The 114,073-nt window shown below is 71.1% G+C and carries 97 protein-coding genes, 2 tRNA genes and 3 pseudogenes (1 of these 102 cut by a window edge); 37 read left to right on the forward strand and 65 right to left on the reverse strand.

All coding sequences use genetic code 11. The features are described from left to right. Both ACFPCY_RS33175 and ACFPCY_RS33180 read right to left on the reverse strand, forming a co-directional pair. Positions 1-1,209 carry the 5' portion of a PH domain-containing protein gene (locus ACFPCY_RS33175; protein ID WP_378261864.1) on the reverse strand. The gene continues 249 nt to the left of window position 1, outside the view, so only the first 1,209 of its 1,458 coding nucleotides appear in the window; the start codon lies at positions 1,207-1,209; its stop codon lies off the left edge, out of view. Positions 1,210-1,673: 464 nt separating this feature from the next. Further along, positions 1,674-2,201, reverse strand: a complete 528-nt coding sequence (locus ACFPCY_RS33180; RefSeq protein WP_378262076.1) for a PH domain-containing protein — start codon at positions 2,199-2,201, stop codon at positions 1,674-1,676. A gap of 789 nt (positions 2,202-2,990) precedes the next feature. Here ACFPCY_RS33180 and ACFPCY_RS33185 point away from each other — a divergent pair. Then, the gene (locus ACFPCY_RS33185) at positions 2,991-4,148 is read left to right on the forward strand and encodes an NADH-quinone oxidoreductase subunit D (RefSeq protein ID WP_378261866.1); all 1,158 of its coding nucleotides are present in this window, start codon (positions 2,991-2,993) and stop codon (positions 4,146-4,148) included. A 46-nt stretch (positions 4,149-4,194) separates the two neighbouring features. On the opposite strand, the gene ACFPCY_RS33190 is transcribed toward ACFPCY_RS33185, so the two are convergent. The 11 genes and pseudogenes from ACFPCY_RS33190 to dacB form a co-directional block, all read right to left on the reverse strand. Then, positions 4,195-4,653 carry a DUF3180 domain-containing protein gene (locus ACFPCY_RS33190; RefSeq protein ID WP_378261868.1) on the reverse strand — a complete coding sequence of 153 codons (459 nt, stop codon included), beginning with the start codon at positions 4,651-4,653 and terminating at the stop codon, positions 4,195-4,197. 17 nt (positions 4,654-4,670) lie between these two features. Next, positions 4,671-5,270: a 2-amino-4-hydroxy-6-hydroxymethyldihydropteridine diphosphokinase gene (folK, locus tag ACFPCY_RS33195; RefSeq protein ID WP_378261870.1), complete on the reverse strand. Its 600-nt coding sequence runs from the start codon at positions 5,268-5,270 to the stop codon at positions 4,671-4,673. After that, complete coding sequence (gene folB, locus ACFPCY_RS33200; RefSeq protein WP_378261872.1) at positions 5,267-5,632, reverse strand: dihydroneopterin aldolase; 366 nt, start codon at positions 5,630-5,632, stop codon at positions 5,267-5,269. Before folB ends, folK begins: the two co-directional genes overlap by 4 nt. After that, complete coding sequence (locus tag ACFPCY_RS33205) at positions 5,629-6,063, reverse strand: nuclear transport factor 2 family protein (protein ID WP_378261874.1); 435 nt, start codon at positions 6,061-6,063, stop codon at positions 5,629-5,631. Before ACFPCY_RS33205 ends, folB begins: the two co-directional genes overlap by 4 nt. A 257-nt stretch (positions 6,064-6,320) precedes the next feature. Continuing rightward, positions 6,321-7,157, reverse strand: a pseudogene (gene folP, locus ACFPCY_RS33210) (dihydropteroate synthase); the annotation flags it as partial. Positions 7,158-7,322: 165 nt separating this feature from the next. Beyond that, positions 7,323-7,913 (reverse strand): GTP cyclohydrolase I FolE, encoded by a 591-nt coding sequence (folE, locus tag ACFPCY_RS33215; RefSeq protein WP_378262078.1) that lies wholly within the window; start codon positions 7,911-7,913, stop codon positions 7,323-7,325. A gap of 74 nt (positions 7,914-7,987) precedes the next feature. Beyond that, the gene (gene ftsH / locus ACFPCY_RS33220; RefSeq protein ID WP_378261876.1) at positions 7,988-10,009 is read right to left on the reverse strand and encodes an ATP-dependent zinc metalloprotease FtsH; all 2,022 of its coding nucleotides are present in this window, start codon (positions 10,007-10,009) and stop codon (positions 7,988-7,990) included. A 297-nt stretch (positions 10,010-10,306) separates the two neighbouring features. After that, positions 10,307-10,870: a hypoxanthine phosphoribosyltransferase gene (gene hpt, locus ACFPCY_RS33225; protein WP_378261878.1), complete on the reverse strand. Its 564-nt coding sequence runs from the start codon at positions 10,868-10,870 to the stop codon at positions 10,307-10,309. A gap of 90 nt (positions 10,871-10,960) precedes the next feature. Beyond that, entirely contained in the window at positions 10,961-11,956 is a 996-nt protein-coding gene (tilS, locus tag ACFPCY_RS33230; protein ID WP_378261880.1) for a tRNA lysidine(34) synthetase TilS, read from the reverse strand. A gap of 85 nt (positions 11,957-12,041) precedes the next feature. Beyond that, positions 12,042-13,157 carry a zinc-dependent metalloprotease gene (locus ACFPCY_RS33235; RefSeq protein WP_378262080.1) on the reverse strand — a complete coding sequence of 372 codons (1,116 nt, stop codon included), beginning with the start codon at positions 13,155-13,157 and terminating at the stop codon, positions 12,042-12,044. A gap of 466 nt (positions 13,158-13,623) precedes the next feature. Next, the gene (gene dacB, locus ACFPCY_RS33240) at positions 13,624-14,868 is read right to left on the reverse strand and encodes a D-alanyl-D-alanine carboxypeptidase/D-alanyl-D-alanine endopeptidase (RefSeq protein ID WP_378261882.1); all 1,245 of its coding nucleotides are present in this window, start codon (positions 14,866-14,868) and stop codon (positions 13,624-13,626) included. Between the two features lie 367 nt (positions 14,869-15,235). On the opposite strand from dacB, the gene ACFPCY_RS33245 reads away from it, so the two are divergent. Then, entirely contained in the window at positions 15,236-15,724 is a 489-nt protein-coding gene (locus ACFPCY_RS33245) for an inorganic diphosphatase (protein WP_026414139.1), read from the forward strand. 46 nt (positions 15,725-15,770) lie between these two features. Here ACFPCY_RS33245 and ACFPCY_RS33250 read toward each other — a convergent pair whose 3' ends face one another. After that, on the reverse strand, positions 15,771-16,934 hold the full coding sequence (locus ACFPCY_RS33250) for an NlpC/P60 family protein (RefSeq protein ID WP_378261884.1): 1,164 nt from the start codon (positions 16,932-16,934) through the stop codon (positions 15,771-15,773). Positions 16,935-18,840: 1,906 nt separating this feature from the next. On the opposite strand from ACFPCY_RS33250, the gene ACFPCY_RS33255 reads away from it, so the two are divergent. The 3 genes from ACFPCY_RS33255 (at position 18,841) to ACFPCY_RS33265 (ending at position 23,332) form a co-directional block, all read left to right on the forward strand. After that, entirely contained in the window at positions 18,841-19,332 is a 492-nt protein-coding gene (locus tag ACFPCY_RS33255) for a hypothetical protein (RefSeq protein ID WP_378261886.1), read from the forward strand. Between the two features lie 365 nt (positions 19,333-19,697). Beyond that, positions 19,698-20,534, forward strand: a complete 837-nt coding sequence (locus ACFPCY_RS33260; RefSeq protein WP_378261888.1) for a MerR family transcriptional regulator — start codon at positions 19,698-19,700, stop codon at positions 20,532-20,534. Then, positions 20,531-23,332, forward strand: a complete 2,802-nt coding sequence (locus ACFPCY_RS33265) for a VIT domain-containing protein (protein ID WP_378261890.1) — start codon at positions 20,531-20,533, stop codon at positions 23,330-23,332. The genes ACFPCY_RS33260 and ACFPCY_RS33265 overlap by 4 nt, the downstream gene beginning before the upstream one ends. Before the next feature lie 142 nt (positions 23,333-23,474). On the opposite strand, the gene ACFPCY_RS33270 is transcribed toward ACFPCY_RS33265, so the two are convergent. After that, positions 23,475-24,971: an MFS transporter gene (locus ACFPCY_RS33270; protein ID WP_378261892.1), complete on the reverse strand. Its 1,497-nt coding sequence runs from the start codon at positions 24,969-24,971 to the stop codon at positions 23,475-23,477. Between the two features lie 75 nt (positions 24,972-25,046). Between ACFPCY_RS33270 and ACFPCY_RS33275 the strand changes: the two genes are divergently transcribed. Then, positions 25,047-25,460 (forward strand): MarR family winged helix-turn-helix transcriptional regulator, encoded by a 414-nt coding sequence (locus tag ACFPCY_RS33275; RefSeq protein ID WP_378261894.1) that lies wholly within the window; start codon positions 25,047-25,049, stop codon positions 25,458-25,460. A gap of 73 nt (positions 25,461-25,533) precedes the next feature. Continuing rightward, positions 25,534-26,061 carry a hypothetical protein gene (locus ACFPCY_RS33280; protein WP_378261895.1) on the forward strand — a complete coding sequence of 176 codons (528 nt, stop codon included), beginning with the start codon at positions 25,534-25,536 and terminating at the stop codon, positions 26,059-26,061. A 36-nt stretch (positions 26,062-26,097) separates the two neighbouring features. Here the strand turns inward: ACFPCY_RS33280 and ACFPCY_RS33285 are convergent, their stop codons facing one another. The 3 genes from ACFPCY_RS33285 to ACFPCY_RS33295 form a co-directional block, all read right to left on the reverse strand. Next, the gene (locus ACFPCY_RS33285; RefSeq protein WP_378261896.1) at positions 26,098-26,349 is read right to left on the reverse strand and encodes a hypothetical protein; all 252 of its coding nucleotides are present in this window, start codon (positions 26,347-26,349) and stop codon (positions 26,098-26,100) included. Beyond that, entirely contained in the window at positions 26,346-27,512 is a 1,167-nt protein-coding gene (locus tag ACFPCY_RS33290; RefSeq protein WP_378261897.1) for a hypothetical protein, read from the reverse strand. Before ACFPCY_RS33290 ends, ACFPCY_RS33285 begins: the two co-directional genes overlap by 4 nt. Before the next feature lie 185 nt (positions 27,513-27,697). Continuing rightward, positions 27,698-28,423 (reverse strand): SDR family oxidoreductase, encoded by a 726-nt coding sequence (locus tag ACFPCY_RS33295; RefSeq protein ID WP_378261898.1) that lies wholly within the window; start codon positions 28,421-28,423, stop codon positions 27,698-27,700. A 95-nt stretch (positions 28,424-28,518) separates the two neighbouring features. On the opposite strand from ACFPCY_RS33295, the gene ACFPCY_RS33300 reads away from it, so the two are divergent. From ACFPCY_RS33300 to ACFPCY_RS33310, 3 genes are all read left to right on the forward strand, one after another. After that, positions 28,519-29,358 (forward strand): LysR family transcriptional regulator, encoded by an 840-nt coding sequence (locus tag ACFPCY_RS33300; protein WP_378261900.1) that lies wholly within the window; start codon positions 28,519-28,521, stop codon positions 29,356-29,358. A gap of 223 nt (positions 29,359-29,581) precedes the next feature. Then, a complete protein-coding gene (locus ACFPCY_RS33305; RefSeq protein ID WP_378261902.1) occupies positions 29,582-30,769 on the forward strand; it encodes a hypothetical protein in 1,188 nt (395 codons plus the stop codon). A 61-nt stretch (positions 30,770-30,830) separates the two neighbouring features. After that, on the forward strand, positions 30,831-31,118 hold the full coding sequence (locus ACFPCY_RS33310; RefSeq protein WP_378261904.1) for a hypothetical protein: 288 nt from the start codon (positions 30,831-30,833) through the stop codon (positions 31,116-31,118). A 10-nt stretch (positions 31,119-31,128) separates the two neighbouring features. Here ACFPCY_RS33310 and ACFPCY_RS33315 read toward each other — a convergent pair whose 3' ends face one another. Further along, entirely contained in the window at positions 31,129-32,082 is a 954-nt protein-coding gene (locus tag ACFPCY_RS33315; protein WP_378261906.1) for a LysR family transcriptional regulator, read from the reverse strand. Positions 32,083-32,198: 116 nt separating this feature from the next. Between ACFPCY_RS33315 and ACFPCY_RS33320 the strand changes: the two genes are divergently transcribed. Beyond that, complete coding sequence (locus tag ACFPCY_RS33320; RefSeq protein ID WP_378261908.1) at positions 32,199-32,963, forward strand: alpha/beta fold hydrolase; 765 nt, start codon at positions 32,199-32,201, stop codon at positions 32,961-32,963. A gap of 442 nt (positions 32,964-33,405) precedes the next feature. Here ACFPCY_RS33320 and ACFPCY_RS33325 read toward each other — a convergent pair whose 3' ends face one another. The 8 genes from ACFPCY_RS33325 to ACFPCY_RS33360 all read right to left on the reverse strand — a co-directional run bounded on the left by ACFPCY_RS33325 (position 33,406) and on the right by ACFPCY_RS33360 (position 43,282). Beyond that, a complete protein-coding gene (locus ACFPCY_RS33325; RefSeq protein ID WP_378261910.1) occupies positions 33,406-36,450 on the reverse strand; it encodes a tetratricopeptide repeat protein in 3,045 nt (1,014 codons plus the stop codon). Positions 36,451-36,454: 4 nt separating this feature from the next. After that, on the reverse strand, positions 36,455-36,919 hold the full coding sequence (locus ACFPCY_RS33330; protein WP_378261912.1) for a hypothetical protein: 465 nt from the start codon (positions 36,917-36,919) through the stop codon (positions 36,455-36,457). A 285-nt stretch (positions 36,920-37,204) separates the two neighbouring features. Further along, a complete protein-coding gene (locus tag ACFPCY_RS33335; RefSeq protein WP_378261913.1) occupies positions 37,205-37,453 on the reverse strand; it encodes a hypothetical protein in 249 nt (82 codons plus the stop codon). Positions 37,454-37,670: 217 nt separating this feature from the next. Then, entirely contained in the window at positions 37,671-38,591 is a 921-nt protein-coding gene (locus ACFPCY_RS33340; protein WP_378261915.1) for an AAA family ATPase, read from the reverse strand. Positions 38,592-39,623: 1,032 nt separating this feature from the next. Continuing rightward, positions 39,624-40,187, reverse strand: a complete 564-nt coding sequence (locus ACFPCY_RS33345; RefSeq protein ID WP_378261917.1) for a guanylate kinase — start codon at positions 40,185-40,187, stop codon at positions 39,624-39,626. Then, a complete protein-coding gene (locus tag ACFPCY_RS33350; RefSeq protein ID WP_378261919.1) occupies positions 40,184-41,227 on the reverse strand; it encodes a P-loop nucleotide/nucleoside kinase family protein in 1,044 nt (347 codons plus the stop codon). Before ACFPCY_RS33350 ends, ACFPCY_RS33345 begins: the two co-directional genes overlap by 4 nt. A gap of 409 nt (positions 41,228-41,636) precedes the next feature. After that, positions 41,637-41,712 (reverse strand) — tRNA-Thr (locus ACFPCY_RS33355). A 43-nt stretch (positions 41,713-41,755) separates the two neighbouring features. Further along, complete coding sequence (locus tag ACFPCY_RS33360) at positions 41,756-43,282, reverse strand: alpha/beta hydrolase (protein ID WP_378261921.1); 1,527 nt, start codon at positions 43,280-43,282, stop codon at positions 41,756-41,758. Between the two features lie 276 nt (positions 43,283-43,558). Between ACFPCY_RS33360 and ACFPCY_RS33365 the strand changes: the two genes are divergently transcribed. The 3 genes from ACFPCY_RS33365 to ACFPCY_RS33375 all read left to right on the forward strand — a co-directional run bounded on the left by ACFPCY_RS33365 (position 43,559) and on the right by ACFPCY_RS33375 (position 46,797). Beyond that, on the forward strand, positions 43,559-44,197 hold the full coding sequence (locus tag ACFPCY_RS33365) for a DUF427 domain-containing protein (RefSeq protein ID WP_378261923.1): 639 nt from the start codon (positions 43,559-43,561) through the stop codon (positions 44,195-44,197). 282 nt (positions 44,198-44,479) lie between these two features. Continuing rightward, positions 44,480-45,673 (forward strand): ferredoxin reductase, encoded by a 1,194-nt coding sequence (locus tag ACFPCY_RS33370; protein ID WP_378261925.1) that lies wholly within the window; start codon positions 44,480-44,482, stop codon positions 45,671-45,673. 17 nt (positions 45,674-45,690) lie between these two features. Then, positions 45,691-46,797, forward strand: a complete 1,107-nt coding sequence (locus ACFPCY_RS33375; protein WP_378261927.1) for a fatty acid desaturase family protein — start codon at positions 45,691-45,693, stop codon at positions 46,795-46,797. 135 nt (positions 46,798-46,932) lie between these two features. Here ACFPCY_RS33375 and ACFPCY_RS33380 read toward each other — a convergent pair whose 3' ends face one another. From ACFPCY_RS33380 to ACFPCY_RS33410, 7 genes are all read right to left on the reverse strand, one after another. Then, a complete protein-coding gene (locus ACFPCY_RS33380; RefSeq protein WP_378261929.1) occupies positions 46,933-47,421 on the reverse strand; it encodes a cupin domain-containing protein in 489 nt (162 codons plus the stop codon). Positions 47,422-47,431: 10 nt separating this feature from the next. Further along, positions 47,432-48,331: a PSP1 domain-containing protein gene (locus tag ACFPCY_RS33385; RefSeq protein WP_378262082.1), complete on the reverse strand. Its 900-nt coding sequence runs from the start codon at positions 48,329-48,331 to the stop codon at positions 47,432-47,434. Positions 48,332-48,437: 106 nt separating this feature from the next. After that, positions 48,438-49,442 carry a hypothetical protein gene (locus ACFPCY_RS33390; protein WP_378261931.1) on the reverse strand — a complete coding sequence of 335 codons (1,005 nt, stop codon included), beginning with the start codon at positions 49,440-49,442 and terminating at the stop codon, positions 48,438-48,440. Positions 49,443-49,820: 378 nt separating this feature from the next. Next, positions 49,821-50,672: a fructosamine kinase family protein gene (locus ACFPCY_RS33395; RefSeq protein WP_378261933.1), complete on the reverse strand. Its 852-nt coding sequence runs from the start codon at positions 50,670-50,672 to the stop codon at positions 49,821-49,823. Positions 50,673-50,685: 13 nt separating this feature from the next. Then, positions 50,686-51,165, reverse strand: a complete 480-nt coding sequence (locus tag ACFPCY_RS33400) for a low molecular weight protein-tyrosine-phosphatase (RefSeq protein WP_378261935.1) — start codon at positions 51,163-51,165, stop codon at positions 50,686-50,688. Between the two features lie 19 nt (positions 51,166-51,184). Next, positions 51,185-51,748: a permease-like cell division protein FtsX gene (locus tag ACFPCY_RS33405; protein ID WP_378261937.1), complete on the reverse strand. Its 564-nt coding sequence runs from the start codon at positions 51,746-51,748 to the stop codon at positions 51,185-51,187. After that, positions 51,745-52,275: a SigE family RNA polymerase sigma factor gene (locus ACFPCY_RS33410; RefSeq protein ID WP_378261939.1), complete on the reverse strand. Its 531-nt coding sequence runs from the start codon at positions 52,273-52,275 to the stop codon at positions 51,745-51,747. The genes ACFPCY_RS33405 and ACFPCY_RS33410 overlap by 4 nt, the downstream gene beginning before the upstream one ends. A gap of 171 nt (positions 52,276-52,446) precedes the next feature. Between ACFPCY_RS33410 and ACFPCY_RS33415 the strand changes: the two genes are divergently transcribed. Then, the gene (locus tag ACFPCY_RS33415; RefSeq protein ID WP_378261941.1) at positions 52,447-53,007 is read left to right on the forward strand and encodes a YciI family protein; all 561 of its coding nucleotides are present in this window, start codon (positions 52,447-52,449) and stop codon (positions 53,005-53,007) included. Positions 53,008-53,075: 68 nt separating this feature from the next. Here the strand turns inward: ACFPCY_RS33415 and ACFPCY_RS33420 are convergent, their stop codons facing one another. From ACFPCY_RS33420 to topA, 3 genes are all read right to left on the reverse strand, one after another. Beyond that, complete coding sequence (locus tag ACFPCY_RS33420) at positions 53,076-54,335, reverse strand: DNA polymerase III subunit delta' (RefSeq protein WP_378261943.1); 1,260 nt, start codon at positions 54,333-54,335, stop codon at positions 53,076-53,078. A gap of 561 nt (positions 54,336-54,896) precedes the next feature. Next, complete coding sequence (gene tmk / locus ACFPCY_RS33425) at positions 54,897-57,302, reverse strand: dTMP kinase (RefSeq protein WP_378261945.1); 2,406 nt, start codon at positions 57,300-57,302, stop codon at positions 54,897-54,899. Between the two features lie 28 nt (positions 57,303-57,330). Next, a complete protein-coding gene (gene topA, locus ACFPCY_RS33430; protein ID WP_378261947.1) occupies positions 57,331-60,099 on the reverse strand; it encodes a type I DNA topoisomerase in 2,769 nt (922 codons plus the stop codon). A gap of 212 nt (positions 60,100-60,311) precedes the next feature. Between topA and ACFPCY_RS33435 the strand changes: the two genes are divergently transcribed. Next, complete coding sequence (locus ACFPCY_RS33435) at positions 60,312-60,497, forward strand: DUF5703 family protein (RefSeq protein ID WP_378261949.1); 186 nt, start codon at positions 60,312-60,314, stop codon at positions 60,495-60,497. Positions 60,498-61,089: 592 nt separating this feature from the next. Here ACFPCY_RS33435 and ACFPCY_RS33440 read toward each other — a convergent pair. The 3 genes from ACFPCY_RS33440 to ACFPCY_RS33450 all read right to left on the reverse strand — a co-directional run bounded on the left by ACFPCY_RS33440 (position 61,090) and on the right by ACFPCY_RS33450 (position 66,630). Then, positions 61,090-63,801 (reverse strand): chaplin family protein, encoded by a 2,712-nt coding sequence (locus ACFPCY_RS33440; RefSeq protein ID WP_378261951.1) that lies wholly within the window; start codon positions 63,799-63,801, stop codon positions 61,090-61,092. Positions 63,802-64,309: 508 nt separating this feature from the next. Beyond that, positions 64,310-65,164 carry a hypothetical protein gene (locus ACFPCY_RS33445; protein ID WP_378261953.1) on the reverse strand — a complete coding sequence of 285 codons (855 nt, stop codon included), beginning with the start codon at positions 65,162-65,164 and terminating at the stop codon, positions 64,310-64,312. A 143-nt stretch (positions 65,165-65,307) separates the two neighbouring features. Further along, complete coding sequence (locus ACFPCY_RS33450) at positions 65,308-66,630, reverse strand: M20/M25/M40 family metallo-hydrolase (protein WP_378261955.1); 1,323 nt, start codon at positions 66,628-66,630, stop codon at positions 65,308-65,310. A gap of 113 nt (positions 66,631-66,743) precedes the next feature. Between ACFPCY_RS33450 and ACFPCY_RS33455 the strand changes: the two genes are divergently transcribed. Together ACFPCY_RS33455 and ACFPCY_RS33460 are read left to right on the forward strand one after the other, a co-directional pair. Next, positions 66,744-66,829, forward strand: a tRNA-Leu gene (locus ACFPCY_RS33455). Between the two features lie 85 nt (positions 66,830-66,914). Next, entirely contained in the window at positions 66,915-67,505 is a 591-nt protein-coding gene (locus ACFPCY_RS33460) for a hypothetical protein (RefSeq protein WP_378261957.1), read from the forward strand. Between the two features lie 54 nt (positions 67,506-67,559). Here the strand turns inward: ACFPCY_RS33460 and ACFPCY_RS33465 are convergent. The 7 genes and pseudogenes from ACFPCY_RS33465 to ACFPCY_RS33495 all read right to left on the reverse strand — a co-directional run. Further along, positions 67,560-68,468 (reverse strand): annotated as a pseudogene (locus tag ACFPCY_RS33465) (recombinase family protein); the annotation flags it as partial. A 90-nt stretch (positions 68,469-68,558) separates the two neighbouring features. Continuing rightward, on the reverse strand, positions 68,559-69,356 hold the full coding sequence (locus ACFPCY_RS33470) for a hypothetical protein (protein WP_378261959.1): 798 nt from the start codon (positions 69,354-69,356) through the stop codon (positions 68,559-68,561). Then, positions 69,353-69,973 carry a recombinase family protein gene (locus ACFPCY_RS33475; RefSeq protein WP_378261961.1) on the reverse strand — a complete coding sequence of 207 codons (621 nt, stop codon included), beginning with the start codon at positions 69,971-69,973 and terminating at the stop codon, positions 69,353-69,355. Before ACFPCY_RS33475 ends, ACFPCY_RS33470 begins: the two co-directional genes overlap by 4 nt. Before the next feature lie 28 nt (positions 69,974-70,001). Further along, positions 70,002-70,547 (reverse strand): hypothetical protein, encoded by a 546-nt coding sequence (locus ACFPCY_RS33480; RefSeq protein ID WP_378261963.1) that lies wholly within the window; start codon positions 70,545-70,547, stop codon positions 70,002-70,004. A gap of 130 nt (positions 70,548-70,677) precedes the next feature. After that, positions 70,678-71,265: a hypothetical protein gene (locus tag ACFPCY_RS33485; protein WP_378261965.1), complete on the reverse strand. Its 588-nt coding sequence runs from the start codon at positions 71,263-71,265 to the stop codon at positions 70,678-70,680. Then, entirely contained in the window at positions 71,262-72,200 is a 939-nt protein-coding gene (locus tag ACFPCY_RS33490) for a TRM11 family SAM-dependent methyltransferase (protein ID WP_378261967.1), read from the reverse strand. Before ACFPCY_RS33490 ends, ACFPCY_RS33485 begins: the two co-directional genes overlap by 4 nt. Then, positions 72,197-73,093, reverse strand: a complete 897-nt coding sequence (locus ACFPCY_RS33495) for a hypothetical protein (RefSeq protein ID WP_378261969.1) — start codon at positions 73,091-73,093, stop codon at positions 72,197-72,199. Before ACFPCY_RS33495 ends, ACFPCY_RS33490 begins: the two co-directional genes overlap by 4 nt. 698 nt (positions 73,094-73,791) lie before the next feature. Between ACFPCY_RS33495 and ACFPCY_RS33500 the strand changes: the two genes are divergently transcribed. From ACFPCY_RS33500 to ACFPCY_RS33540, 9 genes are all read left to right on the forward strand, one after another. Then, positions 73,792-74,631: a sigma-70 RNA polymerase sigma factor region 4 domain-containing protein gene (locus tag ACFPCY_RS33500; RefSeq protein ID WP_378261971.1), complete on the forward strand. Its 840-nt coding sequence runs from the start codon at positions 73,792-73,794 to the stop codon at positions 74,629-74,631. A gap of 419 nt (positions 74,632-75,050) precedes the next feature. After that, positions 75,051-75,395, forward strand: a complete 345-nt coding sequence (locus ACFPCY_RS33505; protein ID WP_378261973.1) for a pilin — start codon at positions 75,051-75,053, stop codon at positions 75,393-75,395. After that, positions 75,392-77,386, forward strand: coding sequence for a hypothetical protein (locus ACFPCY_RS33510; RefSeq protein ID WP_378261975.1), 1,995 nt, complete (start codon positions 75,392-75,394; stop codon positions 77,384-77,386). The genes ACFPCY_RS33505 and ACFPCY_RS33510 overlap by 4 nt, the downstream gene beginning before the upstream one ends. Continuing rightward, a complete protein-coding gene (locus ACFPCY_RS33515; RefSeq protein ID WP_378261977.1) occupies positions 77,386-78,375 on the forward strand; it encodes a PrgI family protein in 990 nt (329 codons plus the stop codon). The genes ACFPCY_RS33510 and ACFPCY_RS33515 overlap by 1 nt, the downstream gene beginning before the upstream one ends. Continuing rightward, positions 78,372-80,249, forward strand: coding sequence for a VirB4 family type IV secretion system protein (locus ACFPCY_RS33520; RefSeq protein WP_378261979.1), 1,878 nt, complete (start codon positions 78,372-78,374; stop codon positions 80,247-80,249). The genes ACFPCY_RS33515 and ACFPCY_RS33520 overlap by 4 nt, the downstream gene beginning before the upstream one ends. After that, positions 80,246-82,927, forward strand: a complete 2,682-nt coding sequence (locus ACFPCY_RS33525) for a type IV secretory system conjugative DNA transfer family protein (RefSeq protein ID WP_378261981.1) — start codon at positions 80,246-80,248, stop codon at positions 82,925-82,927. The genes ACFPCY_RS33520 and ACFPCY_RS33525 overlap by 4 nt, the downstream gene beginning before the upstream one ends. Beyond that, positions 82,920-83,912 carry a replication-relaxation family protein gene (locus tag ACFPCY_RS33530; protein ID WP_378261983.1) on the forward strand — a complete coding sequence of 331 codons (993 nt, stop codon included), beginning with the start codon at positions 82,920-82,922 and terminating at the stop codon, positions 83,910-83,912. The genes ACFPCY_RS33525 and ACFPCY_RS33530 overlap by 8 nt, the downstream gene beginning before the upstream one ends. After that, positions 83,912-84,892, forward strand: a complete 981-nt coding sequence (locus tag ACFPCY_RS33535) for a C40 family peptidase (RefSeq protein WP_378261985.1) — start codon at positions 83,912-83,914, stop codon at positions 84,890-84,892. Before ACFPCY_RS33530 ends, ACFPCY_RS33535 begins: the two co-directional genes overlap by 1 nt. Continuing rightward, a complete protein-coding gene (locus ACFPCY_RS33540; RefSeq protein ID WP_378261987.1) occupies positions 84,889-85,536 on the forward strand; it encodes a DUF2637 domain-containing protein in 648 nt (215 codons plus the stop codon). The genes ACFPCY_RS33535 and ACFPCY_RS33540 overlap by 4 nt, the downstream gene beginning before the upstream one ends. A gap of 378 nt (positions 85,537-85,914) precedes the next feature. Here ACFPCY_RS33540 and ACFPCY_RS33545 read toward each other — a convergent pair whose 3' ends face one another. The 6 genes from ACFPCY_RS33545 to ACFPCY_RS33570 all read right to left on the reverse strand — a co-directional run bounded on the left by ACFPCY_RS33545 (position 85,915) and on the right by ACFPCY_RS33570 (position 89,651). Further along, positions 85,915-86,127: a hypothetical protein gene (locus ACFPCY_RS33545; protein WP_378261989.1), complete on the reverse strand. Its 213-nt coding sequence runs from the start codon at positions 86,125-86,127 to the stop codon at positions 85,915-85,917. A gap of 793 nt (positions 86,128-86,920) precedes the next feature. Then, positions 86,921-87,136, reverse strand: coding sequence for a hypothetical protein (locus ACFPCY_RS33550; protein WP_378261991.1), 216 nt, complete (start codon positions 87,134-87,136; stop codon positions 86,921-86,923). After that, complete coding sequence (locus ACFPCY_RS33555; RefSeq protein ID WP_378261993.1) at positions 87,133-87,414, reverse strand: hypothetical protein; 282 nt, start codon at positions 87,412-87,414, stop codon at positions 87,133-87,135. The genes ACFPCY_RS33550 and ACFPCY_RS33555 overlap by 4 nt, the downstream gene beginning before the upstream one ends. Then, positions 87,411-87,656 carry a hypothetical protein gene (locus ACFPCY_RS33560; RefSeq protein WP_378261995.1) on the reverse strand — a complete coding sequence of 82 codons (246 nt, stop codon included), beginning with the start codon at positions 87,654-87,656 and terminating at the stop codon, positions 87,411-87,413. The genes ACFPCY_RS33555 and ACFPCY_RS33560 overlap by 4 nt, the downstream gene beginning before the upstream one ends. 223 nt (positions 87,657-87,879) lie before the next feature. Beyond that, entirely contained in the window at positions 87,880-89,100 is a 1,221-nt protein-coding gene (locus tag ACFPCY_RS33565) for a helix-turn-helix domain-containing protein (protein ID WP_378261997.1), read from the reverse strand. Between the two features lie 23 nt (positions 89,101-89,123). Next, the gene (locus ACFPCY_RS33570; RefSeq protein WP_378261999.1) at positions 89,124-89,651 is read right to left on the reverse strand and encodes a flavoprotein; all 528 of its coding nucleotides are present in this window, start codon (positions 89,649-89,651) and stop codon (positions 89,124-89,126) included. Between the two features lie 682 nt (positions 89,652-90,333). Between ACFPCY_RS33570 and ACFPCY_RS33575 the strand changes: the two genes are divergently transcribed. Continuing rightward, the gene (locus ACFPCY_RS33575; RefSeq protein WP_378262001.1) at positions 90,334-90,849 is read left to right on the forward strand and encodes a hypothetical protein; all 516 of its coding nucleotides are present in this window, start codon (positions 90,334-90,336) and stop codon (positions 90,847-90,849) included. An 889-nt stretch (positions 90,850-91,738) separates the two neighbouring features. Here the strand turns inward: ACFPCY_RS33575 and ACFPCY_RS33580 are convergent. The 9 genes from ACFPCY_RS33580 to ACFPCY_RS33620 form a co-directional block, all read right to left on the reverse strand. Continuing rightward, positions 91,739-92,893, reverse strand: a complete 1,155-nt coding sequence (locus ACFPCY_RS33580; protein WP_378262003.1) for a hypothetical protein — start codon at positions 92,891-92,893, stop codon at positions 91,739-91,741. A gap of 1,333 nt (positions 92,894-94,226) precedes the next feature. After that, positions 94,227-96,431: an AfsR/SARP family transcriptional regulator gene (locus ACFPCY_RS33585; RefSeq protein WP_378262005.1), complete on the reverse strand. Its 2,205-nt coding sequence runs from the start codon at positions 96,429-96,431 to the stop codon at positions 94,227-94,229. A 450-nt stretch (positions 96,432-96,881) separates the two neighbouring features. Further along, positions 96,882-97,364 (reverse strand): ATP-binding protein, encoded by a 483-nt coding sequence (locus ACFPCY_RS33590; protein WP_378262007.1) that lies wholly within the window; start codon positions 97,362-97,364, stop codon positions 96,882-96,884. 167 nt (positions 97,365-97,531) lie between these two features. Then, a complete protein-coding gene (locus ACFPCY_RS33595; RefSeq protein WP_378262009.1) occupies positions 97,532-98,293 on the reverse strand; it encodes a glycosyltransferase family 2 protein in 762 nt (253 codons plus the stop codon). A 204-nt stretch (positions 98,294-98,497) separates the two neighbouring features. Continuing rightward, positions 98,498-98,908, reverse strand: coding sequence for a hypothetical protein (locus ACFPCY_RS33600; RefSeq protein ID WP_378262011.1), 411 nt, complete (start codon positions 98,906-98,908; stop codon positions 98,498-98,500). 343 nt (positions 98,909-99,251) lie between these two features. Further along, positions 99,252-100,379, reverse strand: a complete 1,128-nt coding sequence (locus tag ACFPCY_RS33605; RefSeq protein WP_378262013.1) for a methyltransferase domain-containing protein — start codon at positions 100,377-100,379, stop codon at positions 99,252-99,254. Beyond that, on the reverse strand, positions 100,376-101,338 hold the full coding sequence (locus ACFPCY_RS33610; protein WP_378262015.1) for an MvdC/MvdD family ATP grasp protein: 963 nt from the start codon (positions 101,336-101,338) through the stop codon (positions 100,376-100,378). The genes ACFPCY_RS33605 and ACFPCY_RS33610 overlap by 4 nt, the downstream gene beginning before the upstream one ends. Then, on the reverse strand, positions 101,338-101,595 hold the full coding sequence (locus ACFPCY_RS33615) for a hypothetical protein (protein ID WP_378262017.1): 258 nt from the start codon (positions 101,593-101,595) through the stop codon (positions 101,338-101,340). Before ACFPCY_RS33615 ends, ACFPCY_RS33610 begins: the two co-directional genes overlap by 1 nt. A 321-nt stretch (positions 101,596-101,916) precedes the next feature. Continuing rightward, positions 101,917-102,297 (reverse strand): hypothetical protein, encoded by a 381-nt coding sequence (locus tag ACFPCY_RS33620; RefSeq protein WP_378262019.1) that lies wholly within the window; start codon positions 102,295-102,297, stop codon positions 101,917-101,919. Positions 102,298-102,631: 334 nt separating this feature from the next. On the opposite strand from ACFPCY_RS33620, the gene ACFPCY_RS33625 reads away from it, so the two are divergent. From ACFPCY_RS33625 to ACFPCY_RS33660, 8 genes and pseudogenes are all read left to right on the forward strand, one after another. Beyond that, positions 102,632-103,963: a hypothetical protein gene (locus tag ACFPCY_RS33625; protein ID WP_378262021.1), complete on the forward strand. Its 1,332-nt coding sequence runs from the start codon at positions 102,632-102,634 to the stop codon at positions 103,961-103,963. 22 nt (positions 103,964-103,985) lie between these two features. Beyond that, complete coding sequence (locus ACFPCY_RS33630; protein WP_378262023.1) at positions 103,986-104,459, forward strand: TIGR00725 family protein; 474 nt, start codon at positions 103,986-103,988, stop codon at positions 104,457-104,459. Positions 104,460-105,470: 1,011 nt separating this feature from the next. Beyond that, a complete protein-coding gene (locus ACFPCY_RS33635) occupies positions 105,471-105,662 on the forward strand; it encodes a hypothetical protein (protein WP_378262025.1) in 192 nt (63 codons plus the stop codon). An 818-nt stretch (positions 105,663-106,480) separates the two neighbouring features. After that, positions 106,481-106,657, forward strand: a pseudogene (locus ACFPCY_RS33640) (helix-turn-helix domain-containing protein); the annotation flags it as partial. A 321-nt stretch (positions 106,658-106,978) separates the two neighbouring features. Further along, positions 106,979-107,815: a helix-turn-helix domain-containing protein gene (locus ACFPCY_RS33645; protein ID WP_378262027.1), complete on the forward strand. Its 837-nt coding sequence runs from the start codon at positions 106,979-106,981 to the stop codon at positions 107,813-107,815. Between the two features lie 56 nt (positions 107,816-107,871). Then, positions 107,872-108,375 carry a hypothetical protein gene (locus ACFPCY_RS33650; protein WP_378262029.1) on the forward strand — a complete coding sequence of 168 codons (504 nt, stop codon included), beginning with the start codon at positions 107,872-107,874 and terminating at the stop codon, positions 108,373-108,375. Positions 108,376-108,577: 202 nt separating this feature from the next. Next, positions 108,578-109,501, forward strand: a complete 924-nt coding sequence (locus ACFPCY_RS33655; protein WP_378262031.1) for a recombinase family protein — start codon at positions 108,578-108,580, stop codon at positions 109,499-109,501. Positions 109,502-109,703: 202 nt separating this feature from the next. Continuing rightward, entirely contained in the window at positions 109,704-110,003 is a 300-nt protein-coding gene (locus ACFPCY_RS33660) for a hypothetical protein (protein ID WP_378262033.1), read from the forward strand. A 361-nt stretch (positions 110,004-110,364) separates the two neighbouring features. Here the strand turns inward: ACFPCY_RS33660 and ACFPCY_RS33665 are convergent, their stop codons facing one another. Together ACFPCY_RS33665 and ACFPCY_RS33670 are read right to left on the reverse strand one after the other, a co-directional pair. Then, a complete protein-coding gene (locus ACFPCY_RS33665; RefSeq protein ID WP_378262035.1) occupies positions 110,365-110,967 on the reverse strand; it encodes a hypothetical protein in 603 nt (200 codons plus the stop codon). Positions 110,968-111,550: 583 nt separating this feature from the next. After that, positions 111,551-111,757 (reverse strand): hypothetical protein, encoded by a 207-nt coding sequence (locus tag ACFPCY_RS33670; RefSeq protein WP_378262037.1) that lies wholly within the window; start codon positions 111,755-111,757, stop codon positions 111,551-111,553. Between the two features lie 292 nt (positions 111,758-112,049). On the opposite strand from ACFPCY_RS33670, the gene ACFPCY_RS33675 reads away from it, so the two are divergent. Continuing rightward, positions 112,050-113,456 (forward strand): ATP-grasp domain-containing protein, encoded by a 1,407-nt coding sequence (locus tag ACFPCY_RS33675; protein ID WP_378262039.1) that lies wholly within the window; start codon positions 112,050-112,052, stop codon positions 113,454-113,456. Between the two features lie 286 nt (positions 113,457-113,742). On the opposite strand, the gene ACFPCY_RS33680 is transcribed toward ACFPCY_RS33675, so the two are convergent. Then, positions 113,743-113,943, reverse strand: a complete 201-nt coding sequence (locus tag ACFPCY_RS33680) for a hypothetical protein (RefSeq protein ID WP_378262041.1) — start codon at positions 113,941-113,943, stop codon at positions 113,743-113,745. Positions 113,944-114,073: the final 130 nt, after the last annotated feature.

Consider the following 114,073-nt stretch of genomic DNA (forward strand, 5'->3'; position numbering starts at 1 on the left):
ACGGCACAGCCAGCCGTGCCTGGAGACGAAGATGACGTTGTCGGTTCCCGCGCCGTCCGCCCGGTCCACGGTCATCCCCCGCGCGGACGCAGGGATCAGCGGAACGCTGTCGACGTTCGTCCCGGGGAAGACGAGCGAAACGAGGTGCACGGCGACCTGCCTGGGCGCGGCCGGAAGCAGCGTGGACGAGAGCGCCTGCCGCTCGCCCGCGTACCCGGCGACGGTGACGTCCAGCCTCGCCCAGCCCAGGCCGCGCCAGATGGACGGCTCGACCACGCCGACCGCCTGGACCCGTCCCGGCGGGACGGTCTGCATGCGCGTCTCCAGCAGCCCGTACCGCAGGCGGATGCCGTCCGGGGACACCGCGACCGTGAAGTTCGCGTACATCACCATCGGCGCGATCACCGCGCGGATCAGGCCGAGCAGCGCCGGGAGCGCCACCGCCAGCATCCCCGCCTCCTGGAAGGCGATCAGGAACACCAGCGAGAAGATCAGCAGCAGGAACGTCGCGATCACCGGCAGCCGGAGCATCAGCCCGGCCAGCAGCGTCCCGAACGGCACCCGGTAGACGGGCCGCTCGGGCGCCTCCGGCGTGTGGCCGGGCAGCCCGGCCGCGAGCGCGAGCAGCTCGGCGCGCAGGTCCTGCGCGGCGCGGTGGCCGAGGTACCGGAACGCGATCTCGCTCTGCTCGCCGCCGGCGAGCTCCACCCGCACCTCGGCGAGCGAGAACACCCGCGTGACCAGCGGGCGGACGACGTCGATCGCCTGGATCCGGGACAGCGGGATCCGCCGGACGCGCCGCCTCAGCAGCCCGTTCTGGACGACCAGGTCGTCCCCCTCGACCCAGAACCGCAGCGCCAGCCAGCCCCACAGCCCCGCCCCGACCGCGACGACGCCCGCGACGAGCGACACGATCAGGAACCGGAGCAGCGCCGTGGGGGTCAGCGCGAGCGACGCGCCGTTCTGCGTCCGCGTGATCAGCACCGGGAAGCCGAGCAGCACGAAGTAGATGACCATGATCACGAACGCGCGGAGCGGCGCGGTCGCCCAGTGCAGCCGGTGCGTCCCCACCGAGAACCGCACGGGCGGCGGGGGCGGAGGCGGAGGCGGCGCGTACCCGTAGGGCGGCATCGGATACGGCGGACGCCCCGGATACCCCGGCGGCGGCCCGTAAGGCGGCCGTCCCCCATAGGGAGGCCGCGGATACATGGGTCCCGTGTAAATCGGCGGCGCACCGTACCCGGGCCGAGGCGGCCCATACGGCACCTGTCCCGGATAGGGCTGCTGGGCGCCGTACGGCGGAATGAACGTGGGCCGAGGCCGTCCGTCCGGCGGCGCGAACTGAGGCCCCTGCCCCGCCGCCCCATAAGGCGCCTGTCCATCCGGCTGCGAAAGCCGCCCGTCCCCTTGCGACGGTTGCCCGCCGCCGTGCGACGGTTGCCCGCCGCCCTGCGGAGCCTGCACGCGCCCCTGCGGGGCCTGTGCGCCGCCCTGCGACGGTTGCGCGCCCTCGCGCGGAGGCTGCGCGCCACTCTGCGATGGCGGAGGCGAGCTGTTCGGCGGCTGAAATCCCGTAGCCGCCGCGGCCTCCCGATCGCCGTTGGACGGCTGGGGAGTCGGAGCGGCACCGGGGGCCTGCTGGTCGCCGTTGGCGGGCTGGTCCTGGGGTCCGGTCACAGGCCCATGCTCCGTTCCTCGCCCTTGCGGGCGAGCCGGTCGCGGAGCTGGGCGGCCTCGGCGGCGGGGAGGCCGGGGATCTCGGCGTCGGTCGCGGCGGCGGCCGTGTGCAGCCGGACGGTCGCGATGCCCATCCAGCGCTCCAGCAGGCCCGCCGTGACGTCCACGAACTGCATGCGGCCGTACGGGACGACGATCAGGCGGCGGACGAACACGCCGCTCGTCACGATCAGGTCGTCACCGCGCTCGGCGTACCCGTGCGACCGGTAGGCCAGCTCGACCACGACCCAGGACGCGACGAGCACCGCGAGCACGGCGGCGACCCAGAGCAGCGCCGCGACCGTCCCGCCGCCGCGCCAGAGCAGGAACGCCCCGACCGCGGCCACCGGGATCGCGCGCAGCAGCGCGACGATCCGCCGGTGCCACGGATAGCGCGAGGAGATCCGGGACCACGCGAGGCCCCCGCCCGGCTCGAAGGCGTCCGCCGCCGGATACCCGGCCGCGCCCTCCTGCTGTTCCGCCACCGGATACAACGCGGCACCTCCGGCACCATTCGAAGGCCGCCCACCCTGAGGAAGCCCGCCGTACGCGTTCTCGCCCGCCGGTCCGTGCGGGACGGGCGGAGCGCTCTGCATCTGCCGCGCGGACGGCACGTGCGGCGCGCCCGGCGATCCGGACGGCGCATCATGCGCATTCTGCGCGGGCAACACATTCTGCCCGCTTCGCGCCCCTGCCGAGGACGCCGTCTCCGGACCGTCCGGCACGACCGGCGCAGCAGCCTCGGAGGCGGACGCCGGACCGGCCGGTTCGCCGGATCTCGGCTCTTCGGGGTGACTTGGGTTCATTACCCCCTAGTCAACCGGAAAGGACCGTCCCCCCGCGAGCCCTCGACGGCCCGCACACCCACCCTCAACGCCACGCACGCCTAGCCCCGACGGCCCGCCCCAAGCCGCAGCCGACCGCCCGCAACGCCCCACACGTCCGCCCGCGACGGCACGTCCAAGCGCGCAAGCCCGCCATCGCGGCACGCAGGTCCGCCCTAGGCAGCACCCACGACTGGCCCGACAGCACGCGCGGCCCCGCTCAACACCACGCCCGCCTGGCCTCGACGGCAAGAGCCAAGTCGCGGACGTCCGCTTCGTCACCACACACGTCCGCCCTCGACGGCGCGATGACCGCTTTGGGCGGCGCGGACGGCCGCCGTCGACGGCACGCAGGTCCGCTTGGGCGGCTCGCGCGGTGGGGCTCGGCGGCGCGGGGGATGTCGGCGGCGGCGCGGACGGTTCCGGCGCGCGGGGCCGGGCCGTGGCACGATGAGGGACGTGACCACGCAGAGGACCGTCGGGATCGGGGCGGGCGCCAAGGAGCTGGCCACCGAGGACATGATCCTCAACATCGGCCCGCAGCATCCGTCCACGCACGGGGTGCTCCGGCTCCGGCTGACCCTGGACGGCGAGCGCATCGTCGCCGCCGAGCCCGTCGTCGGGTACATGCACCGCGGCGCGGAGAAGCTGTTCGAGGTCCGGGATTTCCGGCAGATCATCGTGCTGGCGAACCGGCACGACTGGCTGTCGGCGTTCTCGTCCGAGCTCGGCGTCGTGCTCGCCGTGGAGCGGATGCTGGGCATGGAGGTGCCCGAGCGCGCGGTCTGGGCGCGGACGCTGCTCGCCGAGCTCAACCGCGTCCTCAACCACCTGATGTTCCTCGGCTCCTACCCGCTCGAAGTGGGCGCGATCACGCCGATCTTCTACGCGTTCCGCGAGCGCGAGACGCTGCAGCGCGTGATGGAGGAGGTCTCCGGCGGGCGCATGCACTACATGTTCAACCGCGTCGGCGGCCTGAAGGACGAGCTCCCCGCCGGATGGACGGCCCGAGCCCGCACGGCCGTCGCGGAGGTCCGGGCGCGGATGTCCGACCTCGCCGACCTGATCATGGGCAACGAGATCTTCCGCGCCCGGACCCGCGGCGTCGGGACGCTCACCCGCGAGCAGATCCTGCAGTACGGCGTCTCCGGGCCGATCGCGCGCGCCTCCGGCGTGGACTTCGACCTGCGCCGGGACGAGCCGTACCTCGCCTACGGCGACCTGCCCGTCCGCGTCGTGACCCGCGCCGAGGGCGACAGCCTGGCCCGCTTCGAGTGCCTGCTCGACCAGGCGTACGCCTCGCTCGACCTCGCCGATGCCTGTCTCGACCGCCTGGCCGACCTGCCACCGGGCCCGATCAACCAGCGGCTGCCGAAGGTCCTGAAGGTCCCGGAGGGACACACCTACGCCTGGACGGAGAACCCGCTCGGCCTCAACGGCTACTTCCTCGTCTCGCGCGGCGAGAAGACGCCCTGGCGCCTGAAGCTGCGCTCCGCGTCCTTCAACAACATCCAGGTGCTCGCCGAACTCCTGCCGGGCTGCCTGGTGGCGGACATGATCGCGATCCTGGGCTCGATGTTCTTCGTCGTGGGCGACATCGACAAGTGACGCCCGCCCCCACCCGGAATTCCGGAAAGGACGGGATCCGGGTGGGTCAGGCCCGGGAGGCGCCGCGGTGGCGGTGCTCCTCGTCCGGGTCCTTGGGGACGCGGCAGGCGTATTCGAGGAAGTACGCCGCGCCGACCAGGACGAGGGCGGCGAGGAAGGTGCCGCCGCTGACGAAGAAGTCCTGGCGCGGGGTGGACTTGTCCAGGTTGTCGCCGAGGCTGAGCGCGAAGCCCCCGAAGATGCCGCCGAGGACGGCGGCGGCGTGGGCGCTCGCCTTGCCGAGCGCGGCCATCCGGGCGGCGACGATCGGCTCGACCGGTTTGAGGTCGCTGCCCGGCTTGCGGCGGATGCGGCGGAACAGGTTGACGCCGGTGAACCCCTCGCCGAGGGCGAGCAGCAGCAGCGTCGGGACGGCCGTCCACGGCAGCGGCGGCAGCGACAGGTAGGCGGCGCGCAGCACCACCCAGGTGATCGCCGCGGGGACGATCACCAGGATGGCGAGCACACCGGGACGGGACGGTCTCATGCAGGCGGCTGCAGGCTCAGGTCGTCACGGCGGCGGACCGCGCCGGGGCCGCCCGCGCGGACCGCGTCCGCGGCGAGGTCGCCCACCCGGCCGTGGCCGGGCAGCAGCACGTCCGGCTCGATGTCGGCCCACGGCACCAGCACGAACGCCCGCTGGTGCGCGCGCGGGTGCGGGAGGGTGAGGTCCGGCTCGTCCATCTGGACGTCGCCGAAGATCACGATGTCGATGTCCAGCGTGCGCGGCCCCCACCGGACCTCGCGGACGCGCCGCATCGAGTTCTCGATGTTCAGCACCCGCTCCAGCAGGTTCTCCGGAGGCAGCCGGGTGTCGGCGACCAGCACGATGTTCAGGTAGTCGCCCTGCTCCGGGAGCTGCTCACCGGGCGGCGCGAACGGCGTGGTCTCGTACACCGGGGACAGCGCCACGTAGTCGAGCCCGGGCGCGTCGAACAGCGCGTCGACGGCCTCCTGGATGTTGTCGAGCCGGTCGCCGAGATTGCTGCCCAGCGAGAAGACGACGCGGTGGGAGACGAGCAGGTGGCCGCCCGTGGCGGTCCGGTCGGGCATCTGGTCCGGCTTGTGGTCGGACGCTGTCATGGGCGACTCCTCCTGATCCTCACGGCGACGTCCGTGAAGGGGTGCGGCACCGGAGCGGCTGGCTTGTGCACGGTGACGTCGGCCTCGGCGACGTTCGGGTCCTCCAGACAGATCTTCGCGAGCCGGTCGGCGAGCGTTTCGATCAGGTTGACGGGCTCCCCTTCGACGACGGCGACCAACCTGCTCGCGAGCGATCCGTAGTCGACGGTACGCGAGAGGTCGTCGCCCTCGGCGGCCGGGCGGGTGTCCAGCCCGAGCGCGACGTCCACCACGAACTCCTGCCCCAGCTCGCGCTCGGCGGGCAGGCATCCGTGCCGGCCGCGGGCCCGCAGCCCGCGCAGTTCGATGCGGTCCAGGCTCATTCTTCCTCTGTGGTGCTCAGGATGGGTGAACCGTGGTGGAGCAGCAGCCGCCACCCCGCGCCGTCTCGGATGAACACCTTGCTCGCGACGATGCTCCCCCCGGCGAGGAACCCCGTCTCGGTGTCCTCGTCGGCGGTGAGGACGTTCTCCTTGCACGTCACCACGGCATGGTCGCCGTAAACGTCGATCTCCACGTCGGTCAGCACGAACTGGATGTAGGCGGTGTTCGCCATGATCAACGCCCAGGAGCGCAGGACCTCTTCCCGGCCGCGCAGCATGGGCCAGCCCGGATGCACGCACACCAGCGACGCGGCGTGCGGCCCGTCCGCCCACACCCGGCCCATCTGGTCCAGGTCACCGACCTCGAACGCCGTGTAGAACTCGGCGTTCGCCTCCTCGACCGCCTTCACGGCCCGCGCGTCCCCGCTCACCCGCGCCCCGCGTCCTGCTCGGTCTCCCCGCCCGCACCCTCTTCGCCCCGCCCAGCGGCGACGTCGCCAGAATGAGCGCCAGCGGCGGGCACGTCTCCAGCGCGGGCGCCAGCGCTGGGCACGCCGCCAGAGTGAGCGCCGGCGGTGGGCACATCGCCAGCGCGGGCGCCGGCCGCGGGGACGTCGCCAGAGTGAGCGCCGGCGGTGGGCACACCGCCAGCGCGGGCGCCGACCGCGGGGGCGTCGCCAGAGTGGGCGCTGATGGCGGCGGCCATGCGGACGGCGTCGGCGTTGGCGCGGACGCGGTGGACGCGGATGCACCAGGCGCCGGCCGCGGCGGCGAGGGCGGTGATCGCGACCGTGGCGTCGTCGCGCTCGCGGACCGGGCGGGGCGTGCCGTCCGGGGCGGCGAGGGCGCGGCCGACGAAGCGTTTGCGGGACGCGCCGAACAGCACCGGGTAGCCGGTGCCGACGAGCGCGTCCATGTGCGCGAGCAGCGCCCAGTCGTGCTCGGCGTTCTTGGCGAAGCCGAGCCCGGGGTCGAGCACGACCATGGACGGGTCGACGCCCTCGGCGAGCACCGCGTCCACCCGGCGCAGCAGCTCCTCGCGGACCTCGGCCACCACGTCGCCGTAGACGGCTCGGTCGTTCATGTCGGCGCTGTGGCCGCGCCAGTGCATCACCACGTACGGCACGCGCGCCTGCGCGACCAGGTGGGTCATCGCGGGGTCGGCGAGGCCCCCGCTGACGTCGTTGACCAGCCGCGCGCCGGCCTCCACCGCGGCCTCGGCCACGTCGGCGCGCATGGTGTCGACGCTGACCGGGACGCCCGCCTCCGCGAGCGCCGAGATCACCGGGATGACCCGGCGAAGCTCCTCCTCGCCCGAGACGCGCTGCGCGCCCGGCCGGGTGGACTCGCCCCCGACGTCCACCACGTCCGCGCCCTCGGCGACCAGGTCCAGCCCGTGCCGGATCGCCTTGTCGGCGTCGAACCAGTCGCCACCGTCCGAGAACGAATCGGGTGTGACGTTGACCACACCCATGACGAGACATCGCCCTGGCGCGGGCAGCCCCGGAACGACGGCACTGGTCATGTCTCCAACCCTATGCCCTCCCCCGGACACTCCCCGACCTCCGCCCCAACCTGTGGATAACACGCGAACGCCCGGTGTCCCCGAAGGGACACCGGGCGTTCACCGGAACGAACAGAACCTCACGAGCGACCCGGCAGAGGCCAAGCCGGCACCGGGGAACGGAGGTCAGGCCAGGCGGCCGAGGATGAGGCTCATCGCCTCGGAGCGCGTCTGCGCGTACTCGCGGAAGTCGCCCCGGACGGCCGAGGTGACCGTCTTCGCGCCGGGCTTGCGGACGCCGCGCATCGTCATGCACAGGTGCTCGGCCTCGATCACCACGATGACGCCGCGCGGGTCCAGGATGTCCATGATCGCGTCCGCGATCTGGCTGGTCAGCCGCTCCTGCACCTGCGGCCGGCGGGCGTACACGTCCACCAGCCGGGCCAGCTTCGACAGCCCGGTGATCTGGCCGGACTTGTTCGGCGTGTAGCCCACGTGCGCGAGGCCGTGGAACGGCACCAGGTGGTGCTCGCAGGTCGAGTAGACCTCGATGTCCTTGACGAGCACCATCTCGTCGTGGTCGGCCTCGAAGACCTTGTTCAGCGCGTCCTCGGGCTTCTGCCGGAGACCCGCGAACTGCTCGGCGTACGCGCGCGCGACGCGGGCGGGGGTGTCGCGGAGGCCGTCGCGGTCCGGGTCCTCCCCGATCGCGAACAGGATCTCCCGGACGGCCCGCTCGATGCGGGCGCTGTCGAAGTCGGACGCGCGGTCGGCCAGGCCCTCCTCCAGCGGCGACGCGAGGTCGCCGTTGGCGGAGAGCCCGGCGGGGAACTGCTCCTCGGACAAGGCGATCAGCTCTCGCCCTGGTTCGGGTCGGTCGGCTGCGCGACGTTGTCGGCCTGGCCGGACCCCTGGCCGTTGTTCTGCACCAGGTCGTTCGGCACGTCCTGCGGACCCATGAGCGCGAGCTCCTTGGGCGTCAGCACGGGCGGACGGTCCGACGGGAGGCGCTTGCCGTAGCCGGTGTAGGAGTTCTGGTGCGGGCGCTTGGTGATCGGGGCGAAGATGCGCAGCACCTCCTCCTTGGAGAGGGTCTCCTTCTCCATGAGGTTGACGACCAGGTCGTCCAGGACGTCCCGGTACTCGACCAGGATCTCCCAGGCGGTGTCGTGCGCGGTCTCGATGTACCGGCGCACCTCGTCGTCGATCGCGGAGGCGATGTCCTCGGAGTAGTCGCGTTCGTGGCCCACGTCGCGGCCGAGGAAGACCTCGCCCTGGCCGGTGCCGAACTTGCGCGCGCCGAGGCGCTCGCTCATGCCGTACTCGGTCACCATGTTGCGCGCGATCGAGGTGGCCTTCTCGATGTCGTTGGCCGCGCCGGTGGTCGGCTCGTGGAACACCAGCTCCTCGGCCGTCCGGCCGCCCAGCAGCATCGCGAGCTGGTCGGTCATCTCGGACCGGGTGCTGAGGAACTTGTCCTCCATCGGCAGGGTCATCGTGTAGCCGAGGGCGCGCCCGCGCGGGAGGATCGTCACCTTGTGCACGGGGTCGGCGTTCGGCAGCGCGTGCGCCACGAGCGCGTGACCGCCCTCGTGGTAGGCGATGACCTTCTTCTCCTTCTCCGACATGACCCGCGTCTTGCGCTCGGGCCCGGCCATCACGCGGTCGATCGACTCCTCGAGGGTCTCCATGTCGATCAGCTTGCGGTCGAAGCGCGCGGTGAGCAGCGCCGCCTCGTTGATGACGTTGGCCAGGTCGGCGCCGGTGAAGCCGGGGGTGCGGCGGGCGATGACGTCGAGGTCGACGTCCGGGGCGAACGGCTTGCCGCGCCCGTGCACGCGCAGAATGCCCTTGCGGCCCTCGAGGTCGGGACGGTCGACGGTGACCTGGCGGTCGAAGCGGCCCGGACGCAGCAGCGCCGGGTCGAGGATGTCGGGACGGTTCGTCGCGGCGATCAGGATGACGCCGCCCTTGACGTCGAAGCCGTCCATCTCGACGAGCAGCTGGTTCAGCGTCTGCTCGCGCTCGTCGTGGCCGCCGCCGAGGCCCGCGCCGCGGTGCCGGCCGACGGCGTCGATCTCGTCGATGAAGATGATGGACGGGGCGTTCGCCTTCGCCTGCTCGAACAGGTCGCGCACGCGCGAGGCGCCGACGCCGACGAACATCTCGACGAAGTCGGAACCGGAGATCGAGTAGAACGGCACGCCCGCCTCGCCCGCGACGGCGCGCGCGAGGAGCGTCTTGCCGGTGCCGGGCGGGCCGAACAGCAGCACGCCCTTGGGGATCTTCGCGCCGATGGCCTGGAACTTGGCCGGGTTCTGCAGGAAGTCCTTGATCTCGGTGAGCTCCTCCAGGGCCTCGTCGGCCCCGGCGACGTCCGCGAACGTGGTCTTCGGCGTGTCCTTGGTGATCAGCTTCGCCTTGGACTTGCCGAAGTTCATCACCCGGCTGCCGCCGCCCTGCATCTGGTTCATGATGAACAGGAAGATCAGCACGATGACGACGATGGGCAGCAGGCTGAACAGCAGGTTCAGGATGAAGCTCTGCTTGGGGACGTCGACGGTGTAACCGCCGCTCAGCGAGCCGGCGTCGGCCTGCTTCTGCAGCATGTTCTGGAGCTGGAGGCCCTGGCCGTCCACCCAGGAGGCCTGCTGGCGCTTGTCACCGTCCTTGAGGGTGACCTCGATCCGCTGGTCCTTGTCAATGATCTTGGCGGACTTCACCTGCCCCGCGTTGATCTCCTGGACCACCTTGGAGGTGTCGACCTTCTCGAACGAGCGGCCGGGGTTGACGCCCCACATGACCAGGGCGACCAAGAGGCAGAACAGCAGGATCCACAGCAGCGGCCCGCGAAAATAGCGCTTCACGTCCATTTATCCGGTAACCCCTCCGGGCCCCGTCCCTCCTGACATTGCGATCCTCGCCCGTTCCCGCGGGGACGGGCGCCCTCGCGAACCGGCTCCGAGCCGGGCGGGCGCCTCGCCGAAGCGGGACCCGCCGGTGCGGCCACCCTCAGAACTCTCCCATGCCCGAAGGCCCGGGACACTGACGGTACACCGCGAAACACAGAGGACGCAGCCAGCGCCGATCCCCTGATCCATTCGATATACCCGTCAACAGAGTTTGCAACGTTCCGCGCGGGCCGGTTGTTCCAAGCCGTCCGCAGCGGGTCAGGACCCGGTGCCTCCGTAGACGTGCGGGGCCAGAGTTCCCACGAACGGAAGGTTCCGGTACTTCTCGGCGTAATCCAGCCCGTACCCGACGACGAACTCGTTCGGAATGTCGAAGCCGAGGTAACGGCAGTCGATCTCGGTGCGGACCGCCTCCGGCTTGCGCAGCAGCGCGCAGATCTCCAGCGACGCCGGCCCGCGCGAGCGCAGGTTGCTGATCAGCCAGGAGAGCGTCAGCCCCGAGTCGATGATGTCCTCGACGATCAGCACGTGCCGGTCGAGGATGTCGGTGTCGAGGTCCTTCAGGATCCGCACCACGCCGGACGACTTGGTGCCCGAGCCGTAGGACGAGACCGCCATCCAGTCCATCGAGGCGGGCGTGTGCAGCGCGCGCGCCAGGTCGGCCATGATCATGACCGCGCCCTTGAGCACGCCCACGAGCAGCAGGTCCTTGCCCGCGTAGTCGGCGTCGATCTGCGCGGCCAGCTCCCTGACCTTGGCCTGGAGGTCGTCCTCCGGGATCAGCACCTTGGAAAGGTCGGCGCCCAGGTCCTTCTCGTCCACTACCCCACCCTCATCGAGACGGTCAGCGTGCGTGCGCGCGCGTGAGCGACGTGCCGGTACGCCCTGTGACGACGCGCGCACGGCGCGGCGTCACGGTCGGCCGAACAGCAGCCTGCCACACCGCCGGTACGCCCGGATCCCCCCCGGGAGATCGACGTGCAGTTGCCCGCGCCAGCCCGTGACCAGCCGATCCACGTCATCGACGTGCACGGCCGCGAGCGTACCCGCTGGACTGCCCGCCTCGATCGCCGCGGTGCGCAGGACGCGCGTGCGCACCGCCTTCGGCAGCCCCTCGAGCACCTCGACGGACAAGCCCCCTTCCGACGCGGACGCCCCATCGCGGGCGCGCGTGAGAGCGTCCTCGGCGAAGGCGTCGAGCGCGTCGGCGTCGTCCCGGAGAAGACGGGCCGTGCGCGCGAGAGCCTCCGAGACGCCGGGCCCGAGCGTGCGTTGCAGAGCGGGCAGGGCCTCGCGCCTGACGCGCACGCGCGTGTAGGACGGGTCGTCGTTGTGCGGGTCGTCCCACGGTTTCAGGCCGAGCGCCTCACACGCGCGCTGAGTAGTGGCACGATCCAGGTCGAGCAAAGGCCGTTCGTAGCGAACATCACTCCGCACGAAGGACGGCGGCATTCCGGCCAGGGAACGCGCCCCGGAGCCACGCGCCAGACCGAGCAGCACCGTCTCGGCCTGGTCGTCACGCGTGTGGCCGAGCAAGACCGCGGACGCGCGCAACCTCCGCGCCGTCCGGCCGAGCGCCTCGTACCGGGCGACGCGCGCCGCGTTCTCGGGGCCGCCCTCGGTGCCCACCTCCACCGCCACCGAACCCGCCGGATCGAGCCCCAGCGACGCCATGACCCGGACGACCCGCTCGGCGTGCTCGTCCGAGCCGTCCTGCAGGCCGTGGTCCACCGTCACGCCGCCCGCCGGACGCCCCGAACGCGGAGCCTCGAACGCGAGCGCCGCCGCGAGCGCGAGCGAATCGGCGCCACCGCTGCACGCCACCAGTGTCATCGCACCCGGCGGGAGACCGGCGAGCGCGCGCCGCACCGCCAGCCGCACCGCCGCCACCGCCGGATCAGGGCCCATGTGCCAACCAGTACCACGCCCCTCCGACGTTTCCGCTCGGGACGACCGCCGTCCACCGAACGCTCGGGACGACCGCTGGGGGCGGTCAGGCCTCGCTGGCCTCCGGCGGGGGCGCGTCCAGCACGGGCGGATCGAGGACGCGGTTCATCCACAGGGCCGGTTCTTTGATCTCGGCGTGCGTCGGCAGCGTCTCCGGCGACTCCCAGACCCGGTTGAACTGGTCCATCCCCACCTCGGTCACGACCCGCCGGACGAACCGGGAGCCTTCCGCATACTGCTTCATCTTCAGGTCGATGCCGAGCAGCCGCCGGATCGTCCGGTCCAGGCGGGAACCGCCCTCGCGGCGGCCCTGGAACCGGTCCCGGATCTGCCGGACCGACGGCACGACCTCGGGCCCGACCGCGTCCATCACGTAGTCGCCGTGCCCCTCGACCAGCGTCATCACGGCGGTGAGGCGGTCGAGGATCTCGCGCTGCCCGGGCGTCTGGATCGCGTCGATGAGGTTCCCCTCGCCTCCGCGCACCGCGTCGGCTACGGCTTCGGCGGCGTCCCGGAGCCGGTCCAGCATCGCGCCGGGATCGAGGTCGGAGGCGAGGAGGAACTCGGTCATCTGGTCCTGCACGTACGCGCGCAGCCAGGGGACGCCGGTGAACTGGGCGCGGTGCGTCTCCTCGTGGAGGCACACCCAGAGCCGGAAGTCCCGCTTGTCCACATCCAGCTCCTGCTCGACGTAGACGATGTTGGGCGCGACCAGGGTGAGCCGTCCGGTGGGGGCCGCGCCCGAGGGGTCCGGCGGCAGGAACAGTTCGTACTGCCCGAGCACCCGCCCCGCCATGTACGCCAGGATCGCGCCCACCTGCATCCCTGTGACGCGCGAGCCGAACGCCTGCACGACCGTGCCGCCGGGGCCGCCGCCGAGCAGCCCGGGGCCGCGCTTCTCCGCCATGCGTTCCATCAGCGGTTCGAGGACGACGCGGAACCCGTCCACGTTCGCCTTGATCCAGCCGGGACGGTCCACGATCGTCGCGGGAGCGGGATCGTCCTCGATCGGAAGGCCCGTGAAATCCCTCACGTGCCCGTGCGCGATGGGCGACAGCTCGCGCAGCTGGGCCACCACGTCGCGGGCCTCGGCGGGCTCAACCTGCGGACCGGGCCGGACGAGCCGGGTCCCGGTCTGCACCGCGACGTTCCAGTCAATCATTGAGGCGCTCATGTCCACCCACCGTACGTTCGCGATCCGGCGCCGGAGCGCCCTGCACGTCCGTTCAACGAACAGCCGTTCTGGTTATCTCCCCACCCCACGACCGCATAAGCGCGCCCCCAACCCGCTCCCAAACCCGGTCATGAAACCGGCCCACACCAAAGGCGCGACCGCAGCCCGCCCCCTTCTCCACCCCCGCCCGAGCAAGCGCAGAAGCCCCGCAAGCGCGGACACAGGGAGCACCTACGCGGCAGCGCAGGAAGCGTGCACGCGGAGCGCGCACGCGGCGAACGCAGGGGACGCGCACGGCAGGTGCAGGGGCGCGTACGCCCGGACGCAGAGGGCTCCTACACGGCGGGCACAGGGAGCGCGCACGCGGCGAACGCAGGCGGCGTCCAGGCAGCGGTGCAGAGGAAGGCGTACGCGCGGGCGCAGGGGGGACGCGTCGGGGCGGTGTGGGGGCGGGTTAGCAGCCGCAGCCGGCGAGGATGGCGGCGAGCTGGTCGAGCTTGCTCGGGTCCACGGAGGTCTTGCCGTCGCCGGCCATGAAGGCGAAGGCGAGCAGGCGTCCGTCGGCGTCGGTGGCGAGCCCCGCGAGGGTGTTGACCCCGGACAGCGTGCCGGTCTTGGCGCGGATCACGCCCGCGCCTCCGGAGCTGGCGGGGGTCGTGTAGCGCGGTGGGGCGAGGGTCCCGGTGAATCCGGCCACGGGCATTCCGGTGATGGCCGCGCGCAGGTCCGGACGCTGCGGGGACGCGGCGAGCGCGGCCAGACGCGCGAGCGCGAGAGGCGTGATGCGGTTGCGCGTGGACAGGCCGCTGCCGTCCGAGACGTCCACGCCGTCGGTGATGCCGAGGCTCGCGAGGGTCTCGCGGACGGCGCGCGCACCGCCCTCGAAGGACGGCGGCAGGCCCTTCTTCATCGCGACCTGCCGCGCCATGGCCTCGGCCACGTCATTGTCGCTCTCGGTCATGGCGTGCTCGATGAGCGCGGAGATCGGAGGCGATTGCACGGCTCCGAGCTGCTGCGCGCCCGAAGCGGCGGTGTTGCGGCGTCCCGCCTTGGCCGAGACGCCGAAACGGCCGAGCAGCCGCGCGAACGTCTGGATCGCCGCGACCGGAGGATCGGTGACGCGCGGCTGCGCGTGCGCGCCCGGTCCGCCGACGCGTCCTTCGTCGACGGTCAGGGCCGTCATGGGCGCGACCTCGCCGTCCGGAAGGTAGTTGGGCTTCCAGCCTGGGGCGGTACGCGGCCCCTGGTAAGCGGACGCGTCGTAGTCGACCCGCACCTGCCGTACGCCCGCGCGCGTGAGGGCACCCGCCGTCTGCCGGGCCAGATCCACCAGCGACGCGTACGTCGGACGGCCCGTACCCGCCTTCTGCGGTTGCGCCGTAAGCGTCGGGTCGCCGCCGCCTACGAGCACGACGCTTCCGTCTGCCGCGCGGACCGTCCGGGTGGTGATCCGGTGCTGCGGCCCGAGCGCCGCGAGCGCGGCCACGGACGTGGCGAGTTTGGTCGTGGACGCCGGAGTCGCGGCCTTGTCGGCGCGCTGTGCGAACAGCGGCCGCCGGGTCACCGCGTCGATCACCACGGCGTTGATCTTGGGGCCGGGCTGGTTCAGCACCGCCGACAGCCGCGCGGCCAGCGTGGCCGGGTTGGGAGCCCGGGCCGCGCCGGGGTCGGCCGCCAGCAGGCCCGCCGAGGTCGGCACCGCTTCGTGCGCCGCGACCGAGGGGGGTTGCGGAGACAGATGCCTCGGAGGTGTGAGTTTCACCACTGCAAGGGCCGCGACCACTGCGAAAACATTGAGCAGGGCCAGTGTGCCCAAGGCGAGCGTCCGCGCACGTGTCACTACAGGGACGCCCCTCCCCAACTCAGCACTCACCAACGTGCGACATCCTTATAGTTGCGTCCTCGCCCGCGCGCGAGGACGCGCGCCACGATATAAGGGGCTGCGATCCTCGCCGCCCTCCCGCCAGGGATCGGGCGAGCGAATCTGGGGAGACCCGGCCGTACGGCCTTCGCCGCCACGGCAGGTACAGACTATGACCGCGACCACGCGGAAAGCGGAGGACATCTTGGAATTCGACGTCACCATCGAGATTCCGCGGGGCAGCCGGAACAAGTACGAGGTGGACCACGAGTCGGGCCGCATCCGGCTCGACCGCATGCTGTTCACCTCGACGCAGTACCCGGCCGACTACGGCTTCATCGAGGACACCCTCGGCGAGGACGGCGACCCGCTGGACGCCCTGGTCATCCTGCAGGAGCCGACCTTCCCGGGCTGCCTGATCAAGTGCCGCGCGGTGGGCATGTTCCGGATGACGGACGAGGCCGGCGGCGACGACAAGGTGCTGTGCGTCCCGTCGACCGACCCGCGCATGGAGCACCTGCGCGACATCCACCACGTGCCGGAGTTCGACCGCCTGGAGATCCAGCACTTCTTCGAGGTCTACAAGGACCTGGAGCCCGGCAAGTCCGTCGAGGGCGCGAACTGGGTCGGCCGTGTCGAGGCCGAGGTCGAGGTCGAGCGCTCCCGCAAGCGTTTCGCCGACCTGGGTCACTGACCTGCGGGAACGGCGGACGCCGTTCCCTTTCCGCGTGGTCACGGCGTCATCCGGCGGGCCGGGTGGCGCCGATCAGGTCTCCGCGCCAGATGGACGAGATCCGCACGGTGGCCCCGGTGTAGGGGGCCTCCACCATGCGGCCCCGGCCGATGTAGATCCCGACATGGTGGATCGTGTCCGGATCCGAGGTGTCCCTGGCGAAGAAGACCAGGTCCCCCGCCCTGAGGCGGCCGAGGGGCACGTGCGGGCCGGACGTCCACTGGGTGCCCGTCCAGTGGTCGAGGCGGATGCCCGCCTTGTTCCAGGCGTAGAGCACCAGCCCCGAGCAGTCGAACCCGATCGTGTCGGCCCCCTGGTCGATGCCGTAGGTGGGCCCTTCCGTGTCGCCCCCGCCCCACGAGTACGGCGTCCCGAGCCATCTCAGCGCCGCGCGTGCGGCGATGACGCCCTGCTCCGATCCGGCGGGAAGTCCTGGGAAGTCATGTCGCGCCTTGGTGGCTTCGGCCGCTTCCAGGGCGGCCGCGCGTCGCTGCGCGAGGTCCGCCGCGCGCGCACGAGCCGCCCCTAGGGTCTGCTCTAGCTGCTTCTTCTGCGCGTTGATCTGGTCTACGAGGGTCTTCTGCTGATCCAGGATCTTCTGGGCCGCGCTCTTGGCCTCGTCGGCCCGCTCCGTCTGCGCCTGTTGGTCCTGGTACGCCTGCTTCGCCTCGCGGCGGAACACGTCCGCGACGTTCCGGGACGCCTCGACCCGCTTGATGATCTCGGTGCGCTGACGCGCGAGGATCTGGACCATCCCCGCCCGGTCCATGAACCCCTGCGGCCCGCCCTCGCCCGCGAGCACGACGGCCCAGGGCTCGTAGCCGGTGTTCTGCCGATAGGCGTCGGCGGCGAAGGACGCCAGCTGCCCCTGGGTGTCGGCGTAGCGCTGCTGAGCGTCGGTCACCCGTTGCTGCGCCGCCCGGTACGCCTGCTGGGAGCGTTCCAGCTTGACCCGCTCGCCGTTGTAACGTTCCACGGCCACCTCGGCGGCGACCGCGAGGCGGTCGAGCTCGCCGTCCGCCTGGGCGAGGAGGGCTTTGGCGCGTCCGACCGCCTCCGCCTTCGCGCGCACGTCCTGCTTGCCTTTGGCCACATCGTCGGCGCTGGGGACCGGTTTCCGGACGGTGCGCGCGGCGGCGGGCATGGCCTGCGCCGCTACAGGGACGACCATCAAACCGACGGCGATTCCAGTGGAGACGGCGACCAGCCGTAGCGCCGCCTCAAGGGAAGTGAAGGCGGTCGCGCGTCGGCGGGGTGCCGGGGTGCACATTGACGGGAACACGGTCCTCCCCCTGCCGAATTTCACACTGAGCCAACATCAACTACTCACAGTAATTGCCTTGCGACTCGATATGAACTTCCGTCAGGGCCGTTTCCGGATTTCCCGTCAGGCGCAGCCGCACGGACCTTCCAGTCCGAACAGTCGCACCAGCCGAGGACGCGCGGGCGCGCGCGGCGGAAGCGTTCCGCGTGGATGGCTGAATACCGGCACCGGCGCACCGTAGGCGGCCCGCAGTTCCGCTCGGGAGCGCACGCCCAGTTGGCCACGACGAGCTTCCGGACGGCTTCCGGCATGCCGTCCCACGACCCTTACATCCGGCGGTTCAGCCGGTTCGTCACCCTCGGCCGGCGCCGCAGGTGAGCGCTCGTGTCAGGCTCGTCCGGATCGGCCGGATTACGGAGCGTCTCGGCGTTTCGAGGCGCGTCCGTCCGGAACCGGGCGCGGATTCACCCGGCTGTCCTGCCGGAGCCCGAACGCGCTCGCGCTCACGTCATCGTCCTCAGTGGCCGGCTGCGGTAGGCGACCCGGAAGCCGTGGCGGGCGGAACGCTATGCGAAGACGTCGTCTGCTGCGGCGGTGGTCCGCTTCCCGTCGGCGCCTGCGAAGGGGGCGGCGGTGGCGGGCTGGTGGGCGGCGGTACGGAAGAGGTCGGCGGTACGGAAGTGGTCGGCGGCGAGGACGGAGGCGTGGACTTGGTCGGAGGCGCAGATGGTGGTGGCGTAGCGGACGGTGGCGTCGATGGAGGTGGCGTAGAAGAGCCAGGTCCCGTGGGAGGTGGGCTGCTGGGCGGCGTGCCAGGCCCCTGCCCTTGGCCGGGCGGCGGCGCGGCACGCCAGGTCACGTGAACGCTCAGCCCGCTTGGGGCGAACGTGATGACCGCCTCGCCTTGGTCATTCGGCGCACGGGATACGTGGACGCCAAGCGTGATGCTTTGGCCAGGTGCAAGGTTCCCGGACGAGGCGGACAGACGCACAGGGCCGCTCACTCGCACGCGCCACGCAACGGGCTCGTTGTCCGCGTGAAGTTCGATCTGGCCGTCGGAGCCGTCCGCCAGGTCGAGATAAAGCGGAGATACCGAGAATGCTCCGGACTCATCGGATCCGTCCGGATTCTGGACCCCGCCGGACCGGAGTTGCTTCGCGGGCGTGGGTGGCGACGCCAATGCCGTTGGCGGAGCAGCAGATCCAGTGGCGCCGAGTGGATACGTCGCCGAAACCGGTGTCGCGTCGCTGCGGCCGGTGGATTCTCGCCGTCCGCTGCCGGGAAGGTGGTCGGACGGCGGCATCGTCGGGCGGGCCCCCGCTCCGCCCGCGACGTCATGGGTTCTCTCCACATGTCCTGTCAGTGTCAGGAGGGCGGCGAGACTCGCTCCCGAGAGCAGCACCAGTGCCGCTACAACGGCCGCGATGAGTTTCGGCGATCGCCAGCCGGGACGTGTGTCGGCCAGGGTTTCGGGCTGGTAGGTCTCGTCAACGGCAGCGAGTTCGTCCGTGTCCGCCTCGTCCGTCTCAGATACCGGGATAGCGGCCAAGTTCGTATGGGCCGTGCGCCGACGCCACGTCACCCGCCGCGCGAAGACGGAGCGGCGAGGCCAGATGGGAAAGCCCTCGGAGTTGTAGTCGGCGACCCGGGTGGCGATGAACAGGCGGTAGCCGACAAGCTCCGGGTCGAGGAAGCTGTCGAGGACGCGCTCGCGCAAGTCGTCCGGTAGAGGCGCCCACGGCAACAGCCCGAAGACCTTCGGCGCGGACACCGTGCGTGGTTTGAAGGCGGCGCACTCCTCACACTCACCGGCATGGAGGACGAGTTCTTCTCGCAATACCGGCGCGAGCTCGCCGTGTCGCGCGCGCAGGAGGCTTCCCCGTTCGGGACAGCCGAAAGGGCCTTGGTCTGCGAGGAGCTCCGCAGTAAGAGCGGTTTCCAGCTCGGCGACTGCGGCGTCCAGCTCGTCCTCGACTTGTTTCAGGCTCGTCCTCGTCACGCGCGCGACGTCTTCGGCTACGAGCTCGTGCCGAAGATGGAGGTCCAGCAGTTCCCGGTGCGTCGGCGACAGCGCGGTGACGGCACGCCAGGCCAGCATCCGTTCATCGACGTCGTCCTGGTCATGGCTGGCGACGGGGAGGTCCGGAGCGCGATCCCGGTCCGGCTCGCGCCGGTCGCATTCCAGCCTGGCGAGGGCGTAGAGCCAGGGACGGAAGAGTTCGGGCGCGGCCAACCGCTCGATCTGCGCCTCGGCCACGACGAATGCGTCCCGGACAGCGACCCGCGCCGCGTCCTGCTCGCGTAGCCGCATCCAGCAGTAGGCGTAGAGCCGCTCAGCGTGGGCGTCGTAAACGGCGGCGGGTGCACCCGGATCCCGCGCGCGCAGCGCCTCGACCAGGAGATGGTCGTCCATGAGCAGAAAGGTAAATGCTCCCCTGGCCTTTTACCCGCAATTTCAAAACTTCAGAGGAGTTCGTCGGCCACTCTCGATAGCAATTGTTCGCCGATTCGGGAATTGCGGCTTGTGGGCCACTTGCCCGACTTAGATGCTTCGATCCGTCTTCGCCGCGAACTGCCCGCTCGTACTCGGCGCCGCGCAACGAAGGAGAAGTTCGACCTTCTCGTGGCGCGGATTTGACACTGTCACGATGACAGTGTCATCATCGAGTCGTGGACGAGACCTGGACGATCAGCGAACTGGCGGAGCGCGCGGCGACCGCCCTGGCCGCCGACGGCGTTCCCCGGGTCAACGGCCGCGTCCGCGACCTGCCGAACGAGCGGCTGATCCGCTGGTACACGAGCATCGGCCTGCTCGACCCTCCCCTGGGCCGCCGGGGACGCGTCGCCCTCTACGGCCCGCGGCACCTGCTCCAGCTCCTCGCGGTCAAGCGCCGCCAGGCTCTCGGCCGCTCGATCGCCGAGATCCAGGTCGAGCTGGCCGGCGCGCCCGACTCGCTGCTCCGCCGGATCGCCCTCTCACCGCCGGATCCCGCCGCGAACGGCACCCCGGATTCCGCCGCGAACTGCACCCCGGATTCCGCCGCGAACTGCACCTCGGAGCGCGCTGCGGACGGCGTCTTGGAGCGCGCTACGGATGTCGCCGCGGGTCTCGCTGCAGAACGCGGCGCTGCGGAGGGCGCTGCGGAGGGCGCTGCGGAGGGCACTGCGGAGGGCGTGGACAGCGTCGATGACACTGTCAGCTCCCGTATCGAGATCGATGTCGCCCGTCCGCGCGACACCTTCTGGACCGTCCGGCCCAGCGCCCGGTTCCACCCGGAGCCGGCGCCGGAAGCGGCTCCGGACGACGCGCCCGCCCTCGTGCAGGGGGTCCGGCTCGCGCCCGGGGTCACCGTCATCGTCGAGACCCGGCATCTGGGCGGGGACGACCTCGCCGCGATCGCGGAATCGGCCGCACCTCTGCTCGACACCCTCCGGCGACGCGGTCTGCTCGTACCGTCCGACCGCGGCGGCTCCCCTCATCCGAATCCTCCCGGGAGGCACCCGTGACCGTGCGCATCACCTCGCTCCCCGAACCCGCCGCCCCTCCGGTCCCGGACGGGGGGCTGGGCGCGCTCAGCACCGAGAAGGGCAACCTGCCGCTCGACTCGGTCGACGTCCACGCGGCCGTGAGCGGTCTCGCCGCGTCGGTCACCGTCGTGCAGGGGTTCCGCAACCCCTACGACGTCCCGTTGGAGGCCACCTACGTCTTCCCGCTGCCCGACCGGGCGGCCGTCACCTCCCTGCGCATGGAGGCCGCCGACCGCGTGGTCGACGGCGTCCTGAAGGAACGCGGCCAGGCCCGTCAGGAGTACGACACCGCCATCGCCTCGGGCCGCCGCGCCGCCATCGCCGAGGAAGACCGCCCCGACGTCTTCACCATGCGCGTCGGCAACATCCTCCCCGGCGAGCGGGTGACCGTACGCCTCGTCCTCAACCAGCCTCTTCCCTTCGAGGCCACCTCCACCGCAAGGGACGCGCTGCACGGCACAGCCGGAACCTCCGGCGGGCCCGGCACCTCCCAGGCATCCCCCGGCGGCTCCGAGGCTTCACGCGCGTCCGCGGGCGAGGCGACGTTCCGGTTTCCGCTCGTGGTGGCTCCGCGCTACATCCCCGGTGCGGCACTCGACGGGGCGCCGGCCGGGTCGGGGGTCGCGGCCGACACCGACGCCGTGCCCGACGCGTCCCGGATCACCCCGCCCGTCCTGCTGCCCGGCTTCCCGAACCCGGTGGCGCTCTCCCTCACCGTCGAGATCGACCCGGCCGCGCTGCCGCTCAGCGAGATCCGCTCGGCGCTGCACGTCGTCGCGGAGGAATCCTCCGACGCCGGCGGCGGCGACCGTGTGACCGTGCGCCTGCGCCCGGGCGAGCGGCTGAACCGCGACTTCATCCTGCGGCTGGTGTACGGCACGCCCGCCGCGGGCGACGCCTCGCTGACACTGACGCCGGACGCGGAGGGCGACGAGGGAACCTTCACCTTCACCGTGCTGCCGTCCACCGAGACCAGACCCGCGCGCCCGCGCGACGTGGTGCTGGTCCTCGACCGCTCGTACAGCATGCAGGGCTGGAAGATGGTCGCGGCCCGGCGCGCGGCGGCCCGCATCGTGGACACGTTCACGCCCGACGACCGGTTCGCCGTCATGTCGTTCGACAACACCGTCGAGTTCCCGCCCGCCCTCGGCGCGGCGCTCGCCGCCGGCACGGACCGAAACCGCTTCCGCGCCGTCGAGTACCTGGCGACCGTGAACGCCCGCGGCGGCACCGAGATGCTCGAACCGCTGGAGCAGGCTGCCGCGCTGCTGCACCAGCCCGGTTCCGGGCGCGACCGCGTCCTGTTGCTGGTGACGGACGGCCAGGTCGGCAACGAAGACCAGATCCTCGACCACCTCGCGCCCGCGCTCCGCGATGTGCGGGTGCACACGGTCGGGATCGACCGCGCCGTCAACGCCGGATTCCTGAACCGGCTCGCGTCCGTCGGGGGCGGTCATGTCGAACTGGTCGAATCCGAAGACCGGCTCGACGAGGCGATGGAGCGCGTCCACCACCGCGTGGGCGCGCCGCTGCTCACCGACCTGTCCCTGCGCCCGGACGGCCTGGAATTCATCGCGGACACGATCGCGCCGAAGCGGCTGGGCTCGATCTTCCCCGGCGTCCCCCTCGTCGTGACCGGACGCTACCGGGGTGAGCCCTCGGGCACGATCGTTCTTCACGGCCGGGCCCCGGACGGCTCGCCCCGCGAGCACCGCGCGCAAGCTGTCCGCACCGACGCTCCGATGGCCGCCGCGCTCTGGGCGCGAGCCCATCTGCGCGACCTGGAGGACAGCTACGCCGCGCACGGTTCGCTCGCCCTGGAGCAGCGCATCGTCGCCACGTCCCTCCGGTTCGGGGTGCTCTGCCGCTTCACCGCGTTCGTCGCGATCGACACCCGCGTCGCCACCGAAGGGCAGACCCCGCATCGCGTGACCCAGCCGGTCGAGCTCCCCGACGGCTGGGACCAGTCGGCCGGTTACGGCAGTGCCGCACCCGACAGCCTCCTGACCTCGCGCGCGGTCCCTGCCGCATCTGCCGGCTTGCCCCCACAGAGCGCCCCGCCCTCGCCGAGCGCCCCGCCCACACCGTTCGCGCCGAGCGCCCCGCCACCGCCGAGCCCGCCGCCCGCGCCGGGCGCCCCGCGCGTCGTCCCCGCCGCCCGCAGGGCGAGGCCTGCCAGGCCGTCCGGTCCGTCCCGCGGCAGCAGCCGTCGCGACGCCTACGCCGGGTTGGACGACGATCGCTACCTGGTCGAAGACGATCTGGACGTGCCGGACTTCCTGAAGGCCGGTCCTCCGGCCTCCACGCCGCCCTCGCCCGCTCCCACTCCGCGTGCTGAGGGAACGGGCCAGGGAGGTAGCGGAGGCAGCGCATCCGCGGTCCCTTCGGCAGGGACACAGCCGACGTCCGAACCGCCGCTGCCGGACGCGTCGGCTCTCACCTGGCCCTGGAACACCCTGAAGGAGGAGCTCGACCGCATGGAAGCGGTCCACGCGGCCGACCACCGTGCCCATCTGGTCGGCACCACGCTGCCGATCCTGAGCGCGATCCTGACCGACGGCCGGGCTCTGACCCCGCAGACTCGCGAGATCCTCACGCAGACGGTGAAGGAGCTCGAACTTCTCCGCGATGACACCGCTGCGCGGTCGCTCGCCGAGGAGAGGGCCGACCAGCTCGTGATCGATGTGTGGTCGAGAACGCTCAGCACCCTGAAGAAGCTCCTGACGCACCAACCGCCGCCGCCCAGCCGACCATCTTTCTGGAAGCGATCCCGGTAGTCACACGTGCCGTCCGGGCGCGATCCGCAACCGACGGCCGGCACGTAACGACGACCTCCCTATATGCGGACGCTCCGCCGCCCGGAGTGGGCGGCGGAGCGGGGCGCGATGTGGAGGGCGCGCTGGGAGTTGGGGTCGGGCGTCAGGGCTCGATGGGGTCGGGGGCCGTGGCGCGCGAGCGGTTGAGAGAGAGGAGGGGGATCAGGTTGAAGGCGAGGCCGACGATGGCGACGCCGGTGACCAGGTTGAGGCCCGGGTGGAAGGGGGCGAAGCCGCCGCCGGCGTGGGAGTCGCCCGCGACCAGCGCGGTGACGGCCGCGAGGACGAGCGCCGCGCCGACCTGGCCGGACGTCTGGACGAGGCCGGAGGCCAGGCCCTGCTCGGAGTCGTCGATGCCGTCGGTGGCCTGCGCCATGATCGAGGAGAATCCGAAGGCGAAGCCGCCGCCCAGCAGGATCATCGTCGGGAAGACGGTGAACGCGTAGTGCGGGGTGTTGCCGGCGGTGGCGAGGAACCAGACGTAGCCGAGGGCGAGCGACACCATCGAGCTGATGATCAGCCGCGAGGTGCCCCAGCGGTCGATCAGGCGGCCGACGAACGGTGAGCCGACGGCGACGATGAGCCCCGCGGGGAGCAGCGCGAACGCCATCCGCAGCGGCGTCCAGTGCAGGACGTCCTGCAGGTAGAGGGTCATCATGAACTGGAAGCTCATGTAGGACCCGAAGAGCGCGATGATGCTGACGTTCGCGCGGACGATCGTGCCGACGCGGAGGATGCCGAGCCGGATCAGCGGGTGCCGGACCTTCTGCTCGGTGATCACGAAGCCGATCAGCAGGGCCGCGGCGACGACGATCGAACCGATCGTGAGCGGGTCGAGCCAGCCGCGGTCGGGCGCGGTGACCACGGTGTAGACGGCCAGCAGCATGCCGGTGGTGAGGGTGATCGCCCCGACCAGGTCGTGGCCGCCCTCGGCGGCGGGCTTGTCCCGGGGGATCAGCGCGATGCCCACGACCAGGGCGATCAGCGCGAGCGGGACGGGGGTGAGGAACGTCCAGCGCCAGCCGACGCTGGTGAGCAGCCCGCCGAGGATCAGCCCGGAGGAGTAGCCGCTCGCGCCGAAGACCGAGAAGACGGACAGGGCCCGGTTGCGGGCCGGTCCCTCCTGGAAGGTGGTGGTGAGGATGGACAGGGCGGTCGGCGCGGTGAACGCGGCGGCCAGTCCCTTCACGAAGCGGGTCGCGATCAGGAGCGTGCCGTCGTCGACCAGCCCTCCGATGAGGGAGGCGACGGCGAACACGCCGAGCGCGATCAGGAACACGCGGCGGCGACCCAGCAGGTCGGCGGTGCGGCCGCCGAGGAGCAGGAGCCCGCCGTAACCGAGGACGTAGCCGTTGACGATCCACTGCAGCGAGGTCGTGGAGAGCCCGAGCTCGGTGCCGATGGACGGCAGCGCCACGCCCACCATCGACACGTCCAGCCCGTCGAGGAACAGCACGGCGCACAGCACCGCGAGCACGCCCCACAGCCTGGGGGTCCAGCTCTGCTCGGCCGGCGCCTCGGAGGCCGCCGGCGTTCCGGTTGCGGACGCAGGGGAGGTTTCGGTGATGGTCACGTCGGAGGACGATACATGCACGTGCATCCAATGTCCAAGCAATAATTTCCAACGAATTTAATTCGGGTGCATCTGATGCGTCCGCCGGGTAGGATGCGCGGCATGGCACCCCACCCCGGCCTGGTCGACCAGTGGCGGTCGCTCGTGACCTGCTACAACGCGGTCGCCTGCGCACTCGACCGCGCGCTCCACGACGCGCACGGCCTGACGATGAGCGAGTTCGAGACCCTGGACCGCCTCGTCGAGGCCGGCTGTGACAAGCGCCGCGTCCAGGAGATCGCCTCCGACATGTACCTGAGCCAGAGCGCCCTCTCCCGGACGATCGCCCGCCTGGAGAAGAGCGGCCTGGTCGAACGCGGCATGTGCGAGTCCGACCGGCGCGGCGTCTTCGTCGCCCTCACCGAAGAGGGCCGGAGCCGCCATGCCGCCGCACTCGTCACCCACCGCGCGATCCTCGCCGAACACCTGACGCCGTCCGGCGAGAACGCCCCTGACCGGGTCGAACTCCTGGCCTGAAGCCGCCCCCTCGGCACCCCGGGCGAGCCGTGGTTGACTTTGCCCTGCGGTGATCGTTCCTAGGGGGCCTGTGGTGGATGCGACGGTCCGGCTCGACATCGGCTTCACGCGGACGACGAAGGCCGAGGCCATCGTCCTGCCGATCGTCCTCATGGCGGCCTTCGGCTGGCTCGCGATCGGGCTCGCCCGCGGTTACGGCGTCCCCGGCGCGGCGATCGGGACGATCGTCTTCCTCACCGTGTCCGGGCTGCTGATCACCGCGGCGATCCGGATCTTCCGCCACCGGACCTGGCTGGAGGGAACCACGCTGGTCATCCAGCACGCCTTCCGGACGAGTCGTTTCGACCTCGCCCGCGCGGACGTCATGATGCGCTGGGCCGAGGAGCAGGACAATACGTCCGGCCCCCAGACCGGCGTGATCGCCATGGACGTCCGCAACCCCGGAGAGAGGCGCAAGTACCGCCTGCGCCTGCTCGACTCGCGCAACCGCCGCCTTCCGCCCGACCAGCTCCTCGCTCTGGCCGACGCGATCGCCGCCCGCGACGGCTCGCCGCCCGTCAGCGCACTGACCCTCCGCGACCTCGCAACCACCGCCCCCTGACCGTTCGTCCACTTCTGGGGGTTCGCGAATTACGGGCTAGCGGCGGGTTTTCAGGGTTCGGCGGAGGACGACGGCCAGCATCGCGAGGACCGCGACCGGGGTCAGCCAGAAGGCCCAGCGCAGGTCCAGGCTCATCAGCGCGCAGCCGACCAGGGCCACAGCGACGCCGATCCCGACGACGCGGCTTTCGAGCAGATCGCCCTTACGGAACGTCCATCGGCCGGTGCCCAGCACGACCAGAACCGCGATCGCGAGGGCCGCGAAGGCGAGAGCCAGCACGTAGTTCACCGATCATCACCTCCGATCGCGGGACCCCCGGGCCACAGCGCCGCAAGGTCGGACGGCGTCAGCGGATCCCGGTAGGCGGCGCGCAGAACCGTCCCGCTCAGCTCCGGATCTCCCGCCTCCGCGAGACTCACGAACCAGTCCACACCGGCCGGATACGCCCACAAGTAGGACCGCAATCGCGGATCAGCGCCGCGGTCGCTCAGCACGTCGGCGATCGCGGCGTCCGTCGCCCAGGGCATGTCCCGTTTCGCCCGGACGACCAGCTCCTCGATCGACACCTCGCCATCGTTCAGCGCCAGATGCAACCCGCCTCGGACAAGCTGGTTGTAGTGGTCGAAGCGGACACGCGTCCGCAGCAGCGGATCGTCCGGCGCCGCGAACAGCGGCAACGCCTGCGCGAGCCCTTCCAGCAGCACCTGATGCGGGGCGTGCACCGACATCAGCCGCACCCACGGGACGTCCTCCGCCGCGCTGCGCGCCGACCAGCTCGCGCTCTGCAGCCCGTGCCCGAGCACCTCGTGCAGCGCGAACTGCCTGGCCGCGACCTCGCTGAACGTGATGTTCCGCAGGTTCAGCCGCAGCCGGACACGGCTACCCGCGCCGTCCAGCCAGTACGCCCAGTAGGCGTCCACGTCGGCGCTCTCGACGCTCAGCTGAAACGGCGCGGAACTGCCGGTCAGCTCCCGGACGGCCGGCTCGAACGCGTCGGCCGCGGCCCGGATCGCGTCCGGCGCGTCCTCGTTCGGAAGGTATCCCTCGACGGCCCGCAGCTCACGCGCGGCGCCGGGCCCCCACGCGATCCCGACTCCGGCCAACGCCTCGCGCGCGAGATCACGCCGGTGCGCGATGTACTCGTCCGTCCACCCGAGCGCCTCACACCCCTGCGTGGCGCGGACGTACTGCCGCAGCGGCGGCCGCTCGCCCAGCAGAGCGCCGACGTAGGCGATGTCCGCGTCGAGCCGCGAGGCGAGCCACCCGTCGGACGCGCGCTCCCGCAGTTCGATCAGCCGCCGCCGGACCGCCAGCCGGTCCCCGACCTGCTCGATCTCGCCGCCGGACGGCGGCGCGCAGTCGAAGTCGATGATCTCCGCCGTCCCGCGAGACACCTCGTACGCGTGCCAGCCCCGAAGCACCGCCTCGGCCTCGTCCCGCAACCCGATCACCGGACGAGGCTATCGACCCCGCACGACCAACCCCGCCGCCACCACCGCGATCACGATCATCCGCGCGCGGGCCGCCACCACGGCGGTCACGGCCATCACGTGTCCGCAGCGGCGGCCACGAACGGCAAGGCGGTCACGACACCACGGCGGTCACGAACGCAGTCACGGCCGCCCGCCGCGCTTCGTCACCAGGGGACGACTCCGGCGTCCTCGGAGAACGAGCCGGACGGGCCGTCGTCGGGCAGGGTGGCCAGGCGGATCGCGATCGCCGCGCCCTGCTCGGGCGTCCGGACGCCGCGGAATCCGTTCAGATCGGTCGCGCAGAATCCGGGGCAGCCCGCGTTGATCAGGATGTTCGTGTCGCGCAGTTCCTTCGCGTACTGAAGGGTCACGGCGTTCAGGAACGTCTTGGACGGCGCGTAGGCGACCGACAGGGGCCCCGTGCCGCCCGCGTCGGCGGCCTGGCGCGTGAGGGAGCCGACGCTGCTCGACATGTTCACGATCCGGGGCGAAGGGGACCGGCGCAGCAGCGGCAGCAGCGCGTTCGTCACGCGGATGACGCCGATGACGTTGGTCTCGACGGCCGCCCGGACGGCGTCCAGGTCGGCCGTCGTGGGCAGCTGCGACCTGCCGCCGACCACGCCGGCGTTGTTGACCAGGACGTCCAGGCGTCCCTCGGTCTCCTCGATCTGCCGGGCGGCGGCCTCCACGGACGCGTCGTCCGTGACGTCCAGGGCGACGCCGAACGCGTCCACCCCGGCCGCGCGCAGCTTCTCGACGGCGGCCTCCCCGCGCGCACGGTCCCGGGCGCCGACGCCGACGCGCCACCCGAGCGCGCCCAGCCCCGCCGCGATCTCGTATCCGATTCCCTTGTTGGCGCCGGTCACCAGCGCGGTCGTCTTCTCGCTCATGTGCCTCATCCTGCGTCCCGCCCCGGCGGCACCTCCAACACCGTCTGGGTTGCCTGCCATACCCGGAAGGTATCGACCTGGCGTACCGTGGCCGCATGGAGACGCGGGAGCTGCGCTACTTCGTCGCGGTCGCCGAGGAACTGCATTTCGGCCGCGCCGCCGAACGTCTGGGCATCGCCCAACCACCCCTGTCGCGGGCGATCCAGCAGCTCGAACGGCGGCTCGGCGTGACGCTGCTGGAACGCAACCACCGTTCCGTGGAGTTGACCGAGGCCGGAGCCGTCCTGCTGCGTGAGGGCCGCGCCGCCCTCGACGCGGTCGCCGCCGCCGATCGCCGCACCCGCCGCGCCGCTGCCCCGCGGCCCAGCCTCATCCTGGTCACCAAGGCGGGCGCGTCGGGCGAGCTGCTGTCCAAGCTCCTCGACGCCTACGCCGCCGAGCCGGGCGCGATCACCGTGGACGTCGAACTCTGCGGCATCGGCGAGCAGGAGCGCCGCCTCCGCGACGGACGGGCCGACGTCGCCCTCCTCCACCTGCCGTTCGACTCGATCTCCGGGCTCGACACCGAGGTGCTGCGCACCGAGGGCCAGGTCGCCGTCCTCCCCGCGGGTCACCCCCTCAGCACCCGTCCTCACCTGCGGATGGCCGACCTCGCCGATCTCCCCGACCTGCCCTTGCCGCGCTGGCCGAAGCCGAACGGCGGTTACCCGGACGGCCCCGGCCCGAAGGTCCACGACCACACGCAGCTGCTCCAGCTGATCGCGCTCGGCAGGGCCGCGGCCGTCCTGCCGGAATCGTGCCGTCCGCTCCTGGACCGCTCCCTCACCACCGTCCCGGTTCTGGACGCTCCGCAGGTCACGACCGTGATCGCCTGGCCGTCCCACAGCCGCTCCCGCGCACTGGCCGCCTTCGTCGAGACCGCGACCCGCCTCTGACCCTCACGCTCTGCCGCTCACTTTTCGACTCTCACCCGCGCCACACCTCGCTGTCCGCGTGGACGAACCGGACCAGCCGCTCGGCACCGCCCCGGATCGGCCCCTAGCGTGGAGCGGAACCGGGACCACCGCCAAGATCACGAATCCACGCCGCACCTGGACGCCCGGCGCTCCGGCGATCGAGACTTGCCCCGACGTCCCGTCCGGTGAGGCTAGGAGGAGCATGCAGCAGAGCCCCGTCCCCCCGCAGGGGCGCCGTCCGATCTCGGAGGCCTCGGAGACGCTCCCGCCCGGGCCGCCGATCGAGGAGCTGCTGGCCGCCGTCCCTCCCGACGACCGGGCCGCCACGCTGGTCGAACACCTCAAACCGCACACGTCGGGCGACTCGCTCGCCTGGATCGCCGAGCTCGCCCGGGTGGCCGAGGCCCACGACCTCGACCTGCCGCAGATCCGGCGGGCGTCCACCGACCTCGCCTGGCTGGCCCGCCTCGCCGAGCAGCGCTGCCCGGACGACCGCGAGTGGGGTCCCGCCCGCGGCGTCTCCGGATCACGGACGCAACGCCTCGTCCTGGTCTACGTCCACGGGCAGCGGCTGCGCTTCGACTACCGCTTCCGCGAACTGCGGACGCGCTGCAACCGGTGGCTCGGCGAGTTCCACGACGACGCCCTCGTCCTCAGCCTCGCCGCCTTCGCCGCCCTGGGCTCCCGCGCGTCCAACGGGCTCGACCTCTACCGGCGCGCCGTCGAGGCCCCGGACGCCGACGACAAGAGCCGCAATCTCGCCCTCACCGCCATCTGGTTCGCCGAACACCTCGAAGGATCGGCCGAAATGCTGCTCAGCCTCTCGGAAACGATGATGGCGCGCGGTGAGGGGAACGCGAACGTCCACTACCGCCGCGCCTCCGCCCTCCGCCGCCTCGGACGGTACGACGACGCCCTCACCGAGATCGACCTCGCCATCGACCTGTTCGGCGTCGGCAACATGCTCGTCCACGAGCAGTACGCCCAGGAACGCCGAGCGATCATCGAGGCTCGCGAGATGCGCCTCCAGGCGGAAAGCGTCCGGGACGTCCTGAGCGAAGAATTGGCCGCCCGCATCGACGAACGCGTCAACGAAGCCGCCGCGGCCATGGAAGAACGCATCGAAGACGCCTCCCGCCAACTCACCCAGCGGGTGGCCGTCGCCCAGGAACTGGTCTCCGAAGGCCTGCTCAAAATGGTCGAAGTCCTGGGCCTCTTCGTCACCCTCCTAGGCTTCCTCATCGGCTCCGGCACGGTCATCATCAAAGCCAGAACCTTCCAGGAACGGGCGATCACGATGGGACTCGTCGTCCTGGGCGCCATAGTCTTCTTCGCCCTCCTCCGCCAGATAGTGGGCACCCGCCGCCGGAAACACCCTCCGACCCCCTGACCTGTGCGACAGGCACGCCCAGCGCCATGAAGCCGTCGGCAACTACCGAGGCCGCCGCCTCATGCTCAAGCGAGACGAGCCTGCACGACTCGTACAAAAATTCGCCGAAGCCGCCGGTTGGAGATTCCTCGGACTCATAGAAATCCTCAAGCGTGCCAGTAGGGACGATCTGCCTATCGTACGTTACGCGACGCTGTTCGCGATCGCCGACGCCGAATGGCCCGAGTGTCTGAGTCTGGCAAGAGATCTCACCAAGGCCCCGGACCCGGAGGTAGCCCAGCTCGCAGGTCAAGTACTCGAAGCGTTCGAAGAATACAGAACGACAGGCGAGCCCCAGCACAACCAATGACGACGGCCGCTCATGCGTCCACGTCAAGCCAATTGAAGTCATCAACCAGTTCGTTCGTCCCCGTCAAGCTATTCGCGTCGCGGCGCTGCAGTTCGCGACAGGCGTCCAGCAAGGCGGTCAGTCGCTTTGACGGCGGATCAGGGCGCGTGACCAGAAACGTCTGCACGGCCGGGGCAGGTTCATTGAACGGACGAAAGGCGATGCGCGGAGCCGGCTGAATCTCGGCCTGGCCAGCGTAGTAGACCGTCCAACTCGGTCTGCCGGTGGCGATGGCGGCCAAGGTGTCCTGGTCCGTGGTGAATTCGGGGCCCATCACAGGCTCGAAACCGGCCGCACGGCAGGCGTCCACGACCGTATCGACCAGGTGCGGATTGGTCTGTCGGGGCACGATCCGCAGCGGCAGCCCGGCCAGCTCCGCCAGGTCGATCCGCTCGCGGGCCGCGAGCTCGTGCGAGGCGGGAAGGGCGGCGACCAGGACGTCCTGCCACAACGGCAGAAACTCCAACTCCGGCCCGTGGTCGATGCCGCGGACGAAGGCGGCGTCCAGCACCCCTTCTCGGACCTGCGCAAGCCGGGTCGGCGGCGGCGCGCTGACGAGTTCGACGCTCAACTGCGGCGAGCGCTGCGACAGCGTGGCCAGCAGCGCGTCCAGGCGGGATCCGAGTCCGACGTTGGTACCGATGCGCAGGGTCGTCTCCTGCTCGGCCCGCAGCGCGGCCATCGCCTCGGTCGCCGCACGTTCGGCCCGCAAGATCTCGCGAGCGTGCACCAAGAACATCCGGCCCGCCGCGGTCAGGGTCACGGTCCGGGTCGTCCGGTCGAACAGCTCCAGACCGAGCTCCCGCTCCAGCCGCCGGACCTGCTGGCTCACGGCCGGCTGCACGATGTGCAGCCGTTCGGCGGCGCGCCCGAAGTGCAGTTCCTCGGCCACGGCCACGAAGTACCGCACCTGCCGCAACTCCACGACACCCTCCCATTCATCACGAACCGTGATGAGTCTAGGAGCATTTCCGTCATTGGTCGCTCCCGCCTCAGCCGGTGAAATCACCCATGTCACAGGCGCACGAAAGGACCGGCAAGATGGGATACGCGACCGTCAACGACACCCGGCTCTACTACGAGGACCTCGGCTCCGGCCGTCCCCTGGTTTTCCTGCACGGCTGGGGCACCAGCGGCCGGGTGTGGGACGCGCAGGCGGCCGACCTGATGACCGACCACCGAGTGATCACCCTCGACATGCGAGGTTGCGGCCGCTCGGACCGCCCCGCCACCGGCTACACCATCGCCGAGGCCACCCGCGACCTGCTCGCCTTCCTCGACGTCCTCGAACTGGACCGCCCGACACTGATCGGGTCGTCGATCGCCGGCGCCTTCCTCATCGAAGCCGCACTCGCCGCCCCAGACCGGATCGGCGCCATAGTCCCGGCGGACGCAGGAATGCACCACTTCTCCCGCCTACAAGAGTCGATGGACGAGTTGCTGGCGAACCTGCACGCTGACCGCGCGGGCACCCTGGCCGCCTTCGTCCCGAACTGGTACCGCCCGGGAGCGAGCACCGCGATGATCGACTGGACCGTCCGCCAGCTGCTGGACGCCACCCCTCGCATCGACGGCCTCGTCATCGACCAGGCCGGCTACGACCCGCGCCCCCGACTCGCCCAGGTCCGGGTGCCCACCCACTTCCTGCACGGCGAACTGGACGCCGAGGTCCCCCTGTCAGTCCCGCAGGAGTGCGCCGACCTCATCCCCGCAGCCCACCTGACGGTGATCGAAGGCGCCGGCCACATGGCCCAACAAGACCAAGCCGCCCGCTTCACCCAGGCCCTCCGCAAAATCCTCAACTGACGGCTCGCTCCAAACACCACCGCCCACCCGACCCCGAGCAACACGGCGCCCAGGCGAGCTCAACGTGGTTCCCCTGGCGACGAAACGCAGAGAGGCCCCTTCCGGTGATCGGAAGGGGCCTCTGAGGTGGAGCCGCCTGTCGGAATCGAACCGACGACCTATTCATTACGAGTCTCACGAGCGAGATCCGCACTCGTCCAGAGTTGTCCGCTGATCTGGTAGGCAGCCTTCCCGGACGCTCCCTGGTTCCATGTCTGTCCAGGCCCGTCCAGACCCGCCGTTAGCACCCGCGTTAGCAAGAGCACGCGCTACCACCTCGATGCGAACCACCGGCACCCAGCACCTCACCACCGCCCGCCCCAGCTACAGCGTGCGCCGACGTGTGTTCACGTGAGTTTCTGTGCGCCTGCGTTGCTGTACTTGCACGCTGTACAGCTCTCCCTCACTCAGGGACTCCGAACAGGCCTTTCAAGTGGCCGGCGTACTTCTGAAGTGAACGCGTCGTGGGGTGCCCTATCCCGAGCGCAGCCAATGCGCATTGTTCAGCCCGGCTTATCGCTTCGAGCGCCTCGGCGGCCCGTCCAAGATCACTGTAGGTGCCAGCCAAGTTCGTCAGGCTGATGGCGACGGTGGGGTGGTCGGGGCCCAAGGCCGCCTCGGTGATGGCCAACGTCCGCTCGAACAGCGGAAGCGCCTCGGCGGCCCGTCCCAGGTCGCGGTAGGTGCTGGCCAGGTTCCCCAACCGGATAGCGACGTCAGGGTGGTCCGGACTCAGCGCCGCCTCGGCGATTGCCAACGCCCGCTCCTCCAGCGGAAGCGCCTCACCCGCCCGCCCCAGAGCGCTGTAGGTGCTGGCCAGATTCCCCAGGCTGATGGCGACGGTGGGGTGGTCGGGGCCCAGCGCCGCCTCGGTGATGGCCAACGTCCGCTCGAACAGCGGAAGCGCCTCGGCGGCCCGTCCTAGGTCGCGGTAGGTGCTGGCCAGGTTCCCCAACCGGATAGCGAGGTCAGGGTGGTCCGGACTCAGCGCCGCCTCGGCGATGGCCAACGCCCGCTCCTCCAGCGGAAGCGCCTCACCCGCCCGCCCCAGAGCGCTGTAGGTGCTGGCCAGATTCCCCAGGCTGATGGCGACGTCAGGGTGGTCGGGGCCCAGCGCCGCCTCGGTGATGGCCAACGCCCGCTTATCCAGCGGAAGCGCCTCACCCGCCCGTCCTAGGTCGCGGTAGGTGCCGGCCAGGTTCTCCAACCGGATAGCGACGTCAGGGTGGTCGGGGCCCAGCGCCGCCTCGGTGATGGCCAACGCCCGCTCGAACAACGGGAGCGCCTGACCCGCCCGCCCCAGAGCGCTGTAGGTGCTGGCCAGATTCCCCATCCGGATAGCGACGTCAGGATGGTTGGAGCCTAGCGCCGCCTCGGTGATGGCCAACGCCCGCTCCTCCAGCGGAAGCGCCTCACCCGCCCGCCCCAAAGCGCGGTAGGTGCTGGCCAGATTCCCCAGCAGCATGGCGACGGTGGGGTGGTCAGGGCCCAGCGCCGCCTCGGTGATGGTCAACGCCCGCTTATCCAGCGGAAGCGCCTCACCCGCCCGCCCCAGAGCGCTGTAGGTGCTGGCCAGGTTCCCCAGCAGCGTGGCGACGTCAGGATGGTCGGAGCCCAGCGCCGCCTCGATGATGGCCAACGCCCGCTCCTCCAGCGGAAGCGCCTCACCCGCCCGCCCCAAAGCGCGGTAGGTGCTGGCCAGATTCCCCAACCGGATAGCGACGTCAGGATGGTTGGAACCTAGCGCCGCCTCGGCGATGGCCAACGCCCGCTCCTCCAGCGGAAGCGCCTCACCCGCCCGCCCCAAAGCGCGGTAGGTGCTGGCCAGATTCCCCAACCGGATAGCGACGTCAGGATGGTTGGAACCTAGCGCCGCCTCGGCGATGGCCAACGCCCGCTCCTCCAGCGGAAGCGCCTCACCCGCCCGCCCCAAAGCGCGGTAGGTGCCTGCCAGGTTCCCCAGGCCGATGGCGACGGTGGGGTGGTCCGAACCCAACACCTCCTCGGCGATGGCGGCTGCGGTAGTGAGCATGGTGTGGGAACGCTGATATTCGCCCTGTGCTTGCAGGAAAATGGCGGTTCCGTTGAGGATGCGGCCGAGTTGTTCGGGCTGTTGGCCCGTTGGGTAGTGGCGGGTGATCGTTTCGGCGTGTGGGACGAGGGAACGCCACAAGGGCCAATCACCCACATCGCTGGCAGGGTCGCTGTTGGTCATGGCGTCGTCGAGCCGAGCGAGCGCGGTTCCACGGGCTGTGTCGGCGGCGTCGTTGCCGGCTCGGTGGAGTTGGGAAAGGACGGCGGCTTGGGTAAGGCGGTGCATCGTCACCACCTCGTCGGTTCGATCGACCATGCTGTGTGAGGCCAGCACCCCCAGCGCCTCGTCGGCCTCCTCGGTCGCTTCGTCATCCCCGCCGCCCAGCACGCTGCGGGGGATATCGTCTGGGGCGTAGTGGGCCAAGACTCCAGCGAGTGCCACAGCGTCGGGGGCCTCCTGGGTGAGGGTGTCCAGGGTGATGTCCCACAGGCGGGCGATGGTCGCCTGTGCCTTGTCTCCGTTGGCGGCCTTGGCGTAGTAGCGGGCCGGGCGGCGTCGCAGCCGTCCCAGGTAGACGGCCGGGGTGATGCCGGTCTGGAGGATGTAGGCGGCGGCCTGGTCCAGCGCCAGCGGCAGATACCCCAGTTCCTCGGCGATGGCCAGCGCCGCCTTATGGTCTGCCGGGGCGGTGCGGCCGGTGATGGTGGTGATCAGTTCGGCGGACGCGTCCGGGGCCAACAGGTCCAAGCGCACGGTGTTGGCGCGGCCGGGCCAGCGCACGTCCCGGCGGCTGGTGATCAGGACATGCCCGCCTTCCAGCCGCCCCAGCACCCTGGCGGTGTGGGCGGGGTCGGTGACGTTGTCCAGTACTAGCAGCCACCCTGAATGCGCCCGCAGCCATCCGTAGGCCCACGCGGCGGCGTCCTCGGTCCTGGCAGCTCTTGCCGCGTCCGAGACCAGGTTGCGCGCCAACTCAGCAAGCCCCACGTCGATCTGCTCGGGTGCCTCGGCGGTGACCCACCACACCAAGTCGTAGCGGCTGCGGGCGCGCTCGGCGTACTGCAACGCCAGCTCGGATTTGCCCACCCCGCCCATCCCAATGACCGCCTGGGACACCACCACCGCCTCATCGGCGACCGACAACGCCCGCTCAACCTGCTTCAACGCGCTGGCACGGCCAAGGAACACCGGCGTCGCCGGCCGCGGCAACCCCACCACCCGCGCCTTCGGTTTCACCGCCGCAGGGTCGGGGAACGGCACCGCCTGAAGCTGGGTGATGCGTGCATGATCACCGGTGCTGACCACACCGTAATTGGTGTCGGTGCCAGGGGATCGATCACCGTGGGTCTGAACGTGGGCTGCCAGAGATGAGCTAACGCGCTTCTCCTCGAAGGCAGCGGGATCGGACTTCACCTGGTCACCGGTTGAAAGTGTTGTCGTCGCCGGTGGCGATGATGCCGTGATTCGTCCCCGTCGCCGGCGACCGGTCGCCGAACGTCATCACTTGCACCCCCGCCACCTGCGCCTGCGCCAGCAACTCCGTCACCTCCGCCGCCAACTCCGCATCGGCGGCCAACGCCTTACGGATCGCCTTGCGCAACGCCGCCCGGTTGTCCTGGTCCTCGGGATCATCGATCACATCGGCCAACACCTCCGGCACTACCTCTACGGCCGCATCGTTCCCGGTTTCGGTGGCTTCGTCTTCAGTGCGGGCGCCGAAGATGCGCTGCGCCAGCCGCCGCCCGAATCCGACCGCGGCATCTGCGGTGGCCTCGGTCGTCTGATCCCGTACACGCGTCAGCACCGCCGCCCCGTACGCGCTCGCCGCCGCTGTCACATACGGCGTCACCTCCGAGGCCAACTGCACTGCGTCTGCGGACATCCGTCCTCCCCGTTCATTGATCACGCCGTACCGGATAGACCACTCAATGTCACAGCGCACGTTAGACGCAGCATCGCCAAGGCTGGACGCGAACATTCATCATCGTCCGAAAACGGCCGCCACTCTTCCTAAGAAACCGACTAGACCACGCGCGCCCGGCGCGGCCGTTCCGGGGTGCTCGTTCGCGCGAACGGCGCGCAACCCGTGACAGACCGTCTCGCGCGAACGAGTGCCCCGGCTCCAGGAGGGGTCTGGGGAACCACGGGGTTCCCCAGTCACACACCCTTAACTCTCCTTACCGGACTCCTCGGTGTCCTTCGCGCCGGTCAGCCTGCGCAAGAGCTGCGAAACCTCGTGGCGGCGGTTCTCCCCACGGCCCGCCTTCTCGACCTCCTTGACCGCAGCCCCTGCCTGTTGGCGGGTCTCGTGGTAGCTGATGGCGCCCGTCCATATGTTCAACTCCGGGGAGCCGTCGAGGATGGGGCGGAGCTCGAAGAGTGGATACTGCTGCGGCGTGAAGTTGGCGACCGTCATGTCTGCCCCTCGTCTTGCGCTCGGGGATGACTTCTTGGGCGTCTTCTGGGCTCGCTTCGGTAGGCGGACGGGCGGCTCGGCGCGCCGGGACCGGACGGGACAGGCCGCACGCCCGGCGCGCCGGGGCGGGCGGCCGCTGGCGACCGCGGGGCGGGCGCCCTTGAAGACGTAGAGAAAGTTCTCATCCGGCGCTGCTGCCCCAGGGGTCACGGGCGGGTCAGGCCATGAGTTTGCGGAGGGTGGTGCGGGTCTGCTCGGCGAGGCTGACGGCTGCGCCTTGGCGGTTGTCGATCGTCGTTGTCACGCCGGTCGGCGGGTCGTCCTCAAGGGTGCTGGTGTACTCGTCCCAGTGGGACAGCTTCCAGCGGTCGCGGGGGGCGTCTCGGGTCTCGATGTACTCGTGCATGGTGTCGCGATCGCTGTTGACCCAGATCGCGGCGGCTTCGACGCCTCGGGCCTGGCAGCGATGCGTGAGCCGCTCCAGCCATCCGAGGGTGTGCAGCTCGGCGATGAACGGAGCCGACAGGATCATGGAGACACCCGCGTCGATGTTGCCGTAGGCGGCGTTCATCAGGCACCGGTACTCGTGCGGGCGGACCTCGGCCTTGTAGAACTCGGTGTGGCGGTCGTGCGGGTCGCCGCCGAGGGAGATCAACAGGCGTTCGGTCAGGCGGCGGGTCATGGCGTCCTTGTCCAGGACAGCCCAGCCCGTTAGGTCGGACAGGAAGCGCGCGAACTCGGTCTTGCCTGAGCCTGCGTAGCCGCCGACCAGGACGAGGATGGGGCCGGCGGCTGCGGTGGTGAAGCGGCGGCTGTGTAGAGCGGTGGCGACTCGGGCCTTGAGGGTGTCGGCCTGGGGGAAGAACGGGGACAGGTCGATCGGTGGGGTCGGCGTGGTGCCTCGGGCGTGGGCGGCTTTGGCTTCCAGGACGGCGAGAGGCGCGTTGCTTACGCGTGCGATGTGGGGCAACCAGTCGTCGGGGATGCGTTCGCCGCGTTCCCAGCGGGACACCTCGTGTCGGGTGAGGGTGGCTCGTCCGGAGACGTCGCATAGTAGGTCGGCCTGCTGGCGTTGGCTGCGGTCGCCGCGTAGGCGGGCGAGGTATCGGCCGAAGTCTCGTTGACGCTGCGTGGTCATCGGTGGCCTCCTGTGTCCAGTGTGGCCCCTCCCTGGCCCCCTGGCAGGCTCCTCCGTCGAACTCGGGCAAGCGGAAAGCTGCGTGCCGTCCCACTCCAGCAGACGAATCCGTTCCGCTCCGAACGAGTTCGGCATCCTCTGTGAGGTCTCCCGCATGCCTCCGAACCTGTGTTCTGACGACCTGGCCCTTGCCCAGCTCCGCACTCACTTCGGTAGCCACCGCATATGGCGGCGTGTCCGTGCGGATGGGCAACTGGGTGACTGGGTGGCATCCCTGCATGACCCGGCCGCAGGGGTCGAGCCCACTGTGATCTGTTCCGACTCGGTCTCGCTGCGCTGCGCCCTGGTCGCGGAGAAGCGGCGGGCCGCCGAGCGGAAGGAAACCCGGTGATGACGCTCGGGAGTGGGTGCGGATCATCACCGGAGGGGGCCGCCGGCCGGGCGGCCCCTGGAGGGGAGAGGAAGACGGCGCGGTCGGCAGGGGGTCCCCCGCCCTCGTCGCCCGCGTCGTCTTCCGAATCCTTCGCCGCGCGCTGGCGTGCCCGCTGGGCCTGTCGTCGGCTCGACCGGCTCGCCCGGGACCTCGGACGGCTCGGCTGGGCGTCTGCTCCGCGGTATGAGTGCTCGCCGCCGGAGCTGCTCGTTCTCGCCTCGCCCACGTCGTCGGTCGGTGAGACCGTGATGATCGTCCGCGGTGAAAGGCTGTGGTGGTACCGGTCGAGCACGGGCGCATGGCTCGGGCCCAGCTTCGAGCCCTGGCGCGCTGCCGATGCGGTCGGCCTGCTCATGCGCTCCTGGGGCATCAGGCCCGGAGACGGATCATGACGGGTCTTCCTGGGGAACTCCAGGTGACCACTGCGATCAAGGGCGAGTTCGGCTGCGTGCTCTCGGCCTGGTACGGACAGGCGACCGGAGCTTGGTGGGCACTGGTGAGGGCGAGTCAGGGGCTGCGCCTGGTCGAGGCGAGCAGCCCTCGGCAGTTGCGCGAGGCCGTCGTCCAGGCAGATACCTGGCCTTGGCCATCGACGGGCCTCATGACGAGTCCGCGCCGAGGCACGCTTGGCTGATGAGCTTGGCTGCCTCGGCCGGGTCGGCCTCGTTGGTGCGAATGGTGAGGTCAAACGTGACCGCCTCGCCGTTCGCGCGAAGGTCGGCGTCCGCCTCGTTCCATGCTCGGACGCGGCTGGGGGTGTCAGTGTCGCCTCGGGCCGCGGAGCGTTCGGCGGTCGTTTCGCGCGGTACCCACAGGCGGACGGACGTCCAGGTGAGCGGGACGGCTGCGCCGAGGTCTTGGAGTCCGGCGATGTCGCCTACGTGGACGACGGGGATGCATCCGGCGTTGGTGAGGGCGTCGATGTCGTGGCGGTCTACGGCGTAGCGGTTGCCGTAGCGCTCGGTCTCCAGGACCACGCGGCCGGCGTCGCGTAGCGCGTCCAGCTCGTCGGCGGAAACGTAGCGGTAGCCCCTGCTGCGGCCTGTCCCGGCTTTGAGTTTGGTCAACAGGACGAACCGGTCGTCCTGCCGGGACAGTTCGGCCGTGATCGTGTCCTTGCCGCTGGCCGGGGGGCCGTAGAGGATGACGCCGCGCCTGGTCACGCCAGGATCTTACGCAGTGCCTCTCGCGTCTGGTCGGCGATGCTGATGGCCGCGCCCAACCGGTTGTCGATGGTGAGGTGGACGCCGGGCGGGCTGGTCTGCGTGTTCAGGCCCGCGGTGTACTGCTCCCAGTGGGACAGCTTCCAGGCGTCGCGCGGTGCGTCGCGGAACTCGATGTACTCGCGCATCGACTCGACATCGCATCGGACCCAGATCGCCGCCACGTCCACCCCCTTCGCACGGCACCGGTTCGTCAGGCGGCTCAACCACGCCTCATCGTTCAACTCCAAGGTGAACGGCGCGATAAGGATGCTGGAAACGCCGCAGTCGACGTTGTCGTCCGCCGTGTCCATGAGGCACTTGTATTCAACGCGCCTCACGTGGTCGATATAGAGGTCGGTGTGGCGGTCATGCCGGTCACCACCCATGCTCTCCAAGAGGCGCTCAGTCAGGCGACGGGTGATTGAGTCTTTGTCCAGGATGGCCCAACCGGTCAGACTGGAGAGGAAGCGCGCGAACTCGGTCTTGCCTGAGCCTGCGTAGCCGCCGACCAGGACGAGGACCGGTTTGTTCGGATCGTCGCTGAGAGTTCGGCTCCGCCATGCGGCGACGACGCGGTCTTTGAGGCCGTCACCTGCGGTGGAGTTGGCGTCGTGTGAGGCGTCGGTGATCCGGTCCAAGCCTCGATTGAGGGTGTGCTCGGCCTCCTCGGTGGTGACCTGCGCAGTCGCCGAATCGGGAACCGGGGTGGCCGCCGTAGGCTCGGTCGTGATCTCCCGGGGAAGCGGAAGGCGGAAGCCGAGGTCAGGCTCAGAAGCTCCATACATCAGGCAGTAAGCCCGCCGGTGGTGTGGGCCGGGATAGACCGTCCCAGTCTCGTGCCCCCAAAGGCCTTCAAGGTCAACCTCGATGCGCAGGCCGTGACGGTGGCCGATCTGCTGGAGTTGGTCGCCTGCGGCTTCAAGAGTCCATCCAAGGCTCTGGCGTCGCTCTCGCAGTCGCTCGGACTGCCATCCGGGACGAGGCTTGGTCGCGGTCATGTATCAGCCTTTCCGATTACCGCAGAGAGTGATGCACTCCGGCTGCCGAGAAGAGACATGACATCGAACGTCCGACGCGCGTGGCGAGAGCTTCGATCTCACCAGTCCAGCACAGCTCGGGGACCAGGCGGGCAGGGAAGTTTCTGAGCCAGCGGCGGGAAGCCGGCGATGAGGCTGGACGCCAGAGGCCGACAGGCTCTAGGTGGGGGACGAGTTGGACGCCGGACGGCGTGAATGATCTTCGGAGTGTCGCGGCCAGGCGGCGGGGGTCCAGCACACGTCCGGGTCGCGCGGGCGTGAGCGGCGGCGTCGAGGGGCGGTCGCAGAGCAGGCTGGGGCGGCGGGGAAGGTTTGCTGGCTCGGGGCACGCAGAGAGGCCCCTTCCGGTGATCGGAAGGGGCCTCTGAGGTGGAGCCGCCTGTCGGAATCGAACCGACGACCTATTCATTACGAGTGAATCGCTCTGCCGACTGAGCTAAGGCGGCGTGCCGTAGAGGAGTCTAGCGCCTTCTCGGGGGTGTGTGGGAATCAGCGGCAGACGGTGTCCTTCTTGGGCGGGGTTCCGTTGATCAAGTAGTCGTCGGTCGCCGCGGTGATGCAGGAGTTGCCCTGGAGGTAGGCGGTGTGGCCGTCGCCGTCCAGGGTGAGGAGGGTGCCGGACGAGAGCTGGGAGGCGAGGCCCTGGGCCCACTTGTAGGGGGTGGCCGGGTCGCGGAGGGTGCCGATGACCAGGATCGGCGGGGCGCCCTTGGCGGTGACGGGTTTCGGGGCCTGCTTGGTCTGGACGGGCCAGTAGATGCAGGGGAGGCCGCCCCAGACGACGAAGGGGCCGAAGCGCGGGGCGGTCTGAGCGGCCTGGTCGGCGGCCTTTTTGTAGGACGCGACGTCCGGCGGGTTGGGCTTGTCGGCGCAGTTCACGGCCATGTTCGCGTCGGTCTGGTTGCTGTAGGAACCGTCCGGTTTGCGCTCGACCATCGTGTCGGCGAGCGTCATCAGGAGGGTGCCGTCGCCGCGGGTGAGGGCGGCGGACAGGGCCTGGCGCAGGTAGGGCCAGGTCTCCTTGGCGTAGAGGGCGGTCGCGATGCCCATCACCGTCCAGGACTCGGTGACCGGGCGGGCGTCGCGGCTGTTGCGGAGGGGGGTCTTGTCGGTCTGCTTGAGGAGGTCGCCGACCTTGGTGACGGCGGCGTCCGGGTTGGTGCCGAGGGGGCAGTCGCCCTGCTTGGCGCAGTCGGCGGCGAAGGCGCGGAGCGCGGTCTCGAAGCCCTTGGCCTGCTCCACCAGCATGTCGGTGGACGAGGTGCGCGGATCGATCGCACCGTCCAGAACCAGGGCGCGGATGTTCGTGGGGTACTCGTCCGCGTAGGTGGCGCCCAGGTAGGTGCCGTAGGACGCGCCGTAATAGGTCAGTTTCTGGTCGCCCAGGGCGGCGCGGAGGACGTCCATGTCGCGCGCGGCGTTTACGGTGCCGACGTAGGGGAGTTCCTTGCCGGCCTTGGTCTTGCACTCGTCGGCGTACTGCTTGCTCTCGGACGACAGGGTGTCGAGCTCCCGCTGGTCGTCCGGGGACGTGTCGGTGCTGAAGAAGCGGTCGAGCTGCGGGCCGGTCATGCAGCGGACGGGCGCGCTGGCGCCGACGCCGCGCGGGTCGAAGCCGACGATGTCGAAGCGCTGGCGCAGCTTGTCGTCGAAGGCGCGACCCGTCTGCCGGACGAAGTCCACGCCCGAGCCGCCGGGTCCGCCCGGGTTCGTCAGCAGTGAGCCGATGCGGTGGGACTTGTCCTCGGCGGGCAGCCGGATCGCGGCGAGCTTGATCTGCGTGCCGGACGGGTCGGAGTAGTTGAGCGGCACCTTCACGTCGGCGCACTCCATGCCGCCGCCGCACGACTTCCACGCGGGCTTCTGGCCGTAGAAGGTCTCCAGTCCGGCCGGAGCCTTCGTCGCCGGGGAGGCGGACGCCCGGTGGCCGTCGCCACCGCCTCCGCCGCCGTCGCATCCTGTCGCGACCGCCAGCGTCAGCGCGGCGATCGCGCTCGTCCACCTCGCTGCCCGCACGTGATCTCCGTCCGATGTCGCGGCTCGTGCACCGCCGCCCACGCTACGGGCATGGACGCCGTCAGGCCAGCGACCGCCCGGCGGAACCGCCGACGACCGTCCGGCGGCTCGGGCGGACAGGCGGTTGCTCGGCGGCGAAATAGGCGGCGGTGGCGCGCTGTTGCCCGGTTCATGAGTGCAGAAGGCACGCAACGGACGCGAGTACGCGTCGAGCAGGGCAACAGGCGGGTGCGGGCGTTTCTGGGCGGGCACGTTGTGGCGGATACGGTCCGTCCGGTGCTGGTCTGGGAGGGCACCCACTATCTGGCGTACTACATCCCCGTCGAGGACGTCCGCGCCGATCTGATCGAGAACGGCGCGGGCCGGAGGTCGCCGAGCCGGGGCGACGCCGTCTCCTACATCGTGAAGGTCGGCGACACCGAGGCGAAGGACGCGGCGATCCGCTACCCCGACTCGCCGGTCGAGGAACTGCGCGGCCTGGTCAGGCTGGACTGGGACGCGATGGACGCCTGGTTCGAGGAGGACCAGGAGGTCTTCGTCCATCCGCGCAGCCCGCACCACCGGGTGGACATCCTGCCGAGTTCCCGGCGAGTCCGGGTCGAGGTGGACGGAGTGACGGTCGCGGAGTCCGGCAGCCCGCGGATGCTGTTCGAGACGGGACTTCCGGTCCGGTACTACCTCCCGAAGACGCATGTCCGGATGGACCTGCTGGAGCACACCGACACCTCGACCGGCTGCCCGTACAAGGGGACGGCCGAATACTGGTCCGTCCGAATCGGGGACGCGGTGCACAAGGACTTCGCCTGGTCGTACCCGACTCCGCTTCCCGAGAGCCGCGACATCGCGGGGCTGATCAGCTTCTACAACGAGCGCGTGGACATCTACGTGGACGGCGTCCTTCAGGAGCGTCCGTGACGTCCGTGACGTTCGTTGAAGTGGCCGAGAGCGGCACGGAGGTGCTCACAGCGGCGATCTGACGCGTCGATGCGCAGCGCTGTATCTCTCAGCGCGGACGTGCGGCGGCGACCTGAAGTTGAGTGCGCGTCGCGGCGCGACCTTTGTCAACGGGCATTACACCATCGGATGGGACATCGTGCGATGGTGTGATGCCCGTCCCTTTTGGCCGCGAGGCCTTGTCCGGGTCCTTACGGTTACGTAACCGTAGGTTACGCGCCAACGAGCCCCGGAGGCCCCGACGTGACCACGACCACATCACCCACGCACGCGTCCGCGAAGGCGGTCCGGAGCCGCGTCCGGCGGGCGCTGGACGCCGCGCGGATGCTGACCACTCCCCTGCTGCCCGAGGACTACCTCGCGCTCGTGAACCCGCTGTGGTCCACGGGCGACCCGCGCGGACGCGTCGAGGCCGTCCGGCACGAGGCGCCGGACGCGGCGACCGTGGTGATCCGTCCGGGATCCGGCTGGTCCGGGCACCGGCCGGGCCAGTGGCTGAAGATCGGCGTGGACGTCGGCGGCGTCCGGCACTGGCGGACGTTCTCGCTGTCGTCCCCGCCGCGTCCGGACGGCCTGATCACGATCACCGTCAAGGCGAATCCGGACGGGGTCGTGTCGCGGCACCTCGTGCACGACATCCTGCCCGGCACGATCGTCCGGCTGTCCGCGGCGGAGGGCGAGTTCACGCTGCCCTCCCCCGTCCCGGAACGGCTGCTGTTCATCACGGCGGGCAGCGGGATCACGCCGGTCATGGCGATGCTCCGCGACCACGTCGGCGACCGCGGCCGTGACCGCGGCCGCGACCGCGTTGGTGACCGCCACGATCGCGTTGGTGACCGCGACCACGGCCCCGTGAGGGACGGTGAGCGCGTCGGGTTTTCGGGCGGGGTTGACGTCGTGCACGTCCACTCGGCGCGCACGCCCGAGGACGTGATCTTCGGGGCGGAGCTGCGCGAGCTGCCGATCACGCTGCACGAGCGGCACACCGCCACCGCCGGACGCCTCCGGCTCGCCGAGCTGGACGAGCTCTGCCCGGACTGGCGCGAGCGCGACACCTGGGCTTGCGGACCGTCCGAAATGCTGGACGGCATCGAGGCGCACTGGCGGGACGCCGGAGTGGCCGGACGGCTGCGCGTGGAGCGGTTCAAGCCCGTCGTCGCCGCGAACGTCGGCGAGGGCGAGGGTGGACGCGTCCGGTTCACCGCGAGCGGCGTCGAGATCGAAGCGGACGGCGCGACGCCGCTGCTCACGGCGGGCGAGGACGCGGGGGCGCTGCTGCCCAGCGGCTGCCGGATGGGGATCTGCTACTCGTGCGTCGGCCGGCTGGCCTCGGGCCGCGTCCGCGACCTGCGCACCGGCGAGGTCCACGGCGAGGAGGGACACCTCGTCCAGACGTGCGTGTCGGCGGCCGCCGGTCCCGTCGAGATCGACCTGTGAGCAACGAGGAGCGAGCGATGAGCACCGAGCACCTGACGGCCGCCGACTACGCGGCGATCGAGCGCGAGCTGGACGCGTTGCGCGACGAGATCACCGCCGACCTCGGCGAGCGCGACGCGGCCTACATCCACCGGGTGATCCGGTGGCAGCGCGGGCTGGAGATCGGCGGGCGGGCCCTGCTGATGGCCTCGTCCCTGCCGCCCGCCTGGCTGGCCGGGACGGCGACGCTGTCGGTCGCCAAGATCCTGGAGAACATGGAGATCGGGCACAACGTCATGCACGGCCAGTGGGACTGGATGCGCGATCCGAAGATCCACTCGACCACCTGGGAGTGGGACAACGTCTCGCCCGCCGAGCAGTGGAAGCACTCGCACAACTTCGTCCACCACACCTACACGAACGTGATCGGCAAGGACAACGACGTCGGCTACGGCATCCTGCGCGTCGCGCCGGAGCAGCCGTGGCACTGGGCGTACCTGCCGCAGCCGCTGGTCAACGCGGTGCTCGCGATGTTCTTCGAGTACGGCGTGGCGCTGCACGACCTGGAGATCGACAAGATCTGCGAGGGGACGAACGACCCGGACGAGACGCGCGCGAAGCTGCGCGAGATCGGCCGCAAGATCCGCCGCCAGTGGGGCAAGGACTACCTGGCCTTCCCGCTGCTGTCCGGACCGCAGTTCATGACCACGCTGGCCGCGAACTTCACCGCCAACGTCGTCCGCAACGTGTGGGCGCACACGATCATCTTCTGCGGGCACTTCCCCGGCGACGTGGAGGTCTTCGAGGAGGAGCGGCTGGACGGCGAGACCAAGGGCGAGTGGTACGTCCGGCAGCTCACCGGCTCGGCGAACATCGCCGGCGGACGCCTGTTCCACCTGATGACCGGCAACCTCAGCCACCAGATCGAGCACCACCTGTTCCCGGACCTGCCCAGCAACCGGTACGCCGAGATCGCGCCGCGCGTCCGCGCGCTCTGCGAGAAGTACGACCTGCCGTACCACACGGGCTCGCTGTCCCGGCAGGTCACGAGCACCTGGAAGAAGATCTTCCGGTACGCGCTGCCGGGTCCGCGCCGCAGCTCGCCCGCTCCGGCCGCCACCCGGCCTGAGCCCGTCGCCGCCTGAGCCCTTCCCGGCCCGTCTGAACATCGCGGGCGAGCGGCGTGCGTCGAGCGGGGCGCGGGGCACGGCGTGCGGGACACGGCGTGCGGCGTGCGGGACGCGGCGTCCGAGGCGCGGCGTGCGGGGCCGGGGCGCCGGTCAGGCGCGGGCGGTCTTCCAGGCGGGGCTGTCGAGGAAGTGGTTGTCGTAGAGGTCCTGCGAGTCGATCAGCTCCTGCAGGACGTCCTCGCCGCGGCCGAGCCGGTCGAGCAGGCGGAAGTACTCGAACCGCCGCACGCCGGGCGTGATGATGATCAGGAGGTCGGCGTCCCGTCCGGGCAGCGCGCCGAACGCGTGCGCGGTCCGCGGCGGGACGACGACCGTGTCCCCTTCCTCCGCGGTGAGGATTTCGTCACCGCAGAGAATCTGCACTCCGCCGCCGAGGATGTGGAAGAACTCGCTGGCGGTGTTGTGGTGGTGCGGAGTCGCGCCGTCCGCGCCGTCCTGGAGGATGATCCGCTGGCTGCTGAGCGCGCCGCCGGTCGTGTCGGCGTCCACGATCAGACGTCCGGACGACGGCGGGCGGCCGAACACCTCGGACTCGCCCGCGCGGACCACGACGGGCTTGTGCTCCGGGACGAACGTCATCGGTCTTCCCTCATTCGCCTTCGGGGGTTTCGGCAGAGCGCACGGAGGTTTCGGCGGAGCGCGCGGGGGTCCCCGCGGAGTCCCCAGCGGAGTCGGTGTTGCCGTACGCCTCGTCGTGCTGGCGGCGCGGGGAGCACACCGACGCGGACGGGCAGGAGCAGCGTCCGCCGCTGGTGAGCCGGACGGTGACCGTATCGGACGGGACGTTCCGTCCGACGACCTGACCGTTTCCCTCGGGCGTCTCGACCCGCGCGCCGAGCCGGGGCATGCGCTCGTGCGCCTGCACGTACAGCGGGTGCTCGTACTTGAGGCAGCACATCAGCCGTCCGCACGCTCCGGCGATGCGCAGCGGGTTGACCGGAAGGTCCTGCTCCTTGGCCATCCGGACGGACACGGGCTCGAAGTCCTTGAGGAACGTCGCGCAGCACAGGTCGCGTCCGCACGGCCCGATGCCGCCCTGGAGCCGCGCCTCGTCGCGCGGGCCGACCTGGCGCAGCTCCACCCGCGCCCGGATGTTGCGGGCCAGGTCGCGGACCAGCGCCCGGAAGTCCACCCGGTGCGGCGCGGAGAAGTAGATCTTGAAGACGTTCTCGGTGTCGAGGTAGTCGACCCCGATCACCTTCATCGGCAGCTCGTGCTTGCGGATCAGCCGCTTCGCGATCGCGCGCCCCTCGGCGCGGCGGCGACGGTTCGCGTCGTCCCGCGCCAGGTGCTCGTCGCCGGCGAGCCCCGCGCAGACGGGCAGGCCGCCGATGTCCTCCGACACCCACTGCGGCGCCCACACGCACTCGGCGACCTCGGGCCCCGCGTCGGTCGGGACGAGCACGCGGTCGCCGACCTTGGGTTCGTACGGGCCGGGGTCGAGGTAATAGAGACGTCCGTATCTGGTGAAGCTGACGGCCATCACCATGCCCACGGTTTCGCTCCGTTCGCCCGGTTCCGTGACCCACACCCTATGTCGTCCGGACCCGCTCCGGTGTGAGCGGAATCACGGCGACCGCAGGGAGGCGCTCAGGTCACCAGGCGACGTCGGAGAGGTCGCCCGCGTTGACGGGGGTCCGCTCGTCCGGGCCGTACAGGCGGCCGTCGTCGCCGGAGAGCAGCAGGTGGCCGCCGGAACTGTCCGCGTCGAGACGGCGGACGCCGGACTTGCCCGGCTGCTCCCACAGCACGCGTCCGGGCCGTCCGGTCTCGGTGGAGTACTGCTGGAGCGCCACGCGCGAGGACGACTCCAGCCCGGCCACGATCGTCCGGCCGTCCGGGCTGAGGACGGCGGCCTGGGCGCCCGCGGGCAGTTTCAGGATCGCTTTGCTGAGCTTCAGATCGCCGACCGGACCGGCCGTGTCGAGCGTCCTGACCTGGGGCGCAGCGGCGGCGACGAGCTCCCCGTGCGCGCCGGCGCGCGGCTGCGGGCTCCACAGGAAGGACAGAGTGTCACCTGCCCATGACAGACTGCTGATCCGGGCCGCGGACTTCGCCGTCCAGGTCTTGCGCGCCCCGGTGCGGGTGGAGATCACGTCCACGCTGCCCGCGCCACCACTCCGGTAGGTGACGTACGCGATGTTCGCGCCGTCCGGAGTGACCGCCATGTCCGAGGACGGGGTGGACACGCCCGGCACCGCCGCGCGCGGAATGTCGGCCAGGGCGGAGGGCCGACCGTCCTTGCCGAGGGTGAGCCGGTGAAAGACGACCTTGCGGGAGGCATAGGAGGCGACGACATAGGAATCACCGGGGCCCGCCGCGATCCGCTGGAAGCGGCGTCCCGCCGGGGCCGCGACGGGCAGGCCGACGTCGTGCCCGGTCCGGACGTCCCGCACGACGATCGCGTCACCGTCGCGCCGAACGCCGACGACGAACCGCGGCTTCTCGCTGTGCTTCGTCGTGGCCGTCGGCTTGGCGGCCGTCGCGGCCTTCTTGTGCGACCACGGGTGCCGGTGGACGGTGTCGACCCCGGCTCCGATCACCAGCGCGCCGACCACGGCCACGCCCACCGGGACCGCGTTCCGCCAGGCAGTGGCCACCCGCGTCTCCGTCTTCCCGCCAGCCATGCGAACTCCGCCCGCCGCCTTCCGCAGCACCGTCGACATCACTTCTATCCTGCGACAAACGGCAATGATTACGGATTTACGGGATTCTCGCGACACTGAACGCTAGCTGAACGTCCGCCACGCTCCTCACGCGATCTTCGCCAAGGAATCGTCGCCTTTCGTCCCGCGTACCTCCGTTTCGGAGGACGGGAACGCTCTCGCATACCCGTATCACCTCCCCCGGCACCGCGCGCACCGGCCACTAGCAGCGGATGCGACATCCATCACGCTCAATCACCGCACGACCACACTCATCGGACAGTCCACACTCCGACTCCGGTGGACGAGCGGAGCGAGGTCGGCTAAAGCGCGTTAGCGGAGGGTTAGTGCGGTGCGAGCGGCTTCGACGGCCGGGGCGCGGTAGGAGTCGCCGAAGAGGGTGACGTGGACGAGCAAGGGGTGGAGCTGATGCAGCGGGACGCGTTCGCGCCAGCCGTCCGATAGCGGGAACGACTCGTTGTAGGCGGCGAGGATGCGGTCCAGGTGGGGGCATCCGAACAGTGCGAGCATCGCCAGGTCGGTTTCCCGATGGCCGCCGTGCGCGGCCGGGTCGATCAGCATGGCCGCGCCGCCCGTCCACTGGACATTGCCCGACCAGAGGTCGCCGTGGAGGCGCGCGGACGGCTCGGGCGGCCCGGCCAGGTCCTCGATCACGTCGATGACCTGCTCGAACAGCCGGATATCGGACGGACCGAGATGCCGCGCGGCCCGGCGCAGGAAGGGCTCCAGCCGTCGTTCGGCGTACCAGCGGGGCCACGGCCGATCGTCGAGGGTGTCGTCCAGGGGAAGATCGGCGATGTAGCCGTCCCAGGGGGCGCCGAACGCGCCGGGCGAGTCGGCGTGGAGGTGCACAAGGGCCCGACCGAAACGCTCCGCCGCGTCCGCCGACGGAGGTTCGGACGGCAACCACGGCAGCACCAGCATCCGCTCGTCGGCCGCCACGACCTGCGCGACGGGCGCAGCTGGGCCGGCGTCCGCGAGCCATCGCAGTCCGGCGACCTCCGCCTCGAACACCCCGCTGGAGTGGCCGTCCGGAAGTGCCTTGACGAACACCTCGCGCCCGTCGCCCAGCGTGGCGCGGTGGAGCGTCCACGCGTGGCTCGAACCGAGATCACGGACGCTCTCGACCCGCGCCCCGACCAGTTCCTCCAGGTGATCGCGCATTCCGGACGGCCCCTCAGCGCTCTTTCAGCGCGGCGCGGACCTCGTCCAGCAGGCCCGGCATCGCGGCCTCGACCATCTCCAGCACCTGATCGAAGTCGGCCCGCCCGCCGTAGTACGGGTCCGGGACGTCCAGGTCGTCCCCGGCTGACGGGTCGAACTCGCGGAGCAGCCGGATCTTCGCGGCGGCCTCGCCGTCCGGGGCCATGGCGCGCAGCTCCGCCAGATGCCCCTCGTCCAGGGCGATGATCAGGTCGTAGTGCGCGGCCCATTCCGGCTCGAACTGCCGGGCGATGTGGGCGGACCGGTATCCGGCCCGGCGCAGCGCCGCCACCGTCCGCGAGTCGGCGGCGTCGCCCACGTGCCAGCCGCCCGTCCCGGAGCTGTCCACCTCGACGTCCAGGCCCTCCTCGTCCACGTGATGCCGGAACACCGACTCGGCCATCGGCGAGCGGCAGATGTTCCCGGTGCAGACGAACGTGACGCGATACGACATGCCTCCATCCTGCCCGAGGCTAGGGAACGACCACCCGGTCCACCCCGGCGAGCCCGAACACGTCGCGCAGGATGACGGCCCGCGCCCGGGCGTCCGCCCGCACCCGGAAGGCGTCCGGGATGTCACCCGGTTTCGTGCTGTGCACGAAACCGGGGTTGCTGGCGTACCTCTCCTTGAACCGGGTGTATGCCTGCTCCCGCGACTCGTACTCGACCTTCGAGACGCCCTGGATGCTGCGCAGCCTTTGGAAGATCGCGTTCTTCTGCGCCTGCGTGGCGTCCTCCCGCCGGCAGGACGGGTTCGAGGACGTCCGCGCGCACAGGAAGATCGACACACCGCCCTCGGTCGGCGCCCCGAGCGCCTCAACGCGATGCGCCGTCCTGGGCGTGCCGTCGTCCACCCAAACGGCCGTGACGATGGCGACGCTCGCGGCGACGGCCGCCACTCCGAGGGACGCCGCCCACGGAACCAGCCGACGCCGCTTCCCCGCCGCGTCCAAGTCGAGAACGGGCACATCGGACGGCCCGACCGTCGCCCCCAGCGCGTGCAGCGCGTCGCGCAGCTTCTCCTCCGTCGCGCTCATCGCGCCTCCTCTTCCAGCATCCGCCCCAGCGCGGCCAGCGCCCGGGACGTGGTCGACTTCACGGTTCCGCGGCTCACGCGCATCGCCGCCGCGATCTCCTCTTCCGACATCTCGCAGAAGAACCGCAGGACCAGCGCCTCCCGCTGGCGCGCGGGCAAGCGCTCCAATCCGGCGAGCACCTCCCGCCGCTCCACACCGACCATCGCGGCGGACTCCGCCGACCACACCGGCGGAACGTGCTCGCCTCGCGGCAGCCTCCGCCTGCGCCGCAGCGCCTTCCGGCAGCCGTTCAGCACCGCCGAGCGCGCGTAGGCCAGCGCCCGGTCCGTGTCCCGCAGCTTCGCCCAGCGCCGGTACAGGCCCGCGAACGCCTCCTGGACGACGTCCTCGGCCGTCGCCCGGTCCCCGACCATCACCACGGCGAGCCGCATCAGCCCGAGCGCGTGCTCGCGGTAGAGCTCGGTCACGCTCTCGGCCGCCTCGCCGGTGGCGGCGCGCGTTCTCCCGCCGACGCCCGTCGCGGGCACCGCATTCACCTTCATGTCCCAGAGACCCCGCGATCCCGTCCTGGTTGCTCGCTCACCGAGACTTTCTCGCGTGTCCCTCCCGTCCGGCCCGGAAAAACGTTGATCGTCGGAGGGCGGACGCGTCTACCCTGCGGGAACGAGTCCGTTCCGCTCACGGAGGTCGATCATCTGATGGAGTTCTTCTGCTACCACCGCGACCGGCTCGGCTCGGTCCCGCTGCGTGAGGCGATGATCGAAGAGCACTGGTCCTACATGGACGGCTTCGAGAAGGAGCTGATCGCGCGCGGGCCGGTCTTCGACACCGACGAGGACGAGACGCTCCTCGGCAGCGTCCACATCGTGGACGTCCCCACCCCGGCCGCCGCGCGCGAGTTCGCCTTCAACGAGCCCTGCTACCAGGCGGGCGCCTACCGGGACGTCCTCATCCGCCGCTGGCACAACCTCCTGGGCCGGACGATGTGGGACTTCCCCGGCTTCCGGGACGGCGGCGACTACTTCATGGTGCTGGCCCTCGGCGAAGGCGAGCCCGTCGACACGTCCGTCCCGTCCGTCCCGTCCGTCCAGGACGACCTGGTCGCCTACGGCCCCCTCTACTCCGACGACGGCACCATCTGGGTCGGGACGGCGGCCCTCCTGCGAGCCCCCGACGCAACCACCGCCCGCGCGATCCTCACCGAAGCCCGCTACGCCGACATCGAAGCCCACCCCTGGACCTTCGGCGGGCGCCGCTGACCCCGCCGCTTCTCTCTCTCCCCCCCCCGCACGGACCCGACGGTCGGCGGCAGGCGGACGGCCGTGAATCAGGACCTGGTGCGCAGGGCCAGCGTCAGGGCCTCCACCGCCAGCAGCGGGTTGACGTTGGCGTCGAGGCTTTCCCGGCAGGCCATGATGGCGTCCAGACGGCGGAGGGTGGCCTCCGGCGTGCTGCCGGACGCCGTGGCGCGCAGCTCCGGATCGAGCTCGGTGTTGACCAGGTCGGACGACGCGCCCAGCTGGATGGTGAGGACGTCGCGGTAGTAGGAGGCCAGGTCGAGAAGGGCCCGGTCCAGGGCGTCGCGCTTGACGCGGGTGGCCCGGGACTTCTGCTTGTCCTCCAGCTCCTTCAGCGCGCCGGCGGTGCCTCGGGGCATGCGGCCCTTGGCACTCTCACCCAGAGCCTGGCGCAGCGCGGACGTCTCGACCTCGTTGAGCTCTTCCGTGGTCGCCTTCGCCTCGGCCTCGGCGGCCTTGACCAGCGCCTCCGCGGCGATCACGGCCGGGCCCACCCCGGTCAGGCGGCGCGGGATCGCCAGGACCTCGGCGCGGCGCTTGCGGGCGTCCGGGTCGGTGGCCAGGCGGCGGGCACGGCTGATGTGCCCCTGCGCGGCGCGCGCGGCGATCTCGGCCGTCACAGGGTCGACACCGTCCCGGCGCACCAGGACGTCCGTCACGGCGGACACCGGCGGCGTGCGGAGGGTGACCACGCGACAGCGTGACCGGATGGTCATGAGCATGTCCTCCGGGGACGGCGTGCACAGCAGCCACACCGTCCGCGGCGGGGGTTCCTCGATCGCCTTGAGCAGCGCGTTGGCGGCGGCCTCGGTCGCGCGGTCGGCGTCCTCGAACAGGACGACCTGCCAGCGCCCCACGCTGGGCGACGAGGACGCCCGCAGCACCAGCTCCCGGGTCTCCTTCACGCCGAAGGAGAGCCCGGACGGCCGGATGATCTCGACGTCCGCGTGAGTGCCCTGCAGGACCTGATGGCAGGACGCGCAGTGCCCGCACCCGCGCGGCGTCTCCGAGCACTGGAGCGCGGCCGCGAACGCCCGCGCGGCGGCCGACCTCCCGGAGCCCGGCGGCCCCGTGAACAGCCACGCGTGCGCCATCTTCCCGCCGCCAGCACCCGACGCCCGTCCAGCCCCCGACGACCGCCCCGCGTCCGACGCCCCTCCCGCGCTCGACGCCCCTCCCGCGCTCGACGCCCGTCTCGCGTCCGACGACGAGCCCGTGGACGCCTCCACGGCCGACCGCAACTGCGCGATCACCGGATCCTGCCCCACCAGGTCGTCCCACACGCTCATGCAGAGAAGGCTACGGCCTCACCTCCCTTCCCGGTGCCGTCCAGCCCGTCCTCCCCGGCCCTTCACACCAAGCCTGCCCCGGCCCCTCCATCGCCCGCGAAGTTACCCACAGGTTGTGGATAACTCGCGCCGCCCGAGGTGCAACCCACTATTTCAGCGCAGGCGAGATCGCCCTGACGACGCTACGGAACGCCGACCACCAAGCCGCAGTCGCGCGCTAGGCCGTCCCGCAGCCGGACGCCTGCGGAGAACACCACGCCACGACGCCCGCGTCCAGCATGGAGCCGTCCGCAAGCGCGACCGACGCGCACCACGGCCCGAGACGTCCAGAAGCGCGTAGCAGCGCAGCGCAAGGACAGCGCAGGCCACGCGAAGGCCGGGTCAGACATCGCCCAGCAAGGGCCGGACGCGGGCGGGCCGGGCGTCGGCCGGCGGGGCCCGGACACCGACGGGTCGGGCGTCGGCGAGCGAGGGCCGGACGCCAGCGGGTCAGGCGACGGCCGACGGTGGCCGGACGCCGGCGGGTCAGGCGACGGTCGGCGGGCGGCCGGAGCCGGCGGGTCAGGCGTCGGTTATGGCAGGGAAAGTGCTGGTCGCGTCTTCGGCGGAGGCGGGGATGGGGTCGGGGAGCATCTCGCGGATGCGGTCCTGGATCTCGCGGCGGATCTCGGACTCGGGGCGTCCGGCGTCGAGGACGAGGTAGCGGTCGGGGTCGGCTTCGGCCAGGGCGCGGAAGCCGGCGAGGACGCGCTCGTGGAACTCGCGGGGTTCGGACTCGATGCGGTCGGCGGGGCTGGAGAGCCGGTTGAGGCCCTTCTCCGGCGGGAGTTCGAGCAGGACGGTCAGGTCCGGGACGAGGCCGCCGGTGCCCCAGTCGTTGAGGGCGGCGATCTCCTCGACGGGCTGCTGGCGGCCGTAGCCCTGGTAGGCGAGGGCCGAGTCGACGTAGCGGTCGCTGACGACGATCGCGCCGCGGTCCAGGGCGGGACGGATCACGTTGGCGACGTGGTCGGCGCGGTCGGCGGCGTAGAGGAGGGTCTCGGCGCGCGGCGAGAGGCCGGTGGACTCCTTGTCGAGCAGGAGCGCGCGCAGGCGCATGCCGGTCTTGGTCGCGCCGGGCTCGCGGGTGGTGACGACCTCGTAGCCGTGCTCGCGCAGCCAGATCGCGGCGAGCCGCGACTGGGTGGTCTTGCCCGCGCCCTCGCCGCCCTCGAAGACGATGAAGACGCCGCGCTCGTGGGTGCGGCGCGGGGCGGCGGGGGTGGTGGGAGCGGCGGACGGCGGGACGTAGACCTCGCCGCGCAGCGCCGCCGCGATGTCCGGGATGAGCGGGATGCCGGTCCGCTCGTCCAGCAGGCGGTAGGCGATCAGGCCCGCGACCAGCGCGATCACCGCGGTGATCAGCAGCGCGGCGGACGAGCCGGGGAAGTCGCGTCCCGCGTGCCGCTCGCCGATCGCGCCCGCGGCGAGCGGGACGGCGATCGCCGCGACGACCAGGGCGAGCGCGGTTCCGGTCCGGACGCGGAGGGGGTTGTGGACAACGGCCTCGGCGGACGACCAGGCGATCCCGGCGGCGACGCCGAGGAACCCGGCGACGAACACGACGACGACCAGGTTCAGCGAGAGCGCGATCACCGCGAGGAGCAGCGCGGACGCGATCGAGGACAGTCCGAAGAGGCGGCGGCGGCTGAACGGCGCCAGCACGCGCGGGCCCGCGAACAGGCCGGCCGCCAGGCCGACGGCGAGCGCGCAGAGGATCATCCCGTAGCCGGGGTCGCCGCCGTCCAGGGCTTGGGTGTGGACGCGGGCGATGGCCAGCACCGCACCCACGGGCAGTGCGGACGCGGCGACCGCGAACCGAAGTCCGCGGATTCCGGACGGCCCCAGGCGTCGGAAGAGCGCGACCGGAGCGTCCGGAACGGGGCCGTCCGCGCCCGGCAGGCCGCCCGCGACGGACGTCACGATCGCCGACAGCGCAAAGATCACCGCGGCGACGTAGAGCGCGAGGTGCACGCGGTCGGCCTGCTTGAGCAGCTCGGCCGAGATCAGCGAAGTGAGAACGAACACGAGCGCGGCGACGGGCGCGACACCGAACACGGTCCGCGCGATCCTTCGGACGGCGATGTTCGCGTCCGCCTCGTCCACGGCAGCGTCGGGGACGCGGAGATCGGCTCGCGTCCGCCCGTCGTCCGTCTCGTACGCGCGCGTCGCCGCCCCATCACCGCGCCCGCCCTGCGCGCCCGGGCCCGCGCCCGGCCCGGTGCCGTAGCCGTTGAAGGCTTGCGCCGCCGGGCGGGCGGGGGTTGCGGTCCGCGTGGGCGCCGCGTCGTCGGGAGCGGAGGCGCCGGGCCAGGCGAGGGCCCGGGCGGACGAGGAGGCGGCGGCGCCCCACAGGACGCCGAGGAAGGAGACCAGAACCGTCGCGACGGACGTCCAGATCAGCGGACGCAGCGACGAGATCAGCAGGTCCGCCATCGGGACCGACAGGATCAGGACGGCGCGCAGCGCGTCCGCGGTCAACAGCGTGGAGCGCCGGTCGAGGCGGGCGGCCAGTGCGGCGGCGGCGCCCGGCAGGAGCAGGACCGGGAGCAGCCACAGCAGCAGGACGATCTCGACCGCGCGCGCCCGGCCCGCGAACGAGGTGTCGGTGGCGGCGGCGAAGCCCATCGCGGTGAGCGCGGGCAGGGTCAGCCAGTGCCCGAGCCCGGACAGCGCCAGGGCCGTCCGGAGCCGGCGGAAGGCCGCGGTCGGGGTCGCTCCGGGCGCGGAAGCGCTGGTCGGGTACCCCGCCGGACGGCCTGACCCACCGGACGGGTATCCCGCCGGACGGCCCGTCCCGCCGGTCGGGTATCCCGCCGGACCGCCTGACCCACCGGACGGGTATCCCGCCGGGCGGCCTGACGCGCCGGGCCCCGACCGCGGTGACGAGGCGGCATCAGACGACCGGGGAACGCGCGAACTGGTCATAGCGGTCAGGGTATCGGCGCACCCACTCCTACGAGCTCGACTTGGCCGACGAACGCTTGCGCGTCGTCGTGGTCTTCTTGGCCGGGGCCTTCTTCGCGGGCGCCTTCTTCTTGCCGCCCCCCGCCGCGACCTTCTCGCGGCGCTCGGCGAGCAGCTCGGCGGCGCGCTGGATGGTGATCGACTCCACCTCGTCGCCCTTGCGCAGGGACGCGTTGGTCTCGCCGTCGGTCACGTACGGGCCGAAACGGCCCTCCTTGACCACCACGGGCTTGCCGCTCGCCGGATCGTCGCCGAGCTCGCGGAGCGGCGCGGCGGCCGCGGCACGGCCGCGTCCACGCTGCTTGGGCTGGGCGAACAGCTCCTTGGCCTGCTCCAGCGTGACGGTGAACAGCTCGTCCTCCGAGCCGAGCGACCGGCTGTCGGTGCCCTTCTTGATGTAGGGACCGAAACGGCCGTTCTGCGCGGTGACGGGCTCGCCGTCCAGCTCGCCGAGGGTGCGCGGCAGCGACAGCAGCCGGAGCGCGTCGTCGAGCGTGATCGTGTCCAGCGACATCGTCTTGAACAGCGACGACGTGCGCGGCTTCGGCGCGTCCGCCTTCTTCGTCCGCTTCTTCTTCTCGCCGTCGGCGGCCGGCGGGGCCTCCTCCGGGATGATCTCGGTGACGTACGGCCCGAACCGTCCCGACTTGGCGACGATCGTGTGGCCGGTCGCCGGGTCGGTGCCGAGCTCGCGGTCGCCGGACGGCTGCGCGAACAGCTCCTCGGCCTTCTCGGCGGTCAGCTCGTCGGGCGCGATGTCCTCGGGGATGTTGACGCGCTCGCCGTCCCGGTCGAGGTACGGCCCGTACCGCCCGACCCGGATCATGATGTCGGTGCCCTTGATCGGGAACGACGAGATGCCCTTGGCGTCGATGTCGCCGATGTCGCCGACGAGTTCCTTCAGGCCCTCGTTGCCCTGGCCGTTCCCGCCGTTCCCGTCGCCGCCGCCGTCGCCGAAGTAGAAGCGGGTCAGCCAGCGGACGCGCTCGGCCTCGCCGCGCGCGATCTCGTCGAGACCGTCCTCCATGTGCGCGGTGAAGTCGTAGTCGACGAGGTTGCCGAAGTGCTGCTCCAGCAGGTTGACCACGGCGAACGCCAGGAAGGACGGCACCAGCGCGGTGCCCTTCTTGAACACGTAGCCGCGGTCGAGGATCGTGCCGATGATCGAGGCGTAGGTGGACGGCCGCCCGATCTCGCGGTCCTCCAGCTCCTTGACCAGCGACGCCTCGGTGTAGCGCGCGGGCGGACGGGTCGAGTGGCCCTCGGCGTCCATGGCGAGCGCGGTCAGCGGGTCGCCCTGGGCGAGGTTCGGCAGCCGCCGCTCCTGGTCGTCGCGGTCGGTGGACGGGTCGTCCGCGCCCTCGACGTAGGCCTTCAGGAAGCCGTGGAACGTGATCGTCTTGCCGGACGCGCCGAACTCGGCGACCTCGTTCGCGGTGGACGTGCCGACGACGCGGATCGACACCGACTGGCCCGCCGCGTCCTTCATCTGGGACGCGATCGTCCGCTTCCAGATCAGCTCGTACAGCCGGAACTGGTCGCCGGACAGACCCGTCTCACCCGGGGTGCGGAAACTGTCACCTGCCGGACGGATCGCCTCGTGCGCCTCCTGCGCGTTCTTGACCTTGGAGGTGTAGACGCGCGGGCGGTCCGGGACGTACTCGCCGCCGAACAGCGTCGCGGCCTGCCGCCGGGCCGCGCCGATCGCGGTCTCCGACAGCGTGATCGAGTCGGTTCGCATATAGGTGATGAAGCCGTTCTCGTACAGCTTCTGGGCGACCGACATCGTGTACTTGGCGGAGAATCCGAGCTTCCGGCTCGCCTCCTGCTGGAGGGTCGTCGTCCGGAACGGCGGATACGGCTTGCGCGTGTACGGCTTCGACTCGACGGACTTGACCTCGAAGGAGCGTCCGGTGAGCCGTCCGGCCAGGCCGCGCGCGCCCTCCTCGTCCAAATGCAGGACGTCGCGGGTCTTCAGCCGGCCGTCGGAGGCGAAGTCGCGGCCCTGCGCGACCCGCTTGCCGTCCACGGCGACCAGCCCGGCCTTGAACGCGCGGGGGTCGGCGTCGCGGCCGGTGTCGAACTCGGCCTGGAGGTCCCAGTAGTGGGCCGGGACGAACGCGATGCGCTCCCGCTCCCGCTCCACGACCAGCCGCGTCGCCACCGACTGCACCCGGCCCGCCGACAGCTTCGGCATGACCTTCTTCCACAGGACCGGGCTGACCTCGTAGCCGTACAGCCGGTCGAGGATGCGCCGGGTCTCCTGCGCGTCCACCAGGCGGAGGTTGAGCTGCCGCGGGTTCGCGGCGGCCTGCCGGATCGCCTCGCGGGTGATCTCGTTGAAGGTCATCCGGTGCACCGGGACCTTTGGCTTCAGGACCTCCTGGAGGTGCCAGGCGATCGCCTCGCCCTCCCGGTCCTCGTCGGTCGCGAGGAAGAGCTCGTCGGCCTCCTCCAGGAGCTTCTTGAGCTTGGCGACCTGCGCCCGCTTGTCGGCGTTGACCACGTACAGCGGCTCGAAGTCGTGCTCGACGTTCACGCCGAGCTTGGCCCACGGCTCGCCCTTGTACTTGGCCGGCACCTCGCTGGCGCTCCCGGGCAGGTCCCGGATATGGCCGATACTGGACTCCACGACGTAGCCACGGCCCAGGTACCCCGCGATCGTCTTCGCCTTCGCAGGCGACTCGACGATCACCAGGCGGGTGCCGCCATCGGCCCCGGACCGGCCACCCTTCGCAGTGCCGTTCTTGGCTGGCACAGTCGCTCCAACCTCGCTGTCTGGTCTCTACTCACCGCCGCTGCGGCGCTCTCGCCACAACGTGTCCCAACGACGCTTTCATGCCCGAGGTGCCCCGCCGCCCCTCGTCCGCCGTGAAACTCCCACAGGATGACACGTCGCCGGCGAGGCTGCGGACGGGCCCGCCACCGGGCGGCCGTCCCGCGGACACCGGCAGGTCATAATGAGGGGCGATGGTGGAGTACACCTACCTCGTCCTTCGACTGCCGCGCGGCACCACACGTGACACCGCCCGGCAGATCCTCACCGAGCACGCCGAGCACGGTGGCTGGGAACTCGACCGGCTGCGCCTCTACCCCGACGGTAGCCGCCGGATCCAACTGCGCCGCAAGGTCATCCGCCAGGTCCGCACTTTCTAGCGGCACCAGGCGGCCGGCACGACCGTTCCGGCCGGTCGGGCCGGTGCGGGCCGCCGGGAAGGCCGCCGGAAGAGCCGCCGGACAGGCGTCACACCCTTTGGCTCCCTCTGCGCACTCCGTCCGGAGCGTAGCACTAAGTACGAATCCTTTGACGCCCGGTAATCATAATCTCCGTCCGCCCCTCTCTCGTCCCGACACATCCCCCTTCCCCCGACGAGTGTGTCCGTGGAGCGCGACGACAAAACCGCCCGTGTGCGACCTCACCGTCCATACCGGTGCACCGCCGCCGGGCCGGCCGGGCCGTCAGGTGCGCTCGCGGCACGTGCTCGGGCCTTACTTTCCGGGCGAACTTTCCTTGGACAGGGCTTTGCCCGCCCCGGACCGCGCCTCCGGGACGGGCAAAGCGTCTTTGGGACCGGCCTCGGACCGTCGATCGAGGGATGGAACCTCGGTTGCGGCCCGCCCGGTTCCGGGTCACGGGCGGCTGGTCACCGCCCGTTCCGCCGGATCTCGGCGATGGCCTCCCTTCCGCCAGGAGGGATCAGGCGTGGGAGGTCATCGGCGTCATCGGCGTCATCGGCGTCCGGACGGATCAGGCGCGACCGAACAGGCGGACGCGGCGACCCAGCGTGAGCGCGCCGGACAGCGCCGTCAGCAGGGCGGCGGCGCCCATGACCCAGGTCGAGTCCGAGTGCTTGCCGCCGGTCAGGGACTCCTCGGCGGACATCGCCTTCGCGTGGCCGAGGTCCTTCACCGGGGCCTTGTCCGTAACCCCGCCGACCTGCGGGGCGTTGAGGTTTCCGGACACCGGCAGGGTGTCCAGTCCGGGCAGCTTCATCCCGACCAGGTGGGAGACGGTGCCGCCGTCCACGTGGGTGCGCTCGCCGGACGGGGCGGGCAGCGTCGCGGGCATGTTCGGCAGGTGCGCCGGAGCCGCGGGGACGTTGGCCGGAGCGGCGGGCAGGTCGGCCGGAAGGCCGGGCAGGTGCACCGGGGCCGCCGGCAGGTGCGCCGGAACGCCGGGGAGACTCACCGGGACGCCGGGGAGGCTCACCGGAGCGGCGGGCAGGTGGCGGGTCAGCGCGCCGACCTGCGGGACGGCCAGCCCGGACGGCGCGTGCGGCATCCGCGCGGCGGCCAGCGGCAGCTGAGCGGGCAGGCGGCCCGGCTGGAGCGGCAGCTGCGGCAGGTTCGGGACGCCCGGAACCGTGCCGTCCTGCACGCGGCTCTCCGACAGCGGCGTGCCGAGCGCGGCCGGGGACGCGGGCACCTGCGGCACGCCCGGAAGGCTCGAAACGGCCGGAACACCCGAGGCGCCGGGGACGGACGGCAGAGACGACGCGTCCGCCGGCACGGCGTGCAGCCCGTTCGGAACCCGCAGCCCCTTCACGGCACGCAGCCCGTTGGCGACGGGCAGGTTGTTCACCACCGGCAGACCGTTCACGACGGGCAGGCCGTTGGCCAGGTGCAGGCCCTTCAGAACGGGCAGCCCGTTCCCCACCGGCAAGCCGTTCCCGGCAGGCCCACGGTTGGCGACGCGCTCACCGTTCGCCGACGACAGACCGTTCACCACCGGCAGGCCGTTGGTCGCGGGCAAGCCGGTGGCGATGGGCAGGCCGTTCGCGACGGGCAGGCCGTTCACAACGGGCAGGCCGTTCGCGACAGGCAGGCCGTTGGTGACGCGCTCGCCGTTGGCCGCCGGCAGGCCGTTCGCCGCAGGCAGACCGTTGACCGCCGGGAGGCCGTTGGCCGCGGGCAGGCCGTTCGCCGCGGGCAGACCGTTGGCCGCGGGCAGGCCGTTGGTGGCGGGGGCGGACGGGAGCTTGGGCAGGGCGGGGAGGGCCGCGCCGGGGTTCGTCGGGAGCTTGTGCAGGCGCTCCTGGAGGCCGAGCAGCTTCTCGGGCGCCGGGCCGGGCAGCTTGACGTCGTTGTTCTCGCGGGAGTACGGCGTGTAGCCGCCGCCGGTGCCGTCGTTGCACTGCGGCTGCGGGTGGCCCGCGACGGCGGCGTCGTTGCCGCAGACCTCGACCGGGGTCTTGACCGGCGTGTTCGCCTGGTCGCCGCCCTGCGTGTGCGCGCCCGAGCCGTTCGAGCCGAACGCCTTGAGGGTGCCGTGGCACCCGGCGGCCGCCTCGCCCAGGACCGCGACGGCGTTGCCGCAGACGCTCACGGGCGCGACGACCGGCGCGTTCACCTGGTTGCCCGCCAGCACGCCGGACTTGCCGGAGGTGTACTGGTCACCGCCGGAGCTGCTGCGCACGTGCGCGCCGCCCGCGCAGGCCGCGCCGGCCTTGCCGAGCACGGCCACCGCGTTCCCGCAGATGCTCACCGGCGCGCTGACCGGCGTGTTCACCTGGTTCCCGCCGAGCACGCTGGAGTCGCCGTCGGTGGCCTGCCCGCCGGAGCCGTGGCCGCCGGTGCGGACGGACGCGCCGCCGTCGCAGTCCGCGACGGCGTTGCCGACGCTGTTCCCGCAGACGCTGACCGGGGCGCTGATCGGGGCGTCCACCTGGTTTCCGCCGCCGACGCTGGAGTTCCCGGACGTCTTCTGCCCGGCACCGGTGTGCCCGCCGTTCTTGACGACCGCGCCGCCCTTGCAGCCGGCCACCGCGTCGCCGAGCGCGCCCGCGGCGTTGCCGCACACGTTGACCGGCGCGGAGACGGGCGCGTGCGCCTGGTTGCCCGCGAGCACGCCGCTCTCGCCGCTGGTCCGCTGCCCGCCGGACCCGACGTTGTCGACCGACGCGCCGCCCTGGCAGCCCGCCTCCGCGGTCCCGAAGATCGCGATCGCGTTGCCGCAGACGTCCACGGGCGCGCTGATCGGGGCGTTGACCTGGTTGCCCGAGCCGACGCCGTACGCGCCGGACGTGGTCTGGCCGCCGCCCGAGCCGTTCCGGGCGTTCGCGCCGTCCGAGCCGTTCCGGACGGTCGCGCCGCCCTTGCACCCCGCGGTGGCCTCGCCGAGGACCGCCACGGCGTTGCCGCAGGCGTTGACGGGCGCGGAGATCGGCGCGTTCACCTGGTTCCCGGACAGCACGCCGGACCGTCCGGACGTCTTCTGCCCGCCGCCCGAGCCGTTGACGACGGTCGCGCCGCCGCCGGTCTGGCGGCCCTTCGCCGTGCCCGCGACGGCGACGGCGTTGCCGCCGAGGTTGATCGGCGCGGAGACCGGCGCGTTGATCTGGTTGCCGCCGAGCACGCTGGACGTGCCGTCGGTGGTGTCGGCGAGCGCCGCGGTCGGGATGACACTGGCGCCGAGCGCCACAAAGCTCGCGGTGAGAGCGGCGGTACGAGCGGTACCCATGGCCCACGTTCGCATGATGCTCCGTTCGGGGGATCTTCGATGAGATCGATGTCGTGGAAGACGATCTGCTTGCCGGGTGATGCGTGTCGCTTGCTCGTCGTGCGGTGTCGCTTGCTCGTCGTGCGGTGTTGCTTGCTCGTCGTGCGGTTTCGGTGTTCGCGAGACCGTGTCCGCCGCGCGTCCGGCCTGGCCCGGGCCGCCGCCGGAGGACGGACCGCGGGTGGGCGTTCCGTTCACCGGGGACGAATCTCGGGCCTCCCGCCGGGAGGACGGGCCATCGGGACGTGCCGTCCGCGCTTGCCAGAAGGGCAGGGGTGCGGAACGTTCGTCCGGGCCGGATGCGAGGGGGCGGTGTCGCTGGGATCTGCCGAGCGGGACGGTTTCCGGGCAGGCTCACGCCCGTGCCGGGGCCGCGTCGGTCGATCCGGGGGGTGACGTGCCGCGCTCGGCGGTCACGTCCCGGTGCGGTGGCCCGAGCCGCTCGGGCCTGGCACCGGAGTCGGGTGGACTAGTCCGGGGCGATCGACGGTTCGTCCGTCGCGCCGAGGACGGCCGGGGACCTCTCCGCCGAGGCCCGGACGAGCACGGCCTTCGGGCCGCGCGGCGTCCAGACCCGGCGCAGGAACACGCCGCCGAGGCCGCCGAACAGGACGGGTCCGGCCACGGGGGCCAGCGATCCGGCCTGCGCGGGAGCGGGTGCCGGCGCGACGGGCGCGACCGGCGTGTGCGAGCCGTGGCGGACCGTCCGTGAGACGTTCCGCCGGGCGTGTCCGGAGCCCTTGGCGGCCGTGCCGCCGGACGGACGAGTGATCGTCCGCGCGGCGTGCGCGGCGTGCGGGGCCGTCCGGGCGGGACGGTCCGGAGAGGTGGCGACGTCGTTCGAGACCGTCCCCGAGCCCGTTCCCGAAACGGTTCCCGGGCGTGTGTCGCCCGGCGTGCCGCCCCCGGTCACGGGGCCACCGGGGGTGGTCCGTCCGCCGCCGGGGACCGGCTGCCCGGACGGAGTCGACGCGGGGATCTTCAGCGCGGGACGTCCGGGCAGCGGCAGGATCGCCCCGCCGCGCGGCGCCCTGGTCAGCGCCGTGGGGACCGAACTCCGGCCCCCGAGCGCCTCCGACGCGTCCCGGATGAGCCCGTGCGATGCGCCCGCGTCCGCGCTCGCCGGCAGCAGGCCGTGACGGGCCTGCGCGGTGTCCGCGGGGACGGGCGCGGCGGTGTCGGCGAACGCCTGGCCGGCCCCGCCGATCAGCCAGCCGGCGGTGACGAGCCCGGCGAGGACGAGGAGCCTGCGGAACGCCCGGTGCGCGAGCGCGCGGCGCAGCACGGCGGTGGCCGCCGGGATCCGCGCCGAGGTCCGCACCACGAGCTCCTCCTGCCGAGGTCACCCCGTCCGCCACGGGCGGCGGACGGGCGTCAAGAGCGGCCCAAGCCGCTCCCTACGGATGGTGACCGTAGCACCACGGAGCGCGCGGACGGAAGTAAATCCGCGCCCTTTCGCTGGTTTTCTCAGGAGCGATCAAGGAAATCGTCGAGAACCCGCACGCCGAAGCGCAGTCCGTCCACCGGAACGCGCTCGTCGACGCCATGGAACATTCCGGAAAAGTCCAATTCCGGGGGAAGTCGGAGCGGCGCGAAACCGAAGCAGCGCATGCCGAGCCGCGCGAACGCCTTGGCGTCCGTCCCGCCGCTCAGGCAGTACGGCACGGGCAGCGCGCCGGGATCCTCCGAGGTCAGGGCCGCCTCCATGGCGGCGACCAGGGCGCCCTCGTACTCGGTCTCGACCGCGTGGTCATGATGGACGAATTCGCGGCGGACGTCCGGTCCGAGCAATTCGTCCACTGTGGCAAAGAAGTCCGCCTCGTACCCTGGCAGGAAACGCCCGTCCACCTGAGCGGTCGCGCTCTGCGGAATGACATTCGTCTTGTATCCGGCATCCAGCCGGGTCGGATTCAGCGTGTGCCGCAGCGTCGCGCCGATCATCCGCGCCAGCGGCCCGATCTCCTTGAGGCACGCCTCCGGGTCCTCGGGGTCGAACTCCACCCCGTACGCCAGGCACGCCCGCTCCAGGAACGCGCGGACGGTCTTGGTGAGCTGGATCGGGAACTCGTGCCGTCCGAGCCGTCCGACGGCCTCGGCCAGGGCCGTCACCGCGTTGTCCGGATGCACCATCGACCCGTGCCCGGCCGTCCCGGCGGCCGTCAGGTGCATCCAGGCGATGCCCTTCTCCGCCGTCTCGATCAGGTACATCCGCTTGTCGCCGGGCACGGTCAGCGAGAACCCGCCGACCTCCCCCACGGCCTCGGTGCACCCCGCGAACAGCTCGGGATGCTCCTTGACCAGCCACTGGGCCCCCCACGTCCCACCGGCCTCCTCGTCGGCCAGGAACGCCAGCACCACGTCCCGGGGCGGACGCCGCCCCTCCCGCAGCCGCTGCCGGACGACCGCCAGCATCATCGCGTCCATGTCCTTCATGTCCACGGCCCCGCGGCCCCAGACGCACCCGTCCGCGATCTCCCCGCCGAACGGATCGCGCGTCCAGTCCTCGGCCCGCGCGGGGACGACGTCCAGATGCCCGTGCAGGAGCAGTGCGTCCCGCGCCGGATCCTCCCCCTCGATCCGCGCGACCACGCTCGTCCGCTTCGGATGCGACTCGAACACCTGAGGCCGCACCCCGACCTCCTCCAGGAGCCCGACGACATACTCCGCCGCCGCCCGCTCCCCCGGCCCCGAGTGATCACCCGGATTGCTGGTGTCGATGCGGATCAGCTCCTGGCAGATCCGCACGACCTCGTCCTCGGCACCCGCCAGTCCCACGTCACCGACCTCCATCCGTCCTCGCGCCTACCCGTCCCATGGTGCCGCGCCGATCGACTTCGCCGCGACTCCCGACCTTTGGTACAGTGAAGCCCGCCGCCGCAGCCACGAGCTGCGGCCCTGCACCGGTCCGGGTGGCGGAATAGGCAGACGCGCTAGCTTGAGGTGCTAGTGCCCTTTACGGGGCATGGGGGTTCAAGTCCCCCCTCGGACACAATCCTTACGTACATGTGGGGGTCCGGTACCAACCGGGCCTCCACTAGCTTTTTCGGCTGAAAGTAGGTCATCTTCAAGCCGAGGTGCCGATAGAGATCCGCCTTGTCGGCGGGGTCGGCGTTGATGACGGTCTGGGCGAGGTCGCCGATCTGGTTGAGCATGGCAGCGATCTGATCGCGGGTCAGCGGACGCGTGCGCGGGATGCTGCGGAGATCGCCCTCGTAACGGGCGCGCTCTTGCTGGGACTTGTTGATCCACTCGGCCACCACAGCAGGGTCCGCTCCCGCCTTGAGGGCGGCCTGGAATCGGCTGAGATCCTGGACACACTTGTTGATCTTTTTGCGGACCGCCGCGATGGCCACCTGTTCGTCGTCGGGTTCTTGTGCCGCCAGCGCCTCGATCGTCGCCTCGATGCGGGTGGGTGCGAAGACGGTCGCCAGCCAGGCGTCGATCGGAGGCAGGACTTCGGCTTCACGCAGGTACACCGTCTTGGGGTGCTGCATGTTGTTGACCTTCGCGTACTGCGGCGGCGGCTTGCACCGGTAGTACGGCTGGGCGTTGTTCCAGGTCCCTTCCATCTTCAGCCCGCAGTAGCCACAGTCGAGGCATCCTCGGAATACGTAGTGCCGAGGCGTCTGGCGCGGCTTGCGGGGCTGGTGCCCTCGTCCGCGTGAGGCCAGGAGTTGTTGTGCGCGCTCGAAGTCCTCTCGGCTGACGAGGGGTTCGTGGGCGGCCTCGTTGGACCAGATCCACTGGGTCCTGTCGTTCCAGCGCTGTTTGGTGATGGTGCCCAGCGCAACATCGTCGACGTCCAGCAGCGTTTCGTACTTGGGCTGCTTGTTCCAGACCTGGTAGCCGGTGTAACGCGGGTTGATGATGATCGTCCGTATCGAGGCTTTCGACCAGGCGATCTGGGTTCGGTGGCGGTTCCGTTCCGGGTCGCTGGCCGAAGGGGTGGGAACGCCCTGCCGGGTGAGCTCCTCGGCGATGGCGAGCAGACCCTTCCCGCTGAGGAACTGAGCGAAGATCCAGCGAACGGTCCGAGCGTGGTCGGGGTGCGGCGTGAACCTGTACAGGCGCTTGCCAAGAGCGGCTTTGGCGGGGTTGGGATGCGGGCCGACGTCTTGAAGTTCGTAACCGTAGGGCGGTCGTCCTCCCAGGTAGCGGCCCTCGGTGGCGGTCATCGCCGCCATGCCCGCGCGAACCCGTACCTGGATGCGTTTGCGCTCTCCCTTCGACAGTCCGCCGAACACGCCCATGATCATGTCGTGGGCTTCGTTGGCGGGGTCGATCGGGCCGCCGACCTCGGGAACCCAGAGCGGCACGCCGAAGTGCTCGAACAGCGGGAAGGTCAGGCCGTACTGGTTCCCGTAGAAGGCGCGGTGCGGCTCACCGATCACCACCGCATCGAACTCACGGGCGGGGTTCTTAAGTTCTGCGATCAGGGCTGCCGCGTAGGGACGCCGCGCCCAGGGAATCGAGCGGGACTTATCGACATCGAAGAAGTCCATGACGATCTCGCCGCCATGCGGCTTGATCAGTGATGTCGCCAGACGGATCTGCCAGGCGCGCGAAGCCTTGGGGTCTTGGTGGTCTTCGGTCGAGACGCGACCGTAGAACGCGAATCTTTGGGTCACCTGTTGTCCCCTGTCTTTGGGTGTGTCAAGGAGCAGCGCTGGCCGTGCCGGATCCAGAGCGTTCCGGCACGGCCGTACGCGCCTTACGGGCTACTTCCAGACCGAAGTGACGTCCCAGACCTCACTGGCGCGGTCGGGGCGTTCGCGCATGTAGATCGCGTCGGTGAGGCGGAACTGGCCGTGTCCGGGCAGGTCCCAGGTGCGGGTGCCGTGGGTGAGCCAGACCTGAACGCGGCCGGTGTCGACCTTCAGTTCGTCACCGTGGTCATCCTCGGCCAGCGTCGCCACGCTTTCCAGGGTGGCCCGGTCGACGGTGAGCAGGCTGACCGCGCATCCGGACGGGAGCGTGACAAGGTAGTCCTTGCCGAGATCGATGCCCAGGGCGGTGGCGGCCAGGAGCCGTTCGGCGATCCACCGCTGCGGGCATGCGCCGATCTGGCAGTGGCGTTCCAGGTAATCGTCCCAGTAGTGGACCTCCCACACCGGAGGGGTTTTGGTCTGGTCGCGGGTCAGATATCCGGCGTAGGTGGCGTCGATGTGCAGGCGCTGCACCGCCTCGTCGCGCTGCCAGTCCAGGCGCGGGATCTCCAGGACGGTGACCGCGTCGCCCTCCCAGAACAGCGCCGGGTTGGGAAAGATCCCCCGTTCGCCGTCGCCGCAGTTGAAGCGGATGGTCGCGCGCCAGGTGCCGTCCGGGTCTATCTGCTCGGGCAGGTGGTCGATGCCGCCGACCTGGTAGGCGTTGCCGTGCTCGTCGCCGAAGACGATCAGGTCGCCGAGGTTCACCTGGCCGGTGGGGCGGGTGGTCTCGCGGGCACCCAGGGGGCGGTCGTCGCCCCACACGGCGGGCGGAGTCAGGTAGTGGCTCCGGTTGATCGCGCGGTTCACGCCCGCCCTCCCTCGTCCGTGTTGGGCGTGGTGGAGTCGCGGTGGTGCGCCCACGGGACGCGAGGCCCGCGGTGTTCCTTGCTGCCGCTCGAGGAGTCCGGCCTGTGGGTGGTGTCGGGGATCGGGATGCCGATGAGGATGCGCATCAGCAGGACGTCGACCTCGTCGCCGGGGTTGAGGGGGCCGTTGATGTCGGGGATCCACAGCCGCGTGCCGTAGTGGTCCAGGAACGTCACCACGTCCCACAGGAAGGTGGCGCCGAAGGTGTGGGCGTCCAGATCGCCCACGACCACCGCGTCGAACTCGTCCCGGCGCAGCGCCTCGATCAGCGCCCGCGCCCGGGGCCCCTTGCCCCACGGCAGCGCGGACAGCGGCGGGGTCGCGCCCACCCGGGCGGCAGGGCCGTAGTCGAAGTACTCGGCGACGATCTCCCCACCGACCGAACCGACCACGCCGCGCGCGGTGGCCAGCTGCTCGCTCTTGCGGGCTGGGGCGAAGGTAGGGCTGCCGTAAGCCCGGCCGTAGAACGCGAACCGCAGCGGAGCGTCGGAGGTCTGGCTTGTGGTGGTCTGCTGTGCGGGCAGGACGGCGGGCTTGTGATTGGTCTGCTCGGTCATGGCTTCGGCTCCTCGGGCAGTGCGGTGGTCAAAAGCAGATGCGCAGGTACAGGGCGTGGACCGGGTTGGTCAGGTCGATGGGCCCCAGGCGCGGGGCCCACAACCCGAGGCCGTGACCGCGCAGCGCCACGGTCAGCTCGGCCACCTCGCCGGGGCGGAAGGCGGCGGTCGTCAGGTCGATCGCGACCGCGTCGATCAGGCCGGTCGGGGCCAGGTTCTGCAGCAGGTAGGTGAGCCCCGGGCGGTGCTGGAGGATGTCGGTCGCGGCGCGGATGTCGGTGACCTCGGCGACCAGGTGCGCCCGGTGCCGGTGCACCAGGTCGGCCACGGTGGTCTTCTGCCGCTCCAGGTGCCGCTGTGGGGTGTCGGTTCTGGTGCCGCTGAAGTCGACCGGGTGCTGGTTGGCCACGCCGTAGAAGGCGATCTTCAGCGGTCCCGGACCGGCGGGTCCGGTCAGGTCCGGCCGGGTCGGCTCGGCCGCGTCGATCAGATCGTCTTTGCGGTGCCGGACCTGCTGTCCGGAGGGCGGGACGGGGGAACGGGGCTGCTGGGGGTCGGGTCGGCAGGCGTGCATCGGCTGCTCCTTGATGTTGAGGTTGGGTTGGCTGCCTGGCGCAGGATTCGCAGCAGCGCGCGGGCCGCGCCGGGAGTGAGCCGAGGCGGCTCCTCCGGCGCGACCACGCGCAACTGGCTGCGTGGTTCGGTCACCGCCCGCCCGCACCTGCTCCGGCGGCGGGGCCGAAGTCAGGGGCGGAGCGGGTGTGCGGGGCCGCACGGCCGGGATCGCCGTCCGCGCGTGTGGGCGCGGGCCCGTACGCGCGGTGGGGACGGTGCGGGCCGGACGGGGTGGGCGCGGTGCCGCGCCGCCGTCCGGTGTCGTCCCGTCCGTCCGGCCGTTCGGCCGTGTGGTGACCATGGGTGGATGCACGCTCGGCTCGGCGGTCAAGGGCAAGCCCGGCGTGCCCGGCCGTCGAGTCCGGCTGCGGGGCCGGCGTCTTGGTCGGTTTGCTGCCGGTGCCGGGCGGCGGCGGGAGGGTGACCGGTGGGGCGGTGTACTGCGGCCGCGAGTGACTGGTCAGGTGCCAGGCGTCTGCGCACCGATAGGCGCGCAACCGCCTTCCGGGCATGCCGATCCGCGCGGCCCGGCGGGCCTGACGCCGGGTGGCGTAGCGGGCCCGCCCGCACCGGCCGCACAACCCGAGCTGCAAGTCGGCCAGCAGTTCAACGGTCCGGTCTCGGCCGGTCTGCACCGGCATTCGGCGGCGCAGGGGGACGGTGTGAGGCTGGTTCACCGGTGGCCCCCGTCGCGGCCCGGGACTGGTGCGGGGGCCGGGGGGCTGTCCAGATCGGTGACGGGCTGGAAGATCAGCAGGTCTTCGTGCGCGGTCGCGCACGCCGGGAGGCCACGCCCGCGGGCGCGGCGGGTCTCCAGGAGCTGGAAGAACGAGGCTCGGGTGACCAGGCCACCGCCGCGCACGGCGGTCAGCAGCGCCGCCCGCCGGTCGACCAGGGTCAGCCCGTACTCCTCGGCGACCGCGATCACCCGCCCGGGCAGGTCGACCAGAGTTCCCTGGATGCGGATCGGGCGAACGGTGACCGCGACGATCCCGCCCGGCCGGAGGAGCGCGGCCGATGCGCCGAGGATGTAGCCGAATCCGCCCAGCAGCCCGTCCAGGGGCTGGTCGGCCAGGTTGGCGCTGCGCCGTTCCCCCGGCCGGGTGTAGCGGAAGTTGCTCTTCTCGACTTTCCCGCCCAGAGTCGGGCTGTCGGGGCGCACGTGTCCGTGCGTGTGCTTGCCGTACGGCGGGGAGGTCAGCACCAGGGCGACCTGGCCGCGCCGCTCGGGGAACAGCGCACCGATCGCGCGGCCGTCGCCGTTGCACACCTTGGCGGTGCCGGTGGCGCCCTGCGACTGGGCCAGCAGCAGGTTCCCGATCGCCAGATGGGTGAAGGTGCCTTCGATCTCGACGCCGATCGCGTCCCGCCCCAGGTGGATGGCCTCGACCAGGGTGGTACCGATCCCGAACATCGGGTCGGCCACCAACTCGCCGGGCCGGGTGTAGGCGCAGATGACGTGCCGGGCGATCGCGGGCAGCATTTTGCCGGGGTGCCGCATCGAGGCCGGGGTGTAGCGGCCTCGGCGCTGATCGCGGGACATCTGCTGCCCGGTGGCCAGCACCGACGCAACCACCTGCCGGTCCGGCTGCCGGTCGGTCGGCTGGTTCATCGGCCGCCTCCGCCCTGGCCGGAGTCGTCTTGGCCGCCGGGCCCGTCGTCGGGATGACGGGGCTTGACGAACAGGCACACGTCGGCGTGCACGCTCACACGCGGCGGTGGCGCTTCCGAGCCGATGTCGTGCAGCTGGGCGACCTCGCCGGGGTGGACCTGGACCGCCAAGGCGTCGCCCTCGATCGGCACCCGCAGCGCGATGACGTGCTGCACATACACAAACCCCTGCCGGGACGCGCGGGCGATGACCTGCGGAGCCGGGTCGTGCAGCCGCCCGTCGCACTGCGGGCGCGCGGTGGTGACGGTGGCCAACACGCCGCCGGGCTTGAGGATCTCCCACGCCCCGGCCAGGAACCCGGTGAGCTGCTGGCGACCCAGCATCCACAGATCGGCCCGGCACGCCGGGCAGCCGTGCTGCCCCACCATCTTGGGGCCCCGGCCGCCGACCTCGTAGGCGGGCGGCGCCGCCACCACCAGCGAGACGTTGCGGGCCTGGTCGGCCAGGCCCAGGTGCATCTGGTCGGGGCGGACCGACCGCATCGCCACCCGCGTCAGCTCCTCGATCCGGTGCCGGGCGCGCAGCCGGGCCCCCAGGTGCTGGGCCAGCGGGAAGTGCGGCACCAACGCCACCGCGTTCCGGTCCAACTCGACCGCCGCGCGCAGCACGGCGTCGCTGGCGGTGAACGCCTCCACCACCCGCTCCCCCGGCGTGGTGCACGTCGAGATCAGATGACGGGCGAGCTGATGCCCGACCGCCTGCCGGTGCTCGGCGCACAACTCGGTGATCTCCGAAGGGGCCGAACCGGCGGCCCCGCCGGTCTCGCCGTCGGTGGCGGGGGAGGCGCTGGTGGTGCGGGGGTGGTCGGGGTCGGAACAGAGCCAGACGGTCATCGGCACCAGACAGCGCGCCTGAGTCCCGGCTGGCCCTCCTCGGCCCCGGTCGTGCGGGTTGGGCGGTGTGCTGTTCATCGTGGGTGACCCGAGACGGCCACCCGATCCCCATGCACCCTGTAGAAGGGGTCGGCGCCCCGCTGATTCGCCACGCGGGAAGGTAAAACTGCGCGGCCCCTCACGCCCAAAGCACTGACCGCACCGACATCACCGCAGGTCAGCGCCGAAATAAGCGGTTGATGAGGGGCCGAAGGACCCGGCAGGGACTTTTTCGCCTTCCCGCTCGGCGCACGGGAGATCTACCCGACCCCCGTCGTCCTCCTGAGGAACCGTCGCAGTCCGCACGCGGGCCGGGGAGCTGCGGCCGCCCGATTCTGCGTGCTGATTGCCCTACGCCTCGCCGCTTGACCAATCCTTGACCCGCCTCATTTTCACCGGGCATTAAAAGGGGCGGTGACCAGCGAAAATGCCGCCCCGCACTGGCTTTGCCTTTGCTTGACCTCTCTCCGTCTGGCGCGGCGCGTCCCCGCAGGTCGGCAGGACTTTGAGCGGAATCGTGCCCTTGGTGCCGCTCACCTTCGCCTCAGATCCGCCCGAGATCTGCCAGAGGTCCGCCCCTAGATCCGCCCGAGATCCGCCCATGGCGTGCTGCACACCTGTTGGCGTCGCATTCGACTCCGCCAACTGGGAGGCACCCCTTGCCCACGTCGATCCCGAGCACTCTCACGACCACCTTCTGTTTCACCGGTGACGCCCTGGTCGCCGTCGCGTCCGCCTACACCGCCCTGGTCACCGGCCCTGCCCCGCTGACGGTGGACGGCGCGGCGCTGGGGGGCGGTCTGCCCGCCCGCTCGATCGAGCTGCCGGAGCTGGCGGGCTGGCTGTACGACAACGCCCCCGGCCCCACCGCCAGCCGGGCCGTCCGCGATGTGATCTGGCGGGAGCTGGTGGGGCGGGCGCGGACCGGCGAGGCGGCCTGGGTGATCGCCTGCTACGGGGTCGCGCTTCCCGGGCTCAAGCGCACCGCCGCCCAGGCCGTGCGGACCCTGGATCCGGTCACCGCCGACGACGTCGTCTCGGAGATGGTGACCCGGTTCCTGGAGGCGCTGCACCAGATCGACCTGCAGCACCGCAACGTCGGGTCCCGGCTGATCTGGCGGGCGCGCGAGGCCGCCCTGTACTCCCGGATGCGGCACCTCCGCGACGCCCCTACCGACCCGCACACCCTCACCGACACCCACCAGTCGCGCACCGGCTCCGGTGGCAGCAGTGCCGAGGAGCTGGACCACGACGCCGCCCCCCTCACCGCGCTGGCCGACGCGGTCACCCTGGGCATCTTGTCCCGACACGAGGCCGACCTGATCACCGTCACCCGGCTGGGCACCACCCCGCTGAGCGAGCTGGCGCGCCGGTCGGGCGTGCCGTCCAAGCGCCTGTACAGCCGCCGGGAACGCGCCGAGGCGCGCCTGCACACCGCGATCACCGATGGTGTCGTTCCGGTAACGACTGGTGCTCGCGTGGCGAATCAGGGGTCCTGAGGCCCCTTCTACCTGCCGAGAGCGCCGCTGCGCGGGCCGGACACGGCCAGCACGGGGCGGACGGTCACCCGGTCCCCAACCGCATCCCACCGTCCCGCCGGTCCTTTGAAGGAGGACACCCGCAGCCCCGGCCCCGGCCCGCGCCGCGCTCTCCCGCACCACCGGACTCACTCCAACCGCCATCCCGCCACGGGAGACACCGCATGTCCAACCACCACACGAACCACCCCGCCCCTGATGCCGCCCCTGAGGCTGCCCCCATCGCTCGCAGCGCCGCCGCTGGTCCCGGCTCCGGCGGGGGCGCCCCCACGCAGCTCACCCCGCCCGCCAGCTTCGGCCGTCCCGCCGCCTCACCCCGCCGTCCCCGACGTCCCCGCCGGACCGTCTCGGCGTCTTCGGCGTGCCGTTCGCGGCAGGCGGTGCCGAGCCTGACGCGCCGTCTGGCCGCCTCGGCGCTGTGGACCGCCGGGTGCGTGGGGGCGGCGTTGATGGTGCCGGGGGTGGCCGAGGCCGCCACCGGTCTGGCCGAGGCCGGCTCGCTGGGGCAGGTCATCAGCAACCTGCGGTCCGTGATCGTCGGGCTGCTGGTGGGGTTGGCGACCTTGTTCGCCACCATCGGCGGCGTCCGCTACATCCTGGCCGCCGGGGAGCCGGGCGAGGTGGAGGCCGCCAAACGCAGCCTCCGCTATGCCGCCGTCGGCTACGCGATCGCCGTTCTGGCCCCGGTCCTGGTGCAGCTCCTGCAGCAGGTGGTGGGCGCATGACCGGCCCCACCGGTGCCCTGGCCCGTGGGGTGCGGAGGAGCGCCCGGAACCGGCTGCTGCCGATGCTGGCCGCCGTGCTCGCCCTGCTCGCTGTGCTGGCCGGTCCCGCCGCCGCCAGCACCTTCCTCCCCGCAGCACCCCCCACCAGCCTGGCGGGCAGGCCGGCGAGCGGACCGGGGCATGCCCCGGCTCCGCCGGTCTCGCCGAGCGGATCGCCGGTGCCGCTGCCCTCGCACGCGCCGTGGATTCAGGCTCCGGGTGGGCAGCCGGGCGCGCCGGTCATCCCCGGGCAGCCGATTCCGGCTCCCGGGACGGTGCCGGGCCCGGGGACCTGTCAGGGCAAGGTGAAGACCGCGCCGTGGGGGTCGCCGAAACCGTTCTTGTGTGAGGTCGCGCCGGGCAAGTGGGTGCCGGTCACCCAGACCGAGATCGACCACCCCGACGACTCGGCTCCCAGCAAGCGCGGCATCGACCATTCCGCCGAGGACCACTGCGACATGTGGGATGTGCCGTGTCAGGTGCGGGGGGCGGTGACCGCCTGGTTCGGCGGCCTGGTGTCCTCGGCGATCGGCCCGACCTTCACCTTCCTGGGCGCCACGGTGTTCGCCACCCCGAGCCTGAACTCCCCTTCGATGGACCGCGCGCGGCAGCTCTGGTCCACCTCGCAGTGGATCGCCAACACCTGTTTCGTGTTGCTGATCACCGCGGCCGGGGTGCTGCTGATCACCGGCACGTCCCTGCCGCGCGAGTTCAGCGTCCGCGAGGTGTTGCCGCGCCTGGTGTGGGCGTTCCTGGCGGTGAACCTGTCGCTGACGGTGATCGGGTACGGCATCGACTTCGCCAACGGCCTGGCCAACGCGTTCCTGCAGGCCGGGGGTCAGCACATCGAGATCCACCAGGCCGCCGAGGTCATGGCCCGCACCCTGGAGTCGGCGGCCAAGTCCACCTCCAGCTTCATCACCATCATCGCGCTGATCGCGGTGATCCTCGCCGGCTGCGTGGCGTTCTCCTACGTCATCCGCCTGGCCGTCACGATCGCCCTGATCGCGGCGGCTCCGGTCGCGCTGATGTTCCACGCCCTGCCCCTCACCCAGGGCCTGGCCGTGCTGTGGTGGCGCGGGATCACCGGGATGCTCGCGATCCAGGTCTGCCAGTCGCTGGTGTTCGTCACCGCCCTGGAGATCCTGCTGTCGCTCGACCCCGACCGGCCGCGCAACGACACTTTCTTCACCCTCCCCACCAATCGGCAGGACTTCATGGACCTGCTGCTGATCATCGCGCTGATGTGGGTGCTGATGCGCATCCCGTTCTGGGTCGCACGCACCATCTGGAACCAGGCCCAGCCCCGCGCCCTCAACAACATGCTCAAGACGTTCGTGCTGTACCGGGCCCTGGGGTCGTTCACCTCGCCCCGCGGCAGCCGAGGCCGCCGCACGTCCGACCGTCCGGCTCCCACCTCCGGGTCCACCGCGCCGAAGCCGACCGCCAAGCCCACACAGCCCGCCGCCAAGGGGTGGAGGGCGCAGCCCCAGCAGGTACCGGTTCCGGCCCCGCCCGGCCCGTCCGCTCCGCCGCCGTTGAAGTGGCCCACAGTCCAGACGCCTCCGCCCACTCCCGCGGGCACCACAGGCGGCACCGGCGCGGGGAACGGGAGACCCACGGGCTCGGCGCCGCCGCCCCCGCGCCCGTATCGGCCGTTCGCGTTGCCCGCCCAGCGCGGCCTTCCGGCCCACGTCCCTGCTGCTTTCGGTCCGGCGTCCGCCGCGCTGCCCGCTCGCCCGTACCGGCCCCTTCCTCCGCCGCAGGCGCGCGCCCATACCTGGCCGGTGCCGCCGCGCCCGTTCCCGGTCTGGGTCGAACACCCGCGCACCACCGGCCCCCGCACCACCAGCCCGACCAGTCCCCGCCCGCAGCAGCCCCGTCCGCACAACCCCGGCCCGCGCGATCCTGGCCCGCGCGATCCTGGCCCGCGCGATTCGGGGAGGTCGTGATGACGCGTCGACTGATGGACGCCGAGCCGTTGACCGCGCAGATCCCCGCCGACGTCGACCAGCCCGACAAGATCATTTACGGACTCAATGCCCGGCAGGTGGTGATCCTGGCGGCCACGGGCCTGGTGACCGCGCTGGGGTACTCGCTGCTGCACGCCCTGGTCCCCTTCCCGGTCACGGTGGCTGCGTTGTTCCCGATGCTGGTCTTCGGGGTCGTGGTGACGCTGGCACGCCGGGACGGGATGAGCCTGGACCGGTTCGCGCTGGCCGCACTGCTGCACGCCCGCGCCGCCAAGCAGCTCGTGCGTACCGAGGGGCCGGTGTCGGCGCCTCCGGCGTGGTGCCGGATGCGCGGCCAGCTCCCGGCCCCGTTGCGGTTGCCGGTGCGGGCGGTCCGCCAGGACGGCGTCCTGGAGTTCACCGGCGGCGGGGTCGCGGCGGTGGTGCAGGCCGGGACGGTCTCGTTCGGGCTGCGCACCACCAGTGAGCAGGCCGCGCTGGTCGCCGCGTTCGGACGCTGGCTCAACTCGCTGGAAACGCCCGTGCAGATCCTGTTGCACACCCGGCCGGTGGACCTGTCGGGCCTGGCCGACCACATCACCCGCGCCGCGCCCGCGCTGCCGGACCCGGCGCTGGAGCAGGCGGCCACAGATCACGCCGCCTATCTGCAGCAGGTGAACGCCTCGGTCACGCTGCTGGCCCGCCAGGTGCTGATCGTCATCCGCGACGCCCCCGGCACCGCCCCGACGGGCCTTGGCGGTGCGTGGGGCGGCAGGCGGCGCGGCCTTCGGCGGGCGGGGGCGGCGGTGGTGCTGCGCCGTGCTGAGGAAGCCGTCCGCGCCCTGGGGGTGCTGGGCATCGGCGCGCGGGTGCTGGACGCCGACGCCTGCGCCCAGATGCTCGCCGAGGCCCTGTCGCCCGGCCGGCCCCCGCTCACCGGCACCGCCCACCCCGACGAGGTCATCACCGGTCTGGAGGAATCTCGATGAGGTCCCCGCTCACCATCCGGCGCGCCGCAAGGTCGCGCCCGGCCCGGCACCGCGCCGACCACGGCGACGGCCTCGCAGCGCAGCCCGTCAGCGGGACCGGCTTGGGGCCGTCGGCGCTGCGGGTGTCAGCCCGGGTCGTGGAGCTGCCCGGCGGGGTGTGTTCCTCGTTCGCCATCGCCGGATACCCCCGTCAGGTCCAGGCGGGCTGGCTGGAGCCGCTGCTGACCTACCCCGGCCGTGTCGAGGTGGCCCTGCACATCGAACCGGTCCCGCCGCTGATCGCCGCGCAACGGCTGCGCCGCCAGCTCGCCCGGCTGGAATCATCCTCCCGGGCAGGCGCCGCCGCCGGACGGCTGACCGACTTCGGAGTCGAGGCCGCCGCCGACGACGCCGCCGCCCTGGCCGCCAGCCTGGCCCGCGGACACGAGCGGCTGTTTCGCGTCGGGCTGTATGTGAGCGTCCACGCCGCCGACCGGGAGGAGTTGGCCGAGCACGTGCAGCGGGTCCGGGCGCTGTGCGCCTCGCTGCTGCTGGACGCCCAGCCCACCACCTTCCGCGCCCTGCAGGGCTGGACCACCACCCTGCCCCTGGGCACCGACAGCATCGGTATCCGGCGCGCGTTCGACACCAGCGCGCTCGCCGCCGCCTTCCCGTTCTCCTCCCCCGACCTGCAGCCGACCCTGGGCGCCACCCCGGTGCTGTACGGGTTGAACGCCCACTCCTGCGGCGTGGTGGCCTGGGACCGGTTCGCCCTGGACAACCACAACTCGGTCACCATCGCCCGCTCCGGGGCCGGGAAGTCCTACTTCACCAAACTGGAGCTCCTGCGGTTGCTGTACGGCGGGGTGCAGATCGCGGTGATCGACCCTGAGCAGGAGTACCGGCGCCTGGCCGAAGCGGTCGGCGGTACCCACCTGGCGCTCGGCGCGCCGGGCGTGCGGCTCAACCCGTTCGACCTGCCCGACACCGGCCAGCCCGACACCCTCACCCGGCGCGCGCTGTTCGTCCAGACGCTGGTCGAGACCATGCTCGGGCAGCCGCTGGCTCCGGCCGCGCGGGCGGTGCTGGACCGTGCGGTGCTGGCGACCTACGCCGCCGCCGGGATCACCGCCGCGCCTCGTACCTGGCGGCGTCCCGCTCCGCTGCTGGCCGACCTGATCGCGCAGCTGTCGCTGGTCGCCGACGCCGGCAACTCCCACGCCGCCGACCTGGCCACCCATCTGGCGCCGTTCGCGTCCGGGTCCTACTCCGGCTTGTTCTGCGGGCCGACCACCACCCCGCCCGACGGGCACCTGATCGTGTTCGCGCTGCGGGATTTGCCCGACGAGGTCCGGCCCGTCGCGATGCTGCTCGCCTTGGATGCGATCTGGAGAGGCGTCACCGACCCCGCCGACCGGCGTCGCCGTCTGGTCGTGGTGGACGAGGCGTGGCTGCTCATGCAGACCGACGCGGGCGCCCGGTTCCTGTACCGGCTGGCCAAGTCGGCCCGCAAACACTGGGCCGGGCTGGCGGTGGTCACCCAGGACGCCGCCGATCTGCTCGGCTCGGACCTGGGCCGCGCGGTGATCGCCAACTCGGCCACCCAGATCCTGCTGCGCCAAGCCCCGCAGGTCATCGACCAGGTCGCCGATGCGTTCAACCTCACCGACGGCGAACGCGCGTTCCTGCTGGCCGCCGAGCAAGGCCAGGGACTTGTCAGCGGCGCCGGCGACGGTTCAGGCCGGGCCGCGTTCTCGGCGATCGCCAGCCCCGCCGAGCACGCCCTGGCCACCACCGACCCCGCCGAACTCGCCGGCCTGGACCGCACCAGCCCGGACCGCACCGACCTGGACCGCACCGGCCCGGACGCCGCCGACGTCCCGGAGGTGCCGTGAACGCGCTCGCTGCTGCGGCCGTGCCGTCGCCGCCCGGCGCGCCCCCGCATCTCCCGCCGCACCTGCCGTCGCCTCGGCCGTCGGCGCCGCTGCTCGAGTGGATCCAGGGCCATCTGGACTCGCTCGCGCATCTGCCCGGCCTGCTGCTGCACGCCGTCGCCGTCCTCGGTCCGGTCCTGGCGGTGGCGGTGTTCTGCCTGGCGGCGGTGAGAACCGGCGGGCGGGCGGTGGTGTGGTGGTGGCGGTGCCGCCGCCACGCGCGCGGCGCCTGCGTGATCGAGGTCGCCGTCCCGCCCCACATCGCGCCCGAGGCCGCCGTCTCCTGGTGGCGCCATATCGCCGGACTGCACACCTCGGCCGGCAAGCGCGCGGTGTTCGGGCAGCCGCATCTGGGGTTTGAGTACCGGGCCGACTGCGGCGGCGTGCATGTCCAGATCTGGGTACCCGGCACGATTCCGCCCGGCACTGTGGAGAAGATCACCCGCGCCGCCTGGCCCGGCGCCACCCTGACCACCCGCCCCGCCGCACCGCTCCTGCCGCCCGCCGCGATCGCGCGCGGCGGGCGCATGGTGGTGGGGAACCGGGACCACTTCCCGCTGGCCACCGAGCACGACAACGGTGCCGACCCGGTGCGCGGGCTGCTGGAGGCGATGGCCGGGCTCGGCCCCGGCCAGCACCTGGCCGTGCAGATCCTGGCCCGGCCCGTCACCGGACGGCGCTTGCAGCGCGCCTACCGCGCCGCCGCCCACCTGCGCGGCGCGCGGTCCCACGCCCCGCAGGCCGCCCTGTTCGACCTGGCCACCCCCGCAGGCATCCGGCGCGAGCCGCTGCGGTCCTGGGAGCTGACCCAGATGCATCCCGAACGCGCCGCCCAGGTGCGGGCCGTGCTGGCCAAGGCCGCCCAACCGCGGTTCGCCGTCCAGATCACCTACGCCGCCACCCGCACCCTCACCGTCACCCGCCCCAGGGCGGGCGCCGAGGCCGACGCGCCTGGCCCGGCGCGGCCCGCCGCGGCCCGGCGGAGGCGGCGGGGCTGGTTGCGGACCCACACCCATCAGCTCGCCGCCTCGTTCGCCCAGTACACCTCCCCGTTCCAGCATCTGCGCCGCCGCCGCCTGTTCCAGCCCACCCACCACCTGGCCGCCCGCATCCTGGAGCACGGCTTCCTGCTGGGCGCCGACGAGTTGGCCGCGCTTGCGCACCTGCCCTACGCCGCCGACGCACCTGGGATCATCCGCGCCGGAGCCCGTCCCGTCGCCCCCTCCCCCCGCGTCCCCGGCCGCCTCCTCGCCCCCTCGGGTCCCTCCCTGCGGATCCTGGGAGACGCCGACGGCGGCCCGGCCCGGCCCGTCGGGCTGACGGTGGCCGGGGCCCGGCAGCACACCCACGTGGTAGGGCAGACCGGCGTCGGCAAGTCCACCTTCCTGGCCGGGCAGATCCTCGCCGACGTCCGCGCGGGGCGCGGCGCGCTGGTCATCGACCCCAAAGGCGACCTGATCATCGACGTGCTCGACCGGCTGCCCGAGCGCGCCATCGGCACAACGGTGGTGTTCGACCCCGCCCAGGACGGCCCGCCGCCGTGCCTGAACGTGCTGGCCGGTGCCGATCCGGCGTTCGCCGCCGAGGCGATCGTCACCACCTTCCGCCGCTGCTTCGCCTCCTCCTGGGGCCCCCGCATGGACGATCTGATGCGCGCCGCCTGCCTGACGCTGACCGAGGCGAACAAGGCCAAGGCGACCCTGGCCGACCTGCCCCGCCTGCTGGAAGACGACGCCATGCGCGTCGCGATCACCGGACGGCTCGGGCCCGGGCTGCTGGACCAGTTCTGGAAGGGCTACGGCGAACTGTCCCCCGGCGCCCGCGCCCAACTGATCAGCCCTGTGATGAACAAACTCCGCGCGGTGCTGTTGCGCCCGTTCGTCCGCGACGCCCTGTCGGGCACCCGCTCCACCGTGGATTTGGCCGCGACCCTCGACCACGGCGGACTGATCCTGGTCCGCGCCGCCAAAGGACTGCTCGGCGAGGACGCCGCCCGCCTGCTCGGCTCCCTGGTCCTGGCGCACACCTGGCAGGCCATGACCCCCCGCGCCGCCCTCGCCGAAGACCAGCGCCGCGACGTCACCGCCTACATCGACGAGGCCCACAACTTCCTCAACCTGCCCGGCTCGGTCTCCGACATCCTCGCCGAGGCCCGCGCCTACCGCTTCGGCCTGGTGATCGCCCACCAGCACCTGTCGCAGTTCCCCCGCGACCTGCGCGAGGCCGTCTCGGCCGACGCCCGCAACAAGATCTACTTCGCCGTGTCGCCCGAAGACGCCCACGCCCTCACCCTGCACACCGCGCCGCTGCTCACCGAGCACGACCTCACCCACCTGGGCGCCTTCCAAGCCGCCGCACGCATCATGGACGGCCCCGCCCCGGTCCCGGCGTTCACCTTCCGCTCCCGGCCCCTACCCGAGATCATCCCCGGCCGCGCCGAGCAGGTCCGCGCCGCCTCCCGCGCCGCCTTCAGCCCCACCCCGCCCACCGCCGCCTGCGCGGCCGACTGCCCCGACGACTGCACCGCCCACCCCCCGGCGACCACCGCGCCCCACCCGGGCAGCCCGCCGCCGGACGTGCGCCGAGGCTCCCAAGGACACCTCACCCACGACGGCCAAAAGGACCCCGACCATGCGTGAATCCCGCACCAACGACCCCTCGCCCAGGCGGCCCCGCCGTCGCCGGTCCGCGGCGGCCTCGGCCCTGCTGGAACGGCTCAACGACCGCGACCTGGCCATCCTGGAGACCGTCTGGGAACACCGCGTCCTGACCACCGACCAGCTCACCGCCCTGTACTTCACCGGCGTCAAACGAGCCCGCCGAAGACTGGCCGAGCTGCACCGCCTCCACGCCCTGCTGCGGCAACGCCCCACCCCCGCAGCCGGAACCGTCCCCTACCGGTGGGCGCTGGGCCCCACCGGAGCCGCCGCGCTGGCTGCCCACCGAGGCGTCACCCTCAAAGAACTCGGCTACCGCCAGTCCACCACCGTCTCCTACCTGCTGTCGCAGAAGGTCACCCACCAGATCGGCGTGAACCAGTTCTTCATCCAGCTGCACCAGCACGCCCACCAGCCCCACACCCGCACCGTCTTGGAACAGTGGTGGCCCGAACACCGCTGCCATCGCGCCTGGGGCCTGCACGCCCGCCCCGACGCCTTCGGCCGCTGGAGCCAGCACACCCCCGGGCGGCCCCCGCTGGCGGTGGAGTTCTTCCTCGAACACGACACCGGCACCGAAACCCTGGCCAAGGTCGTCGCCAAACTCGCCGGATACACCGAACTCGCCGACGCCACCGGCATGCACACCCCCGTGCTGTTCTGGCTGCCGGGCCCCGTCCGGGAGGCGAACCTGCGGCGACTGCTCGGCACCCCACCGATCCCGGTCGCCACCGCCGCCTACACCCCGCCCACCATCGCAGGCGGCCCCTTCCACACGGCGCTGGGCGGCGCCGCCCACCACGGTCCGGCCGGGCCGGTCTGGCTCCCCGCCGGGGCCACCGGGCCCCGGTACCGGCTGGCGGCCCTCGCCGACGCCTGGACCGCCCCCGACCAGCCCCGCACCCCGCCCCCACCGACCGGCACCCCACACGCCACCGGCACCGGCACCGGCCAGGGGTCAGGCTGATGCCGGTCCTGGTCGCCGCCGGACTCGGCGGCCTGGTCCTGGTCGCCCTCCTCGGCAGCCTCCTCGGCGTCTGCACCACCCTCGGCGGCCGGGCCACGTCGGCCTGCCACAGCACCCCCGGCCACGCCGCAGCCAGCATCCCTCCCGCCTACCTGACCCTCTACGTCAAGGCCGCAGCCGCCTACGGCGTGCCGTGGAACGTACTGGCCGCCGTCGGCGACGCCGAGTCCAACCACGGCCAAGGCACCGGCCCGGGCATCCACTCGGGAACCAACGCGATGGGCGCGGCCGGGCCGATGCAGTTCCTACTGCCCACCTGGGCCAGCTTCGGCGTGGACGGCGACCAAGACGGCCACCGCGACGTCTACAACCCCGCCGACGCGATCTACGGCGCCGCCAACTACCTGCACCACAACGGCGCACCCACCCACCTGCGGCAAGCGCTGTTCGCCTACAACCACGACCCCAAATACGTGCACGGTGTGCTGGCCCAAGCCGCCGCCTACGCCCGCGACGCCCCCACCGCCTGCACCACATTGGCGCAGGCGGTGTCCGGACGGGCGGGCGTCGCGGTCCGTGCGGCGCTGGCGATGCTCGGCACCCCCTACTCCTGGGGCGGCGGCACCGCCACCGGCCCCAGCCTCGGCAGCGGACAGGGCGCGACCACGGTCGGATTCGACTGCTCCAGCCTGGTCCAGTACGCCTGGCACCAGGCCGGGACCGACATCCCCCGCACCACCGGCCAGCAGTGGGCCACCTTGGCGCACATCCCGCCCGGCCAGACCGCACCGGGAGATCTGGTGTTCTTCACCGGAGCCGACGGCTCCGCCGCTACCCCGGGACACGTCGGGCTGGTCATCGGCCCCGACCAGATGATCGAAGCCCCCCACACCGGCGCCACCGTCCGCCTCTCCCCCATCCACACCCGCACCGACCTGATCGGCTACGCCCGCCCCGGACTCCCCGGAGTAACCCCGTGACCGACCGGCTCATCCGCGCCACCACCACCCTCGCCGTCGCGCTCGTCGCAGTGGTCGCGGCCGTGATCTCCTACCGGCACGCCTACCACCTGGTCCGCGCCCACGGCGAAACCGGACCCACCGCCCGCCTGGTCCCGCTCACCGTGGACGGACTGATCTGGGCCGCCTCCATGGTCATCCTCGACGCCCGCCGCCGACACCGCCCCGTCCCCGCCCTGGCCGTCTGGAGCCTCGGCGCCGGGATCACCGCCACCATCGCCGCCAATCTGGCCCATGGCCTCAAGGACGGCCCCATCGGCGCGCTCATCGGAGCCTGGCCCGCCCTCGCCCTCGTCGGCTCCTACGAACTCCTCATGGAGCTACTACGCGCCCCGGCCATACCCGCCCCCTCGCCCCCCGCCGGCCCAGAGGTTTCGACTGCCGCGGCCCGCGCCGAGGTGCTGTCCGCCTCGCCCGGCCTGGAGCCAGACCGGACGACGGTGGAACACCGCAGGACGGCAGACGTCGAGGCGGCGGTACTGGCCGACTACCGCGCCAGCCTCAACGGGCCGGGGCGACCAGCGTCTCAGCGTTACCTCGCACAAAAGCACCGCCTCGACCGCCGCCGCGTCAAACAGATCATCGACTCGGCGCACCAGCCATGAACCACTAATGAACCGGCCCGTCCTGCGCGCACCGTTGTGGAGCACGCTCACCGGCAACCCGCCGGCAGAGATGCACCTACCGCACCGCGGACCGGCCCCCTCCACTCGCGTCAGGGCCGCACGATGAGTCATGAGCGTGACCGTCCGCGCCTACCAGCCCCCGGCCGGGCTCGCCGCCCAAGACCTCGCGGCCGACCCCGCACCCAAGCCCCGGCCCACGCCCCGCTCGCCCGCGCCATCCGCACCCAGACCGGCCGCGCCACCTGACGCACTCCCGCAAGCGCCGCGCTCTGCGTGCGCGGCCCGCCAGGCCCCGACGCCGCCCGCCTCTCCGCCGCGTGGGAGCCTGGCCCCTCAGCCGGTCACCTCTGCGACCGCCTAGAAGTCGAACCAGAGGATGTGGCGGCACCCGGCGCAGATCATGCACGTGGCGTCCTTGTTCGCCCACGCCAGCCCCACCAACTCCGCGCCCGAGGTGTTGAGCTTCTTGAACGCCCGATGGAACGTCTCGCCCTGGCACACCGGACACCTCAGCTGCTGCTCGTTCGGCAGCGTGTATCGCTTGGGGTCACGTCCCTTGAAGATCTTCACGGCGGCGAGGATAAGTCCCCATCAGGGCAGCTCCGTCCCGCTCTGCCACCTACCAGGCCCTCACGCGCCGCGTCTCTCCGCCGCGTCGGGCACGGCCCTTGGTCCCTGCCAACTCGGGTCCTTCGGCCCTCACCACCCCAGGCCGCGCAGTATGCAATGGACGAGGAAGAGGCCCTGGGGTGGCGGTGGGGGCCGCCGGACCGCAGTCCCCCCACGGTCGTCTGGCGACGAGACGCCTGGGGCCTTCTTCCACCATCGCCACTCAGCGGGGCCGTCGAGGTGGGGGCCTCCCCGTGCCGTCCGGTCGTGCGCCCGTCGGCTAGGGCCACGTCGTTCCGCGACGGTTTAGCCTGAAAAGTTGGGCACGCCTCGCAGTCACAGAGGGCTCGGTCGCGCGCCCGGCCCAATCGGCGGAAGTTCATCTCCCGTCAAGCGAGAACCCACCGCACACCCCGAACACACCGCACCCCCAGCCGCACCGGCCGAAGGGCGCTCTGGTGTGTGGGGCCGACGCCGGTCAGGGAAGGCGCACCGGGCCCTGCGAGGGCCGCGCCCGGCCCGGCCACCGCCCGGGGAAAAGCGGTGACCGGTTGGGATACGGCCCCCCTTGGACGGGGGTCTGCACTCCCCGCCCGGCTGAACGCGGCGACGTGGCGACGCTGCAACGCGCGCCAGGCCGCCGCCGCCCGTGTCAGGGTGGGCCGGGCCGGGCGCGCCCGGCCCGGACGCCTACCGGCCCTTCAGCGTCCGCAGCCAGGACGGCACCGGCCGGGGGCATGGGCCGGGGGCTCGGCTACGGGCGCACCGCCCGCACCGTGATCTCCTCTGGCCCCGCGCCCGGCTTCCACACCCGCACCTCGGTCCCGTTGGCCCGCACGATCCGCCACCACCCGCCATCCTCGGCGTAGAACGAGGCCAACGGCTGACCGGCGAGGTCGGACACCAGGAAGATCCCGTCCGGCTCGCGCCACACCATGACCGCCGCCGCCACACTGCATGATCCGCTCACCGCTTCACCTCACGCGGGACCAACCCCGCTTCGATCAACCGGTCCCGCAGCTCCAACCCGCTGGCCGCCCATACGAAAAAGCTCTTGCCGCGCACCGCGAACCACCGCCCGGCCGCCGCATCAGCGGTGAACGCCACCCCCGGAAACTCCGCCCGCAACACCACCAAGAACCCCGCCGCGTCCGGCCGGGCCTCCGAGCCGGGGGCGGGCTCCGATCCCAGCCGGGGACGCGGTACGGGCCGGGCCTCACGCCCCACCGGCCCCGGCGAGGCGGTCACGACGCCACCCCGCTCACGCCCGCATCCTCCGGCGGGCTCCACGGCGACATGATCCGCTTGAGCGCGCCCTTGATCTGCACCAGCGCGTCGGTGGGGTTGTCGGCCTCGCACAACCACACCGTCCCGCCCCAGCAGAACCACCACCGGCCCCCGTCATCGGCGCGCTGCCACGTCTGCACCTCCAACGCCCGCGCCCCCGGCTCCGCCGACACCTTGAACCGCGTCCCCGACAACTCAGACACCGTCAGCTTGTGACCCCGCGCCATCCCCGCCAACGCGGCCGTGAACGCCGCGCCACGCGGATCGCTCACCCGCTCGGTTTCGGCCTCACGGGGCCTGTCCAACGAACCCATCCCGGACCTCCTGCCGGTAATGACGTGCTGTGCGTTACCCGGCACGCTAGGTAGGAGGCGGAGGGCGAACCCGCACACAGGTACGGGTAAAGAACCCGCACTTTTGTGCGGGTCAGACGACTCCGGCGCGGTGGGCGAGCCCGCGCAGTTGGGGCGTGCTGGCGCGGTGTTCGCGCTTGATCAAAGCGGTCAGGAGGGCGTGCGTTCGTGGGTCGTAGCGCACCAACTCGGGTGAGATGTGTTCGGCGTCCAGCAGCATGTTGACCGCAGCGGCGTCCTTGCGCTGCTGTCCGTATGCTCGGGCAAGGTCAAGCCGGACCTGTGCCCGTCGCCCCCGAAGTCCGGGCGCGAGCCGCGAGACATCGAGGGATTCCCCGATGTCGATAGCGTGGCGGGGGTCACCGAAAGTCACTGCTGCCGACAGTTCGTGGATGCGCACGTTGGTCGGTCCGAAGGCCGTCCAGAAGTGGTTGTGGTCGCCGCCGAGCGCGGCGGCAGCCCGTCGCGCCTGCCTGAGATTCGCATCCACCTCAGCTCGGTCGAATTGGCGGGCGGCGGCCGTGACGCCGACCAGGTGCAGCCCGCCCAGCAATGACAGGCGTTGCGGGTCGGGCCTGTCGAAGACAGGGCCGAGGGCGGCGGCGGTGTTGAGCGCGATCGACTTGGCCTTCTCCGGCTCGCGCATCCGGACGAACACATATCCGAGACGAAAGGCGCTGGCGGCGGCGAGCAACGGGTTGTCCGCGTCCTGAGCCGCAGCAAGTGAGCGGTCGGCGGCTGTCCAGGCCAGTTCGGTCTCGCCCACCCGATTAAGCGTCATCGCGACAGAGTGGTAGATCAGCGCCCGAAGTGTGTGGGCGGTGCGGCGTCGTCGGGCTGGAGTGGCTTGGACTGCGCGTTCGGCAGCGGTGATCAGGCGGGGTAGACGCTGGCCGGCAGTGTCATAGTGAGCGGCCTGGTACAGCCGGTTGACCGCGCGCAGTTCGTTGCTCAGCCATGCAAGGTCGGGGGGTTGGCTCCTGACGCTGGTTGGGGTGACGAAGGCGGGGAGGGCTTCGTAGCTGGTCATGGCGTCCCGGATCAAGGCCGCCGCCTCGTACCGCTGCACTTCGCCCCCTTTCTCCTCCACAGTGAGATCTGCCAGCGGCACGCCAAGGATCTCGGCGAGCTGGGTCAACACCGAGTGGGTGTCGATGCTGCGTGCGCCCCGCTCCACCTGGCCCAGCCAGCTTTCGGACCGGCCGATCAGCCCGGCAAGGACAACCTGGGACAAGCCGCGTCGTCGCCGCGCGCGGGCGATCTGCTGACCGATCTGCTTGCGAGTGTCCTTCACCTGAGACCACCCCAGCCGTAGCCCTACACGCCCTCGACCAGTTCATGCAGCTCGTGCAAGACCCGTTCCCACGTTGGCATCCGGGCGTGTGCGGGCGCAGCCGGATCGAACAGCACCTGCACTCCCATCTCGCGCAGAGCTTCCACGTTCGCCGCGAACGCACGATGCCGCGCCAGCGCGTCCTTGAGCAACGGGACGGCCACGATCGGCACCCCGAACCCCATCAGCTCGCACAGCAGGCCGACGGCAAAGGTGTCCGCGATGCCAGTGGCCCACTTGTTGATCGTGTTGAAGGTGGCGGGCGCGACGACCACCGCATCAGCGGCTGGCAACTCATTCGGCTCGCCCGGCATCCGGTAGTCCGAGCGGAGCCGTTCGCCCGTCAGTTCTTCCAGCGCCTCGACGTTGACGAAACGCCGCCCCAGCGGCGTCGTGATCACACACACACGCCAGTTCGTGTCAAGCGCAAGCTCGACCAGCCGTGAGAGGCCCGCCGCTGCTGGCGCAGCACACGCCACGACGTACAGGACCCGCTTGTTACCGCTGTGCACGCTGGGAAGCCTAACCGCCAAGCCCCTGGGCAGCGGATGGTTGAGGCAGCGAACCACGCACCTCGGTGTGGCCTTGCGCCGCCCGCGCGTACGCTTGGGGACCGCCCTGCTGGGTGACCGTATAGGGACTCGGTGTCGACAAGCGGCTCAAGCTCGCCACATGACCCATAGGGGTACTCGGGCTTGCATCTTGCAGCAGGCGTTCCACACCGCCGGCGTCTTCCCGCACATCGACTACACCGACGCCAGGAGCCCGGAGTGCTGCGGATTAACTCCCTGCCCGACGCCCCTGCGCGCGGCGACCTGCATCCCTACCAGGTCACCTACCCCACCTTCACCGCATGAACGCTAGCCCACTCACGGGCGCGGGGCGGGACGGCCGAACGGTCACCCGCCCCGTTCTCCTTCACCGCCCGACGCGCACGAGCAGCCGCCACCCAGCCCCGCCCGCCTCCGATGAGAGCGCTCGACCACCACAAAGCCCGACACAGGACACCACGCAGTTGGGCCCAGTCGCCGGCGGGTTGAGACGGGGCTTGCCCTTGCACATGGAGCCGGGGGTTCATGCCGGTTCGATCCCATCCGGGACCGGAACCACCGGCGCGTGCCTGCCGTCCGGCGGTCCCCCTCACGGGGAACGCCCCGCGCAGGCACCGTGCCGTGACCGAAAGGACCTTCGCCCATGGGCCGCGCTCCGCGCTCCGACAATGCGCCCGGCAAGACCATCCCCGACCAGTCCGTACCCGTCGCCCCCAAGCGGGTGATCGAGGAGGTCGCTCAGATGGTCGACCCGCTCACCCTGTCCTCTTTGATCTTCCCCCATGACGCGGGCGTGGTCCTGGACACCCGTCACGGGCTGGTCGGTGTCCTGCCCTACCGGCCGGGTCTGTCGCCCAACCGGCGCGGTTGGGAAGGCTGCATCAGCTGGGCCGCGCTCATTCTCTATCCGCACACTCCGGCGCCGGTGACCTACCCCGTCACCGAGGACCGCCTGGTCCGCGACGCCGCCGAGGCCAGGGCCTACCTGTTTCCCGCCCGGTTGTTCACCACCCGGGCCTGGCGCAGGGGCGGCACCTTCCAGCACATCGCCGACTACGGCCCCGACCGCCCCGGGGTCTACTGGATCGACCTCGAAGACGCCCCCGCACGCGGCGACCTCGACCCGTACCAGGTCACGATTTCCGGCATGACCGACTGATCATAGGGAGAATGACTCGCAGAGTATCGGCCGGACAGCCCACCGCCGTCCGGCCGATACTTCTTGGTCCGGTCGAATCACTCCCTCGAAACGCTCGCGCCTGGCATCCTGCCGCCACTTCGCGCCTCGGTTTCGTACCGCCCCGCGGCCCTTCCTCCAGATCAGTCCGCACCGTGCCGCTGACCTCGACGGCGAGTCGATGAACCCCGCCGGAAGGTGAGCGACGGCTTGCTGACGAGAAGGTCTACGGGCCTCACCGCCAGGGATACGACAAGGTCCACGCGCTCGGCGTCAGCGCCCGCACGGTAGGGCCCTGAGGTGCCCATATGCGCCCGGTGCCGACCGTCCGCCCAACCCCGCATCGGCCCGCGCCCGCCCCGCCCACGGCCCGCACAGCGGTTCGCCGCGCATCGGTCGGGCCCGGGCGTTTGCCATGGCGGCACGGCGACACCGGACCGCCCTCACACGACACCGGGACGATGACGGCACATCCCGCGCCGCCCGATGCCGCACGGTTTCCCCGTGCCCGGTGCGGCACGACGAGGCCGGGGCGGGTAACACCAACGGCCACGACCGCCCAGGGCGGGGCCGGGTGAGCGTCGGAGTGATCACAGCCCACGCCCCGCCGCGCACCCCGACACACCTGAGCGGCCCCGCCGCGCGCCGTGGGGGCGCGACGGGGCCGGTCAGGGCCCGGGGGTGTGGGTTCGGGGTGCGGGCTAGCGGACGTTGCGGACGGCGTGTCCGGGCGGACTGTCGTCACGGTGCCGTCCCCGGATCACGCCCCCGCCGCCGGACGTGGGGCGGCCGGGCAGGGGTGCTGGGGAGCAGGGAGCGCCGCCGTCCGTGGGCGCGAACACGGACGGCGGCGCGGGCGATGCTGGGGCCGTCAGGCGGCAGGGGTGCCACCAGTCACCGAGACGGCCGGGGCGGCAGTGGTGGTGTCCGGGGTGGGGGTTGCGGCGCGGTAGCGCATCGGCTTCTCGCACGTCAGGATGGCCTCGCCCTGGTTGGCCATGGTGGTCAGGGCATTGGCGACCGCGCCGGACGACCGGTCCAGCACCCGCGCGATCTCGCCGGGGGTGAAGTCGGCGTCGGGGTGGGCGTTCAGGTGCGCGGCCACCGCCGGACGCAACGGGGTCGGGGCCTTGCGGTCCCCGGTGGCGACCGGCCCCCCGGTCGGCACGGTCCCGGCCCCGCCGGTGGCGCGGGTGCGGCGGGTGCGGACGTGTCCGGTCGCGAGCCCCAACGCGTGCGCGGCCTCATACACCGGCGTGAGCGCGGTGTTGATCGCATCGGCGTCCGCCCCGTCGCCGGACACGGCCGCATAGGCGGCGGTGACCGTGGCCAACAGATCCGCCAGCCCCTCCCGCGCGGCTTCGGCCGCCCGCGCCCGCGCCAGCTCCGCCTCGATCTTCGCGCGCCGGGCGTCCTCCTGGCGCTGACGCTCCTCCAGCGCGGCCTTGGCCGCCGCGCGCCGGTCGGCCTCCTCACCCATGATCCGCATCGCATCCGCGATCGCCTCCGGCGTCAACGCCGCAACCGGGGCCGGGGCCTCCGGCGTCGCCGGGTCGCCGTCGTCCGTCCCCGCCGCGTCATCGGTCCCCGCCACGCTGCCGGTCGCGGTGTCGGACGGCGCGGTGTCGGACGGCGCGGTGTCGGACGGCGCGGTGTCGGACGCGGTGTCGGACGCGGTGTCGGACGCGGTGTCGGACGCGGTGTCGGACGCGGTGTCGGACGCGGTGTCGGACGCGGTGCCTTCGGGCGCGGCGGGGACGGGACGCCACACGTCACCCTCGCGGGTCACGTGATCGTTCGCGAACATGACCTTGATCGCGGCCCGGGCGTTCTTCTGGGTGACCCCGGCCGCCGTCGCAAGCTCGGCCACCGTGCCGCCGCCGGTGGCCGTCAGCACATCCCACACGCGCCGCGCGGTCTCGTCCCAACCGGCCGGGTAGTCCCGGGCGTCGGGCGCGCTCACGCGGGCGTCCGGGGTCGCGTCGGGGACGGTGTTCGCGGGGGCGGTGGTGGTGTTCGCAACCATCGGATGGCTCCTTTTCGCGTTTCCCGGTGGCGGGCTATCGTGCCGCCGTTTCCGGGTTCCGTGCTTTTTTGTTCTACATTCATCATCCCTCGATAGCCGCCATTCCACACCCCGAACGCACGACGAATTGCGTCACCGAAACGGCTGGAGAGGCTTCCCTAACAAAACACGGGCGGGGAAAAATCTATCCGCATTGGCGCGCCGAAAGCTTGACTGCCACGCATGCGGGCCGCATGCGCGTTTTACGGGCATGCGGAGCCCCGCGAACCTTTCCCGTGGACAGGCGACCTCCTCCGCATCGACCACCTTGAGATCGAGCGAGGATCTCGCCGCGAACTGTCTCCGAACAGGCGCACACCACCTCGCCAGCACTCCCTCACAGGTCCATTCTGGTCATGCCTTATAAGCAGCGAGAAGGGAGGGAAAAGGAAGGGCACTGGGAGGAAAGTTAAGGAATGGCGTTGCTTCTTGGTTCGCGCCCGCCTACTACCGAGGCGTCTCTGTAGACGAGTCGGGACGCCCTACGGCCCCCCAAAGACTGTGTGACCTGCACCTTTTATACGGCGGCGGGGTACCCGCTTAAGCGACACCCCCAGACGCCCCCCACGCGCCCCGCAGACGCCTCCCAATGCCTCGATACCCTTTGCCCTGTTCCGTCCCTAAAGACCCGCTTCGCCGATCCGCGTTCAAAGAATGGCCGACCACCCACAAAGAGCAAGGCGGAGGCCCCACCACGCAAATCGAATTCCAAGTGGCTGGACGGCCCAGAAGATGAGCGATCCGCCTTATAGCAGAGAGAGCGCTTCCCACTTGCAGAGAAAACTGTTGAGAAATGCCGAATTGCAAGCCAAACTACCGCCCGTATCCCGGGACAGACGTCAGCGACTAACGACCTCAAGCGGAAACAATCCACTGTCTAATTCTTGCAGTCTGACCCGCTGCACACTGGGGTCGAGACCGCTTGCAAGAATAGAAGCTGCCGAGCCACCGTTTGCCATTGGTCGGCATCGCCGCGCGACCCAGTGTCCTGTAGAGGGTGCAAGCCCACAGCAAGGACCAGCGCGGCGCGTTCCGAGAACAGGCCGCGAACTTAAACTAGCAGGCTCTTTCAACCCCGTCGTTGGGCCGGTGCGGGCCCTGCGAACGATGGCAGCCGCCGGGGGCGAGCCAGTGCGTTTGTGGGCGCAGACGGCCAGTGCGGCGTTCCAACGGGCTCACAGGCGAGGGCTTCGGGAAGCGTCGTGCTCGTCTCATCGCTCCTGGGCCGGTCCGGGCCGGGAAGCAAAGCGGGATTGGGGTGGCGACTTGCGGGGTGCCGCCCCAACCCGCCTGGCTAGGTGTCGTCGGTCAGCCTGCGGTAGAGCTGACTGGTGCGCTCTTCCGGCGTGGCGCCGATGCCGGCGAGTTCACCGGCGAGTTGCTCGAAGCAGTGGTGGATCGCGGTCGGACGTCCCAGCGTGGCGTAATGCTGCATGCGTTGCCGGTACAGGTGTTCGGCCGTGGGGTCGATCTCGCAGGCGCGCTCCAGGTGCAGCACCGCGCACTCGGGCGTGGTCTCGGCGGCCGCGAGTTCGGTCAGAACCTCCACCACGGTCCGCGTCAGTTCGCGGCCGGTGTGCCGTGCCCACAGCTGGTCGTGATCGGGCAGGTACGCGCCGGAGGCCCGGGCGACAGCCGCGCGCAGCGCGGTGGTCTTGGCGGGGCCGGTGGCGGTGACCGCGCGGGCGGCGTGGTCGCGCAGCTGCCACACGTCGCAGGTGAACAACTCGCGGTTGAGCTGGTAGCCGTTGCCCGACACGTTGCGGATCACCAGGCGGCCTTTCCCCGAGGGGTAGCCGAGCGCCTCGCACAGCCGGGCGCGGGTGTCGCGCAACAGCGTGTTGAACTTGGCGTCGCTGACCCGCTCGTCCGGCCACAGCCGATCCTCGATCATGGCCCGGGTCAGCAGCTGTCCGCGGTGCTCGACCAGCAGCGCCAGCAGCGCCCAGGCGTCGGTTCGGCGGAAGGTGACCGGACCCGCGGGGCCTTCCAGTCGGTAGCCGCCCAGCAGCCGCACCATACCCGGAACCTGGTCGGTCTCGCCGGCGGCCGCGGACGGCCCCGGGCCTACGGCGAGCGGTGCCGGGAGACCGGGCGGCGGGTTGAGCGCGGCGATCTGGTCGCGCGCCGCATCCTGGCCGAGGCCGCAGGTTTGGGTTCCGATCACCTGGGCGGCGGCCGGGCCGGTACCGCTGCCCACCATCCCGCCCTCGTCGACCTCCAGCGTGGTCCCATGCGGCCAGTCGCCCAACAACAGCGCGCCCATCCCCAGATCGCCGCCGAGCTGCAGCTCAGCGTTCAATCGTTCGACCTGGCCACCGGGTGCCAGCACACATACCAGGCCAGCATTGGAAGCGCCGGTGTGAGCCTCGCCGTTCGCGGTGCCGGGCTGGTCCGGCTGGGCGGTGTCGTCGGCGCGGCGCATGCGGTCGATGATCGCAGCACCCAGCAGCTCCAGCACCTCGGCCGGGTTGTCGCACACCGTGAGGCCGACCAGGCCGTCGGCGCATGCACTGTCGCGGGGGCCGAGCAGCAGCTCCAGGTCCGCGCGGGTGGTCACCACCTGGCCCCGCCCACTTTGGGCGGCCGTCACCAACTCCACCAGCAGTGCGCGCTCGACCTCGGCGGCGCCCGGGCCGATCAACCGCACCCCGCGGGCCTGGGCCAGGTCGAGCATGACCGGCTGCTGCCGCCGCTGTCCCAGCCGAACCCGGACCCGGCTCGCCTCGGTCGGGTCGGTCGGGTCGGTCGGGCGGAAGTCTTCACGCGGCGGGGGCAGCGACGGTCCACGTTCCGGGCGGTGGGTGCCCCAGCGGCGGTGCAGTATGAGACCGCCGACCGCCGCAAAAGCCATGGGGCGGGTCAGTCCCCACGCCAGCAGCAGTCCGGCCATGCTCGACACGCCGACCAGCCCGGCATCGGGCAACGTCGAGGCGAACCCGGCCGTGATTGCATCAACCGGCCCCGTCTCGTCCTTGTGAGCCGAGGGCGCGGTGGGGCCTGTCTTATCCCGGGCCGAAGTAGCCGCGGGCGGGACGGCCCTCGTGCTCGGCGCGTTCCCTGCTCCCTCTGGTGCCGGGGCACCGAGCGCGGCCTTGCCGACCGATCGCTGGTTCACCGATCCCTGAAAGCCGCGCGGTAGCCCGGGCAACGCCCCGTCCTCGGTCCACGGCAGCGACGGCGCTTCCTGCCTCACCGCCTGAGTGATCTGATCTCGGCCGTCGCGGACGACCGTTCTCAGGCTGCGCGCCGTGGCACGCGCCGCGTGCGTCTCGGCCGCGGCCGGGCGGCTGGCCCCGCCGCGTCCCGGCTTGGGCAGTTCCCGCCCCGACTGCGGAGACCGCCCGCTACTCAAACTGTGGGCGATCTTGATGCCTAGGTCGTGGCAGAGCGTGTCCTGATGGAACATCTGCGCTGCCGCGCCTTTGAGCTGTCCGCAGCCCGCCCGGATGGTGATCGCGGCGTGAGCGGTACCGCCCACCAGCAGGGCTTCGCCCACTGCCCCGAGGAGGGCCCCGCTAATTAGCACTTTCTCTACCGTCCACGACGCGCCTGGTCCCGCTGCCGCGCTTCGTTCTGCTTTCGTGGCCACTGTTTCTGAAGCCTCCGCCTCCGTGTCCCGTGTGCATTGCCCACAGCAGAGCAGCAGCCATTGCCTCGGACGTCGGTCGCCGTGCTGCTGAAGCCACACCATGCCCCACGGCCCCAGGTTGATACGCGCGTTTGCCAGTTACGAATAAGCAACGTTGAGCCGTTCCGTCGCACCAGTTAAAAAACTGGCAAAGAGTCGGACTCAGAACTGCACGAACCGGGCAATTACAAGCTGGGAGCACCGACGCAGAAAACCCCGCCCATTACGCCCGGATCGGCGGAATGAGCGGGGTTCTCCGGAATGGTCCTCTATCCTGGTCCCAGGGGACCAGCCTGATAGGGTCAGGCTGGTCCCTCCCTAGGACGCGAGTGAGGTGCCGAGGCCGGCGGGGGTCTGCAGGTCCTGGTGGCGGTCGAGGTCGACCCACACGGTGTGGCCGAGGGCGGGGCTGCCGTGGATGCCCAGCGAGATCGCCAACTGCGACACCGCGTACAGGCCGCGCCCGCTCTCGCTGGTGGCGTCCGGCTGCCGGATGGTGGGGATGCCCCGGCCTCCGATGTCGGTGATCCCGACGTACACCGGGTCGCCGTAGGCCAGTTCGACGCCGAACCAGCCGCCCTCATCAGCCGAGCGGGTGTGGCGCAGGGTGTTGGCGGTCAGCTCTCCCACCACGAACTCCACCACGTCGGCGCAGATGTCACCGGCGAACATCGCGCGGGCGAAGTGCCGTGCGGCCGAGACCTGGGACACCTGGCCGGAGAAGGTGCGTCGCCACCGCATCTCGCCGGGGCCGTGCAGCCATTCGGCGGCGGTGCTGTACCTCCACTTGCAATTCTGCATGGACTATCTCTCCTTCGTTGATGCCGCCCGGGGCCGGGATAGGCCATGGGGGTCGGGCGGCCGGACGGTGATTACCGCAAACCTCCGTGGCCAAGGTCAAGCCCGTCAATGGCCACCATTTCCAGCGTGACTCGGCGACCGTTCGACTGCCGGTTTCCCCGGTGTTACTACTGGCGCGCGCCTGGGTGATCCTGGACGCGTGGTCCTCGAAGCAGGGTGGTCAGACGAATGCGGAACAGGCCGACGACCATGCTGGGGGCCGTGTAGGCGAGCAGGAACGCGGTGGCCCAGGGGCGTTGACCGTCCTGGCCGTGCCAACGCACCGGATACCGCTGCATGCAGAAGCGCGCGCAGTGAAGTCGGTGCAGCAGTTCGACGTCAAAGGCCCGGCTTCGCCAGGTGGCACAGAGCCGCAGGTGATGTGCGGCGGCGCTGCTCATGACTTTCAGCGGGGCCTGGGTGTCGCGGACCGGAAGGCGCGGGAACAACAAGCCGGTCAGGCGGATGAATCCGCAGGTCTTCGCCTTGCGGATGCGGCTCCAGTCGTGCTGGTCGCGGTCAGCGGCGACGCAGTCGGCGACTTCGCCGGCGATCAAGCGAACAGCGTGATGCAGGCATCCAGCGGTCGCCTCCAGCCCGTAGTCAGCGTCCAGGTAGGCGATTATCCGTCCGCGCGCGGCTTCGAACCCCATCCGTACGGCGTGCGCCTTGGGCCCGCGAGCCTCCAGGACGCGGATACGGGCGTCGGAACTGAGCTGGTAGGTGCGGGCTTCGGAAAGCGCGGGCCCCGGAGTGTAGGCGTCGGCGACAACGATGATCTCCAGGTCAGGCCAGGCGTCCAGTACGACATCCAGCGTCACGGGCAGGTGCGGGAAGCTGTTACAGGTCGGGATGATCACCGACAGATCAGGGCCTTCAGAAGAGGACATGGTGGAGATTCCAGGTAGTGGCCCTTGTAGGATCCCTGCCCGCGCGGCGGCGGTTTCAGGTTGCGCATTGCTGCGGCGTCTTCTGCTGTGACGCCCAGCGGAGCGGGGTTTGCGCGCCAGCATTCGCATTGGGAGACTCTCGGGAAAAGTCGGAGCGGGCAGTCTGAGCGGGGGGCACGGGAAACGAAGCACTCGGACGCCGTGCTAGTGAACGCGCCGCAGTGCTTGGCTGGTCTGGACGGCGGCCTCCCCTAGTCGATCGTCGGGCAACGCCTGCCAGATGGGCACGTCATGTCCGCAAATCTGGATCATCCCAGGTCCACCTTCGCTCGCCGACGCAGGCAGATGCACGAGCGTCACCCGACGATGAGGCTCGAAAACGGACTGGACGGTCAGCTCCGGAAACGTCGCCTGCTCGAACTTGAGGAGCCAATTGCTGGCAATTCCAAGGGTGTCGTCGTCTTGGGTGATGAGGGGGTCGGTCGTCAGGTGCGACCGCAGCTCACCAAGAAGGTAGCGGCTACGTTGGAACGTCAGGTCACCGCCGACCCTGTCGATCGTTTTCTGACTCAGGATCACCGAGCAGCAGAAGGGAAACGGGTCATGCGTGACCACGAGTAGGCCATCGGAGATGAGAATGACACCTTCGGGTGGCGATGGCTCGCATGAGGGAACCGTCATAGTAAGTGTCACCAGCTCTCGGCCGCGCAGGCCGCTTCGACATCGTTAGCCGTATAGAAAAAGGCAGCGGAATGGCGGGGGAAAGCCAGGTCGTGATCCGACCACCAAGCTGTTCCTACCAACCCCGCGGGTGAGCGTTGACGCGAACTAGCGCCAGTTCCCGCCCGTTCTCGTCGAGTTCCCGCTGGGCCGAGGTCGAGGTCATGCCTGGTGGCCGTCGTAGGAGTTCGCCGGGAGCCTTGGGCGGAAGAACGCCGCCCGAGCGGGTCAGAACTGTTCAGGACTGGGGCCAGCTTTCGCAGTCGGGTGTCTGGAACCAGAAGCGATGTCGGTTCTGCTGGACAGTGAGACCGAACGCTTCGACGCCGGGGTGGCCGTGAGTGATCCACCAGGTGTGTGCGGTTTCGACGTGGTGCCAGATATCGGACGGCCCGCCGTGTTCGACCTTGGCAGGAGTGTCGTCGGAGACGGTCGCCCATGAGCCGTCGGGGGTGGTGATCCGGGTTGTGGTGGCGCCGGGAAAGGCGTTGATGCCGGGGAGTTGCTGCCAGATCAGCAGAGACAACCCGGGCGTGCTGAGAGCTTCGCGCCCGACGTCGCTGGTGCGCGTGTGGGTGGTGCTGGTGTCGATGGGGGCGCTCTCTGGGATGCCGGGTAGGGCGACGGCGCGACGGGTGGACATGAATCCCCAGGTGCAGGAGATCAGCGGACCGGTCGCCGTGCCGTCGCCGGCCACGGTGAGGCGGGCCAGCGCACCCGCCCATGTCATGCCCCGTGGCCGGACGTCGGCCAGGATGACGCCGCCGGGGCGGACCTGTTCCACCCAGGTGGGCGGGACGCGTTCGGTGGCCACGGTGGCAATGAGACGGTCGTAAGGGGCGCCAAGGGGGTAACCCCGGGCGCCGTCTCCTGCGATGAGAGTGGGGTGGTATCCGGCGTCGGCCAGGCGGGCCCGGGCGGCGTTGATCAGCTCGGGGTCGATGTCCACGCTGACGATCTGGGACGGGCCGAGCCGTTCGGACAGCAACGCGGCGTTGTACCCGGTGCCGCTGCCGATCTCCAGGACGGTCATGCCGTCGGCCACGTCCAGGATGTGCAGCATTCGGAGCATGAAGCTCGGGCGGGTGCTGGAACTGGTGGACCACAGCATTCCGGGCTGGTCGGGATGTTCCTTGCGCTGGGTGACAAGGGTGTCATCGGAGTAGACCAACGAAAGCCATCGCGGGTCGGTGGCGTCAACCAGTTCGGACGGGTCGTCGTCGGAGTAGAACGCGGGCACGAAAACGTGCCGGGGGACACAGGCCACCACCCGGCGCCATGCGGGGTCGGTGATGTCTCCCTGGTCGCTGAGCTGGTCGGCCAGGGCTTGGGCGCGGGCTCGCCAGTCGTCGGGCGGGACGGTCATGGGGCTACTCCCGTGAGGGTGTCGGCGATGGCGTCGGAGATAGGCGCCCCGGTGCGTTCTTGCAGCCACGCCCATTGAGCGCCGGGGCCACACTCCAGGAACCACCATGCCCCGTCGTCGGTCACCGCGAAGTCGAACACGCCCAACGCCAGGCCGAGCGCCGACAGGTAGGCGTGGCAGGCGTCGGCCACGGCGGCGGGGACGGGGGTGATGTTGTAGGTCAGGGTGTCGTAAGCGGTGCGGAAGTCCTGATGCCCGTGCGGGTCGTCGGTGTGGATCGCAACGGCGTGCGTGTGGCCGCTTCCTGTGGCCACGAGCCGGACGTCATGGCTCTTGGGGATGTTGGTCTGGAACAGGTGCAACGTGGTGGACAGGCGAGCGTTGATCGTCTCGGGGTTCACGGGCGTTGTGTAGATCATCCTCACCCGGTCGGCCTCGCTGATGAGCTTGTGCATGGTGGCCTTGTAGACGACGCCCTCCCGGGTGCGGGCGAACGTCTTGGCGTCATCGGGGTCATTGGTGAGCAGGCTCACCGGGAGGGTGAATCCGCAACGGGCGGCGGTGGCCATCTGGAGCGGACGGTATTCGGCGTCGGCCAGCCGTGCCGGGTGCGACACCCAACGGACGGGCAGCGACATGAACACCCCACCGAACCCGAACCGTGCTTCGACGTTGGCGAACCGCCGTTCCGGTTCGCTCAACGAGTCGGGGAACCGGAAGGGCTGGGGCTGCCGGTAGTACACCGCCGTGACGTCCTCCAGGGGGATGGTCCCGTCCGGGGTGGTGAGTCGTCCACACCAGCCGTCGCGGTCAAGCCGGAGGCTCGCTCCCGACGCCAGGGGGAAGGATGCGGTGTCGAACTGGACTACGCGGGCTCCGTGTCGGGCGAGCGCATCGCGGACGTAGGCGGCTTCTCCGTCCTCCTGCTCGGCAAGCAGGAGGACCAGGGGTGCGGCCATCAGTCGGTGACCGTCTGCGTGTAGTCGTCCGGCTTGGTCTTGCTGTCGTCGGTGTATGTGGTGGGGACCTTTTCGGTTCGGGTGCTGGTGGGCTTGTCGTGCTTGCCCATGACACGAACCGGCGCTGGGGCGACGGCCTGGTCCATTCCCCACGGGCGAGCGGTAGGGGTGGGCTGCTGAGAACTGACGGGCACGGTGTGTCCGGGCAGACCGAGCGGAAAGCGGTCATGGGGGTGAACCAGAAGGTTGTCGTTCATCGCGGGTAGTCCTTCCGTGGGAGAGCGGGGAGGGGCAGGTGCTCCCGGCTGGCCCTTCTCTCCCGGCCCGGGGTCGCGTTGAAAGTGGGCGGTCATGCGTTGCCCGCCTGGCGGCCGGTGGCGGTGAGCAACTTGCTTCTCCAGCTCGGGCGCCGTCGGTGCCCGAAGGGTGATGTCGCGACCGTGGACGGCGATCCACGATCCGGTTGGTGACGGGCGCAAGATCCCCCAGTGCGGGAACTCGCGGCGAAGACGTTCCAGCGACGCAGCGGGATCGCCCCACGCACCGGCGGCGGTGCGTTCGGTGTCGTGGGCCATCGTTCACGACCGGATCGTCAGGACGTTCCCGATGGATGTCATGGCCGTCTCGATGTCGTCGGCTCGGCAAACGCGTTCGCCCCAGCTCCAGGTCAGGTACCAGACGTCGTCTTCCCCGGGTTCGGTACCGATGTCTTCGCTGAGGCGAGCGACACCGAGCCTACGAACATGCAAGGTGGGCGTCTCCGCTCGATGCTCCAGCAGGCGGACGGAATAGTTCCCGGTGCTCTCCAACGCCTTCCCCAGCGTCGTCAAGCGCTCCATCCTGTCCTGGCGGAACGCTCCGGTGCGGTCGGGAAGCTCGTCACTACCTCGGGGGACGTCGAAGGTAGCGACATCGGGGACCTTGTCCCGCCGTCGCCGGACACCATCGCTATGCGACATGAAGCGGCCTCCCTCCGCTGCGGGCCAGGTAAGCCACCACGCCACCCACGTTTCGATGTGCTCTGGTTGCTTGGTGCGTACTGGCCATCCGGCGGCGCTCTGTTTCACTCACCCTCGGTTCGTGCGTCCGGCGCTCCATCGGCCGTCGGAACGGTCGCGCTTGCCGGGCTTGGCTCTACCGTGGCCGCATCAGCGGCGACAACTCGACGTCAGCGGAGTGACACTTGGCGACGTTCCACCGACGTTCCGTAGTGGATCTATGGCGCTGTCCGTCCCAATGCGGCTTACTGGAGACCTCAGCAACAAACGCGGTTCACGGCCCCGGGAGGACGGCATGTCGTATCCGACGTTGCTCGCGGCGTTGGCGGCGGCTCGGCACTGGACAGCCCGCGATGCGGTGGCCGAGTTCGGCAGGACGGCCGAACGGCTCAACGAGTCCTACCGGCCAAGTGAACGACAGTGGGAGCGCTGGTGTGCCGGAGAGATCAAGGTCGGACCACGCCCGTTGTGCTGTCGGGTGCTGGAAAAGATGTTCGGCCGTCCGGTCGCCGAACTGTTCGCGCCGCCCCCGCTGATCGCCCAAGACTCCCCCTGGCCGGATGGGTACTCGGCAGGGACATACTGGAGTCGAGCACGCTTTGTGCCCGAGCCCGGATCTCCGATGGATGAGGAAATCGCGGTAGTGGCCGACGACTCCGCCCGCTTCGCTCGCCGCGTCCGGCGAGTGGACGAACACGCACTTGAGCAGCTCGACGCCGACGTTCGTCAGCTTGCCTATGACTACCTCCGACGTCCGCCCTACTTCACCTTCCGTCGCGTGGCAGACCTGCGCACGGAGGTGTTCGCGATGTTGGACGAGCGGCACCCGCTTGAGCAGGAACGCCGGTTGTACCAGGTGGCCGGCCAGTTGTGCGGACTTCTCGCCCACGCCAGCGCAGACCTGGGGCACCCGCACGAGGCCGACACCCACGCCCGGACGGCCCTGGTGTGCGCCGAACTGACCGACGACAATCCGCTACGTACCTATGTGCGTTGGGTTCAGTCCAACGTGGCCTACTGGCAGGGCGACTACCGCAAGGCCGCCGCCATCGCTCATACCGGACGCGACTACGCCGCGTCCGGTACCGCGCTGCTACGCCTGGCCAGCCAGGAGGCCCGCGCCTTGGCGGCTACTCGCGATGGCTCAGAATTCGGTCGGGCCATCGGGGACGCTCGTGACGCACGCGACTCAGCGTCAGAGGCGGACGAGCCGGGCGTGTTCAGGTTCAGCCCTGGCAAGGCCGCTTACTACGCCAGTGAGGCCTATTTCGCCATGGGTTCGCCGGGCAACATCCGGCAGGCCCAGCAGCAGGCACAGGAGTCGATACAGCTACTCGCGAACGATCCCGACGACCAAGGGGCCGAGCTGCTCGCCGCCGCGCGACTGGACCTGGTAGCCGCACATCTTGCGGGCGACGACCTGGACGGAGCCGCCGAGCATCTGGCACCGATTCTCTCCATGTCGCCCGAGCATCGAACGATGCCCGTCGTTCAGCGCGTCTGGAAGATCGGGAAGCAACTCACCGCCCGGCCAGCGGCGCCCGCCGCCGTTGAGCTTCGCGAGCGCATCGCGTTGTTCGCCGCGCACCCGGCGGCCACTCCCGAGGTACTTCCTGCACTTGAGTAGGGTCGTGGACGGAGGAACTGACATGGCCATTCAGGTATCGGTATGTGGTCCGCGCGACTGCACCGACGACGACCGCCGAAACGCCCACGAGGTCGGCCGCCTGCTGGCCGAGCGCGGCGCGGTCGTGATCTGCGGCGGCTACACCGGGGTCATGGCCGCCGTCGCGGCCGGTGCCCGCTCGGTAGGCGGGACCGTGGTGGGCATCCTGTCTCGCGACACCGCCGACGACGCCAATCCGGACCTGTCCATCGTGATCCCGACAGGGGCCGGAGAGGCTCGAAACAACATCATCGTCAACTCCGGTAACGCGGTGATCGTCGTTGGCGGCTCATGGGGCACTCTGTCGGAACTGGGGTTGGCCATGCGCCGAGGGCGTGCCCCCGTCGTGCAGCTCGGTGGCTGGACGATCCTGGACCAGGACGGCAAGCCCGTTCCTGGCGTCCGCCATGCCACGACACCGGATGACGCCCTAGCCCTTACCGGCCTGTGGCCCTGATCACTGCACCTAACATTGCGCCCGCGTAGCGTCGTCACTCGTAGCTACCGGAGCGCTCACGAATAAGCTCCCACTCGTCATCGCACTGCGGCCAGAACGCCAGCCGCCCAAGTGGAGTAGCGCCGATCGATGTAGGCGACAGTGGCTTCGAAAGGCTCGATAGCCTGCCGTTTCACGAACCCGACATTTAAGGGCCTCTCGCAACGCCTGAGCGTTGTGATCGCTTACGGGACTGTCAATCTTTTTCTACAGTCCCCGGCTTTCCCGTAGTCCTCCAAACGAGCGACTCCGGGAGCTGAGCCTCCCGCAGATGGTCGTTGGCACCCAGAAATATCTTCAGCCGGAGCCGAAGAACGTGGGTTTGCATCCCTCCCGGGGCGGCCTAGGACTGCTCCTTGACGCAGAACGTGACCAGGTCAAGGTCAGAGGTGAACGTCCTCATGGGCCAGGTGCCCGTCGGCGGACACTCCGCCGGGGCGGGCGCGGGTGCCGAGCCAGCGGGTGCCAGGACCGTCAGCGCGACGGCCGCCGCGAGGGCGAGGAACTTACGCGTGATGACGCCCCTTCGGGTTCTCGTTCGGGTGCCATCCCCGACCCTTCCCATGTGCTGGCGGCCATCTGGCGGTGGTGGTGGGCGGTCGTGGTTCTGGCGATCGGTGGCCGTCGGAAGCGGCGGTGCGTGGTCATTGAGCTGGTGGCAGGCGGCCAGGCGAGTTGGTGGCGCGTGGTCGCCGTTCTTCCGGAGCCCCATGACCAGGCCAGGAAGCACGTACGCACTGGGACCTGCGGCTGCCGCCGGGCGCGGCGTCCTGGTCCCTCCCCCGCCGGGCCCGGCCCGTCCTGGCCGGGTTCGCCGCCGGGCGGCCGGCCCCCGATGCTGATGCGGCGCGCGGTGCGGGGCCCGCGCCACCGACCAAATTCTGATTACACAGAGCAATGATCTGGGTGTGGAGTGTAGTTATGGGTTGGGGTGTTCCTGACCCCATCACCTCGCTTGTGAAGGAGTGACCCATGACCACGACTCGGGCTGCGGTTACCGCCGTCCTGCTCGCCGGTGCCGCCGTCCTGGCAGGGCCGGGCAGCGCCCTGGCCGCGCCGACCGCCGCCACGGCCACGCCCCAGGTCGCCACAGCCCCCGCGGACCCGTGCCCGCCGGGATATCCCGAGCTCATCGGCGGAGGGTGCTTGCCGCCCAACTTCTAAGGGACCGGGGCCGACCAGCCTCCGGCCGCGCCTGGGCGGGCGGGGCACGCCACCGCTCCACCAGGCCGGCCGGGGACTGGGAGACTCATCCACTCGGGGGCGGGCCCACACGGGGCCCGCCCCCGAGTGGCGGCCTCTGACAACGAAAGACTCTCCGCCCGCGTAGGGCATGGCCGACGCCGGCCGTGGGCGTGGCGGGTCCCGGGAAACTGGTGAGTTCAGTGATCGCCTCGTCCGAGGGGCGGAAATAGCGGTGCACGTTCTCAGGCTTCTTGGGCCGGGACCTGGCCATCAACATCAGCAGGCTCGCGCCCGCCTCGCCCAGGTGCGTCAGCGCCGAATGACGGAACTCGTGCCGATCCCAGCCCGTGCCCGGCCCGCCGAGCGCGGTGTGGCCGTCCAGCAGGGCGCGAGCCTGCCCGTACGCGGCGGCCCGGACCTCCACTTCCCCGTCCGCCCAACGCCAGGCCATGGCCATCCGTCAACGCCCTCGCTGGCCGTCCATCACCAACGCCGTGTCCGCCCAACGCCGTTCCCGGCGGCCGTACACCGCTAGATCTTGACCGCCCACCCCAGGTCTCAGGGGCCACTAGCACCCTGCACAGCCAGATCATCGCAGAGAGTAACTATGTGCATCTCTGGGCAGACATAGGGGCGTCACTGCAAGTAGCAGATAGCTACGTTAAGTGAGATCCGAATGTGAGAGGAAGATCATGCGGATCAGTACCGTCCTGTCCGGCGGCGTGCTCGCGGCCACGGTGGGCGCCGGGGTGCTCGGTGCTCCTGCGGCCTCGGCGCAGCTCCCGGCCCAGCCCTCGGTGGTGCGCCAGCACGCAGACCCCGAGACCGTATTCCTTACCGTGGCCGAGGCGGCGACGATCCTGCGGGTCAGCAAGATGACCGTCTACCGCCTCGTCCACTCCGGCGAGCTGCCCGCCATCCGGGTCGGCCGGAGCCTCCGCATCCCCGAGCAGGCCGTCCGCGACTACCTGAAAAGCCACACCGCACCGCCCGTCGCCTCGCCCGCGGCCGCCGACCGTGCTTCGGTCCCCGACCCCGGCGGGCACGGCAGGCAGAGCGCCGGAGGGCTGGATGTGACGTGACTTGTTGAGTGTGGTGTTTCCGGCCTCGGTGCTTGTAACGCGGGACCGTGACCAACCGCAGAGCCGAGATAGCCCCGTCAGGTCCCGGCAGAGACCGTCTCGCCCCAGCTCATCAACGCCGTTTGGAACTCATGACACGGTTCTTACCGGCACCCCTTAGCGCGGATTTTCGTTCCGGTCCTGGTCTCCCCCCGTCGCGGTTACCGTGAAGCCATGACGGTCGGAGCCGGCGCGGGGGCGGAGCCGTCGGTGCCGCTGGCCCGGCTGACGGCGGCCGCGCGGGAGGAGGCCGTGCGGCGGTTTGGGATCTTGCGGCCGCATCTGGAGGAGGGCGTCTCGCTGTCGGAGGTCGCCCGCACGGGCGAGGTCTCGGTCCGGACGGCTGAGCGGTGGGCGGCACGCTACCGCCGCGGTGGCCTGGCGGCGCTGGCTCCCCGGCCCCGCAAGGACGTTGACCGGCGGCGGATGCCCGAGGAACTCCAGCTGGTGATCGAGGCCCTGGCGCTGCGCACGCCGCGGCTCAGCGCGGCGGCGGTGCACCGGCGGGTCCAGGAGCTGGCGCCCGAGCACGGCTGGCCGGTCCCCAGCTATCGCACGGTGGTCAACGTGATCGCAGCCCTCGATCCGGCGCTGACGTGCCTGGCCCACCAGGGCCGCAAGCGGTACGCCGACGTCTTCGAGCTGATCGGCCGCCGGGAGGTGGACGCGCCGAACGCCAGCTGGCAGGCCGACCACACCGAGCTGGACTTCTACATCCTGACCGAGGACGGCACCCCGGCCCGGCCGTGGCTGACGCTGATCATCGACGAGTACTCCCGGGCGGTCGCCGCGCACCGGCTGAGTCTGGAGGAGGCCGACCGGAATACGGGAGAACGGGGCGCCTCTGGGCTGGCCGAGAGCGTGGATGGCCCCCACGCTCGATCCGATCAGCACCCAGCGCCCGACCTGCCGAAACCAGGCGCCGATCCAATCAGATCCGATCCCCACTTCCGCCCCTCCTTTTCGCCCCTGGCGTGGCCATCAGAAGTGCCAGCGGTCTCGGGCTACTGATCGTGGGTCTGCGAGTGCGGTGTTCTGTGCGGTCGGCTTTCTGGGAGGGTGCTGCCATGGCAGACAACCAAGCATGGGCCCCGTACCTGAGTGGACTGGTCGAGGTCGAGGGTGTGCAGGCAGCCGGTGTGGTCGACGGCAGCACCGGTGAGCTCCTCGGCGCGGTCGCCGTCGCAGGGATCGACGATGCCGCCTCCTACCTGCAGGCCGAGGAGCCGTATGAGGAAAAGCAGGCGGATCCGGAATCGGGCGCGCAGTGCACGGGGGCCGTCAATGAGGCGGCCATGCTCTACCAGGCCCTCTCGGTCTCGGGGGGCGAGACGCCGGCGCGCGCGAATCTCGGCAAACGCCGCTTTTCTGTGGAGCGCGGCGTCTGGGACGAACCCGGCCAGCGGGAGGTCTTCGTGGTGCTCGCGAAGGGACCCGAAGACCAGAAGGCCCTCCTGATGGAGGACCCGAATCGCTACGCGGTCCTCGCCGTCTACAAGGCCCCGGCGAGTGCGTCGGCCGTCCGCAGCGCGGCCGCGGAGGTTGTCGAGAAGCTGGCTGAGAGCGCCTGACACTGGTGAAAAATGGCCCAGGTCACCAGCAGCACCCGCGTGGACGGTGACCTGGGGGCCTGCCGACCCAGCCCCCCGAATCACAGCAAGCAGGCTCTTGGCTCGAACGTGACGGGCCAGACTCTCGTCCCAGGGGGCAATACCTGCGGCAGTCGGCAATCGGAGCCCGCCGCACCTGCGGGGGAAGGAACCTGATCGGGCCATGGCCGACCGCGTCTACCTGCGGCACTCCACCGACAAGCAGACCGACGCCCGCCAGCGGCACGCCCTGGCCGCGCTGATCGCCTCCGGCGCCCCCGTCTACGACGACCCCGCCACCTCCAGCCGCCGACTCTCCCTGGAGCGCGTCGGGTTCACCCGCCTGCTGCACGAGGCCGCCGTCGGCGACACCATCCGCATCGCCGACGCCGCCCGCCTGTTCCGCTCGGTCGCCGACATCCTCGCCCTGCGCCCCGTGCTGATCCGCCGCGGCCTGCACCTGCGGGTGGAGTCCGGGCTGCTGTCGGGGATCGACCTGGCCGCCGATGATCCCGGCACCAAGATGATGGTGAACGTGCTGGCCTCGGTGCTGGAGTTCCAGCGCGGCATGATCTCAGAGAACACCCGCCAGGGCGTCGCCGCCGCGCAGGCCTCCGGCAAGACCCTCGGCCGCCCGACCGCGCTCCCTGCGGACAAGGCCGACCAGGTCGTCACCGCCTACCAGCACGGGACCGCCATCAAGGCGCTGGCCCGCGAGCACCAAGTCGCGCCCAAGACCATCCGCCGCGTCCTGGACGCCGCCGGAGCCCGCCGACTCCCCGACCAGCTCGACGCGCCGCCCGGCCCCGCCGAACCGCTCGGCCCCGCCGCGGACCTGCCCGTGACGCTCGATGTGCCCGGCCTGCTCGCCGACCACCTGCGGTCCGTCTGCGACGACACCATCCGCGAGATGCTCATCCGGGGGCGGCCCATCCGCCGTGGCAGGGGCTACTGCATCCCCCTCACCGTGCCACTCGAACTCCACCACGCCTTGCTGCACCACAGCGCCGCCCTGACCGCCGAGGGCGCCGGGCCGGCCGAACGCAAGGCCTACCGGGTGTACGCCACCCGCATCACCACCGCTGAACAGCCACGATCAGGACGCTGACCCACCCACATCGGAACGCTGGACGGCGGCAGCTCGCCCCCCTCCCGACCCGCTACCGCCGTTGACCGGTCGGTTGCTGCTCACGGGCCTTGTCCCTCCCAGTCGGGGAGACGACACCATCTCGCGATGACTTTCTGTAGTGAACTGGACGCGGAGAGGGAAGATGAGGGGTGCGCCCGGACACGAATCCGAAGGAGACAACATGCGCAGGAAGCTCACCCTGGCGGCGGCTATCGCCGCCGCAGCCGCAGCCCTGACCGCCTGGCCCGGCGCGGCGACCGCCGCGAAGGTCCATCCCCACGTCTGCGCCCGGGTCGGCGCCTTCGACGACGAGGACGGGGTCATGGTGATCGGCCGCGGCTGCGAACCCGAGCTGCACGGGCACGAGCGCCTCGTCGTGATCAGCCAGAAGGGTTCCTCTCACCACGACTACCGGTGTGAGGCGGCCCTGGGCTCCGGTTCCCGCATCGAGGCCCACCACTGCACGCACCGGGCCCGGTGAGGCGGCCGGCTCAGGCGGGCGAGGGTGGAACAAGCCGCGGCGGCGGTTCGGTCGCTGGAATCAGGTCACGCCGGGGCGGTGGCGGGCTGTGGGTGCGCGTGTCCGGGCCCGCCGGTCCTGGCCGGGCCAGGGACTGGACGCGGTCGCGGTGAGGTTCGGCGGGTGCGCCGAAGACTCGGGTCCCGCGGCACCCGACCGGAGACGCGGCGCCGACACGCCCCGCATCATGACCGCCCTTCGGGGCTGGAGGCGAGCGCGAGTCGGCCGCGCGTGCCGGGCGGCGGCGGGGCGAGCACGATCAGGGTGCGGAGTAGCTCCCGGTGGGACGGTGGCCATGGCGTCCAGCTGAGGGGGCGTGCGGCTAGTCCACGCACATGGCGAATGCTCTGGACTCGCCGATCATCATCTCCGCCCGCCAGGTGTTGGGTTTCTGTGCGTCCGGCGTGTTGGCCTGCTGCGCGTCCCCGACCTGGCTGAAGGAGTTGGTGGAGGGCCGGGAGTCGGCGCCGCCGCCGATCAGTGCCTTGCCCTGCGGGCAGGTGGCGTAGGCCTTGCTGCCCCTTTCGGACCAGGCCGAGGCGACGATGGTGGGCGTGGGGGCGCCGGGAACGCACATGGCGTAGGCCCTGGCCTGGCCGTTGGTCAGCTGGACCTGCCAGGTGTTGGGTTCGGTGTCGCTGGGGGCGTTCAGTTCCATCGAGTCGGTGTTGGTCCCCAGGCTGGTCCTGGAGTTGTAGGAGTCGAAGCCGCCGCCGACCAGCCCGGTGCCGGGCGGGCAGGTGGCCGAGGCCACCTTGTGCTTGCCTGACCAGTCCGACTCCACGATGGTGGGGGTAGGGGTCTGGGCGGCCGCTCGCGGCGTGCCGGCGGCCGGGGTGGCTTCCGACAGATCGGCCGAGACTGGGACGGCGGCCGCGACGACCGCCGCGGCGAGCAGGTTGGTGGTGAATCGCAGTGTGGACATGCGCGGTCCTCTTCGTGTCAGCCTCGGAATCCGGAAGCCGGACCGCAGGCATCACAACTGTCTGCCATGGTTTATGTACGTCCAGCGACTATATGGCGAGGCGACCCGCGACTGATCGCTGCAGTTCGCCTCGCCGAGGCGGATCGAGCCGGGGGAGGGCGTCCGTCCGGTTCGGGCCAATCGCCGAGCCGACCGGAAGGAGGGGCGGCGGTAACCGACGTGTCATGAGCCGCGAACCGGCTCGCCCGCGCAGGTCACAGGGCGTACAAGCCGCCAGGCCGCGGACCGGGTTCCGGTCCGGGCCCGGCGGGATAAGTCCGGCACCGCGCGCGGCTTCCCGGCCCGAAAACCCCGCGGCAGCGTTTGAACGGGAGTGTTCGCGCGGGTCGGGCGGGTCCTAGCTATCAAGCGCCGGTGGTCGGGTTCAGACGTTACGTCGAGTCGGCCGTCACGCTCCGCTCGTTTGCAGCTGGTGACCTTCGGTTGCCGCCACCCCTCTCGCGCGCGCCGCGCGGAGACAGCCCGGGGGCCATCTCCAGCACGCGGTCTGCGGACATGGGTTGCAGAGGCAGACCAGGGCTGCCTAGCTCGCATCCTTGCAGCTCGGAATCAGCATGCCCATCGGCCCCGCGATCCAGCCCAGAACCATGCCCTCCGGGCAGGGGCCCGGGTCGGCGATGTGAGCGGTGGCGGGCGGGGTGGCGGGCGCGGCCAGCGCACTGCCGGCCCCGCTCAGCACGGCGGCTCCGGTGAGCAGGGCGGTGGTGAGCGCCTTGCGGGTCATGGTCATGTTCTCTCTTTCGGTCGGGGAGGCGTCTGAACCGAATAACTACCCAACGCCTCACGGCCATCACCATAAGTAGTTTTCGTTCTTGACGAGGTGAGGGACACACCGCCCCGCCGGACTCACCAACCCCTTGGCCGCACTGATCCGGTACCGCCAGCTCGCTGGGGGCTCACGACACGGTTCTTACCGGCACCCAAGGAGACCGACGACTCCGAGCCATTGCACAGTGTTAAAGTCCCGCTTCGCCGGGTAGCTAAGGGGCAGGTCGCTTGGCCTGGGTTGAGGTGGTACGGCGTTGACGCTTCAGGAAAACGAGACGGCCGAACCGAAAGACCCGGTCAGCCGGTGCCACCGGATCCTGGCGGAGCCGGGCGTAGCCTCGGCGACCTATGAGGCACTGGTCGCCGGACAGCTGGACCGGGGCCTGGAGCATGACGACCGGCCCCTGTCTCGTGCGTTGCGCCCCCGGCTGCTCCCGGCCGCTGAGTCCAGGGTGTGGGCGGAGGCGGGCCGGCTTGTCGCACGGGCGGCGCGACGCCTGGCCACCCAGTTGGTGGACTGCGACCTGGCCCGGGCCATGGGTGCCGAGATCGTGCTCGATCACGTCGAGGCCGCTTTGGCCCGCCTCCCCTACCCCGGGCAGGAACCGAGTCTGCTGGGGCGGTTGGATGGCTTCGGCAGCGGCCGGGACCTGCGGTTCGTGGAGTACAACGCGGACAGCTGCTCCTGCCTGATCGCGCAGGAACCACTGGCTCACCTCTACACCTCCACCCCGGCGATGAGGGAGCTGAGCAGGACTGCCCGAATCGAGCCCGCCCCCGCACTGGACAGGATCGTCGACCAGCTCCTGCACGCATGGCAGGCCGCGGGCGAGCCGGGAGCAGCCCCCCACGTCGCGGTGCTGGACTGGCCCGAAGGCGCTTGGCTGGCGGAGTTCGAGCTGATCCGGTCCGTTTTCGAGGCCAGGAACATCCCGGCGCTGGTCTGCACACCGGACGAACTGTCCTTCTCGGCCGCCGGCCTCATGGCGCGCACAGCCGACGGCCGCGACCACCCCATCACCCTCATCTACCGGCGCGTTTTGGCCGGGGACCTCCACTACAGGTACGGGAGCGACCTGCTGGAGCACCCGCTGGTGACCGCTGCGGCAGCGGGCGCCTGCGCGGTGGTCAACCCGCTGGCCGCCGACCTCGTGCAGCGGAAGACCCTCTTCGCGCTCCTGAGCGATGAACGGGTACTGTGCTGGCTCCCCGCCGACGAGGCCGCCGCCGTGCGCCGTCACGTGCCATGGTCCCGGCCCGTGATCGCCGGCCGCACCGTCTACCAGGCAGACCAAGTCGACCTGCTGGAGTTCGCCAGCACCCACCGCGAGCGGCTCGTGCTCAAACCCGACAACGGCTACGCCGGGCACGGCGTGGTGTGCGGCTGGGACACCTCACCCGCCCGCTGGGACATGCAGCTCAAGAAAGCCCTCACCACCCCGCACGTGCTGCAAGAACGCGTCCGCGTCCCGATGGAGCACTACCCCTACCTGCACGACGGCCACCTCGCCTTCCAGCACCGCATCCAAGGCACCGACGCCATGCTCGTCGGCGACGACGTCATCGGCTGCGTCACCCGCACCGCGACCACATCCTTGGTCAACGTCGCTACCGGCGGAGACCTCATCCCCGTCCTCACCACCAGCCCCCTGAACACCTGAAGCGCGCCACCACACCGACGTGCGCCACAGGCCACGGGGAAGCGCGGCGGGCGCCCGCCCTGCCCACGAGCCGGGTCTCCGGCACGCCCATCCAGCCCCGTTCCGATACGGCAGCGGGCCGCGCTCAAGCCCGCGCCGGCACTGATGCGGTCACCGTTGGTGTCGGCTAAGCAACAATCCCGTCCACTGCTGCTCCACCGTGACCGCGCCAGGGACTGCGGTGATCTGTCGCCGTGCGGTGGGCGCCGCTGCTCGCCGCGCCCGCCGCGTCGTCGTCAACCGCTTATCAGCCGGGTACGCACTCGTACTCCCAGACGGACCAGTGCTGCCCGTCCGGGCAGTACCCGTCGTGCATGGCGGCCTGCGGGGTCGCCAGCGCCGCGGCGGTGGACGCGGTGGTGGGCGCGGCGAGCGCGCCGCCCGCCCCGGCCAGCACGGCTGCGCCGGCGAGCAGGACGGCGGTGAGCGCCTGTCGGGTCCTGGTCATGAAGATCCTCCTTCGACTCAGGGGCCGCAGCCAACCCCTCAACTACTCATCGTCATATTACGGTGACTATTAGTGCTGGCATGTCGCGGTGGACGTCCGCACGCCTCCTGGACGGTGAGACGGCCACAAC

It is taken from the genome of Actinomadura gamaensis (assembly GCF_042652125.1).
Lineage (GTDB): Bacteria > Actinomycetota > Actinomycetes > Streptosporangiales > Streptosporangiaceae > Spirillospora > Spirillospora gamaensis.

What these genes read in the sequence shown, in the direction of transcription:
- ACFPCY_RS33185 (WP_378261866.1), top strand. Translation starts at nt 2,991, where the DNA reads ATGAGGGACGTGACCACGCAGAGGACCGTCGGGATCGGGGCGGGCGCC.
- folK (WP_378261870.1), bottom strand. Translation starts at nt 5,270, where the DNA reads ATGACAGCGTCCGACCACAAGCCGGACCAGATGCCCGACCGGACCGCC.
- folB (WP_378261872.1), bottom strand. Translation starts at nt 5,632, where the DNA reads ATGAGCCTGGACCGCATCGAACTGCGCGGGCTGCGGGCCCGCGGCCGG.
- ftsH (WP_378261876.1), bottom strand. Translation starts at nt 10,009, where the DNA reads ATGGACGTGAAGCGCTATTTTCGCGGGCCGCTGCTGTGGATCCTGCTG.
- tilS (WP_378261880.1), bottom strand. Translation starts at nt 11,956, where the DNA reads ATGGGCCCTGATCCGGCGGTGGCGGCGGTGCGGCTGGCGGTGCGGCGC.
- ACFPCY_RS33235 (WP_378262080.1), bottom strand. Translation starts at nt 13,157, where the DNA reads ATGATTGACTGGAACGTCGCGGTGCAGACCGGGACCCGGCTCGTCCGG.
- ACFPCY_RS33250 (WP_378261884.1), bottom strand. Translation starts at nt 16,934, where the DNA reads ATGGTCGTCCCTGTAGCGGCGCAGGCCATGCCCGCCGCCGCGCGCACC.
- ACFPCY_RS33255 (WP_378261886.1), top strand. Translation starts at nt 18,841, where the DNA reads ATGGAGGACGAGTTCTTCTCGCAATACCGGCGCGAGCTCGCCGTGTCG.
- ACFPCY_RS33270 (WP_378261892.1), bottom strand. Translation starts at nt 24,971, where the DNA reads ATGCACGTGCATGTATCGTCCTCCGACGTGACCATCACCGAAACCTCC.
- ACFPCY_RS33275 (WP_378261894.1), top strand. Translation starts at nt 25,047, where the DNA reads ATGGCACCCCACCCCGGCCTGGTCGACCAGTGGCGGTCGCTCGTGACC.
- ACFPCY_RS33295 (WP_378261898.1), bottom strand. Translation starts at nt 28,423, where the DNA reads ATGAGCGAGAAGACGACCGCGCTGGTGACCGGCGCCAACAAGGGAATC.
- ACFPCY_RS33300 (WP_378261900.1), top strand. Translation starts at nt 28,519, where the DNA reads ATGGAGACGCGGGAGCTGCGCTACTTCGTCGCGGTCGCCGAGGAACTG.
- ACFPCY_RS33305 (WP_378261902.1), top strand. Translation starts at nt 29,582, where the DNA reads ATGCAGCAGAGCCCCGTCCCCCCGCAGGGGCGCCGTCCGATCTCGGAG.
- ACFPCY_RS33310 (WP_378261904.1), top strand. Translation starts at nt 30,831, where the DNA reads ATGCTCAAGCGAGACGAGCCTGCACGACTCGTACAAAAATTCGCCGAA.
- ACFPCY_RS33320 (WP_378261908.1), top strand. Translation starts at nt 32,199, where the DNA reads ATGGGATACGCGACCGTCAACGACACCCGGCTCTACTACGAGGACCTC.
- ACFPCY_RS33330 (WP_378261912.1), bottom strand. Translation starts at nt 36,919, where the DNA reads ATGTCCGCAGACGCAGTGCAGTTGGCCTCGGAGGTGACGCCGTATGTG.
- ACFPCY_RS33335 (WP_378261913.1), bottom strand. Translation starts at nt 37,453, where the DNA reads ATGACGGTCGCCAACTTCACGCCGCAGCAGTATCCACTCTTCGAGCTC.
- ACFPCY_RS33340 (WP_378261915.1), bottom strand. Translation starts at nt 38,591, where the DNA reads ATGACCACGCAGCGTCAACGAGACTTCGGCCGATACCTCGCCCGCCTA.
- ACFPCY_RS33350 (WP_378261919.1), bottom strand. Translation starts at nt 41,227, where the DNA reads ATGACCGCGACCAAGCCTCGTCCCGGATGGCAGTCCGAGCGACTGCGA.
- ACFPCY_RS33375 (WP_378261927.1), top strand. Translation starts at nt 45,691, where the DNA reads ATGAGCACCGAGCACCTGACGGCCGCCGACTACGCGGCGATCGAGCGC.
- ACFPCY_RS33380 (WP_378261929.1), bottom strand. Translation starts at nt 47,421, where the DNA reads ATGACGTTCGTCCCGGAGCACAAGCCCGTCGTGGTCCGCGCGGGCGAG.
- ACFPCY_RS33385 (WP_378262082.1), bottom strand. Translation starts at nt 48,331, where the DNA reads ATGGTGATGGCCGTCAGCTTCACCAGATACGGACGTCTCTATTACCTC.
- ACFPCY_RS33395 (WP_378261933.1), bottom strand. Translation starts at nt 50,672, where the DNA reads ATGCGCGATCACCTGGAGGAACTGGTCGGGGCGCGGGTCGAGAGCGTC.
- ACFPCY_RS33400 (WP_378261935.1), bottom strand. Translation starts at nt 51,165, where the DNA reads ATGTCGTATCGCGTCACGTTCGTCTGCACCGGGAACATCTGCCGCTCG.
- ACFPCY_RS33405 (WP_378261937.1), bottom strand. Translation starts at nt 51,748, where the DNA reads ATGAGCGCGACGGAGGAGAAGCTGCGCGACGCGCTGCACGCGCTGGGG.
- ACFPCY_RS33415 (WP_378261941.1), top strand. Translation starts at nt 52,447, where the DNA reads ATGGAGTTCTTCTGCTACCACCGCGACCGGCTCGGCTCGGTCCCGCTG.
- ACFPCY_RS33420 (WP_378261943.1), bottom strand. Translation starts at nt 54,335, where the DNA reads ATGAGCGTGTGGGACGACCTGGTGGGGCAGGATCCGGTGATCGCGCAG.
- tmk (WP_378261945.1), bottom strand. Translation starts at nt 57,302, where the DNA reads ATGACCAGTTCGCGCGTTCCCCGGTCGTCTGATGCCGCCTCGTCACCG.
- ACFPCY_RS33435 (WP_378261949.1), top strand. Translation starts at nt 60,312, where the DNA reads ATGGTGGAGTACACCTACCTCGTCCTTCGACTGCCGCGCGGCACCACA.
- ACFPCY_RS33440 (WP_378261951.1), bottom strand. Translation starts at nt 63,801, where the DNA reads ATGGGTACCGCTCGTACCGCCGCTCTCACCGCGAGCTTTGTGGCGCTC.
- ACFPCY_RS33450 (WP_378261955.1), bottom strand. Translation starts at nt 66,630, where the DNA reads ATGGAGGTCGGTGACGTGGGACTGGCGGGTGCCGAGGACGAGGTCGTG.
- ACFPCY_RS33475 (WP_378261961.1), bottom strand. Translation starts at nt 69,973, where the DNA reads ATGACCGAGCAGACCAATCACAAGCCCGCCGTCCTGCCCGCACAGCAG.
- ACFPCY_RS33480 (WP_378261963.1), bottom strand. Translation starts at nt 70,547, where the DNA reads ATGCACGCCTGCCGACCCGACCCCCAGCAGCCCCGTTCCCCCGTCCCG.
- ACFPCY_RS33490 (WP_378261967.1), bottom strand. Translation starts at nt 72,200, where the DNA reads ATGAACCAGCCGACCGACCGGCAGCCGGACCGGCAGGTGGTTGCGTCG.
- ACFPCY_RS33495 (WP_378261969.1), bottom strand. Translation starts at nt 73,093, where the DNA reads ATGACCGTCTGGCTCTGTTCCGACCCCGACCACCCCCGCACCACCAGC.
- ACFPCY_RS33510 (WP_378261975.1), top strand. Translation starts at nt 75,392, where the DNA reads ATGACCGGCCCCACCGGTGCCCTGGCCCGTGGGGTGCGGAGGAGCGCC.
- ACFPCY_RS33515 (WP_378261977.1), top strand. Translation starts at nt 77,386, where the DNA reads ATGACGCGTCGACTGATGGACGCCGAGCCGTTGACCGCGCAGATCCCC.
- ACFPCY_RS33520 (WP_378261979.1), top strand. Translation starts at nt 78,372, where the DNA reads ATGAGGTCCCCGCTCACCATCCGGCGCGCCGCAAGGTCGCGCCCGGCC.
- ACFPCY_RS33530 (WP_378261983.1), top strand. Translation starts at nt 82,920, where the DNA reads ATGCGTGAATCCCGCACCAACGACCCCTCGCCCAGGCGGCCCCGCCGT.
- ACFPCY_RS33535 (WP_378261985.1), top strand. Translation starts at nt 83,912, where the DNA reads ATGCCGGTCCTGGTCGCCGCCGGACTCGGCGGCCTGGTCCTGGTCGCC.
- ACFPCY_RS33575 (WP_378262001.1), top strand. Translation starts at nt 90,334, where the DNA reads ATGGGCCGCGCTCCGCGCTCCGACAATGCGCCCGGCAAGACCATCCCC.
- ACFPCY_RS33580 (WP_378262003.1), bottom strand. Translation starts at nt 92,893, where the DNA reads ATGGTTGCGAACACCACCACCGCCCCCGCGAACACCGTCCCCGACGCG.
- ACFPCY_RS33590 (WP_378262007.1), bottom strand. Translation starts at nt 97,364, where the DNA reads ATGCAGAATTGCAAGTGGAGGTACAGCACCGCCGCCGAATGGCTGCAC.
- ACFPCY_RS33595 (WP_378262009.1), bottom strand. Translation starts at nt 98,293, where the DNA reads ATGTCCTCTTCTGAAGGCCCTGATCTGTCGGTGATCATCCCGACCTGT.
- ACFPCY_RS33605 (WP_378262013.1), bottom strand. Translation starts at nt 100,379, where the DNA reads ATGACCGTCCCGCCCGACGACTGGCGAGCCCGCGCCCAAGCCCTGGCC.
- ACFPCY_RS33610 (WP_378262015.1), bottom strand. Translation starts at nt 101,338, where the DNA reads ATGGCCGCACCCCTGGTCCTCCTGCTTGCCGAGCAGGAGGACGGAGAA.
- ACFPCY_RS33615 (WP_378262017.1), bottom strand. Translation starts at nt 101,595, where the DNA reads ATGAACGACAACCTTCTGGTTCACCCCCATGACCGCTTTCCGCTCGGT.
- ACFPCY_RS33620 (WP_378262019.1), bottom strand. Translation starts at nt 102,297, where the DNA reads ATGTCGCATAGCGATGGTGTCCGGCGACGGCGGGACAAGGTCCCCGAT.
- ACFPCY_RS33625 (WP_378262021.1), top strand. Translation starts at nt 102,632, where the DNA reads ATGTCGTATCCGACGTTGCTCGCGGCGTTGGCGGCGGCTCGGCACTGG.
- ACFPCY_RS33630 (WP_378262023.1), top strand. Translation starts at nt 103,986, where the DNA reads ATGGCCATTCAGGTATCGGTATGTGGTCCGCGCGACTGCACCGACGAC.
- ACFPCY_RS33635 (WP_378262025.1), top strand. Translation starts at nt 105,471, where the DNA reads ATGACCACGACTCGGGCTGCGGTTACCGCCGTCCTGCTCGCCGGTGCC.
- ACFPCY_RS33645 (WP_378262027.1), top strand. Translation starts at nt 106,979, where the DNA reads ATGACGGTCGGAGCCGGCGCGGGGGCGGAGCCGTCGGTGCCGCTGGCC.
- ACFPCY_RS33650 (WP_378262029.1), top strand. Translation starts at nt 107,872, where the DNA reads ATGGCAGACAACCAAGCATGGGCCCCGTACCTGAGTGGACTGGTCGAG.
- ACFPCY_RS33655 (WP_378262031.1), top strand. Translation starts at nt 108,578, where the DNA reads ATGGCCGACCGCGTCTACCTGCGGCACTCCACCGACAAGCAGACCGAC.
- ACFPCY_RS33660 (WP_378262033.1), top strand. Translation starts at nt 109,704, where the DNA reads ATGCGCAGGAAGCTCACCCTGGCGGCGGCTATCGCCGCCGCAGCCGCA.
- ACFPCY_RS33665 (WP_378262035.1), bottom strand. Translation starts at nt 110,967, where the DNA reads ATGTCCACACTGCGATTCACCACCAACCTGCTCGCCGCGGCGGTCGTC.
- ACFPCY_RS33670 (WP_378262037.1), bottom strand. Translation starts at nt 111,757, where the DNA reads ATGACCATGACCCGCAAGGCGCTCACCACCGCCCTGCTCACCGGAGCC.
- ACFPCY_RS33680 (WP_378262041.1), bottom strand. Translation starts at nt 113,943, where the DNA reads ATGACCAGGACCCGACAGGCGCTCACCGCCGTCCTGCTCGCCGGCGCA.